Below are 113,349 nucleotides of genomic sequence, written 5' to 3' on the forward strand. Positions count from 1 at the left end.
CCTCCCTCGTCCGCCTTGCGATCCTTCCCCTCGGCCCTGGCGGGCCTGGGGAGACCCCATGGCACCGGCCACCGCTCCCTGATCCGCCCTGACCGGCAAGACGCCCCCTGGAAGGGTGCGCGGACCGAACCCCTAAGGTGTGCCCATGCCCAGCGTCCTGGTCGTGGAAGACGACCCCAGCATCCGCCAGTCACTCATCGAGGTCCTGGCGGAGCACGGGTATGCCGTACGGAGCGTGGGCGACGGATTCGGCGCCCTGCGCGAGGTCACCCAGACTCCCGTCGACGCCGTCGTCCTCGACCTCGGCCTGCCCGATCTGGACGGGGGAGACGCACTGCGCATGATCCGGGGCATATCCTCCGTCCCCGTCCTGGTGGCCACCGCCCGCGACGACGAGACCGAAATCATCAAGCTCCTCAACGCCGGCGCCGACGACTACCTGGTCAAACCCTTCTCCGGTGGACAGCTCATAGCCCGCCTCTCCGCCGTCCTGCGGCGCACCAGCCACGTGCCCCCCGCGGGCGCCGCCCACACCGGGCCGGGGGCACGGCCGGCGCCGGCCGCCGACCCGCTGGGCGCCACCACCGTGGGCGAGCTGGCGGTGGACCCCGGCGCGCGTACCGCCTACCTGGCCGGCCGGGAGCTCCACCTCACCCGGCGGGAGTTCGACCTGCTGGCCTTCCTCGCCCACCACACCGGCCAGGTCGTCTCCAAACGCCGGCTGCTGACCGAGGTCTGGCGCGAGCCGTACGTCGACGACCAGACCGTCGACGTGCACCTGTCGTCACTGCGCCGCAAGCTCGGCGAACGCGCGGCGGCCCCGCGCTACCTGCTGACGGTCCGCGGCGTCGGCATCAAACTGGTGGCCCCGCGGTGAGACGCTCACTGGCGGGAGTCGCGCTCGCCGTGACGTCCATGGTCGCCCTCTCCTTCCTCATACCCCTGGGCGCACTGGTGATGTCACTGGTCAAGGAGCAGAGCGTCACCGCGGCCGAGCAGCGTGCCGCAGCCCTCGCACCCGTCCTCACCCTCACCACGGATCCGTCCGCGCTGCGGGAATCCGCCGCCGGACTCGACGCGGCCGAGCACCTCGTCATCCATCTCCCCGACGCCCAGAGCCTCGGTGACTCCCAGGCCCCCGTGAAGCTGCTCGAACGGGCCCAGCAGGGACGCGAGTCCATCTCCCAGAAGACTCCCGGCGGATGGATCTGCCTGCAGCCCGTGGTGCTCCCCGGTGACCGGGTCGCCGTCATCGAGAACTTCGTCCCCGAAGAGGAACTGACCCGAGGGGTCAAAGCCTCCTGGGCGGTCATGCTCCTGCTCGCGGTCGGCCTGGTCGGCGGCTCGGTGCTGGTCGCCGACCGGCTCGGAGCCAAGGTCGTCCGGTCCTCCAAGAAGCTCGCCCAGGCCTCGCACACCCTCGGTCAGGGCAATCTGGACACCCGGGTGGAGCCCATGGGCCCCAAGGAACTGCGCGACGCGGGCGACGCCTTCAACGCCATGGCCCACCGCATGACAGAACTGCTCGCCATCGAGCGCGAACTGGTCGCCGACTTGTCCCACCGGCTGCGCACCCCGCTGACCGCCCTGCACCTGGCATCGGAGCGGATGGCCGGCACGCCGGAGTCGGCCAGGGTCGAGGCGGCGGTGCACGCGCTGGAGTCGGAACTCCAGGCCATCATCACCGCGGCGCGGACACCCCTCGCCGTGGGCCCGATGGGCCACGGCATGCGCAGCGCGGAAACGAGTACGGGCCGGCAGGCGACCGGGACGGGGCCGGCGTCCGATTGCCCCCGGTGCGAGGCCGCCGATGTCGTGCGGCGCCGGACCGCCTTCTGGGCGGTCCTGGCGGAGCAGCAGAACCGCCCCTGCTCCCTCGACCTCACCCAGGAGCCCACGGCTGTCAGCCTCAGCGACGACGACATCGCCGCGGTGGTGGACGCGCTCATCGGCAACGTCTTCAGCCACACCCCGCCCGGCACCGCGTTCGGTGTCCGCGTCGCCCGTACCGCCCAGGCCGTGGAACTGGTGGTGGAGGACTCCGGACCGGGCATCCCGGAACCGGACCGGGCCCTCTCCCGAGGGAGCAGCACGGGCTCCTCCGGGCTCGGCCTCGACATCGCCCGCAGGGCCGCGGCCGTCACCGGCGGCACGATGCGGATCGCGCACGGCCCGCAGGGAGGCGCGCACATCACCGTGGTCTTCGCCCTGGCACCGCCCCTGCGGCCCGAGCGCGGGCCGCGCGGCTCGCGCAGGCGTGCGCGATGGTGGCCGCACAAGCGGTGACCGCGCACGGTCCGCCGGGTCGATGGTGCGGGGGACGAGCCGCGCGAGCTGTGGCAGGATGCCGCGATGATCTCCAGCTCGCCGATACCGCATGTCGTTCCCGCAGGGCGGATGGCCCGGTCCGAACAGCCCGTACTCGCGCTGCCCGGCGGGTGGGAGCTGCGCCCCTGGCACCCGGACGACGCCGAAGTCTTGTACGCCGCCGGCCAGGACCAGGCCATTCGCCTCTGGAACCGCCTGCCGGTGAACTCCCCGGAGGAGGCGCGTCAAAGGATCGAGCGCATGCGCCGGCGGTGGCAGGCCGGGCTCGCCGCGATCTGGGCCGTCGCCCGGCCGGGCGACGAGGCCACGGGCCTGATCGGCTGGAACGACGTCGACCTGCAGGGCGGCAGCGCCGAGATCGTCTACTGGCTGCTGCCCGCGGCACGTGGTGGGGGCGTCGCGGTCGAGGCGACACGGCGGGTCAGCCGGTGGGCACTGGACGATCTCGGCCTGCACCGGCTGCGGTTGTGTCATTCGGTGGCGAACCCGGCGTCGTGCCGCGTGGCGGACCAGGCCGGATACTCCCTCGAAGGCACCATGCGCAGCGCACTGCTCCACGCGGACGGATGGCATGACCAGCACCTGCACGCCCTGGTCCGGGGCGATGTCTGATCCTGCGACGGCAGCCACCGCAGGGGGTGCCGTCGGCGGCCCGGCACGTCGGCCCGCAGATCACGCCTCCGGCGCTACTGCACCCCACCGACAGCGCCCTGCCCGGGCCGCGGCTCCTGTACGGGGCGAAGGACGGGATCGATCTCCGCCAGGGCCTCGTGCAGCTGACGGGCTCCCAGGGCGGTGCGATCGTCGCCGTCCTGCGCCAGCTCTGCGCAGAGCCGTAGCGCCTCGTCCAGGTCCGCGGAGAAGATGCTGAACACGTCGATGACCGCGGTGTGGATCCAGTCGCCGTGATTCGGGTCGGCCACCGCCAGCGCGGACGCGACGATCGACAGCCCCGCCCTGTCCTTGCGCCGGAGCAGGCACTGTGCGGTGCGCCGGGTGACGAAGGTGCCGCCCGTGTCGAGCACCAGCTCCAGCAGGGGTCCGCGTGCCTCCGGCATCTCGGCGAACCCTGCCAGGCCGGCGCCGGCATCCGCCCGGTCGCTCCAGTCGTCGCTCCGTCCGAGTTCGACGAGTGCCGTCACCGCCGCACGCCGCAGGTCACTGCCCACTCGCCCCCACCCACCTCTCCCATGACCCCGGGCCGGAACAGCACCGAGGTCGCTTGCCCGATGATCGCCAGGACAGAACCTAGTCGGCGGCGGCCAGCGGCAGCAGTGCGGGGCGCTTCGCGGTGCGGCCGTCGCCGGAGGAGTGGCCGCGCAGGCGGCGGCCCAGCCAGGGGCCGAGGAACGCGGCCGCCCAGCGCAGTTCGGCCGCCACGGACGAGCCGCCCGGGGCGGCCGGCCGCGGTGGCAGCGGGTGCGTCCAGGTGTCGTCGCTGCCGGGCAGGCCGACGGCGTGGGCGAGGGCCGCGGCGATCCGCTCGTGGCCGACGGGGCTGGCGTGGAGACGGTCCGTGGTCCACATCCGCGGGTCGGTCACGGCGGTCGGCCGGGCGGTCTCGGCGACGGCGACCCCGTGGCGGGCGGCCGCCGCGCGGATGCGGTCGTTGAGGTCGGCTATGCGCGGTGCGACGGGTCGGGCGAGGGGCACGAGCACGCTGAGGTCGGGGAAGGTCACCGTCGCCACGCGGGCCCCGGCGGCCGTGAGCGCGGCGAACATCTCCTCCAGGTGCCCGGCGACCTCCGCGGCGTCGAACCGGGGCCGGAGGATGTCGTTGACCCCCGCGACGACGGTGGCCAGGTCGGGGCGCAGGGCCAGGGCGGGGCCCAGCTGTTCGGCGCGGACCTGCCCGGCGAGACGTCCCCGGACGGCCAGGTTGGCGTACTGGAGGCCGGGGTTGACGGCGGTGAGGTGTTCGGCGAACCGGTCGGCGAAGCCGCGCAGGCCCACGGTGTCGTCCCCGTCGCCGAGGCCTTCGGTCTGACTGTCGCCCAGGGCGACGTAGCGCAGGTACTCACCGTTCGGCACGGGCCGGCCTCTCCTTCAGGATCGCCGCGCTCCGGCGGCACCAGTCGCGGTGTCCCTGCTCGAAGGCGAGGCCGCGCAGACCGGTCAGGTACCCGCCGATCCGCTCGCCGTGGAGCAGGAACTCCTCCTCGTCCAGGTCGCCGCGCATCTTGCGCAGCACCCTGCCGAGCAGCTCGATCTTGGCGTCGGCGGCCACCGCGCGCGCTTCGAGCTGCGCGATCACCGGTTCGATGCCGATCCGGTCGGCGGTCTGGACCTTGACGAGCAGGTCGTCACGGATGACGGAGGACTTCAGCGGGGCCGCGGCGAACTCCTCCAGTTCGGTGCGGCCGGCCTCGGTGACCTGGAAGAGGCGCTTGTTGGGCCGGGTCTCCTGGACCACCTCGCGGCCCTCGACCAGCCCTTCCTTCTCCAGCTTGGCCAGCTCGGCGTACAGCTGCTGGGGCAGGGCGTGCCAGAAGTTCGCCACGCCGATGTCGAAGGACTTCGCCAGCTCGTAGCCGCTGAACTCGCCGTCCAGCAGCGCCGCCAGTACGGCATGTCGCAAAGCCATCGCGGTCGCCCCTTCCCCTTCTTCGCCGACCCCTGCATCATACTCATGAAAGTGACTAGTCAGATTCATGAGTATGAGGAGGGGTCATGGAGACTGCCGAACGCTTCCGCGCCGCCGTGGAGAAGCGGGATCTCGCCGGGCTGGAGGGCCTGTTCACCGAGGACGTCCGGTTCTACAGCCCGGTGAAGTTCACGCCCTTCGAGGGCCGGCCCGTGGTCCTGGGACTCTTCGGGGTCCTGATGCGCGTCTTCGAGGACTTCCGCTACGTCGGCGACTTCGAGGGTGCGGCCGGGACCAGCGCCGACGGCGCGGAGGCCCCGGCCGAGGTCCTGCTCTTCCGGGCCGCGGTGGACGGCCGGGAGATCCACGGGATCGACCTGCTCCACTTCGACGAGGCGGGCCGGATCAAGGAGTTCACCGTGATGGTCCGCCCGCAGTCCGCCGTGCAGGCCCTGGGGCAGGCGGTCCTCGCCGGCCTGGTCGCCGACGGCCTCGCGTAGGCGGTCGGGACGGTCGCCCAGGCGGTCGGACAGCGCCGCTCTCGGCGTCGGTCCTGTGGACGCCGGTGCCGGAGTGCGGACGGCCGCCGTCGCCCGCACTCCCTCGTCGTCACATCAGGACAGTGTTGCTACGGCAGGTGCCGGCCGGGGACCGGACGCAGGACCAGGGTGACGAAGCCGAAGCTGTCCCGGTAGCCCCGCAGCCATTCCGCACGCCGTGCGTGGGCGGTCTGCAGCACCTCGGCGGCGTCCGGATCGTCAGGGTGGTCGAGCGCCCACGAGGCCAGCGAGCCCAGGCAGGACCACTCGTAGTCGTCCAGCTCCGCGCGCGTGCTGACATGGGCGTGCACGGGAGCCCAGCCGTCGGCGACGACGAGGTCCACGGTGGTCGCCAGGTCGTGGAGCTCGCCGAAGATCTCGACGGCCTCCGGGGAGGGCGCGCGGTCCCAGAAGCTCTCACCGAGCAGCACGCGGCCGCCGGGAGCCAGGTGCTCCCGGGCCGCCGCGAGGGTCGGCAGCAGGCCGCCGAAGGCGTGGGTGGACCCGACGCTGAGCACCAGGTCGAAGGGCTGGCCGGAGACGAAATCCTCGGCCTTCTGCTGGTGCACGACGAGACGTTCCCGGACGCCGAGCAGGTCCGCCGACCGGCGGGCCTGCGTCACGGACTCCTCGGAGGTGTCCACGCCCTCGGCGTGCAGACGGGGGTGCGTGGCCAGAGCGCGCAGCAGCCATTCCGCGGTACCGCACCCCAGGTCGAGCGCCCGCGCGCCGTCGCGCGGTGCGCCGTGTTCGAGCAGCCGGCGTACCGATGCGTCGTCGAGCGGGGCCTTTATGGGGTGGTCGGCGTGGGCGATCCTGGAGATCTGTTCATGATTCACCGGGGCAGCTTGTCAACGCCGGAGCCCGCGCGCACCCCATTTGCGTCCGAGTGCCGAACGTCTTTCAGCGACCGGCGGACCTCCGCTCCCAGGCCCGCGCGAACATCTCGTGCAGGGGCGCCGTCGGCAGCACCCGGCCGAAGGGGGAATGGACCGAGTTGCTCCACAGCGGGCGCACCCGGTGGGTCGCCAGCTTCACCGTCTCCAGCGGCAGGTTCGGGGCCTTCAGCTCGGTCCATTCCCCGGGCAGGAACACGGTCCGGCCCGCCCGTGCCCGCTTGGCCTCCATGACCGCGCCGGTGGCGAGGAGTTCCGCCTGGACCTCCTTGTGCCGCTTGGCGGACCAGCCGTTCCACCGCCGTACGTTCCGGTCGGTGGGGGTGGCCAGCGCCGCCACCTGGAGGTACAGCGCCGCCGCGTCCGCGCCGACGCCGAGCTCACCCGCCACCAGCGTGACCAGCTCCGGGCAGGACTGCCGCGGATCCGCCTCGTACGCACCGGCCGGCACCGGTCCGGAGCGGGCCCGCAGCATCATCCGCTCCAGCCCGCCACCGGCCACCAGTGGCGCCACCCGGTCCAACTCCTCCGTGAGGTCGGTGACCTCGCGGACCCGCCGCCACACCTCGGGGTCGGCGACCGCCGCGGGCCGCAGGAACGAGGCGCCGCCGGGCGCACACACCACCAGGGGGCCGGAGTCTACGCGGTCACCGGGACCGGGCCCTCCTCCTTGCGGTCGTCCATCGCCACCGGCAGCAGCCCGGGCCCGAACCGCTCCGCGATCCGCGCCGAGGTGTCCTGGACCCGGCCGCCGGGCAGCGCCAGCAGCAGCTCCGGACGCGCCAGTTCGGCTCGCAGCCGCTCGTACACGTCCATCGCGCCGGCCACCGCCGGATCCCCGACGGGCCGGTCCGTCCAGGCCCACACGAGCGCGCTCGCCATCCCGCGGAGGTCGAGGCCCACCGGGGTGCGGTACGGCAGTTCGGGCCCGGCCGGGGGCACGGCACGGACCTCCACCCCGATGCCGTACCGGGTCGCCGCCAGCTCCCAGCCGGCCGCCTCCACGGGCGCGTTCACGGTCGTGTCCGCGGCGGCCTCCCAGCCGCCCGCCAGCCGCCGGGCCCACACCTCCCCGAGTCCCAGGTCCGTCTCCAGGGCGTCCGCCGCCTCGTCGTGCACGGCGGGCAGCGCCCCGAGCAGCTCCCGCCACACGCCGGCCATCCGCTCCACGGCCGCGTCGACCCCGCCCGGCCGCCACAGCTCGGCCGGGTCATCGGGCAGAGCCGCGGCCAGGACGGCCCGCCGTCCGGCGCCGCCGAGCCGCGCGCGCAGTTCCTCGTACGCACCGGCCGTCATCACGGTCGCCCGGTACGGGGCCTTGCACGCCAGGGCGCGGTCCTCGTCCCGGTGGGCCCGGCCGACCAGACCGGCCACCACGAGCCGGGCCACGGCCCGCCGGACACCGGTCAGTTCCGCGAAGCGTGCGGCCGCCGACTCGGGCACCGGGACCGGCCCGTGCGCCTCGACCGCCGCCACCAGGGACCGGAGCCGGGCGGCGTCGTCCCGCCGCACCCGGACCGGTCGGGCCTGTGCGAGGGCCGCCCGTACCGGGTCGCCGTCCGGGTCCCCGGCGGCGGGCGCCACGAACCAGCACGCCGACCCGCCGGTCCGCAGCGCGGCTGACGCCACGGCGGTCCCGCCCGCCCGCAGCCCGTCCAGGGCCGCGGAGTCGGAGGTCCGGCCCACCCACCACCGGCTGCCCGCACGGGCGAACGGCTGGTCGGCCCAGGTGTCGAGCAGTGCGAGCAGGGCGGTCCGGTCCGTGTCCGGGGTCGGTGCCACCGCCGCCCGCCATGCCACTGCGTCGATCGAGCCCAGCAGGTGCGACCAGTCGTGCGGCGGCGCGGGCGGCGAGAGCCGCCGCACTTCCTCCCCGATCGTCCCGGCCAGGCAGGCGCCGTCGGCGGCCAGCGCGGTCAGCGTCGCCGGCAGGGCCACGTCCTGGGTCCGCCGATGCGCGTCGTCCTCCCCGTTCGAGACCAGCCCGAACAGCGCGGGCAGCAGCTCGGTGTCCCGTGCGGACCGGCGCAGCACGACCGGCGGGGCCTCGGCGAGCAGGGACACGCGCCGGTGCAGGGCCCGCCGCCGCTCCTCCACCCGGGCCGCCCGCCCGGCCACCATCACGACCGCCTCGACCAGTACCGGGTCGGTGACCTCAGGCAACTCCCGGGCCACGGCGGCGCGCAGCGCCTCCTCGCCGGTGAGGGCGGCCGCCAGCAGCGTCTGCGCCGTCTCCCCGCCCACACTCCGCAGCGCCCGGGACCCGGCCGCGTCCCGCGTGCGCAGCAGGTACCAGAAGGCGGGCGGCAGGGCCACGCCCGCCGACACGGTGACCTGCCGGGCCGGCCGCACCCGCGGGTGCTTGGGCGAGCGGTGCCCGTCCAGCTCCCACAGCAGGACCCCGTCGGCGGTGTACGCGCGCACGCCTGTACGGGTCTGTGCCTCGGCCAGGACCACGTCCTCCACCGCGCCCTCCGGCGCGGCCCACAGCCCCCACGGCTCCTGCCCCGGCCGGTCGATGTCGAAGCGCGCCGTCCGTCCGTCCACGCTCTCCACCAGGTAGTGGTCGGGTGCGTGGTCGCGGTGCCGGGTACGGAACAGCACCCGGGTCCCGACCAGCCCGTCCCGGCTGCCCAGCGGGGAGCCGGCCAGCCCGGCGGGCAGCGGTGCCAGCTGCAGCGCCTCCGAGTCCAGGCTCATCCCCACCTCGGACGGCTCCGCGGCGGCATCGGCGCCCGGTGCGCGGCCGGGGAAGTCCGGCAGCGGCACGGGCCCCCGCCGCTCTCCGGTGGCCGGGTCCACCACCTCCCACGGCTGCTTCCCGTAGATCCTGTTGGTCCAGATCCGCGAGCCGTCGCCGAGCAGCAGTTCCTCGCTGTCGATGCCCTCGGTGCCACCCGGACGCAGCACGCGCAGGCCGCTGTGGCGCCCGCCCCCGTCGGCGGACTCGAACTGGAAGCCGTACGCCCCGTCCAGGCTGCCGCCGAACGGCACGAGCCCGCCGACCTCCGCGGGCTCGAACGGCTCCTCGGGCCGGTCGGCCCAGACGGCGGTGTCGCAGTAATAGGGGTTCGGCTTGAGGGTCCAGCTCACCAGGAAGGAGCCGCCCACGTAGTGCACGGCGAACAGGGTCGCGTCCCCGGGAACCGTGAACCGGCAGGACCCCCGCTCCCCGTCCGGGGCGACGGCGACCGCCCGGTCGCGCCCGAAGACCGTCAGCACGGGCCAGGTGCAGGTCACCCCGGCCACGCCCGGCAGGGCTCCGTCGGCCGCTCCCTCCTGCGCGTCGGCCCCGGCGGACTCCGCGAACCCCGCATACACCGACTCGAGGGCCGGCCAGGCCAGTTCCTCCGGCAGACCGGCCGCCAGCGAGCGCCGCAGCGTGCCTGCCGCGCCCGCCCCGGCGAGGGCGTCGGCGATCCCGCCGAGGGCCGTCACCGTCGGCCGGTCCAGCAGGGTCTCCAGCTCGGCCACAGCCTCCTCGGCCCCCGCCATGCCGCCGCCCCCGACCGTGCCGACGAGCTTGCCGACCCGGCCGGCCACCTCGTGGGCGATGCCCTCGTTGCCCGGCAGCAGTGTCACCGCGGACCCGGCGCGGCGCCCGCGCGCGGTCCAGTGGTCGGGGAGCAGATCGGCATGGACCGTCCCCTCCAGCCGGGGGCCGAACACCGGGTCCGCGGCCAGTGCGACGAGGTCCCGCCGGGACCGCTCCCCCCAGAACCGCATCCGGACCTCCGCGCCCGGGTCGGCCACCGCGGCCCCGGCCGCCAGACAGGCGTCCAGCACGTCCGCGTCGAAGCCCTGGTAGTGGTACCGGGTGGTGTGGACCGCGACCGGGGTGCCCGCCGCCCGCAGCCGCGGCCCCAACCGGCCGACCAGGTCGAGGAATTCCGCCGGCAGCGGCTGCCGGGAGACCCCGCCGCCGGACTGCAGCGCGTACTGGTACATGCGGACGAACTGTCCGACCCAGTGCGGCAGCCCGCCCTCCGGCACCACCCGCCCGGCCGCCATCGCCTCCGTCGCGCCACAGCCGATCAGCATCCGCAGCCAGGCCCCGCCGTCGGTGACCCCGGCCGGAAAGACCTCGACCAGTCCGGCCATGACGGCGTCCGTCGGCGGATGGGCCGTCAGGACCGGCTCCGCGGCGGTCAGCAGCGCTTCGGGCACCGATTTCCCGCGGGTGACCGACAGGATCGCGCCCACCATCCGCGCGGCTTCGCCGTCCCCGTGCCCGGCCGCTTTCGCCGACGCCCGTACCCGGCGCACCAGATCCGCCGGCAGGTCCGCCCGCGAGCCCGCCCAGGCGGTCAGGAACGCCTCCAGGGCCGTGTGCGCCGCCGCCGGATCGAGCGTCTCGGCGAGGAAGCGCTGATGGGCCCCGAACTCCTTGGCCGGCATGGCTCCGCCCGCCGCGAACAGCAGGGCGTTGGCCCGGCGGTAGCCGGGATCGACCGGCAGCCCGTGCTCGGCCTCGGCCGCGCGCGCCGCCGCGTAGGCCCGCCCGCCCGCGCGGCTCCCGTACCCGATCAGGCGATGGCCCACCGTGTCCCAGAACCAGGGCAGGTGGGCCGGCGGCAGCCGCCGTGCCCGCGCCGTCATCGTGTCGACGAACCGGCCGGGCTTCTCCCGGGACCGGCCGAGCTCGGTGTACATGTCCTCGGTCAGGTCCCGCGCGATCGTGGCCGCCCCCGGGTCGTGGGCGGCGACCCAGTCGGCGTACGTGGTCGAGGCGTGCGGACGGGAGGCGGGCACCAGGGCATCGAGCGAGACGATCATGCTTCGCATCGTCGCACGGGCCACTGACACCACCGGGCCACGGCCTCCCGGCCTTCCTCTAGAGTGCTTCCGTCCCGTACACGTGACTGTGACCCCGGCCGGGCGGCGCGTGCCGACCCGCGCACGGGCCCGAGCGAGGAGCAACCGTGACCGACCTGGCGTCCATATCCCTGCAGCAGGAGATCGCCCGCGATCTCCAGGTGACCGCGTCCTTCGACGCACGGCAGGAGATCGAGCGCCGAGTGGCCTTCCTCGCCGAGCGGCTGACCTCCACGGGCCTGCGCGCACTGGTCCTGGGCATCAGCGGCGGCGTGGACTCCACGACCGCGGGCCGACTGTGCCAGCTCGCCGTCGACCGGGTGCGCGCCGCCGGGCACGAGGCGACGTTCTTCGCGATGCGGCTGCCCTACGGAACCCAGGCCGACGAGAAGGACGCGCAGCTGGCGCTGGACTTCATCCGGGCCGACCGGGTCCTGACCGTGGACGTGAAGCCCGCGAGCGACGCCGCCCTGGAAGCAGCGCTGGCCGGCGGCACGGTCTTCCGCGACGCGCGCCACCAGGACTTCGTGCACGGCAACGTCAAGGCCCGGCAGCGCATGATCGCCCAGTACACGGTGGCGGGCGCGCACGACGGCCTCGTGGTCGGCACCGACCACGCCGCCGAGGCGGTCTCCGGCTTCTTCACCAAGTTCGGCGACGGCGCGGCCGACGTCGTCCCGCTCACCGGCCTCACCAAGCGCCGGGTACGCGCCCTCGCGGAGGAGCTGGGCGCGCCCGCCGAGCTGGTCCACAAGACCCCGACCGCGGACCTGGAGACGCTCGACCCGGGCAAGCCCGACGAGGACGCGCTCGGCGTCACCTACGACGACATCGACGACCTCCTGGAGGGCAAGCCCGTCGAGGGGCCCGCCTTCGCGGCCATCGTCGCCCGCTACCGCCTCACCGAGCACAAGCGACAGCTGCCGATCGCCCCCTGAGCAGCCCCGCGCCGGCCCCGGCACTGAGCCGAACGGCTCAATGCCGGGGCGACGACGGGCCCGCCCCGCACGGTCGCACCTATCGTGGAAGTGACCTCACGAGCAGGCGGTGGCGCGCGAAGAGGTGGATGTGGACGCATCAGGGATCGACTACCACGCGGTCTTCCACGCCCTTCCGGGCGCGGTCGCCCTGCTGACCCCTGACCTGGTGTACCTGGACGTCAACGAGTCGTTCCTGGAGACGTCCGGCCGCACCCGCGAGCAGATCATCGACCGCTACCTCTTCGACGTCTTCCCCGACAACCCCAACGATCCGGCGGCGAACGGCGTGCGCAACCTGCGCGCCTCCCTGGAACGGGTCGCGGCCACCGGGGAGCCCGACAGCATGGCCGTCCAGCGCTACGACGTCGAATACCCCGACGGGTCCGGGGTCTGGCACGAGCGCTACTGGAGCCCCGTCAACGTGGCAGTCCCCGCCCCCGACGGCACCGTGGCGCTGCTCCTGCACCGCGTGGAAGAGGTCACCGAGCTCATCCGGGCCGGCGCGCGCAGCGGCGGCGACCACGCCCAGGTGCTGGAGGCCGAGATCTACACCCGTGGCCGGGAGCTCCAGGAGGTCAACGAGCGTCTGCGCCGGGCCCACGCCCACGAGCGCGAGGTGGCCCTCCACCTCCAGGAGACCCTGCTGCCCGCGCCGCGCCCGCTCGGCCACCACCAGGCCGCCGTCCGCTACCGGCCCGCCACCGTGGCCCTGAACGTGTGCGGCGACTGGTACGACCTCGTCGACCGGCCCGGCCGCACCGCCGTGGCCGTCGGCGACGTCGTCGGCCACGGACTCCGCGCGGCCGGCGTCATGGGCCAGCTGCGCAGCGCCCTGTCGGCAGCCTCCCACGTCGCCGAGGGCCCGGCCCAGGCCCTGGAGGTCCTCGGCCTGTACGCCCGCTCCATCGACGGCGCCGAGTCCACCACCGCCGTGTCCGTCTTCATCGACTGGAACAGCCGAACCCTCACCTACAGCAGCGCCGGTCACCCCCCGCCCCTGCTCTGCCACCCCGACGGCACGGTCACCTTCCTCGACCGGGCCACCGACCCCCCGCTCGGCGCCCGGCCCGAACACGCCCGCCGTCCCGAGGCCCGGCTCGCCTTCACCGAAGGCTCCACCCTCGTCCTCTACACCGACGGACTCATCGAACGCCGCCGCGAGGACATCGACGCAGGCCTGGGCAGGCTCGCCGACGCCCTCGCGCGACACCGCGCCGCCGACCCCGAGGCCCTCGCCGACGCACTGCTGGCCGAGCTCATCCCCGCGGTCGGCATCACCGACGACACCGCGCTCGTCGTACTCCGCCTGTGACCGCCGTCAGCCAGGGGAAATCGGAGGCGTCCACAGCCCCGGCTGCATAGGCTCGGCCCATGCCGAGCCCAGCACTCCAGCGCGTCAACGCCTTCCTGTCGGACTTCGCCCGCCGCCAGGCCGCGCGCACCGCCGCCGTTCCCGGAGGGTTCGCCGTGTACGACGACGCGTTCGCGCAGTCCTACTCGAACAACCAGGTCGTCATCGACGCGGCCGTCGACCCCGAGGCGCTGCCCGCCCTCGCGGAGGAAGCCCTGGGGCATCTGCCGCACCGGCTGATCTCCGTACTCGACGACGACACCGGCACGGCGTGCGCGGAGCCGCTGATCCGGGCCGGATACACCCATTCCACCTACCTGGTCATGCTGCACACGGGCCCGGTGCCGGACGCCGGACCCGCGCAGGAGGTGGACCTCGACGCGATGCGCGTTCCGCTGACCCGGCGCTGGCGGGGATTCCTCCCGGACGCCGACGACGAGGTCCTGCGCCAGCTCGTCGACCGGCGCGAGGCCCGCCGGCGCGGGGCGGACATCGTCCGGTTCATCGGTGCCCGCACCCAGGCGGGCGAGGTCGCCTCATGGGCCGATCTCTACGTCGACCGGGCGACCGGCACGGCCCAGATCGAGGACCTGATCACCTCGGAGGCCCACGTCGGGCGCGGCTACGCCGACGCCGTCCTGGCGGGCGCCCTGCACGCGGCGGCCGCCCACGGCAGCGACTTCCGCTTCCTGACCGCCGATGCCATGGACTGGCCGCGCCACTGGTACGAGCGCCGCGGCTTCGCCGTCATCGGCCGGTCGCACGCCTTCGAACGCGGCTGACGCCGTACGTGCTGCGCGCCGTCCGTGCCCGGCCGTCACGGGCGGGGGTGGAGGGGGACCGGGACGCGGGGCAGGTCGATGCCGAAGTGGGTGCGGTACGCCGCCAGGACCTCGGCGTCGTCGGCCAGGGTCCGCTCGGTGCGCGCCCCGTCCGCCGTGACCGTCAGCACGCGGTCGCTGAGAGTGATCCGGCCGGACTCCGTCAGAAGCGAGCACACCGGCTTGCGGGTGAAACCGGACGCGGGCGAGGTGCTGTGCCACCAGGCGCCGGTCACGAAGTCGGACAGGACCCGGGGGCGCGTCTCCATCCGGTACCGGGGCACGCCGTCCCGAAGGACGTCGAGGTCCCCCTCCGGGCCACCGGCCGGCACGATCCGGAACACCCCGCCGGGGTCGGTCTGCTCGCCGAGCCCGTCGAAGGCCAGCGGGAAGTGGCTGTGGTCGCCGAAGCCCACGTCCACCAGCCACGGGCGGCCGTTTTCGCCCTCCACGCGCAGCGCCAGGTGGTCGTAGGGAACGCCCTGCCCGCCGTCGGCCGAGTGCACCCGGGCCTGCAGGAGCTCCACCCGGTAGCCCAGGGACCGCAGCAGCAGCGCGAACGCACCGTTCAGCTCGTAACAGAACCCGCCGCGGCCGTCGAGCAGCAGCTTGTCGAGCAGTGCCTCCCCCTCAAGCACGATCTCCTGTCCCAGATGGATGGACAGGCTCTCGAAGGGCACGGTCCGCAGATGCCGCAGGTGCAGGTCCCGCAGGGCCGCCGCACTCGCCGACCCGGGCCGCGCCGCCCTGATCCGCCGCAGGTAGGCGTCAGCACGTGTCACGGGAAGCTCTTCCATCCCGGCAGTCTCGCAACCCGCCCCCGCCCCCGCCATACGCGCTCGGACCCAGGTCCACCGGTCCGCCTACGGCCTGCCGGCTTCAGCGGCGCGCCGGGGCGCGTCATGGGTGGCTGTGGGAAGCAGGAGCGGGGTGGCCAGGATGAGCAGTCCCGCGACCGCGAGAGCGGTGCGTGGGCCGGTGACGCCGGCGAGCACCCCGGCGAGCGCGGTGAGGACGGCGATGGACGCCTGCTGGCCGATCGACCAGGCCGTCAGGGTGCGGGCGACGAGATGCTCGGGGGTGTGTTCGAGCCGGTAGGTGGCGAGCACCGGCGTGTACAGGCTCATGTTGATGATGATCGCCAGCTCGACAGCCATCACGGTGACGAGGCCGACGACGCCGGGACGGACGAAGACCAGGCCGATCAGCCAGACGGCGCGCAGGGTGCCGACGGTCCGGAGGACCCGGTGCCGGCCGTGGCGGGCCACGACACGGCGGGCCAGCCGCGAGCCGATGAGTCCGCCGAGGCAGGGAGCGGCGAAGACGAGAGCGTACTGCCAGGGCGGGAACCCGAGTTGGCGCAGCAGGAGTACGGCCAGCAGCGGCTCGGTGGCCATGATCAGGCCGGACACGAGCATGGTGTTGAGGTAGAGCGCCCGCAGATCGGGACGGCCCATGATGTGGCGCCAGCCGTCGAGCAGTGCGCCGGCCCGGACCGTGCTCCCGCCGGCGGGATGCGGCGCTTCTTCCCGGCCGCGCATCGCGGTGAGGCACAGCGCGGAGATCAGGTAGCCGAGTGCGTCGGCCACCACGGTGGTGACCGGCCCGAACAGGCCGATCGCCGCCCCGCCCAGCGGCGGCCCGACCGCGATGGAGCTCCAGTTCGTGGACTCGAACCGCGCGTTGGCCACGAGCAGGTCGTCCGGCCGGACGAGGGCCTTGAGGTAGGCGCCACCGGCCGCGCTGAAGGCGATCCTGGCCGCCGCGACCACGGCCGAGACCACCAGCAGCTGGACGAAGCCGAGCCACCCGGAGAAGTAGGCGACCGGGATCGTCGCCAGGACCGCGAACCGCGTCAGGTCCATCGCGATCATGACCGGACGCTTGCGCCGGAACTCCACCCACGGCGCGAGCGGCACCGCGATCAGCGCGCCCATCGCGGGCCCCACCGCGGACAGCGCGGACACCTCGGCGGGACCGGCGTGCAACGCCAGCACGGCGATCAGCGGCAATGCACCGAACCCCAGCCCGGACCCGTAGGCGCTCACCGCGTACGCCGTCCACAGCAGGCCGAACTGCCGCCCCGAAGGTCCCCTGCCCACCATGCTCAGCGCTCCCACCCGAACAAACCGAAGTTGACCCATGTGAGCTAACCGAGCAGCACACCCACAGGTCAAACAACTGCACGGCCGGCTGTCCACAACCATCCGTTGTTCACTAAGGTGGATCGACGTGGATCTCGAAGCAGTACGCACCTTCGTCGTCATCACGGAAGCGGGCCAGTTCCAGAAAGCCGCTGCCGACCTGTCGATCACCCAGCAGGCTGTCTCCAAGCGCATCGCCGCGCTGGAGCGCGGCCTCGGCGTGCGGCTGTTCACCCGCGCGCCCCGTGGCGCCGAGCTCACCATCGACGGGCAGGCGTTCCTGCCCCATGCGCGGGAGCTGTTGCGCGTCGCCGAGCGCGCGGTCACGTCCGTGCGCCCCGGTCACCGTCCGCTACGCGTCGACGTGATCGCTTCGCGCGGCGCGCAGTCCGGCCTGATGCGCGGCTTCCACCGCGCGTACCCGGAGGTCGACCTCGACGTGGTGATGCTGTTCGAGATCGAGACGGCCGTCGCCGCGATCCGGTCCGGTGCGATCGACGCGTCTTTCCGCGCCGTCGCCGCGCCCGGCCGGCCCCTTCCCGAGGACATCGAGTCCGTCCGGGTGCTCGACGAGCCGCTCCAGCTCCTCACCGGCCCGGCCCACGCGCTGGCGGGTGCCCGGTCGGTGAGCGTCGCTCAGCTCGCCGGGCACCGGATCTGGATGCCCGGCATCGTCCCCGGTACCGAGTGGGGCGCCTACTACGACGACCTCGTCGCGGAGTTCGGGCTCACGATCGAGGCGACCGGCCCCAACTTCGGCTCCGACGCGCTCCTCGACACCATCGCCGACAGCCCGGCCCTGGCCACCTTCATGGGCGAGCACACCCGCCTGATCTGGCCCGCCGGCCACGGCCTGCGCCGCATCCCGGTGACCGATCCGACGCCCGTCTACCCGCACTCGCTCCTGTGGCACCGCGACAACCCCCACCCGGCCCTGGTCACCCTCCGCGCCCACCTCGCCGCCACAGCGGCCGGCCACGCCACCGCGGGGACCTGGGCGCCGGGCTGGGTGATTCCGCGCTGAACGACCCCGCCCGCGTGGTGATGCTCAGGGGAGTGCGCTGGTCACGCCTTCGACGATCATCATCCACATGGGCTGGGCGCCCGTGCCGAACGCCGAGGCCAGGGCGTACCCGATCGCCGCGTCCGCCGGCCGGATCTCGCGGTCCTCCCGCCATTCGGCGATGACCGTCTCGTCGCCGTCCGAGGAGAAGTCGCCCAGGTGCACGCCGTCCCGGGTCAGCCGGCTGCTGGGGACGGAGTCCGGGACCAGGCGGTAGTCCGCTCCGTCGTACGTCACGTCCACCCGGTACGAGTGCCTGCTCAGGCGGCCCTTCGCCGGCAGCAGCCCGACCACCGCGCCGTCGACCCGCATCGTGAGGTGCTCCGGGGCGCGGGTGCCGATGGCGATCTGCGGGTCCGCCTCGCTCGCCGGGTCGCGCTCCAGGCTCACACGGGGGATCGCCTCGCCGTCGACCTGGAGGCGGTCCTGGCCCTCCTGGCGGACGGTGATCGCCCCGAAGTGGGTGTCCTCGATGGGTGCCGGGTCTGTCTCGTTCACGGGTGTGCGTCGCTTCGTTGAGTGGGGTGGGCTGGGGTGGGGCGGGCGTGCGTGGGGTGCGGTGAACCACCGTGAGGCATAAGGGATTTTCCGTATCACCCTACCGGTAGTGATCATGGTGCGGGCGGAAGCGGATCAATCGCGCTCCCACACCTTGGCGACGGCCTCCAGGTAGTCGTCCTGGCCGTCCTCGATGTGGGTGACCTCCAGCACGAGCAGCAGGTCGGAGGAGACGCGGACGCAGATCATGTCGTCGGTGTCCCACTCGGCGTCCTTCGCCTCCGTGAGGTCGGCGGCGTCGATGCCGTGGCCGGTGGGCAGTTGGACCTCCGTCTCGTCCGACAGGGACCAGCCGTCGAGCGGGTCGGTGCTCTCCGGCGCCGGATCCGTGGGAGTGCCGCCGTCGTCGTCCTGGGAGACGTAGTGCCCGGCCGCGTCCTTCCCGTTCTGCGCGGCCGTGTACGCGAGGGCGCCGATCGCCGCGGCCACCACCACGGCGGCGGCCGCGACGAAGGGTGCCGTACGGAACCGGGCGCGGGCCCCGGCCGGGCGCGGCCCGTATCCGGGCGGGGTGGCGGGCGGCCCGGCCGCCGCTACGGCGGGGTCCACCCGCGTCGGCGCGTACGGCGGGGGCGCGGTGGCCGTCAGTGCGGGGTCGGAGTCCGCCTCCAGCGCCGAGGAGGCGCGCGCGAGCAGGCTGTGCGCCACGGGGGTCGGCAGCCAGCCGGAACCGACCGGGCGGGCGTCGTCCGTCCCGTCCGAGAGTTCGTTGAACAGGGCGGCCAGGGTGGGCCGCGCGGCGGGGTCCTTGGCGAGGCAGCGCCGTACGAGGTCCAGCGCGAGCCCCGAGAGGGCGTCCAGCCGCGGCTCGGAGTGCACGACCCGGTAGAGCAGCGCAGGGGTGGCGCCCGACCCGAAGGGGCTCTCGCCGCTCAGGGTGAAGGCCAGCACCGCCCCGAAGGAGAACACGTCGGAGGCCGTCCCCACGGGGCCCCCGGAGGCCTGCTCCGGCGACATGAAGCCGGGGGATCCGACGGTCAATCCGGTGCGGGTCAGCGCGCTCGCCTCGGTGGCCCGCGAGATCCCGAAGTCGATCACCCGGGGTCCGTCGGGGCCCAGCAGCACGTTGGACGGTTTCAGGTCACGGTGCACCAGCCCGGCGGCGTGCACGGCCGCGAGTGCCGCCGCCAGCCCGCGCGCCAGGGCGAGCGCCGAGGCCTCGGGGAACGGCCCGTGTTCGGCCACCGCCTCGGCGAGCGACATCCCGGGCACGAAGACCGTGCTCAGCCAGGGGGTCGGGTCGTCCACGCCGGCGGCGAGCACCTGCGCGGTGTACCTCCCGTCCACGGCCCGCGCGGCGGCGACCTCACGGGCGAAGCGGCGCCGGAACTCCGGATCCCGGGCCAGTTCCGGATGCACCACCTTGACGGCGACGCTGCGTCCGCCGGGCGTACGGGCCAGGTAGACCCGGCCCATGCCGCCGCTGCCGAGCCGTGCGACGACGTGGTAGGGCCCGACCCGCACGGGGTCACCCGGTATCAATGCGTCCACTCGGCCCCCCGGATCGCGCCTGGTGCGGCCGGATTCTAGTGGCTTGAACCATGGTCATGCGGGCGTTCGGAGGCGTTCGCGGACGTTGTCCAGGTCGCCGCCCGGGCGCCGGGGGCTTGCCCTGCGCCCGGGTCGACGCCGTGGCTCAGCGGCTGGTCAGGTACCCGCCCATGGTGGTGAAGTAGTCGGTGGCGGGCATCTCTTCGCCTTCCTCGGTCCGTACCCGGGTGATGGCGAGGCCGTGGTTGCGCCCGGTGCGGGCGTCGGATCCGGCCACGATCACGACGCCTTCGCCCTCGCGGTAGAACACGCGGCCGGGCGTGCCCCCGTAGCGGCCCTCGGAGACGACTGCGGCCAGTACCTCCAGACGCTTGCCGCGGTGGTGGGTGAAGGCGGCCGGATAGGGGGCCGACTGGGCGCGGACGAGTCGATGGAGGTCCTCGGCCGGCCAGTTCCAGTCGATGCGGATGTCCTCGGCCGACCGCTTGTGGAAGAAGCTGGCCTGCGAGCGGTCCTGGCGGGTGAAGTCGGTCTCGCCGGCCGCGATCCGGCCCAGGGCGCCCACGGTGACCGGTGCGATCAGGTCGACCGTCTTGTGGAACAGGTCGGTGGCGGTGTCCGTCGGGCCGACCGGTACGGCGCGCTGGACCACGATGTCGCCCGCGTCGAGCTCGTCGTTCATCAGGTGGGCGGTGACGCCCACTTCGGGCTCGTCGTTGATCAGCGCCCAGATCAGCGGCGAGAACCCGGCGTACTTCGGCAGCAGGGAGTCGTGCACGTTGAGCGTGCCGTGGCGGGGCAGGTTGAAGATGCGCGGGGGGATCCACGTGCGCCAGTTGTTGGCCACGATGATGTCCGGTTCCGCCTCCTTGAGCCGGGTGAACAGCTCCTCGTCGTCGGGGCGGTTGCGGATGAGCACCGGGACGCCGTGGTCGTCGGCGAGGTCGGCGACCGAGTCGCTCCAGATCTTCTCGTACGCGTGCTCGCTCTTCGGGTGCGTCACGACCAGAAGGACATCGTGTTCGGACTCCAGCAGGGCCTGCAGGGTGCGGTGCCCCCACGTCTGATAGCCGAACATGACGACCCGCATGGGGTTCCTCCTTGGAGCGGCGACAGATTCAAAATGAGTAAAGCAAGGCTTACCTAACTGTGCAACATCCCTTTCTTTGAGGAGAGTTCAGCGGCGCATCGATGAAGGCTCGATCTGATTTGCCCATCGACAGGTCCATGATGTCAGGTTAGCTTTCCCTAAGTTCACCTCGGGTTCCGCTCCTTCGGCGTGCCCTGCCCCCGGTTCCCCCACGCATGGCGATCGGCTGCCCCCGCACGATTGGGAGTGACATGTCACAGGATCTGTCCGATGTGCGCCACTGATCCACGACCTCATCGGCATCGGCTTCGGCCCCTCGAACGTGGCCATGGCGATCGCGCTCAGCGAGCACAACGCCGGCGTCGGACCTCAGGAGGCGGTCACCGCCCACTTCTTCGAGCAGCAGCCCCGCTTCGGCTGGCACCGCGGCATGCTCATCGACGACGCCACGATGCAGGTGTCCTTCCTCAAGGACCTGGTGACACTGCGCAATCCGGCGAGCGAGTACAGCTTCCTCTGCTACCTCCAGAGCCGGGGCCGCCTGATCGACTTCGTCAACCACAAGAACCTGTTCCCGCTGCGCGTGGAGTTCCACGACTACTTCGAGTGGGCCGCGGCCAAGGTCGACGACATGGTCTCCTACGGGTCCGAGGTCGTCGCCGTACGTCCCGTCCTGCGCGACGGGGCGATCGAGTACGTGGACGTGACCGCCCGCTCCGGCTCCGAGCTCGTGGTCCACCGGGCGCGCAACCTGGTGATCGGCACCGGCCTGCGGCCGCAGATGCCGGAGGGCGTGGAACGCACCGAGCGCATCTGGCACACCTCGGAACTCCTCACGCGGGTAACCGCGTTGGCAGACGCGGACCCCGCCCGGTTCATCGTCGTCGGCGCCGGCCAGAGCGCCGCCGAGAACGTGGCCTTCCTGCACCGCACCTTCCCCCGGGCCGAGGTGTGCGCCGTCTTCTCCCGCTACGGCTACAGCCCCGCCGACGACAGCGGCTTCGCCAACCGGATCTTCGACCCCTCGGCGGTCGACGAGTACTTCACCGCCCCCGAGGAGATCAAGCGCAAGCTGATCGAATACCACGCCAACACCAACTACTCCGTGGTGGACATCGACCTCATCGACGACCTCTACCGGCAGGAGTACCAGGAGAAGGTCCTCGGCACCGAGCGGCTGCGCTTCCTGAAGGTGTCACGGCTCGCGGACGTCACCGAGACCCCCGACCACGTGCGCGTCACCGTCGAATCGCTGGTCACGGGGGAGAAGGAGCCCCTGGCGGCCGACGCGCTGGTCTACGCGACCGGATACCGCTCGGCGGACGGGCTTGGACTGCTCGGGGACGTCGAGAGGTACTGCCGGCGCGACGGCCTCGGCCGCGTCCGCGTGGCACGCGACTACCGTGTCGAGAGCGAGCCCGAACTGTGCTGCGGCATCTACCTCCAGGGAGGAACGGAGCACACGCACGGCATCACGTCCTCCCTGCTGTCGAACACCGCCGTCAGGGTCGGCGAGATCCTCCGGTCCATCGTCGCCCACGGCCGCGTACCCGTACCGGCCTCCCGTACGGCGCCCACCCCCTGAGGACCAGCACCCATGCTCTGCACCAGGCTGACGAACGCCACCTTCCTCACCATGGACCCCGGCCACCCCGTCGCCCACGACCTGGGTATCTGGCACGGCCGGATCGCCGGCCTGGACGAGGCCGTCACCGCACTGCCCGCCCGTGAGGTCGTCGACCTCCAGGGCGCCACCGTGCTGCCCGGATTCATCGACTCCCACGTGCACCTGGCCTGGACCGGACTCAAGGCGACCACCCCCGGCGTGGCGCCCTGCGAACGCGTCGACGACGTGCTCGCCGTCGTCGCGGAGGCGGTCGCCCGGAAACCGCGCGGCGCGTGGGTGGACATCGTGGGCTACGACCAGCGGGCCCTCGGCCGGCACCTCACCGCGGCCGAACTGGACAAGGCCAGCGACGGCCGCAAGGTGTTCATACTGCACGACTCGGGACACGGCTGCGTCGTCAACACCACCGTCCTCGACCTGCTCCCCGGCGAACTCGCCCACGGCGAGGGCTTCCTCGCCGAGAGCGCCATGACCACCGCCCGCAGGCTGCGCCTGCCCTACTCGCAGGAGGAGATCGCCGACGCCGTCGAGCACGCCGGCCGCACCTGCCTCGCCGAAGGCGTCACCGCCTGCGCCGAGGCGGGCATCGGCGGCGGCCTGCTCGGCAACAGCCCGGTCGAGCTCGGCGCCTACCAACTCCTGCGCGACCAGGGCCGGCTGCCCCTGCGGGTCCAGCTCATGGCGGCCGCCGACACCCTGCGGCCCGTCGCCGCGCACGCCTCGGACGGGATCCCCCGCGCCCTCGACCTCGGCCTGCGCACCGGCTTCGGCGACGACTGGCTCTCCCTCGGCGCGCTCAAGGTCTACACCGACGGCGGCATGATGGCCCGTACGGCCGCCCTCACCCGCCCCTACGAAGGGACCCACCACGCGGGGGAGTTCCAGGACAGCCCCGAGCGGATCACCGACACCATCGTCGACGGTCACCTGGCCGGCTGGCAGCTCGCCGTGCACGCCATCGGGGACCGCGCCGCCGACCTGGCCCTGGACGCCCTGGAACGCGCCCAGCGGCTACGGCCCCGGCCCACCGCCCGGCACCGGATCGAACACGCCGGCCTGATCCGGCCCGACCAGCTGGCGCGCTTCGCCCGCCTCGGCGTGAGCGCGGTGGTCCAGCCGCACTTCCTGCGCTCCTTCGGCGACGACTACGCGGCCGTGATGGGCCCGGAGCGGGCCCCCTGGATGTACCGGGGCCGGGGTTTCCTGGACCACGGGGTCACCCTGGTGGGCAGCTCCGACCGCCCCGTCACCGACGGATCACCGCTGAAGGCCGTCCAGTTCATGGTGGAACGGGCCTCCGCCTCCGGCGCCCTCATCGGTCCCGGCGAGGGCATCACCGTGGACGAGGCCCTGCACGCCTACACCGTGGCGGGCGCCTACGCCTCCCACTGGGACGACACCGCGGGCACCCTGGCCCCGGGCCGGCGCGCGGACCTGGCCGTACTGGGCGACGACCCGAGGCGGGTCGACCCCGGGCGGATCGGAGCCATCGAGGTCGTCGCCACGTACGTCGACGGCAGGCCCGCCCGACCCGTCAGGCGGGCTGCGGCGTGAGCCGCTTGAGGCCCTTGCGGTCGTAGTAGGCGGTCATGGCGAAGCCGAACAGCAGGGCCAGCACCGTACCGACCGCGATCATGATCCAGGAGCGGGTGAGCCCCGCGTCGCCGCGGGCGTCGAAGTAGAGGATCGCGCGCACGCCGTCGCTGAGCTGACGCATCGGTTCGAAGTGGGAGAGGAAGCGGTAGAAGCCGGGGACCGCCTGCAGCGGGACCGTCGCACCCGACGACGGCAGACCCAGCACGATGAACACGAACATCGACACGAGCTGGCCGATCCCGCCGAACGCCGCGTTGATGGCCTGCACGCCCAGGCCGACGGCGAGGGCCGCGCAGTAGGAGTAGATCCACAGGAGCGGCAGGTGGGACGCGTCCATCCCCAGGATGCCGATGCAGGCCAGCATCACCAGGGAAACGCTGACCAGCGTGATGCCCGCGGTCATCAGCATCTTGAGGAGCAGCGTCTGGGTACGGTTGACCGGCACCGTCGGGCGGCGGGTGTGCCAGGGGCCGATCTCGTTGTCGGCGTAGCCGAGGGCGGTGTCGACGCCGTTGCTGATGACGTTGCCGCCCATGAATCCGGCCAGCACCAGCAGCAGGGTGTAGTAGAAGGCCGTCAGACCGAGGCCGCTGTGCGCGCCGATCGGGTGACCGACCCGCGTGACGACGTCGACCGGGTCGGCCAGCAGCAGTTTCGCGGTGGCGCTCGCCTGGCCGCCGGCGGCGGCCGTGAGCTGTTCGCCGACGGAGCGGGACGCGCCGTGGGCGGCCCGCGTCGTGATCTGACTCGCCAGCGAGGACCCGAGGCTGCCCTTGCCGGGGTTGGTGAGCACCGTGATGGCCGGCCGCTTCGTGGCGCCGGACGTGGGGAGCGCCGTGACGGATTCCGTGAATCCGGCCGGGACCACCAGCGCCCCGTAGACCTTGCCGGAGTCGAGCTGGTCCTGGGCCTGGGCGAGGCTCAGTTCGCGCCAGTCCGCCTTGCTGCCCGCGGGGTCGGCGGCGATGGCGGCGGTGACCTGCGTACCCAGGTTCTGCCGCTGCCCCGGCGGCGGCTCGCCCGTGTCCTCGTTGACCAGGGCGATGGGCAGGTCGCGCAGTTCCGCGTTGGGATCGACGATGCCGCCCATGTAGAGCAGCGACAGCAGCAGGGCGAGCAGCCCCGTCAGGATCGTGGGGACCAGCCACAGCCGGGGGCGGCGCACCAGGGCCGCGGCAGTGGCTTCGGGGGCGACGGTCGGGGACATCGGTCTCCGTAGCTTCCCGGCGGGCCGGGATCGGGGGGTGGTGGCAGCGGCGGCGGCCGCACGGCACCCTCAGGATGGTCTCCGCACCCGGGAAGGCCGCCGTACCCCTCGCGCTCCGGCCGCGAACCCGCGTACGGGACCACCGGAACGGCCCACCGAGGGGCCGGGCTACCAGGTCCAGCGGAAGCCGGCGGCCGCGTGTTCCAGTGCCGGGACGAACCGGTGGACCGAGCCGTCCGGGGCGAGGACGACCGGGGTCTCGCTCAGGAGCGTGCCGTCGCGGTGGTGGTCCCAGGTCGCCCACCAGACGCGGGCCGGGCGCGGTGACGGCGGGAACTCGACGACCAGGTCGACGTTGTCGGCCCGGGCGTGCGCGACCCTCCGGTACTCGGTCACCTGCTCCCGGAGCGGGGCGTAGAGGACCTCGTACTCCAGCGAGGCGATCTGGCCCGCCTCCAGCGGGGCCGGGAAGGCGAGTTCCACGACCGGCGTGCTGCCCGGGAACTCCCGGCGGGCGCCGACACGGGCGCCGCGCAGCACAGCGACGTCGACGGCGCCGGGCGGCAGCCGGCAGGGGAAGGAGCGGACGCCGTCCTCGCACGCCATCACCGCACGGGTGGTGCGGTGGCGTTCCGGAGCACCGTAACGGCCGATGACATGCCGTTCGAACACCGAGACGGTGCGGTTCTGGGACGTCTCCGCCCAGGCCAACTCGGCGGACGCGCAGCCCCTCACGCGCTACGAGACGGCCGCGTTCGCCCCGCGCACGTCGGTCCTGGCCGTGACCCAGCTCGTCGAAGGCACCAGGAAGGGCGAGCTGGAGACCGTACTCCTCGACACCGCGGCCGCCCCGCCCTACCGGCGGCTCGGCGCCCTGGAGACCCCCGCCGACCTGCTGGGGATCGACCCGGACGCCACCCGCATGGCCGCGCTCCAGGACGGCGAGCTGTCGCTGTGGGACGTGCGCGACCGGGCCCACCCGCGCCGGCTGGAGGCTGCGTTCCCGCTGCCCGCGGACATCGCGGCGGGCAGCGGCGGCCCGAGCGGGGACGGAACGGGACGCGCCACCGGCGGGATCACCGAACTGCTGGTCGGCCCGGAGGGGAGGACCGTGGTGGCGGTGCGTGCCGGCTCCGGCGAGGCGCTGGTCTGGCGGGTGGAAGCCGACGGCGGCCAGGCCGGGACGTTCCAGCGGCTCATGTCCGGCACGTCGACGCCCACGGTGGACGAGCCGGGGGTGCCGGGGACGGGCACCCCGGAGCCGGGTGCGATCCCGGGCGACGGAGCCGGCCCGGAGGAGTACGGCCTCGACTCCGGCTCCGACTCCGGCCTGGAGTCCGAGTCGGGCACGGAGGCCGGCTCCGACACCGAATCCGGGCGTGGCGCGGTGCTGTCCCCCGACGGGCGGACGCTGGTCGTGGACGGCGGCCGGACGGGACTGGCCGTGTGGGACCTGTCCGGCGCGGGGCAGGCCCGCCGGACGCAGACCATTCCCACTGCGTCCGGCGACGGCCGGCTCCTGTTCAGCGAGGACGGCGGCATCCTGCGGACCGGGGCCCACGGCTGGCGGTTGGCCGGCTCCGGCAAGGCCAAGGCGGAGGCCGTCCCGGACCTCCCCCTGCCCAAGGGGGCGCACAGCATGGACGTGTTGGCGGCGGGGACCTGGGGCGCACTCGCGACCACCTCCGGATTCCGTGACTTCACCACCTGGTTCGTGCGACCGGGGATGGAGCCGGTGCCCCTCGGGAAGGACGGCTTCGCCGAGCACCCGCGGGCGTTCCCCCTCCCGCCGGGCCGCCTCCTGCTCGGCTACTACGAACTCGTCGTACGGGACGCCACCGAGGCGGTGGCTGCCGCCACCGACCCCCGGGCCGCCGCCTGTGCGGCAGTCGGCGGCGGCCTCACCCGCAAGGAACTCGACACCTCCGCCAAGGGCGCCACCTGGGAGCCGGCCTGCCCGGCCACCTGACCGCCTGGCCGCCGAGGGAGCCTGCGTCGGGGGTGGTGTGTAGCGTCATGATCATGAAACCGTTGACCGGTACCACCACCACCGACCAGGCGCCGGCCGACCCGGCCGCCACCGACGACATGCTGGCGACCCAGCCCATCGGCTACTGGAGCGGCCTGGCCTACGCGGCGGTCACCCGGCAGTTGCGGGACGCCATGGCCAGGATCGACGTGACACAGCCGCAGTACTGGGTCCTCAACCGGGTGAACAGCGGGCTTCCCGCGCCCGCCCGGGAGGAAGTGGTCGCCCAGCTGACCCCGCTCGCGGAAGGACCGCACGAGATCGCCCGGGTCGTGGACCAGATGCTCCACCGCGGCTGGCTCTCGACCGACGGCACACAGCGGCTGCACCTCACCGAGGCCGGGGAAGCCGCCAGGGCACGGCTGCGGCAGCTGGTGACCGAGCAGCGTGCCGTGGTCCACCAGGGCATCGGCGACGAGGAGTACGTGGCGGCCCTCAAGGTGCTGCGCAGGATGGTCGCCAACGTCGAGGCGGCGGAGCGCCAGGCACCTTGACGGCCCTCTTGACGGCCCCGCCCGCCCCCGCCCGCCGTCGGCCGGACCCGTGCGGGGCTCAGCGGGTGCAGGTGATCGAGAAGGGGACCGGGTTGGAGGTGGCGCGGGTGGGGCTCTGGAGTTCCACGGCCATCCCGGTCGTCAGGGTGCCCGTCTTCGCGTCGGCCGACACGCGCACGGTGTCGCGTCCCGTCGGGTTGGCCTTGTCCCCGATCGACAGGGTGCGCCAGTGCGGATCCACCACCGAGCCGTCGCCGGACACCCATCGGTAGGAGATCAGCGTCGGCTCGGACGCGGTGAAGGTCGCGGTGAACGCCGGGGCCCGGCCCTCGGGGATCGGGCAGCTGCCGGTGTAGGCCGTGTTCGTGCCCGTCACCGACATCCGTACGCCCGAACCGGGCGCGGTGACCCCGTCGTTGCCGGTGAGTGCGTAGGCGATCCCGCCACCGATCAGTACGCAGGCGGCCGTGCCGGCGGCGACGAAGGTCATCGTACGGCGCTTGCGGGGCGGGGCCGCGACCGCGGCGGCCTCGGCGGCCGTCCCGGTCGCGGGTTCCGCCGCGGGGCCCTGGGCCATGGCCGTGGCGGCTTCCGTCGCGGTCGGCAGGATGCGGGCCGTCGCCGTGGTGGCACCCGGTTCGTGCGCGATGTCCCGCAGGGCTTCAGCGACTTCGGCGGCGGGCGTCCGCTGCGCGGGCTCCTTGCGGAGCAGCCCCGCGATCACCGGGGCGAGCGGGCCGGCGCACGTCGGTACCGGCGGTTCCTCGTCCACGACGGCCCGCAGGGTGCTGAGCGCGGTGTCCTGCCGGAACGGGGAGATCCCCTCCACGGCCGCGTACAGCATCACGCCGAGGGACCACAGGTCCGACTCGGGGCCGGAGGGGCGGCCCAGCGCGCGCTCCGGCGGCAGGTACTCGGGGGAGCCGACCACCTCGCCGGTCATGGTCAGTGCGGTGCTGCCCTCGACCATCGCGATGCCGAAGTCGCTGAGCACCACCCGCCCGTCGTCCGCGAGCAGCACGTTCGCCGGCTTGACGTCCCGGTGCTCCACCCCGACGGCATGGGCGGCCCGCAGCGCGTTCAGCACCTCCGCGCCGATGTACGCGGCGTACCGGGGGGTGAGCGGTCCCTCGGTACGCAGCAGCTCGGCCAGCGACTGCCCCCGGATCAGCTCCATCACGATCCAGGGCCGGTCGTCCGCCATGACCACGTCGTGGACCGTGACCACATTGCGGTCGGGTATCCGGGCCGCCGCCCAGGCCTCCCGCTCCAGCCGGCTGTACATCCGGGCGATGTCGTCGCCCCCCAGGCCGGCCGGGACCCGTACCTCCTTGACGGCGACCTCCCGGTGCAGGGTTTCGTCGCGGGCCCGCCACACGGTGCCCATTCCGCCTTCGCCGAGCCGGGACAGCAGCCGGTAGCGCCCCGCGATCAACGGTTCCCCACCCGCCGGACCCGGTGCGGGGGTGGCAGCGAACGCGGTCTCCGTCACGGTCTCGGATTCGTCGTTGTACATGGGGTGGTTCTCCTCTATCGGCGGCCGACGCGAGCATCACGTACGGACCGGGTCCCGGGTTCAGGGAGACTCAAAAGATTCCAAGAAATGGTTGAACCGAACACGTTCTCGATGACGTGTTTCTGTCGTACGAGTCATCAGCGGCATCGTTTTCCAAGGGGTGTGGAGTGCCATCCGTCATCGTCGGGCGCACGGGTCCGTTCACCGGACAGAGCGTGGTTCTGGGCAGCGAGCCCCTCAGCTTCGGGCGCAAGAGCGACAACGGCGTCGTGATCGTCAGTCCCAGCGCCTCCCGGCTGCATGCCGAGATCCTCACGGAGGACCCCGGCTTCGTCCTCTACGACCGGGACAGCCGGAACGGCACGTTCGTCAACGACCAGCGCGTCACCCGGCATGTGCTGCGCCCGAACGACTGCATCCGGATCGGTGACGAAACGTTCCTCTACGAGGCGCAGGACGCCATGGAAACGGTCATGGACCTCTCCCTCCTGGACGTTCCCCGGGTCAGTACCGCGGACCCCGGCATGCTGCGGGTCACCATCACCGGCGGCGGCCCGGTCGGCCTCGCCTTCGCCCTGGCGCTCGACGAGATGCTGCCCGGCCGGACCGTCATCACCCTCTACGACGGGCGCTGGACCAGGAAGGGCTCCGCGGTCGTCTGGAAGGACGAGACCCAGGGCAACTTCCGCCGCCAGCAGGTGGTGACCGTCCAGAGCCGGCAGTACCTCGCCCTGTCCGAGGAGGTCCTCGGCGCGCTGTTCGACGACGGCGCCGCCTACTCCGAGATGTGGCCCGTCGGCCCGGACTCGGTCGACGGCCACCCGCCCCGCAACATCCGGATCGCCCACATCGAGGACCGGCTGCTGGACCTGGCCAACCGGCGGCCGGCCATCCGCCTCGTCCCCAGGCGCTTCGACGTGACGGAGCAGCAGAACCGGCTCACCCAGGAACACGTCCTCGTGGTCTGCGAGGGCGGCCGCTCCCGCACCCGCGAGCACTACGCCGACCGCTTCGGTGCGGCGGACGCCTCGATCTACTCCCTGGACGGCGAGCACCTTCAGGACGTCGTGCTGGGGCTGCGGGTCAAGTCGAAGCTGCCGGACCCGATGAGCGTGCTGCTCACGGTGTCGCAGAACCGCTTCCTGCTCAACTCGCTGCGCGGCGAGGGCTTCCTGAACATGCGGCTCACCCGGGAGGAGGCCAAGAGCGTCATCGGTATCGACCCGGTCCGCCACGTCTTCGAGGAGTGCATCGCCGCCCGTCCCTGCCTGATGAGCCGGCAGGAGGAGGACAACGAGTTCCGCTGCCCCACCCACGGCACCCTCTTCCTGCCCGCCCTGCTGCGCAGTTCCCCGCTGTGGAAGGAGATCCGGCAGGGCCTCAGCCTCTTCGGCGTGGCCGAGGAGGACCTGTCGGCGATCACCTCGTTCCGGCTGGACATGGTGCAGCGCCCGCGGTTCACGGCGCAGCTGCACCGGCCGACGGCGACCAGCCCCGGCACCTTCGGCTTCCTGCTGGGCGACGCGGCCAACGCCATCCACTTCTGGCCGGGCCGCGGCCTCAACAGCGGCCTGGCCTCGGCCACTTCACTGGCCCGTTCGCTCAGCCGCGCGTGGCAGGGCAAGCCGCTGCGGGATGCCGACTTCATCCGGCACGAGGCCGCCATGTCCATGCTCCAGTACCGGCACAAGAGCCGGGCCTGGAACGCCATGGTGACCACCGACGACCAGGGCGTCACCCGCGCCATCAGGGACATCATCGCGGGCAGCGCGGAGGCCGGCGGCGCTGCCGGTGCCCGTGCCGGGGCGGGGGCGGCGGACGGGAGCGACCTGGACGCGCTGCTCGACCGGATGGCCGGTATCCGTGACCGCCTGGCATCCCGGCTGCCCGGCCTGCCCACGGACGGGGAACTCCGCTCCCACCTCGCCTCGATCGCCCCCGCCACCCTGCGCATCCTGCGGGAGAGCGGTGCCTGGGACACCCTGATCGTCGGAGGCGAGGAGGCCGACATCGACCTCTTCTACCAGTCGGACTCCCCGGTCTTCGTACCCCGCCCGGCCGACCCACGGAGGGCACCGGCCCCGGTTGCCGGGTGACCTGAGCCGGGCGTCAGGCTCGGCGGATGACTCCTGAGCAGCCTCCGACCTGGTGTGGGCCTCGGCCTTCGAGCCGCACTCCGATGTGCGCCACGGCCACGGCCCGGCTGTTCGGTGTCCCTGGAGGGCCGCACCGTGTGGGTCCACCGGCCGGACGCCGGCGAGGTCCTCGCCGGCCGGGAGCCGGAGACCGCCGGGCACGGCGGTCTCCACTGCGTGTACCCGGTGGACGGCAGCGTGCACCTCGACATCGGTGAGGGCCAGGACGGGTCCGTCGTCCTCAGGGGTGTGACCGGCGCCGACGGCGCACCGCAGTCCACCCCGTCCGCCGGTCGCGCGGGAGGACGCCGCGGGGTCAGTCCTCGTCCGAGCGGGACAAGGCTTCGGTGACCATGCGGGTGGCGAAGTCGCGGTCTCCGGTGAGCCGGTTGATGTGCTCCGCGAGCAGCAAGGCCGTGGCTTCCAGGGAGTTCATCTCGTCCCCGGTCCAGTCCCCGTACTGCTTGCGCCACAGGTTGGGGCTCAGGCCGGTGGCGGCCGCGACGACCAGGCCGACCATGGTGGGGATGACCTCGGGGCGGACGCTCTTGGGCATCATGCGCAGCGAGGCCACGAAGCTGGGCACCACGTACTCGATGACGTCGCTGCCCTGGTCCTCGTGGGCCATCCGCAGCCACTGCACGAACATGTAGATGAGCGTGCACGCGCCGTCCACCAGGTCTTCGGCCTCCTCGGGGCCCAGTGACGCGGTGAACTGCTCGATCAGCTGCTGCTGTTCGGGGTCGGTCCCGGCCTTGCCGGAGTAGACGGCCTTGAGCCGTGAGTCGATCATCATGAGTGCCGCACCCACATCACCGACGGCAGCATGCTGGGAGTCACAGGGCGATGGCACAGGATTCCTCCTCGGGTGACCGTGCGCAACTCGGTGTGCTCGTACAGTAGCCCCCCGACGGGAGGGCGGTCAGCGGAATCCCGTGCGTCCGCGCAAGCCGGTGACATGGTCCGGTCCGGGATGGAGAATCGGACGCAGTGACGTGGGGCCGAGGGGCGGGGGCGCTGAATGGGTCGGGCACTGCGCGTGGGGATCGTGGTTCTGCCGGTGGGGTTCGTGCTCTGGTACGCCTCGTACTACACGACGATCGCGGTCTGGGAGTTGCGCAAGCTCTTCGCCTGGTTCGCCCTGCCCCTGCTCGCCGCGGCGGCCACCGCGGTGGGCGTGCTGCTGGTGGGACGGCTGCGGCGGCGCGCGGGGCGCGGTGCGGGCACCGGGAACGCGGCCGTCGCCCTCGGCTGCCTGGGCGCCGTCGTCGGGCTGGGCCTCACCGTCGGCTGGCTGGTGTACGGCTCGTACCTGCAGGACCGTGCGTACATGGCCACCTCCCAGGTCGTGACCGAGCCCGTACCCGCTCTGGTGGCCCGGGTGCCGTACGTGGCCGGCAAGGCGCAGGCCGCCCCGCACCTGGGCGATGTCACCGGCGAGATCTCCGACATCACCTACCTGCCGGACTCGGACCGGTTCGCCACCCTGGTCGAGCGGCGCGGCTGGCTGGCCGGGTACGAGGTCGGCCTCGTGCAGGACGTCCCCCTCGGCGGCGAGAGCCGTAGCCAGGAGCGCTGCCCGTTCGACGTGTCCCGGGCGGACGCGAGGATCAGCGGCTGGTTCACCCACAACCTCGGCAGGAAGATCTCGGCCGAGAAGCGCTGGGTCCGGTTCGAGGCCGACGACGCGTACGTGACCTGCCTGGGCGGCACCCCGGTCGTGGTCGTCCCGCTCAAGCGGCAGACCGGGGTCTTCGTCGTGACCGAGCGCCCCGCCGGTGTCGCGCTCTACGACGGGCGGACCGGAAAGCTCACCGTCACCACCGACACCTCCGCCGTTCCCGGGCCGTCCTATCCGATCAGCCTGGCGGCCCGCCAGCGGGAGGGAACGGCCGCGGTGGGCGGCTTCAGCGACTGGTGGTTCGAGCGCAGCGGATGGGATGCCTCCGAGGACGGCGCCAACGAGGGCAACGAGTCCGAGTTCACCATGCGGTACGCCGAAGAGGCCGGGCGCAGTGCGTACGTCACCCCGCTCACCCCGCAGGGGGAGGCCAGTTCGGTCGTGGCCGTCTCGACGGTGCCCACCCGACACCAGGGCGGCGGGCTCGCGCCGATGACCGTCCATCGCCTCGATCCGGCGTGGTCGTCCCCGAAGGCGCTCGTCGCCCTGATCAAGGCGGAGTACCGGGACGTCTGCTGCTACAACGACGACCAGGTGTTCGAGGTCGTGCCCACCGGGGGCGGAACGTGGACGGCCACCGTCGGCAGCGAACAGAACGTCCGCTACCGGGTGGAGGGGAAGGGCCAGGTGGGCGGCCGTGAGGCGACCTGTCTGAAGGCTGCCGACGGAGCGCTCATCCGGTGCGCGTACGTGGTGCCCGGATCGCCCGAGGAGCAGGAGCTCAAACGCCGGGAGCAGCAGAAACAGCAGCAGGAGGGCGCGAAGAACCCGGGGGACCCAGGCGATCTGACGGCGTATACGAATGAGCAGCTGGCCGAACTCCAGCGACGGATGACCGAGGAGATCGGCCGCCGCCTGAAGGCCGGGTGACCGGGTGACCGGATGTCCGGACCGATCACGCGAAGGCCGCCTCGCCGTCCGGCGAGGCGGCTTTCGCGTGTGAGCGACATGGTCCGAGGAGCGTCGGAGCGGGTGTGCGGGCTCTTCACCGCATCGATCCGGTCACCCTGGAGGGACATTCGGTGAACCGTGCGTGACCGCCACCTGGGCGGCAGGTGCGGGAGATCGCGTCACGCCGGTCGCCGCGCCGCGCTTCTTGCGTGGTGCGGACCTGCGGGCACCCGGCGGGAGCTGCGCGAACACCCCCCGGGTCACCGGCATTCGAACGGACTGTCCGTAAATCGATCGCACGTGTGCGATGGGCCTGCACACCTGGCAGGCTCAGCCCCACTTGAGCGCTGCATGAAAGTTCCGGCGCGCCAAACAACCTTCGAATCGAAAGTGGGCTTTGTCATGCGTCACCGCTTAGCCACCGTCTCCGCCGCCACTCTCCTCTGCCTCGCCGGCACCGCGGGCCTGGCGGAGGCGAGCCCCGCGAGCATGCACGGACCCTCCGCGATGGTCCTCACCGTCGCCCAAGGGGGCGACGCCGCCACGGGTACGGTCCTGCGGGCGGCCGTCCTCAGCTGTGGCTACACCGCCGAGGGCACGCACCCCGCGCCCCGGGCCGCGTGCGACGCCCTCAACGCCACCGGCGGCGAGCTCGACCGCCTGCTGGACGCCCGGGATACGGGCCGGGCGTGCCCGAGGCGCCACGACCCCGTGACCGTCACCGCGGACGGTGTGTGGAACGGTGGCCGCGTCGCGTGGAAGCACACCTTCCGCAACTCGTGCGTGATGTCCGCGACCCTGAACGGCAACGCGCTCTACGCGTTCTGACGCACCTGCTTCCCTCGGCGAGCGCCCGCCGAACGCGCGGGCGGCCCGGACGGTGCCGATCGGCGTCGGCAGACCTGACACGGGGCCGGCGGCCACCTCGGGTGGCCGCCGGCCGCGGCGGGCCGGGGGTCGGGCATGGGGGGTGGGGGGGGCTGCCGTACCAGGGACACCCCCGTCACGGGCGTACCGTTCTCTCCCTGGGATCGGCGGGCGGCCCGCCGGGGGCGCGCGGGTCAGTTCTGCCAGGGGGTCCAGCTGCCGCTGTTCAGGCGGTGCCGGGACCAGCGCTCACCGTCCATGCCGACGATCGAGATGGTCGGGTTCCAGGTGTTGTTGCCTTCGATGCGGACCCCACTGCGCACGGTGCCGCCCATGGAGGTCCACTCGCTCCACGAGCCCCCGGCGTACTGCCAGCGGGTCCACACCGCGAAGTCGGTGCCGACGATGAAGACCTGACGGTTTCCGGCCGGGTACGTCATCCAGGCCTCGCCGTACTCACAGATGTAGTCACCGCCGAGACCGGACACGTGACAGAACCCGGCAGCGGCGGCGGGCGCCGCCGCCTGCGCCGGGGCGGCGGTCACACCGGCGAGAGCGGCCCCGGAGAGCGCGAGGGTGGTGACCGCGAGGGCGGAGCGGCGGAGGATGGCCGAGGTCATGTGGGTACTCCCCAATCGGGATGACGGAACGACTTGACGCTCCGAACATTCCACCGGCCGCCAACGATGCTCTAACGGCCTGCTAACGCTCCGCCGGCGCCGCACCGACCATCCGCGCGTTCGGGAGTGGAATACGCGTTCCATGATTGGCCGAGGCCGTACTCATGCCGCCGGAACAATCCGACTTATCCTCGGTCAGGGGCCGTCATTACCTGAACAGAACGGCACGAAGCAGTACGGATCGACAAGGGTGGGGTCTGTGCAGTTCCGCGTGTTGGGGCCGGTCTCCGTAACGACGTCGAACGGAGGTCCGCTCCCGCTCGGCCCTGCCAAACGCCGGAGCCTGCTGGCCATGCTGCTGGCCCACCCGAACACACCCGTCGGTGTCGAGCGGCTCACCGAGGCGTTGTGGGACGAGGAGCCGCCGAGGCACGCGCGCACCGTCCTGCAGGGACACGTCTCCCGGCTCCGGGCGGTCTTCGCACAGCACGACGCGGCCGCACACGGCGTGGAACTCCTCACCCAGGGAGCGGCTTACCGGTTGCGCCTGCCCGAGGTGCTCGTGGACGCCCACCGTTTCGAGGAGTCGCTCCGGCTCGTCCGGCGGAGCGCGGACCCGGTCCAGGCCGTGGCGGTCCTCCGTGAGGCGCTGGGGCTGTGGCAGGGGCCGGCGTTCGCCGGGACCGTGCACAGTGCACCGCTGGAGGCCCCCGCGCAGGCGCTGGAGGAGCTGCGCCTGACGGCGGTGGAGGCGCTGGCACGCGCGTACGGACAACTGGGCGACCACGGAGCGGCCGCATCCGTGCTGCGCGCCGAGGCCGCCGCACAGCCCTTGCGCGAGCCGCTCGTGGCGCACCTGATGCTGGCCCTGGCCCGGGCGGGCCGGCAGGCGGACGCGCTGGACTGGTTCCACCGCACGCGCAAGCTGCTCGCCGACGAGATCGGCGTCGACCCCGCACCGGTGCTCACCGACGCGTACCACACCCTCCTGCGCACGGACGCCCACACCCGTGCCGACGCCCACGCCGATACCCACGGCCACAGCCACGCCCCCGCCCCCGCCCACGGCCACGGCCACGGCCACGCCCACGCGGACGCCGACCACGCGACGGTCCGGCCGCCCGCCGCCGTGCAGCGCGAGGCCGCCGCGGAGTCCGTCGTCACACCCCAACTGCTGCCCCGCCGGCCACGGGGCTTCATCGCGCGGCAGGACGAACTCGCCACCCTCGACCGCATCACGACCGCGACGCCGGGCCCCATCGTCACCCTCACGGGCAGCGCCGGCGTCGGCAAGACCGCGCTCGCCGTGCACTGGTCGCACCGGCGCCGCGCCGATTTCCCCGACGGCACGCTCTTCGCCGACCTGTGTGGCTTCAGCCCCACCCCGGCCCGCGACACCCGCGCCGTGCTCCGCGAGTTCCTGCTCGCGCTCGGGGTCCCGGTCGAGCGGATGCCGGGCTCGCCCTCCGCCCTCGGGGCCCGCTACCGCGAACTGACCGCCGGGCGCCGACTGCTGGTCGTACTGGACAACGCCGTCGACTCCGAGCAGATCCGGCCGTTGCTGCCCGGCGGGGACGAGTGCGTCACCCTCGTCACCAGCCGCGACCGGCTCGACGGCCTGGTGGCCACCGACGCCGCCCGCCCGGTGACGGTCGGCGCGTTACCCGCCGCCGACTCGACGGCGCTGCTGGCCGCCGTACTGGGCCCGGAACCGGTGGCGGCCGAACCGGAAGCCGCCGCGCGACTGGCGGGTCTGTGCGACGGACTGCCCCTCGCGCTGCGCGTCGCCGCCGCCCGGCTCGCCACCCGTCCGCACCGGGGTCTGGCCTCCTTCGCCGGTGAACTCGCCGACGAGCAGCACCGGCTGGACCTGCTCGCGGCGGAGGACACCGGCGTCGCCGCGGCGCTCGGCCTCAGCCTTCGGCATCTGCCCGAACCGGCGCGACGGTTGTTCCACCACCTCGGCCCGCACACCGGTGCCACGCTCGACACCTGCACCGCGGCCGCGCTCGCCGACTGCCCGCCGCCCCAGGCCGCCCTGGCGCTGGACCAGTTGGCCGCAGCCCAGCTGGTCGTCGAGACGGGCCCGCAGTCCTACGTGCTGCACGATCTGGTGCGCCTCTTCGCCCGCAGCCTGGCACCCGATCACGAACCCGCCGGGCTGCTCCGCCTGCTCGACCACTGGGTGCAGACCCTGCTCGCGGCGTGCGCGGCCGCGGAGCCCGGCGGCGAGCCGTGCTGCGCCCTCCCGCGCGGGGCCCGGCGCTCGGCCGAGATCCGCCGGTTCGCCGACCGGACGGGCGCGCTCGCCTGGTACTCCGCCGAACGCGGCACCCTGCGGGCAACGGTCGAGGCCGCCGTCGCGGCGGGCCACCACGACCGGGCCTGGCGGCTCGTCCTGCTCCAGTGGCCGCTCATCGTGTGGCAGGTCCGCGACGGCTGGGTGCCGCTGCTCGAACGGGGCCTGGCGTCCGCGGAACTCGACGGTGACCCGGCGGCCCAGTCCCGGGCGTCGGCGCTGCTCGGCTGGGTGCTGTCCGAGGAGGGCAGGCCCGAGGAGGCCCTGACGCGGTTGGAGCGGGCCCCCGATCTCGCCGTCCGGGCGGGGGACTTCGCCGGGGAGGCGGTCGCCCGGATCAACCTGGCCGTCGCACTCATGCGGTACGGAGACCGCGAGCGGCCCGGCGGTCTGTTGGCCGAGGCCCTCGCCCTCGCCGAGCGGGAGGGTCTCACCGCGACCGTCACCCTGGCGCACCAACACCTCGCCCAGCACCTGCTGTCGGTCGGCGCCGCGGCCGAAGCCGTGGAACACGCGGCCCGCGGGCTGGCTCTCGCCGCGCCTCCACTGGCGGCCCCGCGCCGGGTGGTCCTGCGCACCCTGCACGGTGAGGCGCTGGCCGCCGTGGGACGGACCGGCGAGGCTGTACGACAGCTCCACGAGGCCATCCGGGAGGCCCGGGCCAACGCCTACGAGGAGGGCGAGGTCGCCGCGCGGGTGGCACTGGACGGGCTGTCGGAGCGCGGGCCGGACCGGGGGCCGGACCGGGGGCCGGACCGGGGGCCGGACCGGGGGCCGGCGTGGAGCGTGGTCACGCGGGGGCGTTCCACCCTCAGCGGGCACCGCCCCGGACCACGATCAGGCGGATCACCGCGATCGTGAGGTCCGGCCCGTACATCCGCGCGTAGGGCCTTCGGCCGGGCGCCCGCCGGCGACGGTCCGACGGCCTGGCACGCGCCGGAGCGTGCGGGAGAGTGCGCCCGCCTTCGCACGCCCGGAGCGCACCACCGACCTGTTGCGGAAACGGGTCCCTGCCCCGCCGCGACCCGGCAGGAATACCCAGGGTGATTATCACTCTATTCCCGCCTAGGGATGATTCACGTAGGTGTGTCGATTTTCGCATGCTTATGCTTCACCCGCTATGACGGAAAGTCAGACCTCTCGCACGTCAGAGGAATCAGCCGATGTGGTCGTCCTCGGTGCCGGCCCCGCCGGCCTCGTTCTCGGAATCCTGCTGCACACCGCCGGCATCGACTGCGTCATCCTGGAGCGTGCCTCCCGCACCCATGTTCAGACCCGGGCCCGTGCGGGGTTCCTCGCCCCGAACACCGTGCGGATCCTGGACCGCCACGGCCTCGCCGACGGCCTGCACCGGCACGGCCACCGCCACGGCACGTGCGAGTTCCGCACGGAGGACGGCCGGTTCCGCCTCGACTACGGAGCCCTCGGCCAGGGCGGGCAGCATCACGTCTACCCGCAGCAGAACCTGGTCACGGACCTCCTGAACCACTACCTCGGCCGCGGCGGACGCATCCGGTTCCGCACCGAGGCGCACGGCGTGCGGGACACCGACGGCACCCGGCCGTCCGTCACGACGCGCGAGCCCGACGGCCGTCCCACCCGGTGGACCGCCCGGTACGTCGCCGGCTGCGACGGCCGGTACGGAGCGGCCCGCCGCTCACTGCCGCCGGGCGCCGTCCGCCACCACCGGTACGACCACGGGGTGACCTGGCTCGGCCTGCTCGCCGAGACCCCCGCGAGTCTCGACGCCGTCGGCTACGCCATCCACGACCACGGCTTCGCCGGACACATGGCCCGCACCTCGGACGTCACCCGCTACTACCTCCAGTGGCAGCGCGGCACGCCCGCCGACGCCTGGTCCGAGCAGCGGATCTGGGACGAGCTCGACGTCCGGATGCGCGCCGCGGACCACGGTCCGCTGCGCCGGGGCGGACTCCTGGAACGCGGGGTCTTCGACCTCACCTGCGACGTCGTCGAACCACTGCGCCACGGCCCGCTCTTCCTGGCGGGCGACGCGGCGAGTCTGCTCGCCCCGGCCGCCGCGAAGGGCGCCAACCTCGCGGTCCTGGAGGCCGAGATCCTGGCCGAAGCACTCGCCGACGCCCTCACCCGGGGCGACACCGCAGGACTCGACAGCTACTCGGACCGGTGCCTGGCGCACATCTGGCGGGCGCAGGAGTTCACCGGGTGGATGACCCGGCTCCTGCACGCGACTCCCGACGGGGACCAGGACGCCGGATCCAACTTCCACGCCGCTCTGCAGCGTTCCCGGCTCGCTTCGCTGCGCACCTCGCGCATCCACCAGGACTGGTTCGCCGAGAACTACGTCGGCGTGTGACCGCCGCGGCGGCCCGCCCCCGTACCGCTCACCCCTTCCCACCCCTTCCCACCCCTCCCACCGCTTCGCCCTGCCCTGCCCAGCCCCGTACCGGCCCGAGGACACCCCCACGATGACGACGACCCTCCCCGACGAAACGTTGCTCCTGGACGACACCGCCTGCCTGCGCGCGGCGGCCCGGTTCGTCCGTGAGCACGACAGTGCCGCCCTGCTTCCCCTCCTGCTGCCCGGCCTCGGCGGCCCGGACCTGCAGGCGCTGGCCGGGCACTGCCGGTTCGCCCACGCCGGGCTGCTGCTCTTCCCACCGGACGCGGACGGCCTGCGGACCCAACTCGCCGACAGCGGACTGGCGGTGGACACTCCCTCCCACCCCAGCGTGGTGGTCCGCGAACGCCTCGCCCGGCGACACCGGCGCGACCCGGCCGAGCTCGACGTCCAGATCCTGCGCCCGCACGTGCTCGGCTCCGCCGGTGAACGGCGCGCGGTCGAGGTGTTCGCCCTGACCGTGCCCCCGCGCTCCGACCTGGAACCGATCGCCGCCTACGAACGCACCCGCCGGCACGAGGCGCACCTCGCCTTCGAGGTCGAGCACCCCGAGCCGCTGGCCCTGCGCGGTCTGTGCGCCATCCTCGCCCGTCACGGCGCGCGGCCCGACGGCGGCGGCTACAACCCGCACGAGGACGGCACGGTCCTCTACTTCACCCTCCCCGACGCGGCCTGCGACTACGAGCGCCTGGAACTCTACGCACGGGGCGACCACCGGGACACCCTCGCCGCCCACCTGGACCGGCCCCGCCATGTCGTGCGGCAGCCCGCCGAAACGCTCCTCCACCTCCTCACCGGCGCGTGGACGACACAAGCACTCGCCACGTTCGCCCGGCTGGGCCTGCCCGACGTCATGGACCCCCGCACCGCCCGCCGCACCGAGGACCTCGCCCGGCTGACCGGCAGCCACCCGCGGAGTCTGGCCGTACTCCTGCGCTACCTCGCCATGGTCGGCGCCGTCACCCAGGACCCCGGCCCGGAGAACAAGGAGGAGGAGGGATTCCGCCTGACCGAACTCGGCGCCCTGCTGCGCGCGGACACGCCCGGGTCGATGCGACCGCTGGCCCTGATGTACGGAGGCCCGTTCTACCGCTCCTTCGGCGGCCTCGACCACGCCGTGCGGACCGGGCAGCCGGCGTTCGACCACCTCTTCGGCGAGAACCACTTCGACCACTTCGCCCGCGATGCCGAACTCGCCGCCCTCTTCGACCGGTCCATGGCCGCGAGTTCACGTATGTTCCGGCCGCTGCCCGCCCACCCGGTCATCACCGCCGCGGCCCAGGCACCCGCGGCCGCGACCGTCGTGGACGTCGCCGGAGGGAACGGGGAGCTCCTCGGCCGCATCCTCACCGCACACCCGCGCCTGCACGGTGTCCTCCTCGAACGCCCGCACGCCGTCGAAGCCGCCCGCCGGCTGCTCGACGACGCGGGCTGCGGTGCGCGCTGCGACTACCGCACGGGCGACTTCGCCGACGTGCCGCCCGGCGGCGACGTCTATGTCCTGTCCCGCGTCCTGCACGACTGGGACGACGACCGCTGCCGCGAGATCCTGCGCCACTGCGTCCGCGCGATGCCCGCCCACGCGGACCTGCTCGTCGTGGAACGTCTTCTGCCCGCAGACGGTTCCCCCTCCCTGGCCACCGCCTGGGACCTGCACATGCTGTGCAACGTCGGAGGCCGCGAACGCCGCGCAGACCATTACGCGAGCCTGTTCGCCGAGGCGGGCCTCCGGCTCGTCGGCCACAGGCCCCTGCCGCTGGACGCGCATGTGCTGCACGCCCGCCGGGCGGGCGCACCGGACCCCGCCGCCCGGCGGAGCTGAACCGGCGACGCCTCCCCGGGGCGGGAGCAGGCGGCCCGCCCGGGACGAGGTGCGCAGGACCGGCAGGAGTTCCGGCCGGACGACCGTCATCGGTAGGGGGTGCGCCGTTCCGGCGGGAGCGCCCGGTGGATCACGCGCAGGACGAAGGAGTCCGGGGGCCGCCACACGTACCGGTCGGCGAACGGCCATGCGTAGACCGGGGATCCGTCGCGTACGCAGTCGAGCAGGCCGGGCGTTTCGAGCTCGTGGGCCGACCACTCGTAGAGCTGCTGCAGTCTCGGCGCGATCACCCCGAAGTCGAGGAGGCGGCCGAATCCGATCTCCCTGTCGAGGTGGGACCGCACCGTGTCGTGGAGCGGGTACTCGTCGGGGAGCACCCGGGACAGCTGCAAGAAGATCCCGGTCATCTCCACCCTCGGATCGCCGAGGAACGGGGCGAGCGGACGCAGCCGGCCGAGGGCGATGCGCGGCGCCGCGACCAGGGTGTGCGCGTAGAGGACGCGGCAGAGGACGACGTTCATGAAGAACCGCTCGGTCTCGTTCTCCGCCTCCGCGAGGCCGCGGTGCTCAAGGTAGGCGGCGACCACGCTCCCGTTGTGCGCCCGGTACCAGGCCCGGGCCGTGGGGTGGTCGGCGAAGGACAGCCAGTGGTCGGCCGTGCGCGAGGAGGCGGGCCCGGGAAGCCCGCCACTCAGGCCCACCGCCTCGCAGCCGTCACGAAGGATGCGTTCGTTCACCGCCCGCCACCACGGACTGCCGGGCCGGTCGGCGAACGCCGGCTGCAGCACGCCCCGCCGCACCTGCCAGCGCATGAACGACATCGCCGCCCGGCGGAACGGCAGGTGCCGGGGCGCCTTGCCGAACGGACCGTAGTAGCAGCGCTCCATCAAGGCCATCCGCCCGGCGGGGTCGTCGCGGACCGCGGCGACCTGCTGCCCGGCCCAGGCCGCGGCCGTGATCTCGGACATCATGACCACAGCGTCGCACAAACCGGTCACATCGATGCCGTGCCCGGCCGGGCGGCACGCCGCGTCCGGGTCAGCGGAATTGCGGCTCAATTTAGGGAAGGCTAACTGAGGTCTTCACCGCGACCACGGGTGGCACGGCCTTCTTCCGCCGGCACGGCTTCGTACCGGCCGGCCCGGGACGGGCGCCCGCGGCCTGGGCGGGGGCGCTGGACCCCGCACGCGGCTCGGAGGTGCTCTCCCGGAGGCCGTGAGCCGTACGCTCCGCTCACGACCGGGGCCGGATCGGAGGGCGTGCTCCGATCCGGCCCCGCGCGCGGGACCGCGGGGGCCGGGCGGCCCCCGGGATCAGCTCCGGGCGACCAGGCTGGCGGGCCGCATGTCGGTCCAGTGCGTCTCCGTGTACGCGGCGCAGCCCTCCCGGCTGTCCTCGCCGTGCACGACGGTCCAGCCCGCGGGCACCTCCGCGAAGGCGGGCCAGAGCGAGTGCTGGTTCTCGGCGTTCACGAGCACGAAGTACCGGGCGTCGTCGTCCTCGAAGGGGTTGGTGGCCATGGTGTCTCTCCTTGGGTGCTGACCGGGACGGTCGGTTCGGGTAGGGGACCGGGGGTGGACGGGGAGGCCTGCAGGGTGGCGACCGGTACGTCGGGGGCGCGGCAGAGCGCCGCCAGGTCCTCGGTGAACAGGCCTGCGAACCGGGCCGGTTCGGCCTCCTCGTAGAGCGCAGGGTTCACGTCGAAGTCCAGGCGCAGCGGCCCGTCGGGGGCCGCCGCGGCGGACACCGACGGGTCGTCGACCGGACCCGAGGCAAGGCTGACGACCCGGCCGCGGATTCCGCCGAAGTCCAGCTCCGTCTCGAACGGCCGTAGGTCGACCAGCGGCCCGGGGACACGGCCGCCAGGATGTGAGCCTGCGCCGCAGTGAGTCCGGCCGCCCCGGCCGCCGCCGGGGGATGCGCGCGCGGCACGGCCGCTCAGCCCCGGTGGGCGGGGACGCCCTCGGCGGCGGCCGCCGCCCTGGTCGCCCGCGCGGCCCGCATCTCGCGCTCGGCGACGCGCAGCAGCAGGGAGTCGCAGATCTCGCCCGAGCGCACGGCCAGCGTGGACAGCAGGGAGGCGGTGATGCCGTGGGTGTGCTCGGCGGCGGCGCCCTGGACGTAGATGCCGGCCCGGACGCGGTCCGTGGTCTCCACCCGGTGGTCGCGGCCCACGCGCAGCCTGCCCTGCCCGTCCGTGAGGCACTCCCCGGCCAGGTCGCCGAGCAGCTCGGCCGGCTCGGTGGGCCGGTATCCGGTGGCCAGCACCACCGCGTCGCAGTCGAGGGTGAGGGTCTCTCCCGTGGTGAGGGAGCGCACCACGGCCCGTGCCCCGTCGGGGAGTTCCTCCACGGTGGTCAGGGCGGTCGCGTTCAGGATGCGCAGCCGTTCGGTGCCGGCGACCTTCTCCCGGTAGACGGTCCGGTACAGCTGCTCGATCAGATCACCGTCCACCACCGCGTAGTTGGTGTTGGCGTGGTAGCCGATGAGCTGCTGCTTGACCTCCTCCGGGGCGCCGAAGAACTCGTCGACGGCGGCCGGGTCGAAGATCCGGTTGGCGAACGGGCTGTCGTCGGCCGGGCTGTACCCGTACCGGGTGAACACGGCGCAGACCTCGGCGTCCGGGAAGGTGCGGTGCAGGTGGTCGGCGGTCTCGGCGGCGGACTGTCCGGCCCCGACGACGACGAACCGGCGATGCGGACGGGCCGTCAGTCCCGGTGCGCGGTGCAGCAGGTCGCGGTTGTGCCAGATGTGCGGGCCGGTCCTGATCCCGTCCGGGACGCGGGGGCGCAGCCCGGTCCCGAGTACGAGGTTGCGGGTGCGGGTGGCGTGCTGCGGCCCCGTCCCGGAGGCGGGCCGGGTGATGACGTCCAGCTGGTCCGCGGCGCCTGCCGGACCTGCCGGGCGTACCTCGACGGCCTCGGTGGCGTAGTCGACCAGCCCGCCGAAGGAAGCGGCGCACCAGCGGAAGTAGTCGTGGAATTCGAGGCGGGTGGGGAAGAAGGACTTCTGGTTGATGAAGTCGGCCAGCCGGTCCCGGTCCTGCAGGTAGTGCAGGAAGCTGAAGGAGCTCCCGGGATTGCGCATCGTCACCAGGTCCTTCAGGAAGGAGACCTGCATGGTGGCCCCTTCGAGGAGCATGCCCTGGTGCCATCCGAAGTCGTCCTGGCGCTCGATGAACGAGGCCCGGATCGCCTCGCCGGGGGCGCGTCGGCCGTTGTGCTCCCGGATCGCTATCGCCAGGGCCAGGTTGGCCGGCCCGAAGCCGATGCCCACCAGGTCCCTGATGTCCGGGAGAGCGTCCCCGGGTGTGGAGCTCGCGTGCGGTGCGGACATGCCCATCCTTCCTCGGTCCTACCCTGTGCGTTTAGGTAAGGCTGGCCTAACATCTCTGACGGGTCGGAAGCTGTCAAGTTGGACCCGCGACTGTCTCGAACCGCACCAACCCGGCTCGTGGTGACCGGAGTTGGGCACACGGAAGGCCCCGGGGCCGTAGCGGCTCCGGGGTGTGGCGGGGGAGGGCCGGGGCAGGTCGGCCCTCCCCCGGTTCAGTGGAGGAGGTGCTCCTCGTCCGGCGGGCCGTCGGGCACCACCGTGGTGCCGGCGAGCACGTCGGCAAAGACCTCCAGGACCAGGGCGTGCGGAACCCTGCCGTCCAGTACGTGCGCCATCCGTACCCCGGAGCGCACCGCACGCAGGCAGCCCTCCATCTTGGGCGCCATGCCGCCTGCCATCGAGGGCAGCAGCTCCGCCAGTTCGCCGGCCGTGAGCCTGCCGATGATCTCCGTGCTGTGCGGCCAGTCCGCGTAGAGGCCCGCGACGTCGGTGAGCATCACCAGCTTCTCGGCGTCCAGCGCCTCGGCGAGGGCGGCGGCCGCGAGGTCCGCGTTGATGTTGTAGACGTTGTCGTCGTGCGCTCCCCGGGCGATGGGGGAGATCACCGGGATGCGGCCGCGCTCCAGCAGCCCCCGTACGGTGTCGGGGTCGACGTGCACGATGTCGCCCACCAGGCCGATGTCCACCTCGGCGCCGTCCACCACGGCCGGCCGCCGGACGGCGGACAGGGTACGGGCGTCCTCGCCGGTCATCCCCACGGCGAAGGCTCCGTGACGGTTGATCAGGCCGACGATGTCCCGTTGGACCTGTCCGGCCAGCACCATGCGGACGACGTCCATCACCGCGGGGGTCGTCACCCGCAGTCCCGCCGCGAACCGGACCTCCAGCGCGAGCTGTTCGAGCATCGCGCTGATCTGGGGGCCGCCGCCGTGCACGACGACCGGCCGGAGCCCCGCGCAGCGCAAGGACACCACGTCCCGGGCGAAGGCCGCCTTGAGCTCCTCGTTCACCATGGCGTTGCCGCCGAACTTGACCACGACCGTGCGTCCTTGGAACCGCTCCAGCCGTGGCAGGGCCTCGATGAACGTGCGCGCCCGCGGCGCCGCCTGTCCGCTCATGGGGTGGGGTGTGCGGTCGTCATTCGGGCTTCCAGTTCGTCGATGAGGGCCGTGGTGGTGTGGACGACGGCGCCCCGCGCGGCCGTCCAGCGCAGGGCGAGCGCGTGCTCCTCCGCGGAGGTGTCCGCCACCGCGTCGGCGACGACGAATGGCTGGATATCGTTCATGAACGCGTCCGCCGCGGTGAGCAGCACGCCGGAGTGGGCGAACACACCGCACAGGATCAACTGGTCCCGGCCCGTGGTGCGCAGGATGCGCTCCAGGTGGCTGCGCAGGAAGGCGTTGTGCCGCGTGTTGGCGATCACGTGCTCTCCCCGGCGCGGGGTCAGCTCCGCGGTGATCGACCCGTCGCGGTCCGCCGCCACCGGTTCGGTCTCCATCTCGGCCGCGAGGCCCCGCTGTTCGGGGCGCTCGCCCGCCGGTACGGTGCTGAAGACGACCGGGAGGCCGAGCCGCCGTGCGGACCTGCGCAGGTCGGTGATGTTGCCGATCAGGTCCACGAGGGGTGAACGATCGCGGGGGAAGGGCCGGAGCAGATGGTTCTGCATGTTGTGGACCAGCAGAGCGGCCCGGTCGGGGTCGACGGACCAAGGCGCCACGGAGTGCGGCGCAAGGTCCTGGGTGGGCATGGGATACGGATCGATGGTCACAGGGCCCACGGCTGGATCTCCTTGTCACCGGCGCTGCGCGGAGCGCCGGTGGTGAACGGGCGCGCGGAGCTCGATGAGGGGCGGAGTGTGCCCCGACCCTCATCTCCAACTTAACTGAGCCTAACCTAACTATCTCGTAGGGGGAGTGAGCGGCGCCCTCCGAATTCGGTCCTCGTGTGAGCGGGTGCTCAGTCCCGGCGCGTGGCGCGGTCGCTCAACCCGCCCGCAGAAGCGTCGGGTTGGCTGTCCGGCGACAGGAGCGGGTCGTCGAGCTGCACGATCCGGTACCCGACCCGGCGGCTCGCCGCCTTGGGGGGTCTGCGTCGCCGGCCCGCGCCGGCCTGTAACGAGCGCGCCCGCTGGGCCGCCGCGATCAGGGCCCCCACCGGCGGCGCCTCGGCGCGCAGGCGGTTGAACCCGCGTACGGAGATGCCCACGAGGGTCGCCGCGGCCGGCCAGGCCGCCCCTTTGCGGATCGCGTTCAGCATCAGCTGTAACGCGGCCGGGGTGGGCGTCGCCCCCGGTCTCAGCCCGTGCGCCTCGGCCAGTGCGTGCGCGGCGCGGAGCGCCGCGGCGAAGCTGGCGTCGATCTCCAGCCACTCGCACAGGATGCGCTCGGGAACGCCGGCCGCCGCCGCGCACCCCGGGATGGTCAGTCCCTGGGCCGCACCGCGGAGGGCGTCCGCCATCCGGGCGATCGTTTCCTCCCGCTGACTGGGCGTGCGGCGCAGTGCGTCGCGCAGTGCCCGGTCCATTTCCTCCTGGGAGCTCATCCAGGCCAGCACTTCGTCGGCCCACTCGTCCTGCTGCGCTCGGTCTCGCGCGTTGTCCTGCATCCCCGAACCCCCATTCTTAGGTAAACCTAACCTAATTGTGAAGTGCAAGGGGAGATATGCGACCGCAGTCGTGGGATTCCCGGGGCATGGTCGGCCGACATCGATCGGGATACCCGCGACGACGCCCGCCGACGCCGTCCGGGTACCTGCCGGCGGGCAACGCCCCGAGCACCGCAACGAGGTGGGCTGCCGTCGGCTGAGGAAAGACGTCACCGAATCGAGTGGCCTCGCGGCAGGCGCCGGTGACCTCGCGGACGGAGCAGCGCGTCCAAGGAGCGGCGGACCGACGCACGCACCGGACGGCCGCAGTGGCTACTCCTTCGAGGGCGGGCTCGTCCTCCTCGACCTCGTGTCGGGGGAGCGCCGGAACCTCTTCGCGGTCGACTGCCGGCGCGAGGTCCGTTGCCGTGGTGTTTTCGTGTGTTTTTTCATCGTGGCAGCGAGGGCCACGGTGATGATGATGGTGATTCCGCAGAGGAGGAGCGCGCCGATCACGCAGGCGAACATGAGGGCTGCTGCCCAGGCCAGTTCTTCGTAGGTCAGCGTCACGGGGCTCCTCTGGAGCGAGGGTGTATTGCGCGGGGACAGTCTGCCGGTGCACTCGTCCTCGGGCATCGTGAATCCGTTGAGTACGCGTTCTCAAGGCGCCGCGCCTCAGCACCGTTCCGGCGGGTGGTGCCGCCGGCGCCGACGCGGCCACAGGGTGGCGGTCGGCCGTGCACTGCGGGTGGATCGGTGAGTGGGCGGCCGCGAAGCGCCGTTGGGGCCCGGCGGTGAACCAGGTCGTCGAGCCCCGGGTTCCAGGGTGGCAGGGGTGACTCCGGAAAGCCCCCCGCTTCCTGAGCACTGTGCCCCGGCGGTCATCCGCCGGGGCACAGGCGCGTCAGGGCCGGGAGCCGGTGTCAGGGGGTGCAGTTCAGGGTGCCGGCGCGCAGCGCGTGGCCACCGTCGTTGCCGTCGTCGGACCACAGGACCGGCTTCTGGCCGGCGGTGCAGGTGGACTGGGGGGCGATGGCGAAGCCCTCGTTGTTGTAGTTGGGCATGCCGGTGGGCCGGTCGTGGACGGCGGTGGCGGTGAACTTGCCCTGGGCGTCGATGTCGAGGGTCGAGGTCTGGCCCTGGCAGGTGTCGTCGCAGGCCGCCCACAGGTGGCCGGTGGCGGGCTCGAACTCCAGGTCCATCACGCCGGTGAAGCCGCTCGCGATGGCGGCGACGCGGGTGTAGCCGCCGCCGGACAGGTTCAGGGCGTAGGCGTAGACGGTGCCGTTGTCCTCGACGCCGGTGAAGAACAGGCCGCTGCCGTGCCCCGGGTAGGAGGCCGGGTCGTACACGGCGCCGGTGTGCTCGTCACGGAAGCCGTGCGCGGTCAGGAACGAGTCGGGCACCCACGAGATGCCCTCGGGTCCGGCATTGGCCGGCAGGGAGGGCAGGTCGGAGGTGAGGTTCCACTCGGCGGTCGCGTTCAGGGAGGAGGAGCTGGAGGCGGTGTCGAAGCGGAGGATCTTCGGCAGGCTGGTGGAGCCGTTGCCGTTGTCGCGTTCGGTGGCGACGAACAGGCCGTCGGGGGTGGCGACGACGCCCTCGGCGTCGGGGTCGCCGCTGCCGTTCGCGTAGTGCAGGGCCTTGCCCGTTGCCCAGCCGCCGGCCGGGTCGGGACGCCATGTCGTGCCGTTGGGTACGAGCCGGTAGAGCTTGCCGGGCCCGTTGTTCACCGCCCAGAGCACGCCGGCGCTCTCGAAGGACAGGCCGCTGAGGTTTTCCCCGAACACGTTGGAGGCGTCCGCAAGGGCGACCGCGGAGTTGCCGGGCCAGGGTCCGTGGGTGGGCTGGCCGCCGCCGGAGGTGCCGCAGGCGTTGGCCGTGCCCTTGGTCGCGGCGGTCGTCGTGGTGAAGGCGCCGGTGCCGTCCGGGCAGCGGCCGTAGGTGGTGGTCGCGTGGTCGGTCCAAGTGGAGGAGTCGACGAGGGTGGTGCCGTCCGCAGTGAACAGCCGCGCGGAGTCGGAGCTGCCCAGGCCGAACGACGTCTCGACGTCCAGCGCGAGGAAGGCACCCGGGGCCAGCGACGTGTTCCTGGCGACCTTGTAGGAGTGGGAGTTGTCGTTGTCCTTGACGACCCACTTCGAGATGTCGACCGCGGTGGTCCCGGTGTTGACGAGCTCGATCCAGTCACCGGGGCTGCCGCCGCTCGACTCGACCTCGTTGATCCGCACCGTCGGCTGCGCCTGCGCCGAGGCCGGCGCACCGGACAGGCCGACGGCCAGCACCGTCAGGGCGACGGCGATGATGTGGGCTTCTCTACGCCAGTTCGTACGCAACGGCCGGTCCTCGTCTCATCCGGTGGGCGGGCGAGTGCGCCCGCGCTCCCGGCGAAGCGTGGGGCACAGCGGCGGCCGCAGGCTGAACACGCCGCGAACAGCGTGGGTAGCTCGTAGAACGGGGTCCCCCCGGACGGTCCCGGAGAGCGGTTCGGGGCCGGTGCGGCGGGCCTTGATCAGGGTGCAGAGGAGGTCCTTGGGTGAATCGGTCCCAGGCTGCGTGGGACGGACGTGGGAGGGCGGCGAGTTTCCGGTGCGCCCGGCACGATCTGCGAGCGGGGCCGGCGCGGACGCACGGACCAGCGGACCGCTCGGGCGCAGGCCGTCGCGCAGGCCATCCTGTGGCCCGCCCTGCAGGCCGCCCCGCAGGCCGAGGACCCGTTCGGGCGGCTTCCGTTGCGGCCGGGGCAGCGCCCCCGAAACCCTCTTTTCGTCCTCTTGACGATATGGACGCGGCTCGTTATCGTCGCATTGACGAAATGAAGGGGGTTCGCCATGGCCGACATCACCCGGCGCTTCGGCTGGCGTCATCTGCGCTCCGCGCCCACCGCTCACATCCGCCACCACAAGCGCGGCCGGCTCGTCCACGACGGGCGGGGGCTCAGTTTCTGGTACCGGTCGCTGTCGGCGGCGCTTTCCGAAGTGCCGGTCGACGACCGGGAGCTGGCCATGGCGTTCCACGCCCGTACGTCCGACTTCCAGGACGTCGCCGTGCAGGCCACCGTCACCTACCGGATCAGCGACCCGGCCGAGGCCGCGGACCGACTCGACTTCTCCGTCGATCCGGACACCGGGAGCTGGCGAGGCGCCCCGTTGGAGCAGATCGCCACCCTCCTCACCGAGACCGCGCAGCAGCACACGCTGGACGTACTGGCCCGGACTCCGCTGGCCGTCGCCCTGGTGGACGGTGTCGCCTCCGTGCGGGGGCGGGTCGCCGCCGGTCTCGCCGCAGAGCCCAGGCTCCCGGCCACCGGCATCGATGTCGTGGCCGTGCGGGTCGTGGCGATCCGCCCCGAGGCCGAGGTGGAACGCGCCCTGCGCACCCCGGCCCGCGAGCAGATCCAGCAGGAGGCGGACCGTGCCACCTATGAACGGCGGGCCGTCGCCGTCGAGCGTGAGCGTGCCATCGCCGAGAACGAGCTGGCCAGTCAGATCGAACTGGCCAGGCGCGAGGCGCAGCTGATCGACCAGCGCGGCATCAACGCCCGCCGCGAAGCGGAGGAGAAGGCGGCGGCGGACGGCGTACGCACCGAGACCGAGGCGGCCCGCAAGGTCCGCCTGGCCCGCGCGGACGCCGAGGCGGCGCGCGAGACCGGCGCGGCGCGCGCCGAGGCTCAGGCTGCCTGGCTGCGCGTGCACGAGGAAGCCGCCCCGGGCACGCTGCACGCCCTGGCGGTGACCCGGCTGGCGGAGAACCTGCCGCGGATCGAGAGCATCACACTCTCTCCCGACGTCCTCACCGGGCTCCTCACCAGGCTCGGACGTCCGGAAAGCGGCGCGGGCGAGTGAGCCTGGCCCCGCGGGCGGTGCTCGTGCACCGCAGGACCGAGTACGAGGAACTGCTCGCCCGGCACGGGACGCACGGGCAGGCCGCGTTCTTCCTCTCCAGCCGCGGCCGGTCGATCGACGAGGTGGTCCGCCGCCACGAGCGCACGCGGCAGGCGCTGCGGGAGGTGGCGGCGGCGGTGCCGCTCACCTGGCGCAGCTCCCGGGTGGAGCGGGCCGACCTGGACCGCTTCCTGTTCGCCCCGGAGGACGTGGTGGTCGTGGTCGGCCAGGACGGCCTGGTCGCCAACACCGCGAAATATCTGCGCGGACAGCCGGTGGTGGGCATCGACACCGACCCGGGGCGCAATCCGGGGGTCCTGGTCCGGCACCGCTGCGCCGACACGGCCGCCCTGCTGCGTGCCGCGACCGCCGCCGGCAGCCGGGCAGAGGAGCTGACCATGGTCGAGGCCGTCGCCGACGACACCCAGCGCCTTCTCGCGCTGAACGAGATCTACCTGGGCTCGCCCGGTCACCAGACGGCCCGCTACCGCCTGGGCTCCGACGGCGACAAGGGCCCGGGCGAGGCCCAGGCGTCCTCCGGGGTGCTGGTGGGCACCGGCACGGGCGCCACCGGCTGGCTGCGTTCCGTGTGGCTGGAGCGCGGCAGCCACGCGGGGCTGCCCACCCCCAGCGACCGGCGGCTCCTGTGGTTCGTGCGCGAGGCCTGGCCGTCCCCAACGACCGGAACGACGAAGGTCGCCGGTGAGCTGGGGCGGGGGCAGGAGCTGCGGCTGACCGTGGAGTCGGACCGGATCGTGGTCTTCGGCGACGGAATGGAGAGCGACGCCCTGGAGCTGACCTGGGGTCAGAGCGTACGGCTGGGCATCGCGGGAACGTCGCTGCGCCTGGTGACGTGAGCGGCCCTGCCCGACCGGCTGTCGCCACCGCAGACCCACAGGGGGACGACGCGCCACGAGGTTCCTGCGGCTGCGGCAACTGTGCCCGGTCCTGCTCCGTGGCGGGCGATCGGGGCCACGGTGCCGGGAACCCCCGTAGGTGCATGAGCGCCGGGCGTATTTCTACTCCAGCAGCTTTCGTCTGGTGCGCTAACTTGCCAACGCCCCCTGGGAACGACCAGCTGCCGCAGTGCAGGACGACCGAGTGCGGGACTACCGAATGCAGGACAGCCGGAGGATCGCCCATGCCCCGAGATGCGCCGTACCTCGCAGTGGCCGACGTGCTGCGCGCACGGATTCTCGTGGGAGAGTGGGAGATCGGGGAGCGCCTGCCGTCCCGGGCACGGCTCGCCGTGGAGTACGGGGTCGGACGCAACGTCATGCAGAGGGCCATGGACCGTTTGATCACCGACGGTCTCCTCGAAGGACGTGCCGGCTCAGGCACCTACGTCCGCATGCCGCGAGAGCGCCTGCGGCTGGTCCGCTCGCGACACCGCGAACGCAGGGAAGGCTCCCGCCCCTGGCCGGACAGGAAGGAGCGGGGCAGGGCCGACGCCTGGGATTCACACAGCCAGGTGCGCGTCCCCGCCCCCGAGGCGATCGCCGAGCGGCTCGCCATCAGCCCCGGGAACCTCTGCGTCACCACGCATTACGAGTTCCTCGCCGACGGGCAACCCGTCCAGCTTTCCGAATCCTGGGAGCCGATGGCCATCACGGATGGAACGCCGATCGTGCTGCCCGAGAGGGGTCCCCTGGCGGGAAAGGGGGTGGCTGAGCGCATGCGCTCCATCGGTGTGGTCATCTCGACCGTGGTCGAGGTGCCACGCCCGGCTCGTGCCACCCAGGTCCAGGCGAACCTTCTGGGGATCAGCGTGGGGGACCTCGTGCTCCAGATCGAGCGGACCATCTTCGACACGGACGGACGTCCGGTGGAAACGGCCGACATGGTCATTCCGGATGTGCGCCGAGAAGTGGTCTACGAGTTCGGAGTCGACCTCCCGTAATCGTTGAAGGCATCAGAGACATCGAGACATCGAGACATCGAGACATCGGAAATGCGACAGTAGGGTATTGGAATGTCGAAATCCTCCCGGTCCGGCCTCTTGCGTGATCGGGACTTCGGGCGATTGTTCGCCGCCACTGCCCTCGGTCAACTCGGCGACCGCATCATCTTTCTGGCCCTGCCTCTGGCCGCCATCGCGGCATTGCGTGCGGACGAGTTCCAGATCGGATTGCTGACTGCGGTGACCACGGCAGGATCGCTCCTGGTCGGGCTGCCGGCAGGCGCCTGGGTGGACCGGATGCGGAAGCGATCGGTGATGGTCGGCACTGATCTCGCCCGCGCGCTGGTTCTTTTGGCGATACCAGTGGCGTGGTGGGCAGGCCTTCTCACCATCTGGTGGCTCTATGCAGTCGCCTTGGTTCATGGAGTGTTGACTGTCTTCTTCGATGTCGCGTACGTCAGCTATCTCCCGCACTTGGTGGGGCGCGGCAATCTCGTGGAAGGGAACTCAAAACTGTCGGCAATACGCTCGGCGGCCAGTATCAGTGGGCCGGCGGTGGCCGGGCCGCTGGTCGGCCTGGTCGGATCCCCTGCGACGTTTTTGATGAGTTCGGCCGGGATGGCTGCGTCGGCGCTGCTCGCGAGCACCATCCGGAAACGCGAACGGAAGCCGGAGCCGAGTGAGCACCCTCAATTGGGTCGGGAGATCAAGGAGGGATTGAAGTTCCTTGTCAAATGCCCCACCTTACGTGCAATCGTGTTGGCGGATGCGATATTCAACCTCTTCCTGGTCATGTATCAAACCATGTTGCTGGTCTTTCTGGAGCGGGAGACGGGTCTCCAGCCCTTCGGCATCGGCCTCATTCTGTCGGGAATGGGTTGCGGTGCCTTGCTGGGTGCACTGTCGGCAACCAGGCTCTCGAAGTGGGTCGGCCAAGGTCCGGTCATCTGGCTCGCGCCACTGGTCACCTGTCCGTTGACCCTCCTCATGCCGTTGGCGCGAACGGGTTGGAGTGTGTACGCGGCTGCGATCGGACTCGCGGCTCTTTCGCTGGGCGGAGTCGTTCGCGTGGTGGCTCAGTCAAGCTTCCAACAGGCCCTGACGCCCGATCGGCTTCTGGGTCGTACGAGCGCAACAGCTCGATTCGTTTCCTGTGGTGGCATCCCTCTCGGTGGGCTTTTGGGTGGAGCCTCGGGCTCTGTGTTCGGAGCAACAGGCACGTTGTGCATCGGTGCAGCCGGTATGACGCTGAGCGCCCTTCCGAACTTCCTGTCACCGCTTCGCACGCTGCGGACACTACCCACGGAGAAGACCCCCGAGTTCGCGCGCTGAGGCACAGGCGCGGTCGCGCCGGGCGCTCGTGCGGCGTACGCCCGACGGCGGGAGACTGGAGTTCTCGGCAGCCTGGAGCAGCGGCTCCGGCCGCCCCCGGCCAGACGGCGGGAGGACCCATGACCGCGCTCGGCGACCTGATCGAGATCGACGACAGGACCGTGCTCGTCCTCGGCCAGGAGCTGGATCTCGCGCACGATCAGCCCGACGTCGCCAACGCCCTGGTGCACCGGGCCGGCGACACCCTGGTGCTCGTCGACACCGGCGTCACCCCGGCCTTCCGCGCGGCGTTGCGGGCGGCAGCGGACCGCGTCGGGCCCTGGTCCCGGGCGCTGCTGCTGACCACGCACGGTCATCCCGACCACGTCGGCAACAACGACCTGGCCGACGAGCTGGGCGTGCCCGTCGAGCACTATGTACCCGCCCCCGACCTGGACCAGATGCGGGACCCGGAGTCCTACTGGGTGCGGTCCTTCGAGCGCATCGCCTGGGCGGCGCCGCTACCGGCGCCCGAACTGGCAGCCGAGGTGGTGTCGCTCTTCGCGCCGATGCGGCCCTTCGCCGCGGCGACCCGGACCTACGAGGAACGGCCGCGGGAGCGGATCCGGATCGGCTCGCTGCGGTTCACCGGCTGGACCTTCGCCGACGACGCGGTCCGGGTGCTGCGCAGCCAGGGCCACTGCGCCGGGCACGTGATCGTGCACCTGAGGGACTGCGGCGTCCTCCACCTCTCCGACGAGGGCAACGGCCCCTGTGGTGCGATGGTCGACGCCGACCAGCTCAAGATCCAGACCGCGCTCGGCGCCGTCGCCGGCCTCTTCGAGCAGGAGGAAGCCGCGGTCCTCACCGACGGGCACACCTTCGCCGTGCGCCGTGGCCCCGAGGCGGTGCGCTATCTGGACGGGCTGCTGGCGCAGGCCACCGCCCTGCAGGAGGCGGTACTCGGGCTGACCGGCGGGAGCGGGCGGATCCGGCCGAGCGTGTTCACCACCCGCTTGGCGCAGGCCATCGCCGAACTCGGGGCGGGCGGCGCGAACCCGAACGAGATGTTCACCGCCATGATGGCGCTCAACCAGCTCCGTGAGCTCGGCCTCCGCCCGGAGCCGGCCGACGACGCCGACGCGCCCTGGTCCCGGCCCACACTCCGGAACCCCACGCCGCCCCGGTAACGGCAGTGCGCGGGGTACGGGTCTCCCGTCGGAGGTGTCCCCACCGGGCGGACCGACTGCCGGGCCGCCTCCTCGACGCCACTTCCACCTCCCGGACCACCCGCCCTCCGCGCCCGCCGCCTCCCGGCCCCGCATCAACCCGGTTCGTCATGCGGCCCGCGCCCGCGTGCGGCCGGTGGGCGCCGTGATGCGGGACGCGGGCGTCAAGGAGTTCTTGACAAGTTGGCCGCGTCAAGGTTTCCTTGACGCATGTTGATCTTGAATTCGAAGGTCCGGCGCCGGGACCCCTTCCCTGCCACCGCGTCGACCGCATCCACCGCACCCATGGCCGCCGTGCTGCCGCTCGCCGTGAGTCTGCCGGCCGTGACGGTGATGTTCGGCGACCGGCTCGGCACCTTCGCCACCGTCGCCCTGATCGTCGTGGGCCTCGCACTCATCGCCTGCACGGCCGGCCTGGCCGCCCGGGCGGCGGCCCACTCCGCCGAGCGGGCGCGCCGCGACGAGGCGGTCCTCGACGCCCTCGAACCCCTTGCCGGACTGCGCCGATGAGCGACGAACCACTGCTCCACCCGGTGGAGATGGACCGGATCCGGGAAGGGATCGCCGCAGCCGTACTCGGAGCCCCCGAAGGGCTGGCCGAGTCGCTCGAACACGACGCCCACGGCTACCTGCGCCTGGTGGACGCCTCGCGCGTCGGTGCCGAGGAGGCGAGCAGGCTGCTGCGCGAGGCCGTCCAGGGCGCCAGGGCCGCTGGCCACAGCTGGGACACGGTGGGCCGGGTCCTGGGGGTGAGCCGCCAGGCCGCCCAGCAGCGCTTCTCGGGCAAGGCCGCGGGCGCGGCCCCGTCGGCACCGTCCACCGGGGCGCCGAACGCCCCGAAGCGCCGCACGCTCAGCGGGTTGACCGCGTTCAACGAGATGGCCGCCCTGGAGGAAGCCGGCCGCGACGGCTGGCACATGGTCGGCTACGGCCCCTTCTTCCACGAGGTGGAGGCGTCCGGCCACCCCTGGGAGCACTGCCGGGTCACGCTCCCCTCCCTCGCGCGGCACCGGCGGATGGAATCAGAAGGATGGATTCCGGTCGGCGCGGGATGGTTCCCGTGGCGGTACTACAAGCGGCCCGTCGACCCCGGCACCAAAGCCGCTACCTAGTGCTGTAAAAGTGGATCTTGCCCCATGAATGATCTTCATTCATGGGGCGGGGTGATCTCACTGATGAACAGTGGGCGGTGTTGGAGCCGTTGTTGCCGATGGGGACGAAGGCGGGGCGGCCGCCTGTCTGGCCCCGGCGGCAGTTGATCGACGGCATACGGTTCCGGGTCCGAACGGGCGTTCCGTGGCGGGACGTGCCCGTCGAGTACGGCCCGTGGGGCAGGATCTACGACTTGTTCCGCCGATGGCAGCGAAACGGCACCTGGCACCGGGTCTTCAGCCGGCTCCAGTCCCTGGCCGATGCGAAGGGCGCGATCGTGTGGGATCTGAGCGCCGATTCCACGGTGTGCCGCGCCCATCAGCACGCGGCTGGAGCCCGGAAGCAGGGTGACCTTCAGAAGGAACCGCCGGGTGGTGTCTTCACCGAGCCCCGTGATCATGGACTGGGACGCTCTCGTGGCGGGTTCACCACCAAGGTGCACCTGACCGTCGAGCAGGGCCAGAAGCCCATGTCGATCGTGGTAACGGCCGGGCAGCGCGGCGACTCGCCGCAGTTCGAACCCGTGCTGAGGAAGGTCCGCGTGCCCCGCATCGGGCCGGGCCGGCCGCGCGTCCGCCCCGATCGGGTGCGTGCTGATAAGGCGTACGCCTCCCGCAAGAACCGCGCTTACCTGCGTCGCCGAGGGATCCGCTGCACCATCCCGGACAAGGTCGACCAGGCGCGCCACCGCAAACAGCGCGGCTCCCGCGGCGGCCGGCCGCCGAAGTTCGACCCGGTCGACTACCGTGAGCGCCACGCGGTCGAGTGTGGGATCAACCGCCTCAAGAGGTACCGCGCCGTCGCCATGCGATACGACAAGCTAGCGGTCCGCTATGAGGCGACCGTCCTCATAGCGGCCATCGGCGAATGGCTGTGACCAGCACACATCAAGCGCGTCCAAAACCAGCCCGCAGGCATGGAGGTGCTCTCACTCCACGGCAGCATTGAGGAGAATCTGCGCCAGCTCGCGCGGCTGGGAGAACATCGGCCAATGGCCGGTGTCCATCTTGACCAGCCGCCAGCGCTTGCTGTTCACCAGCTCAGCCACATCTTCGTCGGGCTCGGCGTCGTCAGGCTCGGCCCCTGGCATCACGCAGAGGATGTATGTCGCCGGAAGTTCACCGAGCGGCCCCGACAGCGCAGCGGGCTCGGTCAGCGTGGCACCTGGGTGGGGCGTCGAGCCACGCACGAGGCGTGCGATCTGCTCATCGGTGAGACCCTCGCCGTCGTAATGAGCAGCTGGCGCGAGCGGCCAAAACCCTCCGCTCTCGGCGATCGATGCCTCCACTGCCGCCCCGCCGTCCGGCCAGGCGGAGACAAACGACTCGCCGTCAGTTGGAACGCTTGAGTCGACGAATACTACGCGGGCCAGTCGGTCACCGATCCGCTCCGCGGCCTGACCTACCGGGATGCCCGAGTAGCTGTGACCCACCAGGACTACGTCACGCAGACTCTGGCGTTCTACCTCGGCAACGATGTCCTGGACGTGAGTCGCTTGCCCCGCCGGTACACCCTGCTTGTCAGCAAGACCGGAGAGCGTCAACGGATAGACGCCGTGGCCAGCCGCGCGCAGATACGGCACCACCTCGCCCCACGCCCACGCCCCGAGCCGTGCACCTGCAACCAGCACGAAGTTCACCATGCCCGCACCGTAGCCGGGCAGCCTGACGATCTCCTAGGAAATACTTTCGATACGCGCCCTAGGCCCGGCCGAGGTCTCCGCTCAAGCGGATCCGGAGGAGATCGGCGCGGTCCGTGCCGCTCGGGCGGAATTGCGGCACGGGTACAGACGGCAGGAGACGGCCTCTCGCGACCGCCCCCTTGCGACGGCCGGCCGGCGCTGTCGTAAGCTCCGCGCGGTGATCAACCACGTATGCGGACGGTTGAACCACGACCGGGAAGGGCACGGCGCCCCAATGCGCCCGGAGACGAACGAGAACCGGGATTGAGGGTGTCAGGGTCATGAGGAACGCACGCGGCAGATGGGGAGTCGCAGGCGCGGTCGCTCTCGTCCTGTCGGGGGCCACGAGCTGTGGGGCGGCCGTGACGGCCGGACATAACGGCCCGCCGCCCGCCGGCATACGCACCGTGGTGCACGACGATGCCGGCGCCGAGAGCGAACGCATCGCGGCCGAGGACCATTGGGCCCGTGGCGGCATGGCAGCCGTGGCCCGCTCGGACGCCAAGGACGATCTGGTCCAGCCCGCGTGGACCGGCGGTGGCTCGATCGCCCGTACGGTCGGCCGGTTGTACGCCTTGGGTGCGGACGGCAACTCCGGTGCCTGCACCGCAACCGTCGTCGGCACTCGCACCGTGATCACTGCGGCGCACTGTGTCAGGACCTCGGTCGAAGGAGCTCCGGCGCGTGCGGCCACCTGGGACAAGGGGCTCTACTTCGTTCCGGGGTATCAGGAGGGGGCGGGGCCTCACGGTGGATTCACGGTGCGCCGGGTGAGGATGGCCGAGGACTGGCAGAAGGACGGCCAGGACGTCGCGATGCTGGAAATGAACCCCGGCGCCGACGGGCGGAACATCTCCGAGGTGACCGGCGCCCAACCCATCTCGTTCACCGCGCAACCGAGCGCGTCGGCGCACTTCTTCGGCTACCCGTACACGGACCGCATCCTGCACTGTTCGGGCGTCACCGGATGGGCGGCCGGCAAGACCCTGTTGCGCGTCCCCTGCGTGATGGGGAGGGGTTCGAGCGGCGGCCCCTACGTCTCGGGCGATGACGCGGGGGAGGGCGTCGTCGCAGCGGTGAACATCAGCAGTGACGAGGACGCGAGCTACGGAACGGCACTCGGCGCCTTCGCGCAGAGCCTCTACGAACAGTCCGAGCACAGCTGACGAAGCCGTGGGCAATAGCCGGGGACGGGGCCCCGGGCGTCGCCGGCAGCCAGTGACAACCCCAAGGGGAGCCTGGGCAAGCCCGGCCGGACATACCCGGCCGCGGCCGGTGGAGGAGGAAGCGGTGCGCAGTTTCGAGCGGGCCGGACGGTCGTACGGCGCGACGTACACCGCTCCGGACGGGTGTGGAGCGAACAGGCGCTGCGGGTCGTCGCCGACACCGACGAGGCGCTGGTGACCGCCTGCACGCCCGGAGCGGAGGGCCGCCGGCCCGCCCTGTACGCGAAGGCCCGCGACGACGGGGACCGTTCGGTGCGCCCGGAGCGGTGGGCGGCCTGGAGGTGGGAACCGGCCTGGCCCCCGCCTCGCCTTCCCCGCCCGACGGCGGCCGCGGAGAGGCTTGCACCGGAGGGAGGCTGAACCGCTCCCGGCCGGAGCAGGCCGACCCCGAGTGGTTCTCACCCTGCCCTTCGAGCCGGTGCTCGCCCAGGCCACCGAGTACCTCCCCGGCTCCGGCGTCCTGGCGAGCGGCTTCGCGGCGGGGCAGAAGTCCGCCGGTTCTCCGGACACTCAGATGTTGTGCGGGGCCCCGTCCTTGGCGACGTAGGCCGGGCGGGTCACGTCGGGCCGGCGGCTCCTGGCTGATCGGGCAGTTCAGGACCTCGATGATCTCGTTCGGCCGCAAGGTTCGGTTTCCCCTGCTCAGCGCAGTTGCTCGGCCAGTCCGACGATGATGCCCTCCGGGCCGCGGACGTAGCAGAGCAGATGGCTGTCGTCGAACCGGGCGATCTCGCCGACGAGTTCGGCGCCGTGAGGGCGCAGGCGGGCAACGGTGTCCTCGATGTCGTCGACGGCGAACATGACGCGGTGCGTGCCCAGAACGTTGTGCGGCCGGTTGCGCGGCCCGGCGCTGATCGCCGTGGGGCTGCGGTACTTCGCCAGCTCGAGCCGGCTGTGACCGTCCGGGGTCCGGACCATCGCGATGTCACAGCGGACGCCGTCGAGTCCGGTGCACTGGTCGGCGAAAGCGCCCTCGACCTCCGCCCTGCCCTCCAGCTCCATGCCGAGTTCCACGAAGAACGCGATGGCGGCATCCATGTCCTCGACGACGATGCCGACGTTGTCCATCCGCTGAATCGCCATGCCGGTATCTCCTTCTTCCTCGTGCGGCCGGTGATGGCCGCAGGTGTCCCTGAGACGAAGCCGGTGGCACGTTCTCGACATCCTCGGACCGCCGAACTCCGAAAGATCTGGATCACCCCTCGGCGCCGCAGCGGCAGGCTCGCGAACCAGGCGCCACCACCGAGGGCGAGTGCGGCGCAGACGGCCGCTCCCATGAAGACGATCAGCCGCAGCGTGCCGTCCCCGCTTCTCCATGCTTCCTCGACGATCCGCAGCATGCGCGCTCAAGCATTGCGCCTCCCCCATATTCACGGTGCCGGACCACCCTTTCGGCGGGTGGAGTTCCACGTGCCGCTCGCGGCCACGCCGCGCGGAGCCCGCGCGAGCCGGGGGCCGCGCTGCCCCGGCGGGGGCGGGGGTCGGCAGGCCGCCTTCCCGGCCGACCGGGGCGCGGATGTGGTCGCTGCGACGGAGACGGACCTGGTGTCCCGCCGGCGCCCGGCGGGTGGACCTGCGACCGGAGCCGGTCATGGGGGCCACGCGGGACCGCGCGGCGGCGACGATCAACGTCCCGCCCGTCCGTCGACGGAGGGGACTCGCTTCTCAGGCGGCGCCGGTCTTCGCCGCCGCCGCCGCGGCCTCGGCGCCGTCGGCCGCCTCGGCAGGGGCCGGTCGTGGCCCCCGGACGAGCGGGACCGTCGCGCACGCGGCGAGCAGGGACGCCACGGCGACCGCGTACCAGCCGTGCCGGAACGCGGCGACAGCGTGTCCGGAGGCCGGAGTGCCGAGGATGCCGACCAGGATCGCGACGCCGAGGACCGCGCCGATCTGGCGGCCCATCGAGGTGATGGCCGAGCCGGTGGCGAAGCGGGCCGGCGGCAGTGCGGCCGCCGACGCCCCGGTCAGGACCGGGAGCGTCATACCGACGCCGAGGCCGGTCAGCATCATGCCGCGCACGACCTCGATCTGACGTCGACGTGCCGGACCTGCGGTGAGGAGGTCGGGCCGGGAAGTCTCACGATCGACGTGCGGGCGCCCGGGTGGGACCGGGCCGGGCCGGTCGAAGGCTCCTGAACTCAGCAGCGATCAGCAGCCATCAGCAGCGAAGACGCGAAAGCCGTCGCCGAAAGTTTCGCAACCGTTCCCTGCGCCCTGCGCCGGTGCCTCCCGTACGGTTCTCTTGATCGTTTTCGGCGTCGGGGGACACGGGACATGGGCAGCTGAGACAGGGAGCGGCTGGCGGTGACGCGCTGCGGCCGGAGGCCGACGGAGCGGCGCCACCCGCCGCCGGACACGCCGGATGAGGCGGCCAAGCGTCGCCGGCCTTGCGCGGTCGGGCATCCAGAGCCCTGGCGTCCATCTGCGGGCAGACGGTTCTGGCTTCGGCCGGATGACCTGGACCTGATGACTGGGAGGACCTCCCGGTCGGAGGCCCGGCCGGGAAACGGCCTTGAGTCTCCAGTGACTGGAGACAGCAGAGTGGGGGACATGGACGCTACGACCCTCTACTCGATCGGGGAGCTCTCCCGACGAACCGGCCTGCCCGTGAGGACCATCCGGTTCTACTCCGATTCGGGGGTGGTGGCGCCGACCACACGAAGTCCCGCCGGTTATCGGCTCTACGACGTCGACGCACTGCTTCGTCTGGAACTCCTGCGCACACTGCGTGAGCTGGGCATGGACCTGGCCACGGTTCGGCGGGTGCTGGACCGGGAGCTCTCCGTGGCGGAAGTCGCCGCGGCGCACGCCGACGCTCTGGACGTCCAGATCCGGGTGCTGCACCTGCGCCGGAGCGTCCTGCGAGCCGTGGCCAGAGGCGGGTCCAGCCCCGAGGAGACGAAGCTCATGCACAGGCTCACGCAGTTGTCCGGCGAGGAACGCCGACGGTTGATCGACGATTTCGTGGAGGGCGCCTTCGGCACGGCAGATGCCGTCCCGGCCGCGGTGGCCATGGTTCGTGCTGCCACTCCCGACCTCCCCGATGCTCCCTCCAGTGAGCAGGTCGCGGCGTGGGCGGAACTCGCCGAGCTGGTCGGCGCCGAGGACTTCCGTGCCCGGATGCGCCGCACCGCCGTGTACCAGGCCACCGGGCGGCCACTCGACATCGAGAGCGAGGCCGGCGAGGAACTGATGGATCTCACCCGTCAGAAAGTCGCCGAGGCCTTGGAGTCGGGCATCGACCCGGTCGGCGACAGGGGCACACGCATCATCGACGACCTCGTACACCGTTTCGCCGCGGTGTTCGCCCGCACCCCGGGCCCGGCATTCCGGGACTGGATGGCCGAGCAGTTCGAAGAGGCACACGATCCCCGGGTGGACCGGTACTGGCGGCTGGTGTGGATCGTCAACGGCTGGCAGGTGGTACCGAACCTGGCACCGATCTACCCCTGGCTCGTCCAAGCCCTGCGAAATGGCCGCGAAGCGTAGCCACCGCCCTGGAAACCGCCCCGGCCCGCTGCCTGAGCGCCGCGTCCGCGATGCGGGCCACTCGTCCAGCTGGCGGCAAGGACGTACGAAGGGCTCGGTCGGCCGTTCGGCGAAGTGGGCATTTTCGGCCCCTTCGCCACCGCCCACGCCGACTGCCGGCAGAAATCCGTGACGTGCGGGCTGCATCACCCCGGCCTGCCTGCGCCAGGGCAGGAGCGACTCGGCCAGGTTTTGCAGCCTTGTAGGCTCCTCGAATGCCGCAGTCCAGAGAACCGCACTTGCCAGTGTCGGGGAAACACGTACGCCGGGCCGTCGCCCACTGCCTCGACGCCCTCGAAGGCATTCCCGCTGCCCAATGGCACGACCGGGCCGGAGGCCTGGAGTGGACGCGCCGGGAGACCCTTGAGCACCTCGCGGACGACCTGCTCACCTACGCGCTGCGGTTCGGGCTCGCCGAGCCCATGGGAGTGCCGCGCGTCCCGCTGCGCGTTTCCTGCGATCGACCCGATGGCCCGGCCAACGTCATCTTCGGAGACCGTGACGCAGGGCCGGAGGGACTCCTGACCGTCGTGGAGGCCTGCGGCGGACTGCTCGCAAGCGTCGTGGACACCGCGGCCGCAACCACCTTGGCCCCACACGTCTTCGGAGCCTCCGACCCGGAGGGCTTCGCGGCCATGGGCATCGTCGAGACAGTGGTCCACACCCACGACATCACCCAGGGCCTGGGCCGTGGCTGGGAGCCCCCGCAGGACCTGTGCGAACGGGCCCTCGCGCGTTTGTTCCCCGACGTGCCCGTCACCGGCGACCCGTGGTCGACCTTGCTGTGGGCCACCGGACGCTTCGAAACGCCCGATCGCCCACGCAGGACCGACTGGCGCTGGCACGGCGCGCCGCACAGCCGCAGCTGACTCGAACGACGCGTCAATACAAGGGTGTTGCATCGGGTGCATCCCGGCCGTGCCAGGGCTGCCGGGCTACGGGGCGGGGGTGCAGGTGACGGCGTTCCCGCCGCAGCCACAGCCCCGCGCACCGGGGACGTCGCGGTGGCCGGCTCGCAGGAGTACGAGGACCGGTCCGAGCAGTTGCTCGCGAGCGGCCCTCCGCGAAGCGGCTGGAGCAGGAGGTCAAGGCCCGGATGCCGGAGCGCACCCTGACGGGGATCGGGGCCCGCACCGCGTACTGGGTGGAATGGTGGCGACGCTTCGGCCCACCCTCGGGCAACGACCCGAAACTTGACGAGCCGTTCGGCCGCTAGGTGCTCACCGCCTTCGTCAAGGGCACCAACATGGGCCCGTACGAGGCGGCCAGGCACATCCCCGGGGCGTCCGGGCATGAGCTGTCGAACGTGGCGAACCGGCACTTCGCCACCGCGCTGTTCACACACTTCATCCCGCCGGGTGCGGCCACGGTCGTTGAGGCGGCGAGCAGCCCCGTGCGCGCGGGGCCGGTGTCCTGTACCGCGCCGGGTGCGCCCGCGGCGGCGACGCGGGCGCCGAGTCGTCAGGCGGGCTGGACGGTGATGGTGCAGAGGCGCTTGGTGGCCCGGGTCAGGGCTACGTACAAGTCCCTTTCCCCACCGGGGCGGGCCGTGATGATCTCCTCGGGGTTCATGACGACGACCCCGTCGAATTCCAGGCCGCGTGCTTCGGACGCCGGCACGATGCGTGCGTGGTGAGCGATGCCCTGGGCCGTCAGCTCGCTCACCCTGCTGTCCGCGCAGACCACTCCCAGAAGCTGGCCCGGGTGCGTGGTGCTCTGGGCACGGAGTTCCTGAACGACCGCGGTGACCAACCCGTCCTGAGGTGTGGTCACGGTGCGAGGGCTCTCACCGCTTCGCAGCGACCGTGTGGGCTTCTGGTCCGGAGCGATCCGCGTGAGCAGGTCCCGGACGCTCTCCAGGATCTCCTGCGTGGTGCGGTAGCTGACGGTCAGGTTGTGCAGTTTGAACCGCAGTCCGACGTGGGGGCTCAGTGCTTCCTTCCAGTCGCGTGCTGTCGCGACCGGACCCGCCTGGGCGAAGTCACCCACCAGCGTCATCGCCCTTGCCGGGCAGCGGCGGACGATCATCCGCCACTGCATGGCGGTCAGTTCCTGCGCCTCGTCGACGACGACGTGCCCGTACGTCCGCTCGGGGGGCCCGTCGACCAGGCTCGCCGCCTCGTCCAGCAACGGCACATCGGCATCGGTCCACGGGTCGTCCGGACCGCGCAGCAGAAGGGACCGCTCCTGCGCGGTCAGGCGGGGCAGGCGCTCGGCGAGAGCGCCGGCGTTCGTCAGGAGCGCCCTCACGAGGTCACCGGGTGCCAGCCGCGGCCACAACACCTCGACCGCTCGGTCGACGCCGGCGTCGTCGAGGAGATCGGCTCGGATGGCGTCCAGGTCCAGCTCGTGGACCGGACCCGAGTCGGGTGCGCCTTCGACACGGCGCTGGGCGGCTCCCGTGAACCGGTCGAGGTCGAGGCCCGTCATCCGTTCGGCATCGGCGTCGATCTGTTCCAGGAGGTCGCCCATGTCTCGTTGCATCGCGTCGGTGACGGCGTCGACCAAGAGCTCCTTGAACACCTGGCGCGCGGGGTTGTGCCCCGGTACGGCTGCCACGGCGGCGTCGCGTGCCGTGGCGACCTCCTCGTCGGAGAGGCGAACCAGTTCCTGTCCGACCCGCACGGTGAAGTCACCGGCGGGGGCTTGGCGGACGCGCAGCAGGCCGGCCAGGGCGTCGGCGAGTTCGGAGCCGCCCTTGAGACGCGCCGTGTCGAACGGGTCCACCGTGTCCGTGGACACTCCGGCCAGTTCCCGGCAGGTCGCCAGAACGACGTCGTTCTCTCCGAGCGAGGGAAGGACCTGGGAGATGTAGTCGAGGAACCGGGCGTTCGGGCCCACCACCAGGACACCCTCCTCCGCGGCGCGCGGGAACGCGTACAGGACGTAGGCCGCCCGGTGCAGGGCGACCACCGTCTTGCCGGTGCCGGGCCCGCCCTGTACCACGGTCACCCCGCGGTGGGCGGAGCGGACGATCTCGTCCTGCTCGGCCTGCAGCGTCGCGACGGCCGCGTGCATCCTGCCCGTACGCCGTGCCGACAGGGCTTCGGTCAACGGGCCGTCCCCCACGACGTCCTCGTCGGTCGGGGCGGTCCCGTCCAGCAGTTCGTCGCTCACCGAGATGACCGTGCGCTCCTCGAGGCGCAGGTGCCGGCGCCGCCGCAGGCCCATCGGGTGGACCGGTGTCGCCTCGTAGAAGGGCCGCGCCGCGTTCGCGCGCCAGTCCACGAGCAGAGGCAGGTCGTCCTCCTCCGTGTGCAGTCCGATCCGCCCGATGCGCAGGGCCGTGCCGTCCGTCCAGTCGATGCGCCCGAAGACCAGCCCCTTTTCGGCGCCCTCCAGCCGGCCGATTTCCTTGGCCAGACGCTCGGCGGATATTTCTCTCTCGTATGCCTCACCGGCGCTTTCGGCCGGGGCCTTCAGCACACTCGCTCGGTGTACTCGCGCCTCGGAAAGCCGCTCGGTGAGCAACTCATATAAGGAGGACACGTAATCCCGCTCCGACGCAACCGCACGCACAGCGGGGTCATTCATTTTCGACAACAGGGGGCTCCTTCGATTCGAGTCACACCATATGGTCAAATTCCTCTAAAGGTAAGTCTTGACTTACTTGGTGAGCCGTGGCCCTACGGCTGAATCCATGACGGCTGACCGTATGGCGTGTCATGCGTTCCGCCGTTCCGAATATCGCCCATTGCGCTCCCGGTGCCCGCCTGCCCTATTGCGAGCCCGGCGAGCCCTCCCTTGGCGCCAGGGGCATCTGGTCGCTCCGTCTGGCGACCCGACCGAGGAGAGGAGCACAGAATTTCCGGGGGCCTGATGGCGGCGCCGATCCCATCAGATCCGATGACGGCTGATGACAGGGTTTACCGACAGCTGGGGTCGAATGCCACCACCACAACGGGGAGCGGCATGGCCAACCAGGTCTACAAGCGGGTGTCGACCGACCAGTAGTCGACCGACCGCCGGAACCTGGTGCTGGACGAGGCCGGGATCGAGGCCCGGTTGTCTTCGAGGAGCAGGCCGGGACCTCCAGCCGCCTTCACCCTCTGGAGCGGCCGAAGTTCGGCGAGCTGCTCGCGTACGCGCGCGGCCGGGCGACGCTGTGCACATCTCCGAGACGGTCCGCTTGGTGCGCGGCACCGGGCGCATCCTCGACGTGCTCGACGTCCTGCACCGCGACCGCTTCGCCCTGCGCATCCACGATGGCGCGTTCTCCGCGAGGGACGAAGGCCGACGACGTGCGCACCGGGTGCCTGGAAGGCCGTTCCATCGCCGCCCTCGCCCGCGACCATGACGTCAGCCGCGGCGCCATCCGTACCGCCGTCGCGGACCTCCTGCCCGAGTACACGGCCGTCGATCCGGGCGCCCCGGCCCCGGAACTGGCGGTCGCCCTCGACATGCCGGGCAAGGTCGCCGACTTCCTCCGCGCCGCCGAACTGGAGCCCGGCGAGCGCGCCACACTCGGCCAGAGCTACACCCTGCGCGTCCGGTTGTCTGGCGACAAGGAGTTGTATCAGTGAGCTTCTTCGAGTTGGCCACCGATCGGGTGAATGCGACTGAGCGCTTCAGTGTCGAGTGGGCGGCTGCAGCGTCCGGTGCCAGCAGCTTGGTGAGCCGGGACAAGGGTCCACTCGAGCTTGCCGGCCTGAACGCCGACCCGGCGGCAAGGCCGGTGAGCGACGATCAAGCTGTTGTCAGCCGCTGGCTCTAAGGTCGGCCCTATGACATCAGACCTGGTCCAGGACTCATGGACTCGCATCGACGCGTGGCTGCGCGAGCATGCGCCCCGCACTTTTGCCACGCTTCGGCCGCCCGCAGGAGACGAGGAGATCGCAGCAGCGCAACAGGAACTGGGGGTCTCCTTTCCTCCGGACCTGGTCGCTTCACTCCAACGGCACAACGGGGCGCTGGAGGTACCTGAGGCTTTCCGGTTCAGTACGGGCGACCGGCTGCTCGGAGTGAGCGGAATCCTTGGGGACACCGGCTTCATGCGCGGCATCGACCAGGGCCTCGACGGGGAGACCGAGGGCTACTGGCTTCACGACTACGTGAAGTTCGGTTCTTACGACGTGACGTCGGACGGTCTTCTGATGGATTGCCGTACTGAGCGGGACTCCTTCGGTGCGATCGGACGGTTCTTCGACGAGACCGGCACCAGATTTGGGCAGGCCGACTCGCTGGGTGGGTATCTGGCCGAACTGGCCGACGCGCTTGAGCGCGGCCAGGAGGCTGGTGTCGTCACCTTCAACGGCCGACTGTTCTGGGAGGCGCCTCTGCCTGCCAGGCCGGAGTGCAGTGCCGACGAGCCCCTTCCCGCACCGGATGAGCAGCTGCCAGAGCTGGACCTGTCCCACAGTCCCACCGACCTCCTCCACGTGAGCCACCTGGACGGACATGAGGAACTCGGTGCACTGATCGCAGTCCTGCCGTATGAGCGGGTGGTTGAGGCCGCGCGGAAGCAGCTGCGCAGACTGGCGGTCGAAACGGGGCTGAACAACTACCCGGAGGTCAAGGCAGCCCTGGACGCGTGGGAGCGTGGTGTGGCCCTACCGCGGCCGGACCAAACCGGCCCGCTCGCCTTGCGACTCCGCGCGGTGCTCGCACAGGCCGACACCGGCCGAGACGTCACTCGCAGGTGGGCCGCCGAGAAGATAGCTCTCGGGCTCTGGGGGTCCCCCTACAGATCCGTGTGCGAGAGCGCGGAGACCCGGAGTCACTTCACTCTCGACTGGCGTGCGGATCTGCATGCGGACTTGGGCAATCCGCCACTGCCACCGATACCTGACGACCGATTTTGGGGGGCGCTGCGCAACCCCGCCATCGACTCCAGTTGGTACGCGGCTCAGTACACCCAAGATCAGGACTGACCGCAGGGGCTTCGGTTCCGCGTGAGCGCTTCATGCGGCGGTTATCGCCAGACGAAGCGCTCACTGAGCTTCTTCAGCGCTGCCGCTCCAACGTGAGGATGGCCTTGACGATTGACGTCATGCGGTTGGGGCTGCACCGGGACCTGCGGAAGATCCGCCAGGACTTCAGGATCGCGACACCGCGTTCAACGGGCGCTCGTGCTGCGGCCAGCGCCCGGTTGAGGGTCTTTTCAGTGGGAGTGAGTTCCTGGAGTGGCTTGCGTTTGATGCCGGTCGCCAGCCACGGCCCGCCACCTTGGTAGGCGAGGTCGGCCAGAATGGGAACGCCCTGGCGCTCGCAGATCCGGATGATCCGGTGGGTGCGGGCGGCGGTCAGGTCGTGTGTGCGGCCCGGCAGGGCGGGCGAGAGCCACAGCAGCCGGCCGCAGGGGTCGGTGACGACCTGCACGTTCACGCCGTGGCGCCGGTGTTTGTGGGAGTAGTCGGCCCGGCCGTCGCCGACCCGGTCGCACTCGGCGAGGGTTCCGTCGAGCAGGACGAAGTCGGGATCATGCTCGCGCAGCGTCTTGAGCAGACCCGGCGCACGCGCGGCGAGCAGGTCGACGACCGCGCTGATGTAGGCATGGGCGGTGGACTCGCTGATCCCGAACCCGGCGGCGATCTTCGCCAAAGTGGTGTGCTCTCGTAGGTACACCAGTGCCACCATCGCCCGCTGAGACGGACGGAGCTTGCAGCGCCGGTCGCCCTCACGGGTGACAACCAGCATGGTGACCCACTCCACGAGCGCATGCGGCAGGTCGAGTGCTGCAGGATGGATGACCAACGAGGCTCCCGAGCAACGTGATTAAGACGTCAGACATCTCGATCAACAGCTCGGGGGCCTCGTTCGTTGCGCTTCACGGCCCATCACCCGATCGGTGGCCAACTCGAAGAAGCTCAGTGGTAGCGACACAGAATGTCTCAGCGGGCTGGCGGGCCCCGAGGCGAGGACGCGAAGTGTCAGTCGGCGGTGATACCGAGTTCTGTTTTGGCGGCTTCCATGAATGGTCCGCGCTTCTCGTGAATGAAGTCCCAGACCTTCTGGCCGTCAGGTACGCGGCCGTAGGTAGCGGCCATCAGGCGGTCGGTGAACTTGAAGGCCGTATCGCTCAGGTGGCGGCTGACGACAAGGTCGAGGCACTTCTGGTGGAACCACATCTCGTGGGTGAGTTCGGGAGAGCCGTCAACGAACGTGTTGTTGTTCTGATAGCGGTGCTCGGCCGCGCGCTCCACCCGTTGGCAGATCTCAAGGAAGGTCAGGATCGCTTCCTTGCGTTCGGCACGGACCGATGCCGCCGCCGCTCCAGACGCCTGCCTCTTGGTCTCTCTCGTCGTGAGGTACTGAGCAGCGAAGGAACCTGCGGCCCCCAACGCAACACCTACCAGAGGAAGTGCGGTCGTCAGCAGTACGGATGGCACGATCAGGCTCCCCTGGTTTCGTGGGTGGCCGCCAGGTCCCGCGAGCGGCCGTGCCACTGGTGACGACCGAGAGCGACGACTTGGTTGCGGACCTGTCCGGGCGAGTTGATGCCGGCCGTGCGAGCGGCTGTATCAGTTGTTGGTTGAGCTTGCCGTTCAACCGCGGCGTGAGATGAGTCGGGCGAGTGCCTCTGTGGGCCGACAGAGCCATGCGCTCAGTGTGCTGATCCTCGATGTCGCTTGTCAGCCTGTTTTGCGGTTCGGTGCCGACGTTGTGGTGTGCGGGTCGAGCGTAAGCCTCGCTGGTGGCGCGGACCCGTCCGAAGGACGAGCCACGTCATGCCGTACGTCTTCAGCGTCGTCGACGATGCTTGTGCAGCTTCTGGAGGGCCGGGTTTTGACGGACCGTCGGCCCGGCCGTCCAGTTGAGGCGCGGCGGTCCTGATTGGGGGCTCGCATGCCCGGTAGCGACAGGCCGATGTCGGACGGTTCGCAGGACGACGGCGCGCCGCGTGTCCGGGGTGAGGGTCACAGGAGCGCGCCGAAGATGCCCGGGGCGTGGACTCGGCCGCGGTGCGGGGCGAGAAGGACGGCCTCGTACGGATCGAGGTCGCCCTGAAGGACCCGGCGGACCGTGCGGCGGCGAAGGAGGCGGTGGTCAGGCTCCGCGAGGCGGTGCATCCGCTGCCGGGCGCGGACGCCCTTGTCGGCGGATACACCGCACAGGCCTACGACACGCAGAAGACGGCCGATCGGGACCGCGAGGTCATCGTCCCGGTGGTGCTGGCCGTCATCCTCGTCATCCTGGTGGCCCTGCTGCGCTCGTCGGTGATGCCGCTGTTTCTGGTGGTGACGGTGGCCCTCAACCTCTCCGCCATGCTGGGCGTGTCCGCCCTCGTGTTCCGCCACGTGTTCGGGTTCAGCGGCACCGATGCGTCCGTCCCCCCTGTACGGCTTCGTCTTCCCCGTCGCCCTGGGCGTGGACTACAACAACTTCCTCATGTCGCGGGTGCGCGAGGAGTCGCTGCGCCACGGCGTCCACGAGGGGGTGATCCAGGGTCTGACGGCCACCGGCGGAGTGATCACCTCCGCGGGGGTGATCCTCGCAGCCACGTTTGCCGCGCTGGGTTGTCATCCCGCTCGCGTTCCTCGTGCAGATCGCCTTCATCGTGGCCTTCGGCGTCCTCATGGACACTCTGATCGTGCGCTCGCTCCTGGTCCCCGCCCTGGTCCTGGACAGCGGCCCCGCGGCCTGGTGGCCGGGCCGGGTGAGCCGCCGCCCCAGCTGAATCCACCGGACGGCCGCGCCCCGCGGGCTCGGCGCGGGAGAGGGCGTGCCGGGAGTGCGGGCGTGGATACGTTCGTCCTCTCGGGCGATGGGTATCACCCGCTGAGGTCGAACACGCCCCAGGCGGTGAACGGCTCGGCCTGGACATAGATCCTGCTTCCTCGGCCGATGGCCCGCCGGCGGCCGGGGGGAGCGCCGTCGGGCAGGGTGAGCAGGCCGATCTCCGTCGGCTCGACGGAGGTCTCGGTGAGCTTTCCGTGGGCGAGTCGGTCCCGCTCTTCGCCGTAGCCGCCGTAGAAGGCGACCCGCTCGCCGTGGACGGCCACCGCATTGGCGCCCCGCACGGTGTTCGTCCGCACCTTCAAGGGCCGGTCGGGGCGGTCGGGGCGGATCTCGACGAGCGGGAAGTCGGTGTACGGGCAGGCCCAGGCGACGGTGCCGGACACGTTCAGGGCGTAGCAGTCCATGAGTCCGGGGATGTGGACGTCGTCGGACGTCCAGGCGAGCCGGCCCGTGGCGCTCCAGCGCCGGATTCCCGCCGGGTTCTCGTCGAAGTGCCCGACCCAGACGTGGCCTGCCTCGTCCACGAGCAGGTGCTCGATGGCGTCCCCGACGGTGAAGGACGAGGTCTCGCGGCCGAGCGCGTCGAAGACCTGGACCTGGTCCGCGTCCTGGTGCCGGCGGGCGCGGGACGCGGCGACGACGAACCCGCCGTCGGGCAGGCGGTCCAGGCGCGGCCACCGGGCCCGCACGGCGCTCAGCTCGGTGAGTTCGACGTTGTCGTAGGGATGGACGGAGACGACCAGCGTGTCGAAGGGCTGGACATCGCCGCCGGGCTCCGGAGCCCGTTCGGCGAGCAGCCAGTGGGCGGCGCCGAAGACGTCGACGGTACTCGTCAGGACGTGACGGTCGTGGTGCGCGCGAGGCAGGCGGACGTAGGGGGCGAGGGCGGTGTTCTGCACGGGCGGGCTCTCCTGGGCAGGCGGGCGGTCGCGGACAACGGGCGTTGCGGTGAGCGGCGACCGGTGGCGCGCGAGCGGTGGAGAGCGGAGTCGGCCGCCTAGACGGGATGGCCCTTTCTGGCCGTCATACGGTGATCCTTGCCGACGTAGGACCCTGGTGACAGACCCTTTCGGCGCGCGCATCGACCGAACGCTGCGCGAGCTCGGGCGCCTGACCGCTTCGTTCACCCTCACCTCTACCCTCACCGTCACGCTGCCGACGGCGGCCTGCTCGCGCCACCTTCTTTCCTGTCTGGAAAGAAGGTGGTACTTTCCTCATGAGAAAGTACTCGGAAGATTGATGACCAGGGACGCCACCTATGACCACTTACGACGCCCAGACCGCCCTCGACGCCATACATCACCGTCAGGAGCAGACGCTTGACGCGTACATGCGCCACGCCCACTCCCGTCCCTACCTGATCATTTCGGCGCTGGGCCTGTTCGCCGTGTGCTCGTCCTTCGATCTGCCGAGCCCCTGGAACACCGCCGCGGTCCTGGCAGGGAACGGCCTGGCCCTGGGAGGGCTCTTCGTGTACCAGCGCAGGGCCCCCGTCCGCCGGAAGACCGCCGGCTCGGAGGTGCTGTTCTACGCGGCCATGGGGGTCCTCCTTCTCGGAGTTTTCTGGACGGTGGCCATCGGCGCCTACTTCCTCGGGCTGCCGGCACGGCACACGCTCGCCGCGGCCGTCACCGCCCTTGCGGCCGTGGCCGCCTCGTACGCGCTGCGCCCGGTCGTCGGGAGCATCATCCGCAGGAACGGCCGCGCCTGATGGATCCGGACTTCGACGAGTTCCTGCATGTTCCGGCGCGACTCTCGGTGGTCGCGCTCCTGGCTCCGGCCGACTGGGTGGAGTTCGGATTCGTCCGGGATGCGGTGGGCACCAGCGACTCGGCCCTGTCCAAGCAGGTCGCCGCGTTGGCAGACGCCGGGTATGTCGAGGTCCGAAAGACAAGGAACCGCACGGGACGGCACACCCACCTCCGCCTCACCCCGTACGGACGCCAGGCATTCCAGCGGCACGCCTCGGCGCTGGAGAGGATCGTGGCGGCAGCGCGTAAACCGCTGCAATAGTCGGAAGATCTGCGCCTGGCGACACGGGCCGGACGGAGGCATGGCCAGGCAGGCGGCCTTCCCGTGGCCCGAGGACCAGGAGGAGTTGTGGTGCGGGCCGGGCGGCCCTCCACGATCTCTCGTGCCGCGCATCCTGTTCCATCCCGCGATCAGACAGACCGCGGCCCGGCCGATCAGGGCCTCCAGGGACTGTCGTCGAAGGACCGCGACGTCGGCGAACGCCTCCCTGGGGGAGATGAGGCCGGTGGTCACCGCCACCATGTCGGTGCCCGTATTGCCGTCCAGGGTGGCCGCAGGCGGGCAGACAGGCCATGGTCGATGGACCGGAACAGTGCCGAGGAGTCGGCGATGGTCCGGGGCGCCGGCTTCACGGCCTTGCGCTGCGACAGGTGGTGGTCCATACGGCTGTCGAAGCCGAGCTGGTGGAGCAGGCCCTTGCCCACCGCGCCGGCGTGCGGGGCGTTGCGGAAGTCCACCCACTCCTGGACCCGCGGAGCGGAGGTCCTGTCCGCGCAGTGCGTGATGGACACCTCGCCCGGGGAGCAGGTGTGCTCGGTCTCAGCCGCTGAGGCTGGTGCCCCGGCAAGGTCGTTGTCGGGTGTGGGGGCCATGCTCGGCGCCATGAGTTCTCCTGTGCCGTCGGTCCGTTCGTCGCGGGACCGCATGGATGCCTGGCTGGGCATGTACGCCCCCGCCTCGTACGAGATCCTCGCGGCGCCCGCGCACCCCGACCGGATCGAGGCGGCGCAGGCGCAGATGGGCCTGCGCTTTCCGGCCGACCTGGTCGACTCTCTGCTGTGCCACGACGGCCTGTTGAAGTGGGGCCGGCGGGCTTGAAGACCCCGGAGGCGCCCTTGCGGGTCTTCTCGGATCGATCCGGCTCCGGGACGGCCGCTGGATGCCGAGCTGGGCCCGGCGCTTGCGGCCGTGATGCCGAAGACGGGGGTGGCCGGATTCGACTGCACCTGTCCTCCGGGCCGAAGTCGACCGGAGCGGCGTGGGCCCGTCGAGGACACCCAGGGGATGGGCTGGAGGTGAGCGCCGCGCGGGTCTGCCAGGCAGACTGTCCCCGGGGTGAACTGAGGCCGAGGGGGAGCCGTGTCGCGGAAGGTCTGGTTGTGGGCAGGGGCGGGATGGTTGGCTCTCGTGGTGTTATGCGGTGCATTCACCCTCTACCTGGATGAATCCGAGAATCCTGGTTCGGGGTCGACCCACTGGGAGCGGGCTCCCGTTCCGAGTGGCACTCCTTCGCGCTGTCCCGACCCGACCGCAGAGGCTGCGGGCATCCCATACTCCTGTACCTACTGGGAACGCGGTTGAAGGGTGTGCGCCGCGGTGGTCGCGCCGGATCGCCGCGTACAGCTCGACCTTCGACATCTGTGGCAAGACCAGGCCCTGTGGCGCTGTGAGGGCAGGCGGCAGCGCACGCGTGGCTCGCTGTCCGGGCCCGCGCGCACCAGCCACCATCCGCCCGGTGTTCGGCAGCGGCAGCGGGGAGAGGGGGCGGCGTCCCCGTACGCCTGTGGGGCGTTACCGCTGGCGTTCAGCGTCGGCGCGTTCGGCGGGGCTACATCAAGCGTTCCTCGACCGGCTCCAGGCTCCAGGGAACGGGTTCAGACCAGCGGGGATCCCTGTTCAGGGGCGGGGCCGTGCCGGCGGAAGTCGGCCCACGCCCGGGTCAGCCTCTGGACCGCTTCGGCCAGGACGTCCGGCGGGTAGGTGAAGGGGAGCCGGATGAAGGAGTCGTGGAGGGCCCGGTACCTCGTCGCCCTGGTCTACCTCGGGCTCGCGGCCGCCGCCGTGTTCAGCTGACGGCAGCCGCCGGGTGCCAACACAGCGCCCGGACCCGGCCTCCCCGTCCACTGCACGCTCGCCACCCCCGAGCGCACCACCGTCGCCCCTGACCCGCGAGCCGGCCCGGAGTCCGCAGGCCTGTCCGCCACCCTCGCAACCAAGGAGTACCGCGAGCAGGGGGAGGGCGCCTGGGCCGCACATGCGGAAGGGGACCTGCCCACGGCGCTCGCTCTCGCCTGCAAAGGGTTCACCGGACATCTCGGAGTGTCTCGGCGGCGCGTGAGCCGGAGACGGCGGCACCGTTGCCGGACCGTGCCGACGGGGGCCGTCTGGTCGTGCTGCGAGGTCACGGTGAAGGCGGGTCCGCCCCCTCGGTTCCGGGGGCGTGTTCAACGGGCCAGGTGCAGCCGGGTATGGAAGTACCCCGCCGACTCCTTCCCTGCCGGGTCTTCTCCGGACGCGGTGACGGTGGCCACCGCGCGCTCCTGCTCCCGGGGGTCGGTGAAGCGCCGCTGCGGCTGAGTGGTGGCGGCCCGCTCGACGGTGAGGCCGTACGACTCCAGGCAACCGGAGATCTCCCCGTAGTCGTGGGTGCGCAGGACGAAGGCAGCCACCGGCACGGGGTGGCCGATAGCGGCGAACAGCCGGGCGAAGGTGCGCTCGGTGAGGAAGCTGGTGCCGCCAGTGACGGTGATCAGGCCCGTCCCGTCCAGCGAGCCGCGCAGCCGCTCCCCCGGCTCGGTGCGCTCCAGGTCCACACAGTGCCCCTCGTCGAGCAGCCCGACGGCCACGGCGTAGTCCAGGGCGGGGCGCGAGACGTCGATGCCGATGGCCCGCAGGGCGTCGGGGCGGCGGCGGACCGCGTAGAAGTCACGGTCGCGGTCGGCGAGTTGGGCGGTGGTGAGTTCGGCCGCACGGGCCGAGGTGTAGTGCGCGAAGAGTTCTTCGAGGCTGACGTCGTGGTTGAGGAGGGCAGCGTTGATCCCGTAGGAGCAGCACAGGTCGAGGACCGTACGCCGCCCCGGCCCGAGTTCGGCGGCAAGCGCGCGGAAGACCGGCTGGGCGTGGCCTGGGGTCTGGTACTCGTACGGCCCCAGGGCGGTGAAGTACCCGCGGGGGTCGGGGAGAGCGTAGACGTCGTCGAAGCTGGTCATGCCGACTGGGGTCATCGGGGTGCGCCTCCATGGCGATCGGCGGGAGTGGGGCGGGGCACGGGTGCCCAGTCGTATCCGGCCACACGCCGGCAACGAAAGGCCGCCGATCCGGCCACTGGCGCCGTCCGGCCCGGATGCCGTCCGGCCCGGATGCCGTCCGGCCGACGCATATGCCGAGCCGCCGCGGCGCCCACAGCGCAAGCTGCGCCCGTTCGCAAGCGCGTGGCGCATCCACCCTCAATGCGGAATGCATGGCACCGGCCGACAGAGCCCCTGCATCGGATGCATCCGGTCCGCTGCCGGGGATTTCGGCAGCGGACCGGGGGCGCCGGGCTACGGGGCGGGGGCGTAGGCGACGGTGTTCCCGCCGCAGCCGGCCGCGATGTCCAGCAGCATGTCCCGCTCCGGCTCGCCCACCGCGAGACCCCACCGGAGCTTGGTGGCGGTCCATTCGGAGGCGTACCGGCACAGGGCCGTCTCCGAGGACGGCGGGAGCCATTCGGCCGGGTCCTGGTCGGCCTTCTGCATGTTGGACCGCGCGGTGACGGCGACCAGGCTGGATTCCTGGCCCTGGTCCTGGTCGTTGGCGTACGCCTCGCGGCGCGCGGGCGTCCAGACGCTGGCATCTGCTGGTGGGGAGCGTCATTCATACCGTGCTGTATTCCATTTGAGGGGCTCGCGGAACGAGCTGAGAGTGCCCCGCTGCGCCTGATGGCTCCGATCGCCGCGTTACGGCGGAGCCCGTGTCGCAATGAGGGCACGCGATCTTGGTGCAACTGCGGCGGGGTTGTGACCGCTGCTAGCCTGCCGTCCATGATCAAGGGTGGCCTGGCAGGCCGAATAGGCCGCATGGCAGGGGACAGCAAGCCGGAGCGCGTGCTGATCGCCGCCAGTTTCACCAACCGGGTCGGCAACGGTCTGTTCAACGCGGCGTCGGCGCTCTATTTCACCTTGGTCGTAGGCCTGCCCGCGGTGCAGGTCGGCGCCGCGCTCACCATCGCCGGACTGATCGGCTTGTGCGCGGGGATACCAGGCGGGCATCTCGCCGACCGGCGAGGGGCGCGCACGATCATGATGTTGGCCCTTGCGGTCCAGGCGGTGTCGATGGCGGCCCTCGTCCTCGTCGAGAGCTGGGCCGCACTCACGATCATCGCGACGGTCGACCAGATCGCCGCGGCGGCGGGTGGGGCGGCCTGGGGCGCTCTGGTGGTCCGGGTCGGGGGTGATCGCCCGGCCCTGTTCCGTGCCAAGCTGCGCACGTTCGTCAACCTGGGCGTCGTCCTGGGAACGGTGGGTGCGGGACTGGCGCTGGCCGCAGACACCCGCAGCGCCTATGTCACGCTGATCCTCGGAAACGCGGCGAGCTTCGCCTTGTGCGCGGTGCTTCTGTTTCTGCTGCCCCGCTATCCGGTGCTGCCAGCGCCGCCGCAGCAGCGGCGCTGGCTCGCCTTCACGGATCGTCCCTTCCTGGCGTTCACCGCCCTCTACGGGGCCATGGGACTGCAGTACCCGGTGGTCTCGCTGCTCCTGCCGATCTGGATCTCCCAGCACACCGAAGCGCCGCGCTGGACGGTGGCCGCGCTGTTCGCCGTCAACTCCCTCTTCTGTGTGCTGATGCAGACCAGGATCGGCTCGCGTATCGAGACCCCGTACGACGGCGGCAGGGCGTTTCGCACTGCGGGGCTGCTCTTCCTCGTCAGCTGTCCGATGATGGCGCTGGCGGCGTACGCCCCTGTCTGGGCGGCAGCAGGACTGGTCCTGGCGGCGATCTTCGTCCATAGCCTGGGAGAGGTCTGGGAGTCCTCGGCGTGCTTCGCCCTGGGTTTCGGTCTTGCCCCCGACCATGCCCAGGGCCAGTACCAAGGTGTCCTCGGCCTCGGCTTCAACGCGGGCCAGGCTCTTGCCCCCGCGATTCTCACCACCGTGGTGCTCGGTCTCGGCACGGCGGGCTGGCTGCTGCTGGCGTTGTTCTTCGCGGCACTGGGCGCTGCTGGCCCATCTCTTACCCGCTGGGGCATGCGGACCCGGCCGCAGCAGGGCGTTGCCGCGGAAGTGACAGGGTGACCAGGTAGTACGGTGCCCTCCGGCGGGTTCATCGCGCGGCGCGCGAAATCGACCACCGTGTCCGGAATCTCGTCCAGCTTCGGGAAACACCCTTTAACCTGGTAGGAGCGGGGTTCGCCGCAGCGCGGGCACGCGTGTGGGTCCGTGTGCCCGTTGCACGGCCCGCAGACTCTGCGGCTGTCGGCACGAGCGATCAGCACGCGGCGCTGGCCACAGGCCGGGCCGGCGCCGGGCCTCGCGGTAGCAGGGCGTGCAGACCGGCCCGAGCGGCCAACGGGCACACACCGGTGCGCTGACCCCGCACAGCGCGCACGGCACTGTCGGCCGTGGCCGGCAGTTCGCGCACGGATCCATGAACGAGCGATTCCCACAGGCCGAGCAGGCCCTGCCGGCCGACAGCTGATCCCGGCGGCATGGTCCGCAGGTCTTGTGACTCGGGCGGGGACGGCTCTCTCCGCAGGCAGCGCAAGGGCCGACGTCGGACTGTGCGGCCAGGACGCCCTGGCAGCCGAGGCAGACCCTGCCGCCGGGCACCGCTCGACGCAACGGCCGGACGCGGTCACATCGCAGACAGGCCGGCGCCCGTACCCCAGCGACACCGAGTTCGGCGAGGGTGGTGATGAGGGCCTGGACTGATCGCGGAGCGAGGGACTCCCCGGTGACCAGGGCGTCCGGGGTAGCTGTCAGGTGGGCGCGAATCCGTCCCCGGGCCGACGGGGTCAGCCCGGCCACAACCCGATCCGCCTCGTCGGGCGCGAGGTCGGGCAGGAACCGGGTGATCCGCTCCGCGAGTTCCTCCCAGGCGGCCGGTACGGGCACCGGGCCGCTCACCGATCACCCGGGCGCAGGACGCGAACGCGCCGGGCGGGCGGAGCCTTCGCCGTACCGGCGGTCTCGCCGGTCGCGGCCGGCTTCGCGACCTGCACATGGGTTTCGGCAACCTCGATCAGGTCCGCCGGGGTGACGCCGAGGATGCCGCAGAGGGCGGCGAGGGTGTCCATCGACAGCCGCTGCGGAGGCTGGGTGACCAGCCGGAACACCTGCTCGCGTGAAAGATGCACCCCGTACTCGGCCAGCAGGGGCACCAGGTCGGTGGTCTGGTACATGTCCCGCTCCGCCATCAGCCGGCGCAGGTTCCACGTGAAGCCCATCCGTTTCATCACCGCGGCAACACCCCTCCACCAGTGGGTTCCAGACGTTTGCGGAGCGAGGCCTCGATCAGCCGGTTGCGGTACTCGTCCGACACCCACGTGTACAGGGCGGTCGTTGCCGCGTAGGAGTGGCCGACCTGCTCCTGGACGAATCGCTCCGGGTATCCGAACTCGATCAGGTGCGTGATGTAGGTGTGCCGTAGACAGTGAAGGTCCAGCTCCGCCGGGAGATCGGCGTGCTCGCGGAGGTTGGAGAAGATCTCGTCGAGGCGCCGCCCTCCCAGTCGGCTGCGGCGCTCCGACACCCACAGCGCGGGGTGACGGCCCGGGGAGAAGCCGCTCCGGACCTCCTCGACCCACTCCTGGACGACCGGGACGATCCAGTCGAGCTCCGGCACCGTCAGGACGGTGCGGCGCTTTGGTGGACATCCTCGTGAGGCCTTCCCGTACCGGACTTCCAGGGCCCCGAGCCGCCCGTACTGGGGTGCGCGCGGGTTGTGTCGCAGATCCGGGAGGTCGAGCATCGACGTCTCCCGGCGGCGGGTCCCGTACGCGTACACCTGCTTGACCAGCACCGAGTCCCGCCAAGCGGCTAACACTCCCTTGCGGCCCCGCTTGCGGATCTGCTCGACCCGGTCGTCCGCCGCATCGAAGAGGGTCTGTAGTTCGTCGTAGGTGAACGCGCGCCGACCGGGGCGTCCCTCATAGGCAGCGACGTGTTGAGCGGTGTTCCAGTCGTGGCAGACCTGGACCGGGAACCGGCCGAACTCCTCCAGGCAGCCCGCGGCCCAGCCGTAACGCGGATCGGTGACGAATGCGCAGAACAGTTCCAGGGAGCCCTGCTGCCCCCGCACCGTGGACCAGGCCAGTTCACCTCGAGTGAGCCGGGACGAGAAGTACGCCTCGACGTCCTCCGGGGTCCAGTCCCACGGGTACGTACCCGTGGACTCGGCGAACCGACGCATCAGGCTCAGCCGGTCCGCGATTGTCTTCTTCGCCAGGAGCCGGCTTCGCTGCTGTTGCTCCCACCCGCACAGCATCGCGTCGAACATGGCGGGCTCCGGGTCCAGGGCGCGGACGTTGTCCGCGCGGACCAGCCGGAGCGCGCCCGGCACATCGGCCATACCCACCCCACACTTCCGACGGTTGCACTGAATGCAACATCGTGGCGTCGGCTACACCGCCCCAGGTCCAGAAACTCATGCCATCGCCCAGACGAGCGACACCCCTGCCCCCAGGCCGTATCGCACGGCCAGCGGCGGACGCGGAATGATGCGTCCAACCCAACTCCGCCTACTTGGAATCCCATGCTTGGGCGAGGGGCACCATGTGGTCGATGTCGAGCGAGCCGGCCGGGTGACGTTCTGCTCGTCGTAGTACGAGAACCAGCTGCCCCCGGTCAGCGTGCAGCCGCGTCCGACGGCTGGGGGCTCCACGGCTTCGGCGATCAGGACTTCGGCTCGGGTGTTGCAGCCGTCGGTCGGGTTGTCGCCGGTGTTCCAGTGCCGGAAAGAGGTGCGCTGGCAGCCGGCCCTCGACTTGCCGGCCACCGGCAGCGCGGTGACCGCGACACCGATCGGCAGAATGTCGGACGCGGCAGCGTGAGCGGTGGTGGGCAGGGACAGGGGGAGTACGGCCAGGGCCAGTCCGGCGGCCACACGTTCCTGCTGCCCGCCCTGATACTGAACCATGTGGAGCCGGCACCCAGGCAGGCCCTGTTCCTCGGTGCGGGCATCGCGCACGCCTACCTCTGCGGCCCTCGGCGTGGAGATCACGGCGAGCTCGGGCAACGTCCTGCGCTGCGGCCCGACGTCGAAACACGTGGATGCGGCCGAGCTGCTGGAGACCGTCCGCTTCACCGCGCCACCGGTCCGGGCGCTCGCCCGCACGGCGGGACGCGGCAACCGGGGAGCACGTGTACCCGGCACCTGTGGACGATTCCAGGCTTTCGCGGTCCGACCTCGTACGCTCGTACGCTCGGACGCGCCCCGCACGCTTGCGGCCGGCGCATCCCCGATCGTGCTGTGCGTCAGCGGCGAAACCACTGTCGCCTCGCGAGAACGCTCGGTGGAGCTCGGTCCCGGCCTCGCCGTCTACGCTCCCGCAGGCAGGCGGTACCCTCCGGCGCAGCGGAAAGGGCACGGTGTTTCCGCGCCACCTCGGCCGTACGAATTCGGCCACGTCAGGGAGGTCCCACCGCATGAACCCGTATCTGCGCACCCCCACGGCTCTGACCGCGCTGGCGCTCACCGCCACCCTCGCCGCCTGCGGCACCACCGAGGAGGGCAAGGCGAGCGGTAGCAACAGTGTCAGGATCGGCCTGCTGCTCCCCGAGAACGAGACCGCGCGGTACGAGAAGTTCGACAAGCCGCTGATGGAGAAGAAGGTCGCCCTGCTGACCCTCGGCAAGGGCAAGGTGGTCTACGCCAACGCGATGGGGGACGCGGCCAAGCAGAACGCCCAGGCCGACGCGATGATCGAGAGCAAGGTCGATGTCCTGGTCGTCGACGCGGTGGACTCCAAGGCGATCGCCGGCGCGGTGACGAAGGCCAAGGCGGCGGGCATCCCAGTCGTCGCCTACGACCGCCTGGCCGAGGGCCCGGTCGATGCGTACGTCTCCTTCGACAACGAGGACATCGGCCGCCTCCAGGGCAAGACCCTGCTGGATTCCCTGGGCGACAGAGCCAGAAACGGGAAGATAGTCATGATGCACGGCGCCCTCACCGACCCCAACGCCGCCCGCTACAAGGCCGGCGCCCGCACCGTCCTCGACGGCAAGGTGAACATCGGCAAGGAGTACGACACCGCCGAGTGGAAGCGGGAGAACGCGAGCGCCAACATGACGGCGGCGATCTCCGCACTCGGCAAGGACAAGATCGTTGGCGTCTACTCCGCCAACGACGGCATGGCCGGCGGCATCATCTCCGCCCTCAAGGCCGCCGGAGTCTCCCCCCTGCCGCCGGTCACCGGTCAGGACACCGACCTCCCCGCCGTGCAGCGAATAGTGGCGGGCGAGCAGTTCATGAGCGTCTACAAGCCCTACTCCCGCGAGGCCGAGGCCGCGGCCGAACTCGCCGTCCTCCTCGCCCAGGGCGAGAAGATCGACGGAATCATCAACCAGGTGGTCAGCAGCCCCACCACCAAGCGAGTCCCCGCCGTCCTCATCCTCGGCGTGTCCGTGACCCGCGACAACATCAGGAGCACCCTGGTCCTCGACAACGTCTACACCGTCGAGGAGATCTGCACCGAGGCCCTCAAGCCCACGTGCGACGGGATCGGCCTGGAATAGGGAGGCAGGCGGGCGGGGCTCGTCCGTCCCGGCTGACGGACGAGCCCCGCGCCGTGACCTTCTGCAGTTCCACCACTGCCGGCAGGCTCAGCTCCGGCTCCGGCTCCGCCCGGCGCAGTGCCTTCACCGCGGTGATCCGAGCCGCAAGGCCGCGGCACTCGACTCGCGGGGAGCCCACCTCGGCGCGGCCGCAGGCGGCGCAGCGCCTCGCGGACCGCGCCGACGACCCGCTCGCCGGCCCGCCCCGTCCCCGGGCCGGAGGCGCGGGTCGTGCGGTGGCCGAGGAGCCCCCACAGGCCCTGCTTGCGGTAAGCCAGGCGCATGCGCTGCACCGCGGTGCGCGAGACGCGGCCGAAGCCGAGCAAGCAGCTCCTCGGCCTTGGCCTGCTCTCGCTCGGCCAGCGTGTGCTGCGCGGGGTCGTAATGCTTCTGCACAGTGCCTTCGCTGCCGGGCCCGCCGGCATGGCCGCCTTCGACTTCTCTCACGTGCCGCTGCCAGGCCAACGCCTTCTCGCACGCCGCGGCGGGTGGCGGGCGTCTCCTGACCGCCCCCCATGCCTACTGCGCTGCTCCCGGCGTTCGAACGGACTGGGCTGCGTTGGAGGAGTCGCGCCGGCTGTTCTTCCTCGCCGGACTGTACGAGGTCGGCCAGGTCTGGCAGCCCCGCCTCGCCTCTGCTCCGGCGGTCGACGCGTTCATCGCCTCCAGCCGCGTCCATCGGCGCCGGCGACGCGGCTGTCCTCGGTGTGGGGGCGGTCCGCTCGCGTGGTTTCGGTCAGGACGCGTGTCCGGCAGGCCTGGCGGGTGTCCGCCTGCGAGGATCGTTCGGCGGGAGTCGGGGGATCCGCTGTGAAGTGAGAGCCCTGGCGGCTCCGCCCCGTATGCCCCCGGCCGGCACCCCCCCGCTGGCCGGGGCAGGCCCCGGCCAGCCCACCCCCCCCGGCTGGTCGGGGCTCCCTCATACGGAGGGATGTCCAGGATTGGGCTGCGCCCGCGAGCACGGACGCGAAGCGCTCTTGGGGACCTTTGACCGAGGGCCTGGACGTCCCCCGCGACCTCGACCTCGGTGACCGGGCCCGCGCCTCGGAGCAGCTGGGGGTGTATCCGGCCGCGCACTCCCGGATGGTGTCGATGGTCAGGGACGTCCTGCCGGAGCAGGAGGCAGGTCTCCCGGTCGGCTCACGCCAGTGGCCCCTGCCGCCCGCCCGCAGGCAGTAGATCGGCGAGGGCGACGGCACGCATGTCGTCGCCCGGAACCTGAACCGCCCGACGGCCGGCACCTCCTGGAAGCAGGCCTCGGGTAGTGCCCTGGTGGGCCGCCTCGTCGACGAGGCCCTCCACTACCTGACCGTGCCGCCGTCCGCGCCGCCCGCGCCCGCGTCCCGGCTGTGGGTCTCCCCGGCAGCGACCCGCTCCCGCGCCGCTGCCACTTGACCGCGGGAACTACGAACTGTCTAGGCTGCGGTTTGCGGCGCACGTGGCTTTGTCCCGCGAGAACCGACAGCGCCCTGGTGTGACCCTGGTTTGTGAGAGGGGACCAGGTCCGAGCTCCCGCCTCTGGCCCCTCCAGCCGGCGCCCGGAGTGGTGACGGCGCGGTCCGCCGGGTCAGGAAGGCCGACGGATGAGGTTGCCGGTCGATGTGCGGGCGAGCCAGGTCCGTGTCTCGTCCGCGGTCAGGACGCGAGTCAGCTCGGCCGTGCCCGGGAGGTGCGGGAAGAACCGGTCGGCGTTCCAGCTGCGCTGGTATGCCGGCTCGTCGAGCACGAGCAGGCGGCGTCCCTCCACCACGGGGATGTCGTCGGGCAGCCCCTCGTTCCAGATCCGTTCGCCGTCCGGGGCGAGGAGTTCGAAGGCCCCGGTCGCGATGGCCTGGGTACGTCCCCGGGCGGGCTCGGGGTCCGTGGCCAGGCGGATGCTCTCTGCTGAAGGCCTGGTGCCGGGGACGTGGCCGCCGCCGACGAGGACGTGGGCGAGGAGTGTGTGCAGCTGGAAGTTGTCCCCGATGCCGCCGATGCGTATCTCGAACCCGGTCCCGGTGGGCCTGTGCAGCACCAGGAGGGGCTCGTCGTCCAGCACCGCCAGCGCGTAGGCCAGGCATTTGAGGTCGTGCCGTTCCAGGGCCGCCAGGTCGCGGCAGGCCGGAAGGATCGCGGATGCGTGCCGGCGGCGCACCTCGGCGCTGCGGCACAGCACGGCCAGCGCGGGCGGCTGCCACTCTTCGACCGCGCACCAGGCCAGCGCCAGCTGCGTGGCCTCGTGCACGTCGCCGCCCAAGCGGGCCAGCAGGGCGTCGTCAATGATCTTCTCGTCCGGCTCCGGCAGTTCGCCCTCGGCTGCGCCGGTGGCGGTCCAGCGGCGGGCGAACTCAAGGGCGTCGAGCAGGTCCCGGTGGACGCCGTCGAGGATCGGCTCGGCGCAGGCCACCGGATCGGCCCCGCGCTCGACGCAGAAGCCGGCCGCCATCGCCAGCATCGGCCGCGGACCGGTGGGCGGGAAGTCGGGGAGCAGCGCCGCCAGCCGGGGCCCTGCCAGGACACGTTCAGGGTCCGACGCCGACTGCACACCGTTCATCATGGCGGTGAAGGCACGCTGGGTGCGGTCACCGTCGCGAGCGGCAACCGCCTCCTGCAGTTCGGACACAGCGGCGGTGAGGTCTGAAGCCTTCCGCTTCCTCTTGAAGATCACCGGCATACCTTAGGCCTGAGGTCTGTCAGGCGTCATCAAGCCCGGACTGTTCGAATATCTCGGACTGTCATCTGCAGTCGAAACCGGGTCCTTAAAGCCAGAGCCACGCACGAGATCCACTCGCCTCCACCTTCCACACGGCCCAGTTCTCCGCACGGTCCGCGGCGAGCCGTGTGCGCTCATCCTCCGGTAGCACGCGGACCGCAGCGCCGTCCGCGTCCGCCGGAGTGCGCGACCGGCTTCGGGTGCTGCTGGCAGGCGTCGGAGGGTGACGGGTACAGGCAGGCCCAGGGCGACGGCCGCACAGCGGCACCTTGCGCGGACAGCGGCGAGTCCGGCGTACGTCCGTCCCCGGCCGCTGGTCGGCGGCCACACGCCCTGCTGGCCGCCCCGTTCTGCTCTGTCCGCACGGTCGCGGCGATGGTCCCCATCGTCGTACGTGCGCACCGCCGCGCAGGAAGTCGACCCCGCGCCCGCGGGGATGGTCCGATGGTCTGGATTCGGGTCTGGACGCCTTCGAGATCGACCCCGCGCCGGCGGGGAGGGTCCGAGCACCGTGCCGATCGAGGCCGGCTTCGCCATGTCGACCTTGCGTCCGCAGGGATGGTCTCAAGCCCGAGGCGGGCCTGACAGCGCGGGAGAGCTCGCCTACTGCGCCCAGTGGATGCCGAGGTGGGCGAGGGCGGTGAGCTGTGCCGGGTGGAGTCGGCCGCGGCGCTGCTTCTGATTGGCCAGCCACACCCCAACGCGCCGGATGTCCCCATCGGGCATCTCCTGCGCACCCGCCTACCCCGGCAGGGCGCCCTCCCATACGATGTACTGCGCGAGGGCCTCAAGCTCAAGCGGGCTGAGCTGCGGGTAATCCGGAGGCAAGCCCCGCTGTACAACTCGGGTGGTGCACCGTCCCGTCTGCGCGAGCTCGTGCCGGGCGAGCAGCTCTGCCCTCGGACGAACACCGCCCGGTTTTACGAGGCCACGCGCGGCGGCTTTACCCCGCCTCGGCGGCGCTGGCGCAACATGGATGAAGCCGTGGCGGAGACGATCAGCGAGGAGGCCGAGGCCGGCCGCCTGGCGCGAGGAGATGCGCTGCCGTCCGGTACGGCTCTGGTTAACCAGTTCGGTGTCTCGCTGGGCACGATCCGGCAGGCGGTGAAGCGGATACTGGATCTTGGCGTGGTGGAAGCGCGCGGTACAGGCTCGGCTGTTCGGTACTTCATCGCGGCCGCTGAATAGTCGTGCGAGCCAGGGCCCCGGTCTCGGCGGATCGAGGGCTTCCTGCTGCCTGGCATGCGGGTCCGACACGATTCCGCATCCAGCCGCGGCTCACCTACCCGTCCTACTCTTCAAGCATGGCTCTGTGGATGGCCTGGACAGTGACGTCATTCGCCACGGCGGGTGGAAAAATGGACGACATTGAGGGAGCCGTGGCCGCTCTCGACAGGTCAGTGCAGCGGATTCTGGACCGAGACCCGGCCATGACCGGCAGGCCGGCAACGGCGCTACGCGAGTCGGCGCACGACATCCGCACGCGGATACTCGGTGAGGGGCGGGCGGCCGTTGAGCAGGGAGAGCGCTGGTCAGCCGAGGTGGGAGAGGTGAGGGTGCTACTCATTCCTCGGGACGACGATTCCCTCGCCTGAACCTGCCCGGATGCGCCGGTCCTGCCCGGCGGCAGGGTCCTCAGCAAGAAAGCCCCCTCCTCGAGGGGGCTTCGCGTATCCCCGTGTAGGCCGGGGGAGCTGAGCACAAGATCCACGTCGTGGAACCATCCCCGCGTGCGACAGCACACATGCCGTCCCCAGCACCCGAACCGCCTGACGGCCGGCACCTCCTGGAAGCAGGCCACGGGCACGGCCCCGGCGGGCCGCCTCGTCGACGCGACCCTCCACGCCCTGACCACGCCGCTGACCGCGCGGCCCGCGTCCGCGTCCCGGCTGTGGGTCTCCCCGATGGCGGCCCGCTCCCGCTCGACCACCCCCCGCCGAGGCCCCTGGCCTGCCGGCCCCGGCCGAAGCCGCCATCCCCGCCCACCGGCAACAGGCCGTGCCCACCAGGGGCGCGGCCCGCGGCCGGTAAACGCTGGACGGGGGAGCGGTGGTGATGACCGGCAGGCAGCGACGTACCGGCGCCGGTGTACTGGCGGGGACGGTGCCGGCCACATGCGGCTGATGGGCCGACTGGTCCGGGCACGAGACCGCGGGCCTGTCCCTGAGCCGGTCACGGCGTGACCCCTGACGTTCCTACCCGTGGCCGCCCTGTCGGTCTCCGCAGCTGCTCATGCAGACGAGGAGAGCGATGCGTACGACCACCACCTGACCCTGTCGGACAAGTACAACCTGGAGTTCTACTGGTCGAAGTAGCAGCGCCCCGGCCGGGACACCGCCGCCCTGCGGGAATCCTTCGCCCCTCGGCCCGGCGGACCCGCCACCCGGCCACGGCCACCCGCCGGGTTCGTGATTGCCCGGCAATCACGAACCGGCCCACTGCACGCCGAGTTCGACCGCCGCAGCGCCGAACTCCTCTTCCAGGTCCTGACCGAACGCGAGGAGAAGAACAGCGTCGCCATCGCCTCCAACGAGTCCTTCGGCGGCTGGACCAAGACGTTCACCGGCCCCCGCCTCTGCGCGGCCATCGTGGACCGCCTCACCTTCAACGGCACCATCATCGAGACCGGCACCGACTTCTACCGCCTCGCCAGCACCCGAGCCCGCGCCGAAGCCGCGGCCAGTTGATCTTGCCCTGACTGTCTGCTGGCCCCGTCGCCGCCCAGGGAGGTCCCGGACGAGAATCGGAGCCCAGGACTGTTGACGAAGGAGATGGCCGTGAGGCACACACTGAACTTGTGGCGGCAAGAGCTCGGAGAGGTGTCCGAGTCGGTCTGGCGACAGACCGATCTCCATGTGCTGATCCTCGCGGACAACGGACTTACGGCCCTCCCGCCGGACATCGGGCAGCTCCACCGGCTGAAGACCCTGGACCTGGGCCACAACGCGCTGGCGTCGGTGCCCGAAGAACTCGGCAAGCTGACCGAGCTCAGCGACTGCCTCTACCTGCACGACAACCAGCTGTCTCGGATTCCCGACTCCCTGGGAAACCTGACCCGGTTGCGTTACTTCAACGTTGGTGAGAACTCCCTCACCACCCTGCCAGAGACCATAGGCGGGATGAGCAGCCTCATCGAGCTCAGGGCGCAGCACAACCGGCTCACCGCCCTGCCCGATGCCATCGGCCGGCTCCGCTGCCTGCGTGAGCTGTGGCTCCGAGGGAACGCGATCGAGCACCTGCCGTCGTCGGCAGCCGAGCTGCACGAACTGCGCCACCTGGACCTACGCGAGAACTCCCTGACCGGGGTGCCGGAGTCACTGGCCGGCCTCCCGCGACTGCGTCAGATCGACCTGCGGAGCAACCGCCTCCGCCAGCTGCCCGACTGGCTCGCCCTGATGCCATCGCTGGAGAAGCTGGATCTGCGATGGAACGAGGTCGATCCCTCCCTGCCGCTCCTCAGCGAGCTGGAACGGCGGGGCTGCCTCGTCCTGACCTGACAGCGACGCCCCCCCTCGCGCCACAGTGCCGCAATTTCTCGGGTTCTGGCTCAGCTTCTGTTTGCGCCGTGAGGCGCTGTTGGTTCGAGTGGAGGTGGAAGACCTGCACCAACCCGCTGTCGCAGCAGTCGGGTTGAAGCTGAGGGCAGCCTGATCCGGGTGATGCCGGGGAGGGTGAGAGCGGCCCTGACAAAGCCGGGACGTGTCCAGTACTGCCAGATGGGGCGGGTCCGGCAAGCGTGATGGAGAGGAGTACGCGAGGAACCGGCGTTTACGTCTCTTAAAGTGCCTCCGGCTCGAACCTGGCGGATCAGGGCCGGTAGCGGTGCGTATGCAGGTCATCCTTTCGGGTGGTCTGACAACTCCTGGGCCGGTCTACGAAAGCTGGCCGGGAGGCCCCGAGGAAAGCCTGCGGCGTACTCGTGGCGATGCCGCAGGGACACAGTCGGGCTCCTCCTTCATCGAGCGAACCACAGTGAACACGGGAACCGTCCCGAACCTCGCCCCGTCGTCTGCTGCCAGCAGACTGCCGGGGCTGGGCGCATCGACCGCCGATCGGTTGGGGACGGGGCGGAGCCGCCGTAGTACTCCGAGGCCGGGAGAGCCGGCCGCATGGGGAAGGGCGGCAGCGGTATCGAGAAGGGAAGGATGCTGCAATGCCGGAAGACGCCCCGCCGAATGGCGGAGCTCCTGGCCCTCGGGCCCGGGTACTGGAGATGCAGACCAAGCTTCACCGTTGGACGGTGGCCGATCCCGGCCGCCGGTTCGATGACCTGTTCAACCTCGTGCACGACCCGGCGACGCTGTTGGTGGCGTTCGACCGGGTCGCGGGCAACCGGGGAGCCCGGACTCCCGGCGTCGATGGCCTGACAGCCACCGATGTCGAGGAGTCGATTGGTGTTCCCGGGTTCCTGAACGACCTGCGGGCCGACCTCAAGGACGGCTCGTTCCGTCCCTTGCCGGTGCGGGAACGCAGTATTCCCAAGCCGGGAGGCTCGGGGAAGGTCCGCAAGCTCGGGATTCCGACGATCGCGGACCGGGTCGTTCAGGCGGCGCTGAAGCTGGTGCTGGAACCGATCTTCGAGGCCGACTTCAAGCCGGTCTCCTACGGGTTCCGGCCCCGACGGCGGGCCCAGGATGTGATCGCTGAGATCCACTATTTCGGCACCCGGGGTTATCGCTGGGTGCTGGATGCGGACATCGAGGCGTGCTTCGAATCGATCGACCACACGGCTCTCATGGACCGGGTGCGTCGCCGGGTGAAGGACAAGCGTGTCCTGTCGCTGGTCAAGGCCTTTCTCAAAGCCGGAGTCCTCACGGAACTCGGCGAGAACATGGAAACGCTGACCGGCACCCCGCAAGGCGGCATTCTGTCCCCGTTGCTGGCGAACATCGCCCTGTCGGCGCTCGATGAGCACCTGCACGGGCCCTGGGAGCCAGGTGGGGCAATGGCCACCGAAGGAAAACGCGCCTACCGGCGCCGCAAAGGTCAACCCACGTGGCGGGTCGCCCGCTACGCGGATGACTTTGTCGTCCTGGTGCACGGCACCGAGGCAGACACTGTGGCACTGCGCGAAGAAGTCGCTGGCGTGCTCGAACCTCTGGGATTGCGTCTGTCGCAGGCCAAGACCCAGATCGTGCACATGAGTGACGGGTTCGACTTCCTCGGCTTCCGCATCCAGTGGAAACGCAAAGGAGGCACGAGCAAGTGGCACGTCTACACCTTCATCGCCGACCGGCCCATCCGGTCGCTGAAGGCGAAGGTCCGTGCTCTGACAGGCAGGACATCGCAGCAGGATCTTGCCGCCGTGTTGATCAGACTCGCTCAGATCATGCGCGGCTGGGCCAGCTATTTCAAGCACGCGGTCGCCAAGCATGTCTTCGACAGGCTCGACGCCTTCGTGTGGTGGCGTCTCATCCGCATGCTGCGGGAACGTCACCGATGGAGTTGGGGCGACGTCCGCCGCCGGTTCACCACCCCCACCGGGCGGTGGCGACCCATTGCGGCAGACGGGATCGAGCTGTTCCGGATCGCATCGGTCACGGTCAGCCGATACCGATACCGGGCCAGCACGATCCCCAACCCATGGCAGCCTGCGAACCCCGTCTGACGGCAGAAACCGTGGAGAGCCCGTTGCGTTGAGAGACGCACGGCGGGTTCGGCGAGAGGTCCGGAGAAACGGACCGGGAGCAATCCCGGCACCGCGCTCCGGGCCTACTCAGCGGTGCGGCCACGCGGAGTGAGGGGGAAGGTAGCGGGTGGACCAATACCGGTGGCGAGAATGAACCGGCGGTCAGTCTCCCGCTTCTGCTGCCGACCGCTTGCCGAGGAACTGCTTCGCTGCCTCAACCGCATCCCTGTTGAGTTCCTCGAAAGGGACTCCCCAGCTTTCCTCCCAGCCGTCCAGATTGTGCGCGCAGTGGACAAGGGGTTCCAGCTCTTCGGGGTAGCCGAGGTCATAGGCGATGTCTGCCCAAATGAGGTGGGTGCCGGAGGCGGGATCCAGGGATCCGTCGGCGATCTGACCGGCGACCCAGTAGGCCATCGCCCACTTCGCGGCCCGAGGGTCAGCGGGCGGATGGAAGAGCAGTCCCAACTCCTCCAGCACTTGGTCGAAGAGTGCCGAAGCCTCGGGCTCTTCGCTCCGGAGGAGACCGGCCAGCATAGCGAGGGACTGGCTCTCAACTCCGGCAATCAGCGCGTTCAGCCCTGCCTGAATGAGCTGGTCAGACCCGACGTGCCTACCGAATGCCCTCTCGCGCGCGATGTGGCTGAGCTGTTTGAGAGCGTCGTCGCGGGTCATCACAGTCTTCTCGATCGGCATCTGGGAGAAGGAGGCTCGCACATTCGCAGACGGTGCTGCCATCGAGTTCCTCCGCCTGAGCTGGCCTGCCCGAAACCGTCCTCGCCGCCGCAGCACTCGACGCCTCCCGCGGCAAATCGGTCCCGGCCCGCACCGAGCGGGCGCTGCGGCAGGGCCGTCCACACGGCAACGCTCGAAGGCGGTCTGCCTGTGCCGTCGGGCCGGCGTTCGAGTGCGTACCGGCCCGGTGGGAGCGTCCGCTGCTCGGGGCGCTGCCGGGTCTGGCGCGCTTGGAGCCACGCGGTGAGGGATTGCAGCACGGCGGAGGTGAGGGTGACCATGGCGGCGACGATGCCCAGGTCTCCGTGCGTGCGGCCGTCGTCCGCGCGGTGCAGCCCCTCGCGGATGCTGTCGGGCGGGAGCGCCTCGCAGAGTTCGAGGAACTCGCGAACCACAGCCCTTCGACCTCGATGGCCGGACCTGCGGCCGGGGACGGGCTGTCGGACGGTGAGTCGGTAGGAGACGCCGCCGACCGGACGCGCCCGCCGAAGCGCAAGGACCCGCGATCCCTGCCCGAGCTGTGCGACGGCTGGCGGAAGTCGGGGTCCGGGCCTACGGCGCCGACGTCATCGACCGGCCGGCTGAGCGGGCGCGGACCGCGGCCGCAGGTTCAGGGGGTGTTGGCGGTGAAGGAGTGGCGCACCGCGCAGTACCAGTTGGCGGGGCCGGTGGGGCATCCGGGTTCGTTGACGTCGGCGGAGAGCGCGTATTCCCAGCCTGCTGCGCCGGCGAAAGCGGGGTACTTGGTGGCGAGGGTGCGCAGGGTGGTCTGGAGGATGGGCATGGGGACGTAGCCGGCGCAGTCGAGGTCGGAGTTGGTGATGGCGGCGGCGACGACCTTGGATGCGGGGAAGTTGTTCTGGATGATCGCGTCGTAGTCGCTGGTGTCGGTGAGGCTGCCGTTGTCGCAGTAGAACTGGGCGTTGTACCAGTTGATCTTGGTGCCGACGTTGTTCTCGAGGGTGCGGTAGTCGAGCTGCGGCAGGTTACCGCCGTTGTCGTCCGCCAGGCTGTTGGGGGAGGGGGCGAGGGTGATGAGGAAGCTCGGTCCGAAGTCGGTGCGCAGCTGGTTGATCAGCCGTTCCGCTGTGGCCTCGGTGAAGGGTTCCTCGACGTCGAGGTCGATGCCGTCCAGCTTGTAGGTCCTCAGCGCGTCGCGGATGGGCGGGTAGTACATGCCGAAGTTCTGGTCGAGTCGGGTGTAGGTGCCGGGCGCGGCGCCTCCGAGGAGTGCGGTGGCCTTGAGGCCCTTGGCCTGGAGCGCGGCGACGTCGCGCCACATGGGGGAGTACTTGGCGGCGGAGGGGGCGTCGCTGTTGAGGGTGAGGATGGGGTACTGCGCGGGATCGTTGAGGTGGAACGCGGCGACCTCGATCACGTCGGCCTGCCCTGCGAGAGGGGCGGGGGAGACATAGGGCTGGCCGGGGTCGCCTGTCGTGGTGCCGGTCTGGTAGAACGCGACCACGTGGCGGGTTGCCGACGGGGCCGGGGTCAGCGGCAGGCTGCCCTGCGTGATGGTGTGGCCGGCGCCGACGGTGTTGTTGTTCCCGACGATGAGGTCCCGGCCGGCGATGTTGTTGTTGTCGCCCTTGTTCACGATCAGGACGGAACCGTTGGGGCCCGGGTCGTCTGCTGCCCGGGCGCTGGCGGAGCCGACACCCAGGAGTACAAGCGCTGCCAGTCCAGCCGCAGCACGTCGCCCGATCCGCTTCATCGCTACCAAACCCTTCGGCGAAGATGTTCTCGATTCGGGAGATTCTGTTCGCTGGGGGTGCGCAGGAGCTGCACGACGCGCGTTCGCTCACTTCCGTTCCGGAAAACCGCCGGTATGAGGCGTAATAAGCCGTTCATCACCACACCGTCACGCAGGCTTCGCTCCTGCCTCCCGAGGCCCATTCGCGGCCCCTGCGGCACTAGTTCAGCCACATGCTCGTCCAGCTCCGCCACTCCCTCCGGAACCGGGAGACCTTCGACTCCTCACACCGCCCCCGGACCGGCCGACTTGACGGCTTAACTGCGTGGTGTCTTTCCATGCGACAGCCGAGGGGAGAGGTTTGCTGCGGCTGCGGCTGCGGCTGCGGCTGCGGGGGCCGGCGTTGGCGGTGCACTGCCGATACATCGGTGAGTGGGTGGCGACGAAGCACCGGTGGGGTCTGGCGGTGGACCGGGCCGAGCGGGAGACTGCTGGGGTACGCGGCCGGTTGCCCGGACGCGAACCTCACTTTCGAGCGGGCCGGCCGATAAGCCCCCTGGGCAGGAAACGGCGGCGCCCGTACCTGGGCACCCTCCCCGGCCCCCTCTTCTCTGTGCGGAGCTGACGCGGTTTCTCGGCGCGGAAGGCGTGCGTCAGGAGCTGGCGCCGCTGACGCCAGGTGCGACGAAGCGCCGGTGCAGGGGGTAGAAATTCGGCTCGGGGTCGCTTTGCACGCCCAGTTCGCCCTTGAGCACAGGGGCGATCCTGGCCTCGATGAACCGGTTGAAGTGGTCTTCCGACTCCCAGATGTCCATCACGTTGAGGCCGCCCCGGACGAACCAGGCGGCGTGCAGCACGCACCCGTCCGGTGTGTCCTCTTCCCAGCGGACCTTCTGGCGCACCGCGTCGTACACCTCGGGTGTGATCTCGGGCCAGGAAAAGGTCATCACGACTGCCATGGGAGTGTCCTCTCGACCGCCTGGGCGCGCCGCGGCCGGACGGCACACGGGATCGCACTGCGAAGCTAAGCCGCCGGTATCGCCGGGGCACTTCGGGGCGTCCATCCGAGAAGGGCCAGGTGTGCTCTCGGCACCGTGGGCGTGATCAAGCTCCAGCTTCCTCATCCTCGGCCGCTGCGCGGTGCCTGCCTGGGCACGGGGCTGATCGTCCCGCACCGCAGAAGGGTCGGACGCCCCTCATTCGAGGTCAGGAGGAGGGCCACGCCGAACACCGGCGGGTCCGTGCCAGAGCCGAGCACACCTTCGCCCGCATGAAGAACTGGAAGATCCTGCGCGACTGCCGCCAGAAAGGTGACGCCCTCCACCACACCGTCCAGGCCGTCGCCACCATGCACAAGCTCGCCATGACACGGTGAAACGGCAGGTCTGACACCACTCAGGCCTGCCCGACACGGACCTTCTGCAACACCCTTCAGGAGGCGAACAGGGTGGCTGGGACTCGAGCCCGCCCCGCTGCCAGAGCGGGGATGCAGCCCAGCAGGGTCAGGTAGGCCCACCACTGCCAGGCCGCGCCGTCGACGGAGTAGGCGATGGCGGCCGGGATGATCGGCAGGATGGGGACGGGTGCCAGGTGCCACAGAATCCGGCCGCCGGGCAGCCGCTGGGCCAGGGCATCGCCGATCAAGGCCGTCGGAGTGGCGAACAGCACGGCCTGGACCACTCCCAGGACGGCGCTGAGGAAGGCGAGCCACACCAGCGAGTACAGCCAGTCGCTGCGCTCGATGGGTGGCCCCTCGGTGACCAGGGACAGTGCGATCAGTACGATGCCGATGGCCGCGTACTGGGCTGTTGTGGCGTACCCCGCGACGTACAGGGTCCGCCTGCCCGTCATCTTCCGCACCATGTGCATTCCCCCTGCCCGCTCCGGAGGTGCCGGGCGATCTTGAAATTGAACACGTTCAATTGCTCGCCACACTACACCCCGCCCAGACACGGCGGCCGGGCTGGGTGGAGACGCGCTCGACGAGGTGGCCCACACCGACGGAAGCACCGGCCCCGGCATGCCCTGCCCTCCGCCACCGAGCTCCTGGCCGTCATCGAGCAACTGGCACGCGAAGCACCCGACCCCGTCCGGCATGAACTCCTCGGCCTCGGGGCCCGGGCGGCCGAGTCACCGCCTGGCTCCACCGCGACGCCGGCGACCCACCGCACGTGTCCGCCTTCTTCCACGACCGCGCGGTGGAGTGGGCGACCGTCACCGGCGACGGCCCGGCCCGCATGCTCGACCTCGCCCGGACCGCCGCCCACGGACCCCGGCGGCTGCCGCCCCGCGCCCGCGCCGAAGCCCTCCAGCAGGAAGCCCGCGCCCGCGCCCTCACTGGAGCGCCCCCGGACACCGTCGCCCGCACGCTCGACGAAGCCCATGACGCACGACTGCGGATCGGCCTTCGAGGGGCCGTGGCCCCCAGCGGAGAGCTCCACCGACTGAACCAGCCGCAGAGCAGCAGCCGCCGTCCCGGTCAAACTTCGCTGAGAATGGTCAACCTTCCCTACGTTGTTCTGCGGGACAGGGCGAGCCCTTCGTATGGTTGGCCCACCCAGGGGCGTCGGGTGTGGCTTTCAACCTTCGATGAGACGGGTCACCTGTCTCGGCGAGCCTTGACCGCGCGCGGCCCTGCAGAGTCGCCTCCGGCTGGTCTGGCGGACCCTGGATGAGGGACGCGCAAGCCGTGAGGGAGGCCCCCTGTGACGCTCAGGCCGCCGGTGGAGCCGATGCTGGCGCAGGCTGCGGAAGCCGTGCCGGGCCCGGCCGCTGTGCGGGTGGGGGTGGCGTACGAGCAGAAGCTGGACGGGCACCGGGCGCTCGTCTTCACCGCGTCCGGGCCGGGCGGCACGGTGGTGGTGCAGACCCGTCGCAGGGCGCTGGTGCAGGACCGGTGGCCTGACCTGGTGGCGGCCGCCACCGCTCGGTGTCGCTCCCGTTCGCAGCGCACCGCCAGCCGCCTGCTGGAGGTGGACGCGGCTCAGGGGGCGGCCGGCCACGTGCTGTGAGACCTCATGGCGGCATCGACGCGGCCCTGTGGGCGTCGGACTTGACGGATCCCGCCAACTGAACCGCTCGGTCACACGTAGTCGTCACGGAAGAGCGGTCGGAACCGTCCAGGGCTTGTCCCGTCGATCATGTGACTACTTCGTGTCCCGGTCGTTGATGCAGACGTGGGGCGGGGTGACCTGAGTGACGCCGAGTGGGAACGGTTACGGCCGTTCCTTCCGGTCAGCAACAGGCGTTGCGGCGGGTGGCGGGATCAGCGGCAGGTGATCGACGGGATTTTGCACCGCGTCCGGACCGGCGTTCAGCGCCAGGGGAGCGACTGAAGCGACCGGACTTCAGGCGGCGGTAGCCGCCGTCCGCACGGGCGACCTCCAGCGCCAGGTGCTGTTCCCCGCGTACGCGGGGATGAACCCTGCCAGGTGAGAGACGCCGCCAAGCCGGCGCCCGGGCTGAGCTCCCATGAGTTCGGTCAAGGGTTGTGCCCCGATTCGGGGCCAAGCAGGCCATGAGCGCTACCGGTCCTCCCGCTCGGCACACGGCCCCCCGGACAGCGCAGGATCTGCCCGGCGGCGGTGCCGACGAGGATCGTTCCGTCGGGAGCCGCGGCCAGCGAAAGCGGCCGGTACGGGGGCAGCGGGCGCCGGTGGAGGACTGCCCCGTCGGCTGCGTCGACAGACACAAGGCCGTCGTCTGCGCACAGGACGTGCAGGACCCCGGCGTGCGTGTCGAGGTCGATGACCTCGGATTCCAGCAGCCGGCTCCAGAGGATCTCGCCGGACGGGAAGGCCCGGCGGACGAGCTCTGTCCGCCCGTGCAGCAGAGCGGTGCCAGCGGCATCGGACGCGTACACCACCCGGCCGAGCGGCGCGTCGACGGAGAAGAGCACGGTCTCGGCCGCGCCGTCGGGCGCGAGCGCGATCACGTCCCGCCCCCTTCGCCCATACAGCAGCTCGGGGCACCGGCGGACGTCGAGCGGGACGAGGTCGTACCGGTCCGGCACATGGACCGAGCCGATCCGGCTCCCGCCGGCGAAGATCCGCGTGTTGGGCGGGGCGGGCGGCTCGGCCCCGAAGCTGCGGTTGTACGTGTCCCGGATCGCCCAGACCCCGTCCGTACGGGTGGACATCGCGGCTGAGAACGGCACGGAGTGCCGGTCGAGAACAGTGCCGTCGGCCGTGTCGACGAGCAGGAAGTCGGTCCGGGCGCGGGCGTCGGGACCGGCGACAACCACGCGTACGGTCCGCTCGTCGGCGGCCACCTCGATCCGGGTGCCACCGCTCGCCGACGGGGCGGGGACGCTCCACAACGCCGATCCGTCCGCCGCCCAGCACTCCACCGCCACGTCGCGGCGGGTGGCGAGCACCCGGCCGTCGCCGAGCCCGGCCACGGCCCGGACCCCACCCCGCGGGTCGTATCTCCGGCCGGCGCGCTCGGCGAGCGTGCGCAGCAGCGGCTGCGCGGGCGGTGTGTCGTCGTAGGCTGTCGGGTCCCCGGGGTCGTGCGGTGTCCGGTCGAGGGTGGTCAGGTCGAGGGCGCCGGGGGCGAGGCCGAGCCAGTTCTCGCGTACGACGGTGGCCCGGGCCCTCATGCGCTCGCCGAAGGACGAGCCGTGCTGCTCCGCACCGAAGAAGGGGAGTTCGAGGGTGCGGTCGTCCAGCCAGCGGACCGGCTCGATGCCCCATGCGGGGTCGGTGAAGTCGACGCGGTGGCCCGTGCCGGGCTCAAGAAGGGTGAGGCCGCCTTCGCTGCTGTACTCGTCGCAGTTGTCGAGGCCGACGGCGAGGAGGGGCAGCGTGGGGTGGAACGCGATCGACTCGGCGTCCATCGTGAAGGTCAGCAGGTGGACGCAGGACAGGTCGGCGGCGCGGTAGACGGCGACCCGGCTGTGCCGGTGCATCACCGAACTGGCCGCGATCCACTGCCCATCGGCGCTGATCACTGCCTGGCTCGAGTGTCCGAGCAGTTCGGGAAACGCGTGGTCGTGGAGAGTGGAGTGCGATTCCGACTGGTCAGCCATGGTGCTCCGTCAGGTGGGCGAACGACACCCGGGCGAGGGTACCGAGGGTTTCCGGCGTCGCGTCCGGCACGAGAGCCCGGAACGATGCGGCGAAGGCGTCGGACTGCGTGCGGAGCGTCAGTACCTCCAGCGCCTGGGTCAGGCGGGGGATCACCTCGTAGGAGCAGAAGGGATGCTCGGCTTCGATGAAGGCCAACAGGCTCTCCTCGTACGAGCAGTGCTCCCCGTCGTACGCCCAGGAGTCCAGCGCGAGCAGCAGGGGGTACCGGGCGCGCACCTCCCACTGGGCCAGCGGGACGTCCTCGTATCCGGCAGGCCACTGGCAGTCCGCGAGCCGCAGCAGCATCGCGAGGTCGGTCATGAACTCGGGCACGCTCTTGGTCCCGGCGGCCGCTGTCCATGCCCGGCGGGCGTCTTGCGGGCAGGTCGCGAAGAACTCCTCGCTGAATGCCGTGGCCAGATAGTCCAGCTGGGAGGCGAGCAGCTGGGCGGTGTGCTGCCAGGCCACGTCCCAGTGCTCTGTCCGGGTGACCCGCGTGAGCCGCAGCACCTCCCACTCGAGCGGATCGGTCCCGCCCGCGGCGAGCCCGACGAGGTGCGCGATCGGTCCGCTGGTGAACATGCCCTCAGGATGCAGCGCCATTACTCCCCCTCCGTTGTCCAAGGCCCATCCAATCGCCCCGCGGGCCTGCCTTTCGCGCCGGGTGGTCATCGGCATCGTCGGTGACCCGGCCGGCCCCGCGAGAAGCCAGACAGCGTGACCGCCGACAAGGCCGACAGCCAGGTTGCCCGAGGGCTTCGAGCTGCCGTTGCTGCGCCCAGAGCGCGTCGAGACGCCCCGCTACGAGGCGATCGCCGCCGGGCCGCCCAAGTCGCGGGCGACCGCCAGCGGCAGGGCGCCGATGGAGGCCGGCTGGTCGACCACGACCAGCACGGTTCCGTGCTTGGCCTGGAGCTTCGTGAACAGCTCGCGGAGCTTGGGTTCGGTGTTGGGCAGGCGTTTGTCGAAAGCCTTCTCCCCGGCCGGGGTGACGGCGGTGGCGTGGTGTTCGCCCTTGCCGACGTCCAGGCCGAGGAAGACGCCGATGTCGCCGGTGTCGATCACGTGCAGGCCCCTCCATCACGCTTTCGTCCGGCCTTGCCACGGCACCGAGCTGCCCCACCCACGTTACGGAGAGCTCTTCCAGCCTGGGTGAAACCGGTGCTCAAGCCCCTCATCATCGGTCCGTTGATGCCTCCGGACCCGGTGACACCCCCCCGGATCATGAACAACAAGGGGGGAAGTCATCCGGACCCGAAGGCCGGAGGCCCCATTGCGGAGCCACGAAAAAGGTAACGGGGGGTCAGGACACCATGGGGGCATCGTCGACCTCGGTCAGCCTGACCGTGTAGAGACCGCTGCGCTCGCTCTTGACGTCCGTCACCTTGAGCTGCGTGCCCGGGGTGAGGATGTACTCCTCCTCCCCCGTGAACGCGGAGAACCTCTTGATCCCGACCGCCTTGGCGGGGGTCACCTCGAAGAGCGTGCGCTTGCCGCGGCTGCCCAGGAAGGACCGGGCCACGTGCAGCTGGGAGGTGCACGAGGAGACGCCCCACCAGGTGACCGTGCGGCCCACCGGGTACTGCGCCCGCAGGTCCAGCGACACACCGCGCCACAGCGGCTGCGTGTGCGCGGGCAGCCCCGAGACCGCCGAGAACAGCAGCCGCAGGTACGGGAGGTAGGGCGTGACCCTGGTGCGGTCCGGGGAGCGCAGGACGGCGTTGATCTCGCGATAGAAGGCGGACTCGCAGGTGTAGAGGTGGAGCGCGGCGATCGCGTCGGCGGACAGGCCGGCGGACGTCTCGTCCACCCGCCGCTTGCCGAAGTCGCGTGAGCGGTCGATGTGTCCGGTGAGCCCGGCCAGCGTCCGGGCGACGGGTGCGACGGCTTCCTGGAAATCCATCAGCGGGGTGTCGAACACGCCGGTGATCGCGGGGAGGACCAGGCCCTCGTCCTTGACGCTGGTGAGCCGCTCCAGGTACAGCTGGTGCAGGTTCATCGTCGACTCGATGAAGGCGCCCATGCGTGCCGCGACTCCCCCGTCCGCGCCGGCTGTCCCCTGATCCCACCCCTTGCTCGGCAGCCAGTCGACCGGGTCGGCGCCCAGCGACGCGAGGGCTTCGTTGACCATGGCGAAGTGGTCGCCCTCGCAGAAGATGTCGCCCTGCGCCGCCGGGTTCGCGTGGTCGATGTGCCGGACCTCGACGTCCGGGTACTTCTCCTGGAGTCGCAGGACGACCCTCTTCAGGTTGCGGGCGTGCGCCCCCCACCAGGCGAAGACGATCCCGCGGTCCTCCTCGTCGGCGTCCTGCTTGGCCTTGAGGATCTCCTCGACGATCCGTTCGGCGACGGGCCGCCAGAACGCTGTGTGCTGGTCGGCACCCATCGCTCCGTCGCCGCTGGCGGTGAGGGAGGCGTTCAGCAGCAGCACGCCCTGCGTGAGCATCGCCTGGAACCACTCCGGCGGCTGGACGGTGTCCCGCTCCTTCAACAACGCGCGCACCTCGGCGATGGGCGTCTTCTTGGCTATGCCGTACTTCCACATCGCCGCCGCCTTGATGAGGCAGCGGATGCTGACGACCCTGCCGAACTGGCTGTCCTTCCAGTCACTGAAGGTGTTGTCGAACATGGCTATGCCGGTCGCGCTCTCCGGCCGTGGGTAGGGGTTCTGGCCGAAGGCGACGACCTTCCACTTGTGCGGCGGGTTGGGCTTGAGCGCCTGGAAGGTCAGCTCACGCACCGGGACGACCTCGGGGCTGCGGCCCTTCCCGATGAACCGGGGGGCGTCCGGCAGTGCCTCGATGACCGGCCTCAGGAGCGGGAGCCAGGGCTCGCCGCCGCCGTCGAAGAGTTCGGTGAGAGCCAGGGGGTCGTTCGCGTCGGTCATGGGAGAGGAGCTCTCGTTCGTCGTGGTCGAGGAAGGGAGGTGGCCGGCGGGGACGGGCTCGACGGGCTTCGGCGGCACGATGCGTACCCGCTCCTCGACGGGGGCGTTCTCGACGCCGTTCAGCTGCGTGATGATCGTGGCGCGCAACTCGTCGTCGTCCTGGAACCAGTGGTCGTGGAAGAGGGTGTAACCGGTCCACATGAGGTTGGCGCACACCCGGGCCGGGACCCGGCCCGTCTGCGCGCCCATCCCGACCAGGGCCACGGAGCGGATGCTGCCGGGCGCCTGCCGGTTCTGCCGGTGGACGGCCTGGAACGCGGCGGCGCAGGCAAGTGCCACGTTCAGGGTGGCGCTCACGTTCTGCGAGGACTGCACCATGGTCGGCGTCGATATCAGGTACCGGGGGACGGCCGCGCCCGACGGGACGCAGACCGCGCTGCCCACCGGGAGGACTCCGGCGAACCGGTCTCGGATCGCGCGCTGTACCCGTACCTGGATGCCGGATCCCAGGTGGCGCTTGATGGCGGCGTCGACGCCGCCGTCCATCCGGCCCCGGGAGTTCGTGGGGGTGACCCAGGCGTCGACGTCCTCGTCGAGGATCGAGCCGCTGCGGATCTCGATGCCGGGGGTGTCCGCGAACGCCGCCCGCCACGCCTGCACCACGTGCTCGTTCACGTCGGTCAGCACCACCCTCAGCGTGGGCTGAACACTGCTCTCGGTCATCGTCCACTCCTGTCGGGAAACGGCCCCTTGCAACACTGCGAACATAGCCGTCACCACTGACAACGGCGCTCGGCCGCAGGGATGGTGAGCGGCCGTCACAGCTGCGCGCACGGCACAGCGGCCGGGCTGCGGCAGTCCGCTCGGGCGGTGCCAGGTGTGTCGCAGCGGGTGTGTCCGGAGTCCGCGGGCAAGCTGGGACGTGTCCGCCGCCGGGCAGGTCGCGGAGGCGGCGCGGGCATCGTGCTGCGGGGTGGCGCGGCCATGCGGGCAGCCGTCCGCGGCCGCGGCCGCATGTCCGCCCGGTTCGCGGGAACCCGGCAGGGCAAGGGGGCGTTCGAGAAGGAGGAACAGGGAACCATGGCATCCGACTCGTCGCCGGTGCCCGTGCCGGCCACCACGGGCACCGTCACCACGGCCGTGCCGGCCCGCCTCGACCGCCTGCCGTGGTCCCGGTGGCACTGGATGATCGTGATCGGCCTCGGCACCGTCTGGATCCTCGACGGCCTCGAGGTCACCATCGTCGGCAACGTCGCCGGCCGCCTCGCCGAGGAAGGCAGCGGCCTCGACATCACCGCCGCCCAGGTCACCGGCATCGCCGCCGCCCTCTACGTGGCAGGTGCCTGCTCCGGGGCGCTCTTCTTCGGCTGGCCGACGGACCGCTACGGCCGCAAGAGGGTCTTCATGGTGACCCTGGTCGTCTACCTGGGCGCGACCGCGATGACCGCGCTGTCCTTCGAGTCCTGGTGGTTCTTCCGCGTCGTCCGGCACCGCACCTCGCCGCATTGACGGGGCACCGAGTACGTCCAGTACGTGGGCGCGCCGCCAACGCGCCGATGCACGGCACCGGACGGCGCGGCCTTGACCGGCAAGATCCGAAAGAGACGACCTACCGGCCGGCGGTCGGGTCGGGCAGCGGCCTGCCCTCGCACGAGGCATCCTCGGCCGGCATCCGGCCGTCGACGAGGAAGCCCTCGACGTACGCGTCCACGCAGGGGTTGTGCGACTGGTAGACGCCGTGGTCGCCGCCGCCGACGGTGATCAGCCGGGATCCGGCCGTCCCCCGGTGGGCCCGCAGCGCGCCCTCGTAGTAAGTGGCCGGGTCGTGGAGCGAGTTGAGCATCATGATCGGCGGCAGCCCCCGCCCGGTGACCTGCACCCGGGGCGCCTGGGAGCGCGGCCAGGCGGCGCAGACCGAGGCGAAGGTCAGCTCACGGGCCCCGGCCATCGGGTACGCGGCGCCGTCGGCCGCGCTCCGGCGGACCCAGTAGGCGCTGTCGTGGTTCCACGGGGTGTCCTGGCAGATGACGGAGAAGAAGTCCGCCGCGAACTGCGCCCCCAGAGGGTGCTTCAGCTTCTCGGCCAGGGCCTTGCGGGCGGCCGACGGAGCCGCCTCCGGGTGCTCCAGGACACCGAGCAGCATCGCCAGGTCGGGGAAGCGGTCGCCGCTGTAGATGATGGAGGTGGCGGCGGCGTCGAGGTGGTTGGGGGTGACCGTCGTCCCCTCCAAGTCCAGCGGGTGCTCGCCCAGCGCGCGCCGCAGCCGCTCGTACGAGGCCTTGGCCTCCTCGGCGGTCCGGCCCCGGTGGTACGTCGCGTCGTTCGCGGCGAGCCAGGGCAGGAAGTCCTCTTCGAACCGGCGCTGGAAGCTCATCGGCTGGCCCGTCAGGAACTCCTGCCAACTGCCCGTGAAGCCGATGTTGCTGTCGAGCACCACCCGGTCGACCCGGCGCGGGAACTCGGTTGCGTAGTAGGCGCCGAGGAAGGTGGCGTACGAGGGGCCGTAGTAGGACACCTTCGACTCGCCGAGCAGCGCCCGGAACAGGTCCATGTCGTGCACGGCCTGGTCGGTGGTGATGTACGGGAGCAGGTCGCCCGACCGCCGCTCACAGTCCCGTACGAAGTCCCGCGCCCGGTCCACGGTGGCGTCCACGGCCCGGGGAGAGCGGTCGCGCAGGTCGCCGCTGGTGAACAGGGCGTCCACCGCGTCCTGGTCGGAGCAGACCACCTGCGTGCTGGCCCCGACCCCGCGCTGGTCGAAGCCGACGACGTCGTACGCGGCCGCCAGCTTGGGCGAGTACGCCGCCAGCCCCGCCGGCCGGCCCAGCCCCGAGGCGCCCGGCCCGCCGGCCGCCATCATCAGCACGCCCCGCCGCGCGGCGGGGTCCGCGGCCCGGTGCCGGGACACCGCGACGGTCAGGTCCGCCCCCGTGCCCGGGCGGTACCAGTCGCGCGGCACCGTCATGGAGGCGCACTCCAGCGCACCGGACTGGCACGGCTGCCAGTCGAGGCGCTGCTGCGCGAACCGCGCGGGCACGGCCGGCGCGCCGCCCTTCGCCCCGGCGGCGCTCGCCGGCGACGCGGGCAGGGCGGCGAGGGCGAGCAGCCCGCACGCGGCGGCCGTGGCCCACCGCGCGGGCTTCTTGAAGAGGTGCATGTGGGTGGTTCCCCCTGGTCGGAGCGATTCGGTACACCCCAATCCTCAGAGAACCCGGCCCACCAGGCGATCCCCCCAATGCCCGTATCCGGGGTGGTGCCAGCACCACCCCGGCCTGGCTAGTGCTGTGACCGGCAAGGTTCACCGGGTTGCGACGCCCGGCACGGCACCTCATCCCCCAGACTCCGTCCGGGGGGACCCCCAGGTTGTCGGACCGCGCAAGTACGTCCAGTACGAGCCGCGGCCCTCCGCCTTGCGATGCTTCCCCTAGGCCCTGCGGGCCTGGGGAGACCCCATGCACCTGACGCCGCAACCCGGCAAACCTTTCCGGCCACAGCACTAGGCCGCCTCGACCCCGTCGAGGCCGGACGCGGCCTCGGAAGTCGGAACTCCCGGGCTGCCCTGCCTGGCCGTGTGCCAGGCCCCTCTAACCAGTCCCCATGCGCTGAGATACGCGCGGTGAGCAGGACGGGTGCACGCGAAAGCTGTCCCGGCCCGTCCGCCGAGGTCAGTAGCCCGTACTGCCAGTCCCACGGGCAACCCGGCCGTGCGATGCGGCTGGCTTGATGGCGATCTGGTTCGGTTCGAACCCCTGATGATCCATCAATTTCTGCCAGTGCTCGCTGCTACACCAATCTGAGGTGACGGCCGCAATCGCGGCTCGCCGACAGGAGGAGACGCCATGCCGAAGGTGCCGGACGGGTTTCACCGAGTACGCGCACACATTCGCCGCAATCCGACGCAGCGGAGCGCGCAGCGGATGAGCGGCTGGATGATCGCCGGTCTTGCGGCCGGCGTCTGGTTATGGGGGCAGGTGTTCGGGTTCGGCGAGGCGGCCACCACAGTGCCGCCCCCGCGCAACCGCAGCCGACCGCCTCCACCCCGGTCGCCCGCTGATGGGACGCAAGCGGTCATGCCTTCGACGCCCACGCGGCGCGCCCGAGGTCCTTTCGGCCGCGGTCGTGGCGCTGGCCGTCCTGGTCCTGGCCGTACGGATGGCTGCCGCAGCCGTCAAAGCGCTCCAGGACGCGTGGCCGTTGTGCTGGCTCTCGTCTTGCTGGCGGGTGCCAGCGGGGTATGGCGGGGCGCGCGAACCGTGCGCGGTCGGCGGCGTGAGGCCGAGCGGCTGGCCACGCTGCGGATCACCCTGGCCGAGGTCGACGCCATGGACGACCGGGAGTTCGAGTACGCCTTACGGGACTTGCCGGTCCGCGATGGCTGGCCACGCCGCGTGGGCGGTGGTGGCGATCAGGCGGCCGACGTCAATCGCCGTCCGGACCGCCGGCCGCCTCGCGGCCCGCGGCCGGGTCCTCGTGCTCGTCCCGACACTGGACCTGCTGTCCCAGACGGCCAGATCCTGGCACGCCGCGGGACGCCGAGGCCGGACGGTCGCGGTCTGCTCGGCACGCCAGGCCATCGACCACCCGTCGGCCGGCGACCTCCCCAGGACCACCTCCCCGGCCGAACTCACCGCCCTCACCCCCGCCGCCGACGGACCGGTCCCTGGACGCCCTGGGCATGCGCTGGCAGTCCTGATCGTCGGCCGGACCCGGTATACCTGGCAAGGTTCCATGGCCAGGCCACAGGAGTACGACCGGGAGTTCTGTCACGGGCAGAGGAGAGGCCTCGGGCATACGCCTGCTGACTGTGGCTTCGCTCACCTGCTGTGGATGGGCTATCTGTTGCTGTGCTGAGATTCGCCCCGAAGGGCTCGGAGCCGGCACCACCGGGCGACGGGACACGCCCGGCGCCGGACCGGACAGCCGAGCTTGTCCGCCGCGGCGGCGCCGCACTACGGTGCCGCTGTGGACCTCTTCACCCGTTCCTGGACGGCGTTGCGCACGGCGGTCGCCGAGATCCCGGACCCGGACTTCGCACGGCCGTCGGGCTGCGCCGGCTGGCTCGTACGGGACCTCGTGTGCCACCTGGTCATCGATGCCCAGGACGTACTGATCACCCTCGCCACCCCCGCCGCGACGGAGCCGACCGTCGACGCGGTGACCTACTGGCACGTCGAGGACCGGCCGCCGACCGGCGAGGACCCGCTCGACGCCCTCACCGTCCGGCTGGCCGCCGCGTACGGGGACCCGCACCTGCTCCGGTTCCACCTCGACGACGTCGGCTCCGCCGCCGGCCGCGCCGCCGAACTCGCCGACCCGAGGGCCCGGGTGGGCACCCGCGACGAGGTCCTCACCGTGGGCGACTACCTCGGCGCGTACGTCCTGGAGTGGACGCTGCACCACCTCGACCTGATCGCCCACCTCCCCGACGCGCGGACCCGGCCGCCCGAGGAGAGCCTGGCCCGCTCCCGCGCCATGCTGGAGCGGATCGCCGGGGCGGCGTTCCCCACGTCGTTCACCGACCGGGACGCGCTCCTGGTCGGCACCGGCCGCAGCGCGCCCACCCACGCGCAGCGGGCCGAGCTGCGCGACGCGGCGGTGAGGTTCCCGCTCGTCCTGGGCTGACCTGACCCACCCCCGCCGCAAAGAGGAGCCGCTCCGGGCCCGGTCAGGGGATACTGAGCGCCCTGCAGGCGGTCGAGGCGCTCGTTCCGCCGAACGGATGCAGTCGTCGAGCAGCAGGGCATCCTCAGGGATCACAGCGGCCCCATCCCGCGTTGAACCTTCAAACGGTGCGCTCCGCGGCAGCGCAGCGCACCGCCGACCCATGGGATGAGGAGATCCGATGCATGCCGCCGAGGAGAACCGGCACGAGCTGGACTCGGTCAGCGTCCTGAACGCGAAGAGGACGCTGCTCCAGCTGCTCGGCCGGGCGGGGGTCTCCGCCGACGATGCGGAGGGCCTGATCGCCCTGGTCGAGGCGGGCGCCTTGGCCGGCGCGTGCGAGGAGGTCGGCGCGCTCGGGGGGTCCGTACCGGGGGACAAGGGCGAGCCGTACGAGTCGGGCTGGCTGGACGGTGCCCGTGCCGTCACCGACGAGCTCGGCGGGATCGCCGAACGGGCACTGCGGCAGACCGTCGACCCCGACGGACCGAGCGCCGCCCCGGCCGCCCGGCCGCCGGTCGGGCGCATGGAGGTGGAGCAGGCGAAGGCGGCCGTCACCCCCCTCTACCTCACCTTCACCGCCGTCTCCGACCTCGACCCCGAGGTCACCGAGGAGGTACTGCGTGCCGTCCTCGCCACGATGACCCCCCGGCAGAGGGCCGGGTACGCCGGCCGGCTGGCGGAATTCGTCGCAGCGCACCGGGCCCGTCTGGAGCGGTTGTACGTGGAGTACGGGCCCGGCAGTCCCACCGCCATCCACGGCCGCTACTCCCTTCTGCACTCCGCCACCAGCGTCGCCGTGCTGGAGCGGCTCGCCACGCCGGCGGCCGCCGCACTGCGGGAGGAGTGGGACGCCGCCGAGCTGCCACCCGCCTGGCTGGACGGTCCGACGAGGGCCTGGGACGCGGTGGGCTGACCCCGCGGCGCCATCCTCGGCGCCTTGTGACGGTCAGGTGGGGGAGACGGCCCCACCGGACCGGAGCAGCCTCCGGTCCGGTGCACGGCCGGGCCGCCGCGGCAGGTAGTGGGATCACCCGCCGCAGCCGGGCGAGGGATCGGGAGAAACCGGATGAGGGCGGCGTACGGTCCGCCGGGCCGGTGAGGTCTACCCGGCCGCGCGGAGTCGGGCGGCGGCCGTCTCCGCCTCCCGTACGACGCGGTTCGTGTCGATGCCGACGAGCCGGCCGTCGAACTTCAGCGGCCGTCCGTCCACGAACACGGCCTCGACGTTCTCGGGCCGCCCGTTGAAGACGGTCTGGCCGACCCAGTCGAAGCGCGGCGCGAAGTTCAGGGCGGCCGGGTCGACGACCACGACGTCGGCCCGCTTTCCGGGGGTCAGGGAGCCCGTCCGGTCGCTGATCCCGAGGGCCTCGGCGCCGCCCAGCGTGGCCATCCGCAGGACGTCGTGCACCTGCGGGAAGATTCCGGCCTCCGTCGCGCGGGCGCGCTGCAGGCCGATGGCCGTCTTCATCAGCGCGTGAAAGTCCGAGCTGTCGTTGGTCCCGCCGTCCAGGCCGAGGCCGACCTTGACGCCCCGCCGCCCGAACTCGGACAGCCGCATGATGCCGGAGGCCAGCCGCATGTTGCTGAGCGGGCAGTGAGCCGCACGCACGTCGTGCGCGGCGACGGCGGCGATCTCGTCGTCGGTCAGGTGGATCGCGTGGTTGATCAGGAGCCGCGGACCGAGGGCGCCGATGTCGGCGAGGACCCCGATGGGGTCGTCGGCACGCTGCTCGGGGCGTTCCAGGACATGGGAGTTGAGCATGACTCCGAGGTCCTGGGCGGCTTCCCAGTGCGCGTGGTTGAGGTGTTGGACGGCTCGCGCCGCGTGCGTGGCGACCTGGAAGCCGCCGAGCGGAACGGGGTCGACGAGTTCCTTCTTCACCTTCGTGACCAGCGTCGGGTCGGCTTCGGAGGGGAACATCGCGTAGGTGAACCGCACTCCGGTTCCGGCCAGGGCCCGTACGTAACTCTCGATGAGGTCGTACGAGAAGATGTCCACCCAGTCCACGAGGGTGGTCACCCCCGACTGGACGGCGTCGAGGGCGGCGAGGCGTACGAAGCTGTGCAGGGCCTCGGGGGTGAGCCGGCCCCGCTGGGGGTCGGTACATCGTGTGAACCAGCCGAACAGGTCCCCGTCGGTACAGCCCCCGCGGATCACCGCCTGCCAGAGGTGGGTGTGGGTGTCGACGAACCCCGGCATGACCAGCTTGCCCGAAGCGTCCACGATCCAGGTGCCGGGCGGGGGCCGCAGGCCCGTGCCGACGGAGGCGATGGTGCCGTTCCGCATCAGGACGTCGGCGTTCTCAAGGGCGCCGAGGGCGCTGCTGCCGAGGGCCGGGTCCATGGTGAGTATGAGGGAGGCGCCGCGCAGCAGGACCGTCGGGCCGACCGGGACGGGTGGGCGTTCGGGGCGGGTGGTGATGCCGAGGACGAGCGGGGTGGCAGCGGCCAGGCCGAGGCCGGTGAGGATGTCGCGGCGGCTGGGAGCCGGCGACGGCGTGGGGGACGAGCGCATGGCGTGGTACCTCCCGAGGGCTCAGAACGGAAGGCCCGCCCGGGCGACGCCGTGTGGGGGCGTCGGGCAGGGCGGGAGATTACACGCAGCATTCCCAGCGAACGGCCATTCGATAGACGTTTTCGGAAAACATTTTCCGTTCCGGCCATCTGTCGGCGCTCGATCCAGCGGCAGCTGGGCATGACCTGCCGCAAGGTCCACCGTTTCGCCGACGCCGCACGGCCGGAAGACCTCTTCACCGGCCAGTGGCGGAACCGGCCCTCCGCCCTGTACCGCATGCCTGCCCGCCGGCTCCCGCGGCATCCCCGGGGGCGGCACCTGTGGCGGGGAGATGCCGACGAGTCCGGAACCCGCCCCGGAACCGGACACGCAATCCGACGCTCAGCGCCCAGCCCTGTGTCGGCGCACACGTCTGCACGGGCAACCCGGTGCAGCGATACGTCCCCACACGGAGAGTGGCCGTGCGCGAGCCGGATGGCCGGATGGCCGGAGCCGCTGTGTCGCCCGGAGGGCGGGAGGCGGGAGGCGGCGCCGGGTTGACTTGGAGTGTGCTCCAACACCTAACGTCCTGATCATGATTCCGAGTTCAGGAGGCAGCAGCATGACCGACGTTCCCACCCGGCACCTGGGCAGTCTGGCGGTTTCCGCGCAAGGCCTGGGATGCATGGGCATGAGCCACGGCTACGGCGCCACGGACGACGCGCAGTCCATCGCCACCGTGCACCATGCTCTCGATCTGGGGGTGACCCTTCTGGACACCGCCGACTTCTACGGCGCCGGGCACAACGAGGAACTGATCGGACGGGCCGTGGCCGGGCGCCGCGACGAGGTGGTGCTGGCCACGAAGTTCGGCTTCGCCAACCGCCTGGGTGAGCCCACCCGTGTCCGCGGCGACGCCGCGTACGTGCGGCAGGCGTGCGAGGCGTCGCTGCGTAGGCTCGGGGTCGATCACATCGACCTCTACTACCAGCACCGGGTCGATCCGCAGGTGCCGATCGAGGAGACCGTCGGCGCGATGGCCGAACTCGTGCAGGCCGGAAAGGTCCGCCACCTCGGGTTGTCCGAGGCCGGCGAGCACACCCTCCGACGGGCGCACGCGGTGCACCCGATCGCCGCGCTGCAGAGTGAGTGGTCGCTGTGGACCCGCGACCTCGAAGCGGAGATCAGCCCGGTCTGCCGCGAACTCGGCATCGGGCTCGTCCCGTTCTCCCCACTCGGGCGCGGCTTCCTGACCGGCCGGTACAGCTCGGTCGAAGGTCTGGCCGAGAACGACGTGCGGCGCAGCCAGCCGCGTTTCGCCGACGGCAACCTCGAGCGGAACCTGTTGATCGTCGAGAAGCTGAACGAGCTCGCTGAGGCGAAGGGAGTCACCGCCGGCCAGCTCGCCCTGGCCTGGGTGCAGCACCGGGGCGACGACGTGGTGCCGATCCCCGGCACCCGGCGACAGCGCTACCTGGAGGAGAACCTCGCGGCCCTGGCCGTCGAGCTGTCCGCCGAAGACCTCGCCGCCATCGAGGCCGCCGCCCCACCCGAGCAGGTCGCGGGCACCCGCTACGACGCGACCAGCCTCACCTTCGTCGACAACTGAGTCCGACCGGCGGGACCGACGCCGGATCCGCCGACTGGCTCACCGCCGCCGCGGCCGGACAGATCCGACCCGAAGCCGGGCACGCCACGGGCCCCGGGGACCAGCCACGGTCCCCGGGACCGGCTGCTGTGCGGACCCTGCCTCACTGGTTCCGCTGTTTGCCGTCGCCCCCGAACGCCGTCCCCTCCGGAGGTTCTGAGGGGACATCAAGGGCTGCTGTGCTCTCGCGGCACCGGAACGGAGCCACGGGGTGGCCTCCGGATGCCGTACGGGTCGGCCCGCCGCACTGTGGACGTATGGCGGACCAGACGGAGATCGTGATCCACCCCGTGTCGCCGCAGGGCGGGCGCAAGGTCACTGCGCACGCGCTCGGCGTGGACGCGGACCTCGGCCGGGCGTTCACGCCCGCGGACGTGTCGGAGTTCCTGCGGCGGGCCGGGCTGGAGGATGTGGATCTGTCCGAGGACGGGCCGATCCGGTGGGAGGGGGGCGGCCCCGAGGTGTGGACCAGCGACATCTGACGCCACCGTGCCCAGGCAGCAGGTGCTACCGGAGAGCGCTCCAGTGCTGACGGGAGCCCGCCGGGCCGACGCCCTCGTGGTCCTGCGGTCTCGACCCTCGGATCACTCGTACGGGCCTGCGATAGGCTGGCCGTCATGACCAGACTCGGAGCTGACACCTGGCCACCTGCCCCGATCAGGACCGAACGCCTCGTACTGCGCCAGTCCGAGGCCCGGGACCGTGCGGCGTTCGTCGAGCTGTTCGCATCGCCGGAGGTGGGCACCTACGTCGGCGGCCCTCGACCGCGTGCCGAGCTGGAACGCGCGGTACCCGAGGTGCCCGGGCGGCGCCCTGGCTTCTTCGTGATCGATGCCGGCGGAGCGATGATCGGCATGATCACGCTCGATCGGCGCGACGCAGAGCGCCCGGGTCACGTCCGCCCAGAGGCCGGAGAGGCCGAACTCGGCTACATGTTCCTCCCGGAGGCGTGGGGACACGGGTACGCCGCCGAGGCGTGCGCGGCGGCACTCGACTGGTTC

Annotated in this window: 97 protein-coding genes and 7 pseudogenes (1 of these 104 only partly in view); 56 read left to right on the forward strand and 48 right to left on the reverse strand. The window is 71.5% G+C overall.

All coding sequences use genetic code 11. The annotated features are described in order from the left end of the window. Positions 1–145: 145 nt before the first annotated feature. From ACZ4YL_RS33735 to ACZ4YL_RS33745, 3 genes are all read left to right on the forward strand, one after another. Positions 146–877: a response regulator transcription factor gene (locus ACZ4YL_RS33735; protein ID WP_328792272.1), complete on the forward strand. Its 732-nt coding sequence runs from the start codon at positions 146–148 to the stop codon at positions 875–877. After that, positions 874–2,286, forward strand: a complete 1,413-nt coding sequence (locus tag ACZ4YL_RS33740) for a sensor histidine kinase (RefSeq protein WP_468121611.1) — start codon at positions 874–876, stop codon at positions 2,284–2,286. Before ACZ4YL_RS33735 ends, ACZ4YL_RS33740 begins: the two co-directional genes overlap by 4 nt. A gap of 66 nt (positions 2,287–2,352) precedes the next feature. Then, complete coding sequence (locus tag ACZ4YL_RS33745; RefSeq protein ID WP_468121612.1) at positions 2,353–2,940, forward strand: GNAT family N-acetyltransferase; 588 nt, start codon at positions 2,353–2,355, stop codon at positions 2,938–2,940. Positions 2,941–3,014: 74 nt separating this feature from the next. Here the strand turns inward: ACZ4YL_RS33745 and ACZ4YL_RS33750 are convergent, their stop codons facing one another. The 3 genes from ACZ4YL_RS33750 to ACZ4YL_RS33760 all read right to left on the reverse strand — a co-directional run bounded on the left by ACZ4YL_RS33750 (position 3,015) and on the right by ACZ4YL_RS33760 (position 4,912). Continuing rightward, positions 3,015–3,497 carry a hypothetical protein gene (locus ACZ4YL_RS33750; RefSeq protein WP_468121613.1) on the reverse strand — a complete coding sequence of 161 codons (483 nt, stop codon included), beginning with the start codon at positions 3,495–3,497 and terminating at the stop codon, positions 3,015–3,017. 79 nt (positions 3,498–3,576) lie between these two features. Continuing rightward, positions 3,577–4,359 (reverse strand): SGNH/GDSL hydrolase family protein, encoded by a 783-nt coding sequence (locus ACZ4YL_RS33755; protein ID WP_468121614.1) that lies wholly within the window; start codon positions 4,357–4,359, stop codon positions 3,577–3,579. Beyond that, positions 4,346–4,912, reverse strand: a complete 567-nt coding sequence (locus tag ACZ4YL_RS33760; protein ID WP_468121615.1) for a PadR family transcriptional regulator — start codon at positions 4,910–4,912, stop codon at positions 4,346–4,348. The genes ACZ4YL_RS33755 and ACZ4YL_RS33760 overlap by 14 nt, the downstream gene beginning before the upstream one ends. Before the next feature lie 86 nt (positions 4,913–4,998). On the opposite strand from ACZ4YL_RS33760, the gene ACZ4YL_RS33765 reads away from it, so the two are divergent. Further along, positions 4,999–5,412 carry a nuclear transport factor 2 family protein gene (locus ACZ4YL_RS33765; RefSeq protein ID WP_468121616.1) on the forward strand — a complete coding sequence of 138 codons (414 nt, stop codon included), beginning with the start codon at positions 4,999–5,001 and terminating at the stop codon, positions 5,410–5,412. A gap of 128 nt (positions 5,413–5,540) precedes the next feature. On the opposite strand, the gene ACZ4YL_RS33770 is transcribed toward ACZ4YL_RS33765, so the two are convergent. The 3 genes from ACZ4YL_RS33770 to ACZ4YL_RS33780 form a co-directional block, all read right to left on the reverse strand. Further along, entirely contained in the window at positions 5,541–6,290 is a 750-nt protein-coding gene (locus tag ACZ4YL_RS33770; RefSeq protein ID WP_468121617.1) for an SAM-dependent methyltransferase, read from the reverse strand. A gap of 64 nt (positions 6,291–6,354) precedes the next feature. Further along, entirely contained in the window at positions 6,355–6,972 is a 618-nt protein-coding gene (locus ACZ4YL_RS33775) for a hypothetical protein (protein WP_468121618.1), read from the reverse strand. Positions 6,973–6,986: 14 nt separating this feature from the next. Continuing rightward, positions 6,987–11,123: a hypothetical protein gene (locus tag ACZ4YL_RS33780; RefSeq protein WP_468121619.1), complete on the reverse strand. Its 4,137-nt coding sequence runs from the start codon at positions 11,121–11,123 to the stop codon at positions 6,987–6,989. A gap of 146 nt (positions 11,124–11,269) precedes the next feature. Between ACZ4YL_RS33780 and nadE the strand changes: the two genes are divergently transcribed. The 3 genes from nadE to ACZ4YL_RS33795 all read left to right on the forward strand — a co-directional run bounded on the left by nadE (position 11,270) and on the right by ACZ4YL_RS33795 (position 14,275). Further along, entirely contained in the window at positions 11,270–12,100 is an 831-nt protein-coding gene (gene nadE, locus ACZ4YL_RS33785; RefSeq protein WP_468121620.1) for an ammonia-dependent NAD(+) synthetase, read from the forward strand. A 130-nt stretch (positions 12,101–12,230) separates the two neighbouring features. Then, positions 12,231–13,454 carry a PP2C family protein-serine/threonine phosphatase gene (locus ACZ4YL_RS33790; RefSeq protein ID WP_468121621.1) on the forward strand — a complete coding sequence of 408 codons (1,224 nt, stop codon included), beginning with the start codon at positions 12,231–12,233 and terminating at the stop codon, positions 13,452–13,454. 59 nt (positions 13,455–13,513) lie between these two features. Next, positions 13,514–14,275 (forward strand): GNAT family N-acetyltransferase, encoded by a 762-nt coding sequence (locus tag ACZ4YL_RS33795; RefSeq protein WP_468121622.1) that lies wholly within the window; start codon positions 13,514–13,516, stop codon positions 14,273–14,275. A gap of 35 nt (positions 14,276–14,310) precedes the next feature. Here the strand turns inward: ACZ4YL_RS33795 and ACZ4YL_RS33800 are convergent, their stop codons facing one another. Next, positions 14,311–15,111 carry an arylamine N-acetyltransferase family protein gene (locus ACZ4YL_RS33800; RefSeq protein ID WP_468121623.1) on the reverse strand — a complete coding sequence of 267 codons (801 nt, stop codon included), beginning with the start codon at positions 15,109–15,111 and terminating at the stop codon, positions 14,311–14,313. 66 nt (positions 15,112–15,177) lie between these two features. Beyond that, complete coding sequence (locus ACZ4YL_RS33805) at positions 15,178–16,419, reverse strand: MFS transporter (protein ID WP_468121624.1); 1,242 nt, start codon at positions 16,417–16,419, stop codon at positions 15,178–15,180. A gap of 127 nt (positions 16,420–16,546) precedes the next feature. Between ACZ4YL_RS33805 and ACZ4YL_RS33810 the strand changes: the two genes are divergently transcribed. After that, positions 16,547–17,482 carry a LysR family transcriptional regulator gene (locus ACZ4YL_RS33810; protein WP_468121625.1) on the forward strand — a complete coding sequence of 312 codons (936 nt, stop codon included), beginning with the start codon at positions 16,547–16,549 and terminating at the stop codon, positions 17,480–17,482. A gap of 24 nt (positions 17,483–17,506) precedes the next feature. Here the strand turns inward: ACZ4YL_RS33810 and ACZ4YL_RS33815 are convergent, their stop codons facing one another. The 3 genes from ACZ4YL_RS33815 to ACZ4YL_RS33825 form a co-directional block, all read right to left on the reverse strand. After that, the gene (locus ACZ4YL_RS33815; RefSeq protein ID WP_468121626.1) at positions 17,507–18,019 is read right to left on the reverse strand and encodes a hypothetical protein; all 513 of its coding nucleotides are present in this window, start codon (positions 18,017–18,019) and stop codon (positions 17,507–17,509) included. A 135-nt stretch (positions 18,020–18,154) separates the two neighbouring features. Next, entirely contained in the window at positions 18,155–19,570 is a 1,416-nt protein-coding gene (locus tag ACZ4YL_RS33820) for a serine/threonine-protein kinase (protein WP_468121627.1), read from the reverse strand. A gap of 145 nt (positions 19,571–19,715) precedes the next feature. After that, positions 19,716–20,660, reverse strand: coding sequence for a methionyl-tRNA formyltransferase (locus tag ACZ4YL_RS33825; RefSeq protein WP_468121628.1), 945 nt, complete (start codon positions 20,658–20,660; stop codon positions 19,716–19,718). A gap of 280 nt (positions 20,661–20,940) precedes the next feature. On the opposite strand from ACZ4YL_RS33825, the gene ACZ4YL_RS33830 reads away from it, so the two are divergent. Both ACZ4YL_RS33830 and ACZ4YL_RS33835 read left to right on the forward strand, forming a co-directional pair. Next, a complete protein-coding gene (locus ACZ4YL_RS33830; protein ID WP_468121740.1) occupies positions 20,941–22,245 on the forward strand; it encodes a lysine N(6)-hydroxylase/L-ornithine N(5)-oxygenase family protein in 1,305 nt (434 codons plus the stop codon). Between the two features lie 12 nt (positions 22,246–22,257). Beyond that, positions 22,258–23,841 carry an amidohydrolase gene (locus tag ACZ4YL_RS33835; RefSeq protein WP_468121629.1) on the forward strand — a complete coding sequence of 528 codons (1,584 nt, stop codon included), beginning with the start codon at positions 22,258–22,260 and terminating at the stop codon, positions 23,839–23,841. Here the strand turns inward: ACZ4YL_RS33835 and ACZ4YL_RS33840 are convergent. Then, positions 23,822–25,090 (reverse strand): YhgE/Pip domain-containing protein, encoded by a 1,269-nt coding sequence (locus ACZ4YL_RS33840; RefSeq protein WP_468121630.1) that lies wholly within the window; start codon positions 25,088–25,090, stop codon positions 23,822–23,824. The two genes, ACZ4YL_RS33835 and ACZ4YL_RS33840, sit on opposite strands and share 20 nt — an antisense overlap. A 168-nt stretch (positions 25,091–25,258) precedes the next feature. Next, a complete protein-coding gene (locus ACZ4YL_RS33845; RefSeq protein WP_468121631.1) occupies positions 25,259–25,762 on the reverse strand; it encodes a hypothetical protein in 504 nt (167 codons plus the stop codon). Between ACZ4YL_RS33845 and ACZ4YL_RS33850 the strand changes: the two genes are divergently transcribed. Both ACZ4YL_RS33850 and ACZ4YL_RS33855 read left to right on the forward strand, forming a co-directional pair. Then, on the forward strand, positions 25,743–27,059 hold the full coding sequence (locus ACZ4YL_RS33850) for a hypothetical protein (protein ID WP_468121632.1): 1,317 nt from the start codon (positions 25,743–25,745) through the stop codon (positions 27,057–27,059). The genes ACZ4YL_RS33845 and ACZ4YL_RS33850 overlap by 20 nt on opposite strands. A 53-nt stretch (positions 27,060–27,112) precedes the next feature. After that, positions 27,113–27,613, forward strand: a complete 501-nt coding sequence (locus ACZ4YL_RS33855) for a MarR family winged helix-turn-helix transcriptional regulator (RefSeq protein ID WP_468121633.1) — start codon at positions 27,113–27,115, stop codon at positions 27,611–27,613. Between the two features lie 58 nt (positions 27,614–27,671). Here the strand turns inward: ACZ4YL_RS33855 and ACZ4YL_RS33860 are convergent, their stop codons facing one another. Then, positions 27,672–29,129, reverse strand: coding sequence for a serine/threonine-protein kinase (locus tag ACZ4YL_RS33860; protein ID WP_468121634.1), 1,458 nt, complete (start codon positions 29,127–29,129; stop codon positions 27,672–27,674). A 167-nt stretch (positions 29,130–29,296) separates the two neighbouring features. Between ACZ4YL_RS33860 and ACZ4YL_RS33865 the strand changes: the two genes are divergently transcribed. Next, entirely contained in the window at positions 29,297–31,225 is a 1,929-nt protein-coding gene (locus ACZ4YL_RS33865; protein ID WP_468121635.1) for an FHA domain-containing protein, read from the forward strand. Positions 31,226–31,580: 355 nt separating this feature from the next. Here the strand turns inward: ACZ4YL_RS33865 and ACZ4YL_RS33870 are convergent, their stop codons facing one another. Then, positions 31,581–32,117 carry a hypothetical protein gene (locus ACZ4YL_RS33870; RefSeq protein ID WP_468121636.1) on the reverse strand — a complete coding sequence of 179 codons (537 nt, stop codon included), beginning with the start codon at positions 32,115–32,117 and terminating at the stop codon, positions 31,581–31,583. A 168-nt stretch (positions 32,118–32,285) separates the two neighbouring features. Here ACZ4YL_RS33870 and ACZ4YL_RS33875 point away from each other — a divergent pair, with 168 nt between their 5' ends. Further along, positions 32,286–33,815, forward strand: a complete 1,530-nt coding sequence (locus tag ACZ4YL_RS33875) for a hypothetical protein (RefSeq protein ID WP_468121637.1) — start codon at positions 32,286–32,288, stop codon at positions 33,813–33,815. 423 nt (positions 33,816–34,238) lie between these two features. Next, a complete protein-coding gene (locus tag ACZ4YL_RS33880) occupies positions 34,239–34,664 on the forward strand; it encodes a subtilase-type protease inhibitor (RefSeq protein ID WP_468121638.1) in 426 nt (141 codons plus the stop codon). Positions 34,665–34,897: 233 nt separating this feature from the next. Here the strand turns inward: ACZ4YL_RS33880 and ACZ4YL_RS33885 are convergent, their stop codons facing one another. Continuing rightward, positions 34,898–35,323, reverse strand: coding sequence for a DUF8189 domain-containing protein (locus tag ACZ4YL_RS33885; RefSeq protein WP_468121639.1), 426 nt, complete (start codon positions 35,321–35,323; stop codon positions 34,898–34,900). A gap of 271 nt (positions 35,324–35,594) precedes the next feature. Here ACZ4YL_RS33885 and ACZ4YL_RS33890 point away from each other — a divergent pair, with 271 nt between their 5' ends. The 3 genes from ACZ4YL_RS33890 to ACZ4YL_RS33900 all read left to right on the forward strand — a co-directional run bounded on the left by ACZ4YL_RS33890 (position 35,595) and on the right by ACZ4YL_RS33900 (position 41,827). After that, positions 35,595–38,483 (forward strand): AfsR/SARP family transcriptional regulator, encoded by a 2,889-nt coding sequence (locus ACZ4YL_RS33890; protein WP_468121742.1) that lies wholly within the window; start codon positions 35,595–35,597, stop codon positions 38,481–38,483. Positions 38,484–38,787: 304 nt separating this feature from the next. Beyond that, positions 38,788–39,960 carry a 4-hydroxybenzoate 3-monooxygenase gene (locus ACZ4YL_RS33895; RefSeq protein WP_468121640.1) on the forward strand — a complete coding sequence of 391 codons (1,173 nt, stop codon included), beginning with the start codon at positions 38,788–38,790 and terminating at the stop codon, positions 39,958–39,960. A 112-nt stretch (positions 39,961–40,072) separates the two neighbouring features. Next, on the forward strand, positions 40,073–41,827 hold the full coding sequence (locus ACZ4YL_RS33900; protein WP_468121641.1) for a methyltransferase: 1,755 nt from the start codon (positions 40,073–40,075) through the stop codon (positions 41,825–41,827). Between the two features lie 86 nt (positions 41,828–41,913). Here the strand turns inward: ACZ4YL_RS33900 and ACZ4YL_RS33905 are convergent, their stop codons facing one another. From ACZ4YL_RS33905 to ACZ4YL_RS33940, 8 genes are all read right to left on the reverse strand, one after another. Then, entirely contained in the window at positions 41,914–42,885 is a 972-nt protein-coding gene (locus tag ACZ4YL_RS33905; RefSeq protein WP_468121642.1) for a hypothetical protein, read from the reverse strand. Between the two features lie 255 nt (positions 42,886–43,140). After that, positions 43,141–43,347 (reverse strand): MbtH family protein, encoded by a 207-nt coding sequence (locus ACZ4YL_RS33910; RefSeq protein ID WP_030386649.1) that lies wholly within the window; start codon positions 43,345–43,347, stop codon positions 43,141–43,143. 418 nt (positions 43,348–43,765) lie between these two features. Next, positions 43,766–45,163, reverse strand: coding sequence for a lysine N(6)-hydroxylase/L-ornithine N(5)-oxygenase family protein (locus tag ACZ4YL_RS33915; RefSeq protein ID WP_468121643.1), 1,398 nt, complete (start codon positions 45,161–45,163; stop codon positions 43,766–43,768). Positions 45,164–45,375: 212 nt separating this feature from the next. Continuing rightward, positions 45,376–46,281 (reverse strand): acetylglutamate kinase, encoded by a 906-nt coding sequence (gene argB, locus ACZ4YL_RS33920; protein WP_468121644.1) that lies wholly within the window; start codon positions 46,279–46,281, stop codon positions 45,376–45,378. Then, positions 46,278–46,940 carry an isochorismatase family protein gene (locus tag ACZ4YL_RS33925; protein ID WP_468121645.1) on the reverse strand — a complete coding sequence of 221 codons (663 nt, stop codon included), beginning with the start codon at positions 46,938–46,940 and terminating at the stop codon, positions 46,278–46,280. Before ACZ4YL_RS33925 ends, argB begins: the two co-directional genes overlap by 4 nt. A 179-nt stretch (positions 46,941–47,119) precedes the next feature. Then, a complete protein-coding gene (locus ACZ4YL_RS33930; RefSeq protein WP_468121646.1) occupies positions 47,120–47,767 on the reverse strand; it encodes a serine/threonine-protein kinase in 648 nt (215 codons plus the stop codon). Positions 47,768–48,079: 312 nt separating this feature from the next. Further along, entirely contained in the window at positions 48,080–48,316 is a 237-nt protein-coding gene (locus ACZ4YL_RS33935; RefSeq protein ID WP_468121647.1) for a hypothetical protein, read from the reverse strand. A gap of 353 nt (positions 48,317–48,669) precedes the next feature. Continuing rightward, the gene (locus ACZ4YL_RS33940; RefSeq protein ID WP_468121648.1) at positions 48,670–50,082 is read right to left on the reverse strand and encodes a lamin tail domain-containing protein; all 1,413 of its coding nucleotides are present in this window, start codon (positions 50,080–50,082) and stop codon (positions 48,670–48,672) included. Positions 50,083–50,577: 495 nt separating this feature from the next. Here ACZ4YL_RS33940 and ACZ4YL_RS33945 point away from each other — a divergent pair, with 495 nt between their 5' ends. From ACZ4YL_RS33945 to ACZ4YL_RS33980, 8 genes are all read left to right on the forward strand, one after another. Then, positions 50,578–51,591, forward strand: a complete 1,014-nt coding sequence (locus ACZ4YL_RS33945; protein WP_468121649.1) for an SPFH domain-containing protein — start codon at positions 50,578–50,580, stop codon at positions 51,589–51,591. Further along, positions 51,588–52,487, forward strand: a complete 900-nt coding sequence (locus ACZ4YL_RS33950) for a hypothetical protein (RefSeq protein ID WP_468121650.1) — start codon at positions 51,588–51,590, stop codon at positions 52,485–52,487. Before ACZ4YL_RS33945 ends, ACZ4YL_RS33950 begins: the two co-directional genes overlap by 4 nt. A gap of 284 nt (positions 52,488–52,771) precedes the next feature. Continuing rightward, positions 52,772–53,530 (forward strand): GntR family transcriptional regulator, encoded by a 759-nt coding sequence (locus ACZ4YL_RS33955; protein WP_468121651.1) that lies wholly within the window; start codon positions 52,772–52,774, stop codon positions 53,528–53,530. A gap of 72 nt (positions 53,531–53,602) precedes the next feature. Next, positions 53,603–54,862, forward strand: coding sequence for an MFS transporter (locus ACZ4YL_RS33960; protein WP_468121652.1), 1,260 nt, complete (start codon positions 53,603–53,605; stop codon positions 54,860–54,862). Between the two features lie 119 nt (positions 54,863–54,981). Further along, the gene (locus ACZ4YL_RS33965) at positions 54,982–56,031 is read left to right on the forward strand and encodes an MBL fold metallo-hydrolase (protein WP_468121653.1); all 1,050 of its coding nucleotides are present in this window, start codon (positions 54,982–54,984) and stop codon (positions 56,029–56,031) included. Between the two features lie 249 nt (positions 56,032–56,280). Beyond that, entirely contained in the window at positions 56,281–56,580 is a 300-nt protein-coding gene (locus ACZ4YL_RS33970) for a hypothetical protein (protein ID WP_468121654.1), read from the forward strand. Beyond that, on the forward strand, positions 56,577–57,182 hold the full coding sequence (locus tag ACZ4YL_RS33975; RefSeq protein WP_468121655.1) for a hypothetical protein: 606 nt from the start codon (positions 56,577–56,579) through the stop codon (positions 57,180–57,182). The genes ACZ4YL_RS33970 and ACZ4YL_RS33975 overlap by 4 nt, the downstream gene beginning before the upstream one ends. 41 nt (positions 57,183–57,223) lie before the next feature. Beyond that, positions 57,224–58,099: an IS5 family transposase gene (locus ACZ4YL_RS33980; protein ID WP_468121656.1), complete on the forward strand. Its 876-nt coding sequence runs from the start codon at positions 57,224–57,226 to the stop codon at positions 58,097–58,099. A gap of 51 nt (positions 58,100–58,150) precedes the next feature. On the opposite strand, the gene ACZ4YL_RS33985 is transcribed toward ACZ4YL_RS33980, so the two are convergent. Then, positions 58,151–58,864 (reverse strand): alpha/beta fold hydrolase, encoded by a 714-nt coding sequence (locus ACZ4YL_RS33985; RefSeq protein ID WP_468121657.1) that lies wholly within the window; start codon positions 58,862–58,864, stop codon positions 58,151–58,153. Positions 58,865–59,184: 320 nt separating this feature from the next. On the opposite strand from ACZ4YL_RS33985, the gene ACZ4YL_RS33990 reads away from it, so the two are divergent. From ACZ4YL_RS33990 to ACZ4YL_RS34000, 3 genes are all read left to right on the forward strand, one after another. Next, positions 59,185–60,069, forward strand: coding sequence for a trypsin-like serine peptidase (locus ACZ4YL_RS33990; RefSeq protein ID WP_468121658.1), 885 nt, complete (start codon positions 59,185–59,187; stop codon positions 60,067–60,069). 183 nt (positions 60,070–60,252) lie between these two features. Beyond that, positions 60,253–60,489, forward strand: coding sequence for a hypothetical protein (locus ACZ4YL_RS33995; protein WP_468121659.1), 237 nt, complete (start codon positions 60,253–60,255; stop codon positions 60,487–60,489). Between the two features lie 31 nt (positions 60,490–60,520). Further along, positions 60,521–60,676 carry a hypothetical protein gene (locus tag ACZ4YL_RS34000; protein ID WP_468121660.1) on the forward strand — a complete coding sequence of 52 codons (156 nt, stop codon included), beginning with the start codon at positions 60,521–60,523 and terminating at the stop codon, positions 60,674–60,676. A gap of 95 nt (positions 60,677–60,771) precedes the next feature. Here the strand turns inward: ACZ4YL_RS34000 and ACZ4YL_RS34005 are convergent, their stop codons facing one another. Together ACZ4YL_RS34005 and ACZ4YL_RS34010 are read right to left on the reverse strand one after the other, a co-directional pair. Beyond that, positions 60,772–61,212 carry a VOC family protein gene (locus ACZ4YL_RS34005; protein ID WP_468121661.1) on the reverse strand — a complete coding sequence of 147 codons (441 nt, stop codon included), beginning with the start codon at positions 61,210–61,212 and terminating at the stop codon, positions 60,772–60,774. A gap of 582 nt (positions 61,213–61,794) precedes the next feature. Then, complete coding sequence (locus ACZ4YL_RS34010) at positions 61,795–62,148, reverse strand: hypothetical protein (RefSeq protein WP_468121662.1); 354 nt, start codon at positions 62,146–62,148, stop codon at positions 61,795–61,797. Between the two features lie 531 nt (positions 62,149–62,679). On the opposite strand from ACZ4YL_RS34010, the gene ACZ4YL_RS34015 reads away from it, so the two are divergent. Both ACZ4YL_RS34015 and ACZ4YL_RS34020 read left to right on the forward strand, forming a co-directional pair. Beyond that, on the forward strand, positions 62,680–63,618 hold the full coding sequence (locus ACZ4YL_RS34015) for a MerR family transcriptional regulator (RefSeq protein ID WP_468121663.1): 939 nt from the start codon (positions 62,680–62,682) through the stop codon (positions 63,616–63,618). Positions 63,619–63,872: 254 nt separating this feature from the next. Then, positions 63,873–64,526: a DinB family protein gene (locus ACZ4YL_RS34020; RefSeq protein WP_468121664.1), complete on the forward strand. Its 654-nt coding sequence runs from the start codon at positions 63,873–63,875 to the stop codon at positions 64,524–64,526. A 592-nt stretch (positions 64,527–65,118) separates the two neighbouring features. On the opposite strand, the gene ACZ4YL_RS34025 is transcribed toward ACZ4YL_RS34020, so the two are convergent. Further along, positions 65,119–67,083 (reverse strand): HelD family protein, encoded by a 1,965-nt coding sequence (locus ACZ4YL_RS34025; RefSeq protein ID WP_468121665.1) that lies wholly within the window; start codon positions 67,081–67,083, stop codon positions 65,119–65,121. Between the two features lie 779 nt (positions 67,084–67,862). Between ACZ4YL_RS34025 and ACZ4YL_RS34030 the strand changes: the two genes are divergently transcribed. From ACZ4YL_RS34030 to ACZ4YL_RS34040, 3 genes are read left to right on the forward strand one after another with little or no spacing between them, the layout of a single operon-like run. Then, positions 67,863–68,180, forward strand: a complete 318-nt coding sequence (locus ACZ4YL_RS34030; protein WP_468121666.1) for a hypothetical protein — start codon at positions 67,863–67,865, stop codon at positions 68,178–68,180. Beyond that, positions 68,177–68,371 (forward strand): hypothetical protein, encoded by a 195-nt coding sequence (locus tag ACZ4YL_RS34035; RefSeq protein ID WP_328965603.1) that lies wholly within the window; start codon positions 68,177–68,179, stop codon positions 68,369–68,371. The genes ACZ4YL_RS34030 and ACZ4YL_RS34035 overlap by 4 nt, the downstream gene beginning before the upstream one ends. Before the next feature lie 10 nt (positions 68,372–68,381). Then, on the forward strand, positions 68,382–69,527 hold the full coding sequence (locus tag ACZ4YL_RS34040; protein ID WP_468121667.1) for an SMI1/KNR4 family protein: 1,146 nt from the start codon (positions 68,382–68,384) through the stop codon (positions 69,525–69,527). Positions 69,528–69,600: 73 nt separating this feature from the next. Here the strand turns inward: ACZ4YL_RS34040 and ACZ4YL_RS34045 are convergent, their stop codons facing one another. Together ACZ4YL_RS34045 and ACZ4YL_RS34050 are read right to left on the reverse strand one after the other, a co-directional pair. Then, entirely contained in the window at positions 69,601–70,350 is a 750-nt protein-coding gene (locus tag ACZ4YL_RS34045; RefSeq protein ID WP_468121668.1) for a transposase, read from the reverse strand. A 176-nt stretch (positions 70,351–70,526) separates the two neighbouring features. Beyond that, positions 70,527–70,985: a hypothetical protein gene (locus tag ACZ4YL_RS34050; protein ID WP_468121669.1), complete on the reverse strand. Its 459-nt coding sequence runs from the start codon at positions 70,983–70,985 to the stop codon at positions 70,527–70,529. Positions 70,986–71,573: 588 nt separating this feature from the next. Here ACZ4YL_RS34050 and ACZ4YL_RS34055 point away from each other — a divergent pair. After that, positions 71,574–72,274 (forward strand): annotated as a pseudogene (locus tag ACZ4YL_RS34055) (MMPL family transporter); the annotation flags it as partial. 94 nt (positions 72,275–72,368) lie between these two features. On the opposite strand, the gene ACZ4YL_RS34060 reads toward ACZ4YL_RS34055, so the two are convergent. Beyond that, the gene (locus tag ACZ4YL_RS34060; protein ID WP_468121670.1) at positions 72,369–73,235 is read right to left on the reverse strand and encodes a hypothetical protein; all 867 of its coding nucleotides are present in this window, start codon (positions 73,233–73,235) and stop codon (positions 72,369–72,371) included. Between the two features lie 359 nt (positions 73,236–73,594). On the opposite strand from ACZ4YL_RS34060, the gene ACZ4YL_RS34065 reads away from it, so the two are divergent. Both ACZ4YL_RS34065 and ACZ4YL_RS34070 read left to right on the forward strand, forming a co-directional pair. Next, the gene (locus tag ACZ4YL_RS34065) at positions 73,595–74,047 is read left to right on the forward strand and encodes a hypothetical protein (protein ID WP_468121671.1); all 453 of its coding nucleotides are present in this window, start codon (positions 73,595–73,597) and stop codon (positions 74,045–74,047) included. After that, positions 74,047–74,349, forward strand: coding sequence for a winged helix-turn-helix domain-containing protein (locus ACZ4YL_RS34070; RefSeq protein ID WP_468121672.1), 303 nt, complete (start codon positions 74,047–74,049; stop codon positions 74,347–74,349). The genes ACZ4YL_RS34065 and ACZ4YL_RS34070 overlap by 1 nt, the downstream gene beginning before the upstream one ends. Before the next feature lie 248 nt (positions 74,350–74,597). On the opposite strand, the gene ACZ4YL_RS34075 is transcribed toward ACZ4YL_RS34070, so the two are convergent. Next, the gene (locus tag ACZ4YL_RS34075; protein WP_468121673.1) at positions 74,598–74,972 is read right to left on the reverse strand and encodes a hypothetical protein; all 375 of its coding nucleotides are present in this window, start codon (positions 74,970–74,972) and stop codon (positions 74,598–74,600) included. Between ACZ4YL_RS34075 and ACZ4YL_RS34080 the strand changes: the two genes are divergently transcribed. Continuing rightward, positions 74,971–75,186 carry a hypothetical protein gene (locus ACZ4YL_RS34080; RefSeq protein WP_468121674.1) on the forward strand — a complete coding sequence of 72 codons (216 nt, stop codon included), beginning with the start codon at positions 74,971–74,973 and terminating at the stop codon, positions 75,184–75,186. The genes ACZ4YL_RS34075 and ACZ4YL_RS34080 overlap by 2 nt on opposite strands. 1,346 nt (positions 75,187–76,532) lie before the next feature. On the opposite strand, the gene ACZ4YL_RS34085 is transcribed toward ACZ4YL_RS34080, so the two are convergent. Together ACZ4YL_RS34085 and ACZ4YL_RS34090 are read right to left on the reverse strand one after the other, a co-directional pair. Further along, positions 76,533–77,312, reverse strand: coding sequence for a hypothetical protein (locus ACZ4YL_RS34085; RefSeq protein WP_468121675.1), 780 nt, complete (start codon positions 77,310–77,312; stop codon positions 76,533–76,535). A gap of 318 nt (positions 77,313–77,630) precedes the next feature. Further along, a pseudogene (locus ACZ4YL_RS34090) lies at positions 77,631–77,921 on the reverse strand (HNH endonuclease); the annotation flags it as partial. A 189-nt stretch (positions 77,922–78,110) separates the two neighbouring features. Here ACZ4YL_RS34090 and ACZ4YL_RS34095 point away from each other — a divergent pair. Further along, positions 78,111–79,361 (forward strand): MFS transporter, encoded by a 1,251-nt coding sequence (locus ACZ4YL_RS34095; RefSeq protein WP_468121676.1) that lies wholly within the window; start codon positions 78,111–78,113, stop codon positions 79,359–79,361. Positions 79,362–80,188: 827 nt separating this feature from the next. Here the strand turns inward: ACZ4YL_RS34095 and ACZ4YL_RS34100 are convergent. The 3 genes and pseudogenes from ACZ4YL_RS34100 to ACZ4YL_RS34110 form a co-directional block, all read right to left on the reverse strand. Continuing rightward, positions 80,189–80,524 carry a helix-turn-helix domain-containing protein gene (locus tag ACZ4YL_RS34100; RefSeq protein ID WP_468121677.1) on the reverse strand — a complete coding sequence of 112 codons (336 nt, stop codon included), beginning with the start codon at positions 80,522–80,524 and terminating at the stop codon, positions 80,189–80,191. Next, positions 80,521–81,636, reverse strand: a complete 1,116-nt coding sequence (locus tag ACZ4YL_RS34105) for a tyrosine-type recombinase/integrase (RefSeq protein WP_468121678.1) — start codon at positions 81,634–81,636, stop codon at positions 80,521–80,523. The genes ACZ4YL_RS34100 and ACZ4YL_RS34105 overlap by 4 nt, the downstream gene beginning before the upstream one ends. A gap of 175 nt (positions 81,637–81,811) precedes the next feature. After that, positions 81,812–82,203: pseudogene (locus ACZ4YL_RS34110) on the reverse strand (HNH endonuclease); the annotation flags it as partial. Between the two features lie 509 nt (positions 82,204–82,712). On the opposite strand from ACZ4YL_RS34110, the gene ACZ4YL_RS34115 reads away from it, so the two are divergent. Further along, the gene (locus ACZ4YL_RS34115) at positions 82,713–83,801 is read left to right on the forward strand and encodes a sugar ABC transporter substrate-binding protein (protein WP_468121679.1); all 1,089 of its coding nucleotides are present in this window, start codon (positions 82,713–82,715) and stop codon (positions 83,799–83,801) included. Between the two features lie 1,026 nt (positions 83,802–84,827). After that, positions 84,828–85,019 carry a hypothetical protein gene (locus ACZ4YL_RS34120; RefSeq protein WP_468121680.1) on the forward strand — a complete coding sequence of 64 codons (192 nt, stop codon included), beginning with the start codon at positions 84,828–84,830 and terminating at the stop codon, positions 85,017–85,019. A gap of 388 nt (positions 85,020–85,407) precedes the next feature. On the opposite strand, the gene ACZ4YL_RS34125 is transcribed toward ACZ4YL_RS34120, so the two are convergent. Beyond that, positions 85,408–86,493 (reverse strand): hypothetical protein, encoded by a 1,086-nt coding sequence (locus ACZ4YL_RS34125; RefSeq protein WP_468121681.1) that lies wholly within the window; start codon positions 86,491–86,493, stop codon positions 85,408–85,410. 654 nt (positions 86,494–87,147) lie between these two features. Here ACZ4YL_RS34125 and ACZ4YL_RS34130 point away from each other — a divergent pair. The 5 genes and pseudogenes from ACZ4YL_RS34130 to ltrA all read left to right on the forward strand — a co-directional run bounded on the left by ACZ4YL_RS34130 (position 87,148) and on the right by ltrA (position 92,140). Then, positions 87,148–87,720: a GntR family transcriptional regulator gene (locus tag ACZ4YL_RS34130; protein WP_468121682.1), complete on the forward strand. Its 573-nt coding sequence runs from the start codon at positions 87,148–87,150 to the stop codon at positions 87,718–87,720. Positions 87,721–87,890: 170 nt separating this feature from the next. After that, complete coding sequence (locus tag ACZ4YL_RS34135; protein ID WP_468121683.1) at positions 87,891–88,127, forward strand: hypothetical protein; 237 nt, start codon at positions 87,891–87,893, stop codon at positions 88,125–88,127. An 846-nt stretch (positions 88,128–88,973) separates the two neighbouring features. Then, positions 88,974–89,219: pseudogene (locus tag ACZ4YL_RS34140) on the forward strand (ATP-binding protein); the annotation flags it as partial. An 84-nt stretch (positions 89,220–89,303) separates the two neighbouring features. After that, positions 89,304–90,029 carry a leucine-rich repeat domain-containing protein gene (locus ACZ4YL_RS34145; RefSeq protein ID WP_468121684.1) on the forward strand — a complete coding sequence of 242 codons (726 nt, stop codon included), beginning with the start codon at positions 89,304–89,306 and terminating at the stop codon, positions 90,027–90,029. 716 nt (positions 90,030–90,745) lie between these two features. Beyond that, positions 90,746–92,140, forward strand: a complete 1,395-nt coding sequence (gene ltrA, locus ACZ4YL_RS34150; RefSeq protein WP_468121686.1) for a group II intron reverse transcriptase/maturase — start codon at positions 90,746–90,748, stop codon at positions 92,138–92,140. A 183-nt stretch (positions 92,141–92,323) separates the two neighbouring features. On the opposite strand, the gene ACZ4YL_RS34155 is transcribed toward ltrA, so the two are convergent. The 3 genes from ACZ4YL_RS34155 to ACZ4YL_RS34165 all read right to left on the reverse strand — a co-directional run bounded on the left by ACZ4YL_RS34155 (position 92,324) and on the right by ACZ4YL_RS34165 (position 95,545). Continuing rightward, the gene (locus ACZ4YL_RS34155) at positions 92,324–92,854 is read right to left on the reverse strand and encodes a hypothetical protein (RefSeq protein WP_468121688.1); all 531 of its coding nucleotides are present in this window, start codon (positions 92,852–92,854) and stop codon (positions 92,324–92,326) included. A 649-nt stretch (positions 92,855–93,503) separates the two neighbouring features. Continuing rightward, positions 93,504–94,490, reverse strand: coding sequence for a glycoside hydrolase family 18 protein (locus ACZ4YL_RS34160; RefSeq protein ID WP_468121689.1), 987 nt, complete (start codon positions 94,488–94,490; stop codon positions 93,504–93,506). 749 nt (positions 94,491–95,239) lie between these two features. Then, the gene (locus ACZ4YL_RS34165) at positions 95,240–95,545 is read right to left on the reverse strand and encodes a hypothetical protein (protein WP_468121691.1); all 306 of its coding nucleotides are present in this window, start codon (positions 95,543–95,545) and stop codon (positions 95,240–95,242) included. A gap of 180 nt (positions 95,546–95,725) precedes the next feature. Between ACZ4YL_RS34165 and ACZ4YL_RS34170 the strand changes: the two are divergent. After that, positions 95,726–95,961: pseudogene (locus ACZ4YL_RS34170) on the forward strand (transposase); the annotation flags it as partial. Between the two features lie 56 nt (positions 95,962–96,017). Here ACZ4YL_RS34170 and ACZ4YL_RS34175 read toward each other — a convergent pair. Further along, positions 96,018–96,437, reverse strand: a complete 420-nt coding sequence (locus ACZ4YL_RS34175; protein WP_468121692.1) for a hypothetical protein — start codon at positions 96,435–96,437, stop codon at positions 96,018–96,020. An 854-nt stretch (positions 96,438–97,291) separates the two neighbouring features. Here ACZ4YL_RS34175 and ACZ4YL_RS34180 point away from each other — a divergent pair. Both ACZ4YL_RS34180 and ACZ4YL_RS34185 read left to right on the forward strand, forming a co-directional pair. Beyond that, positions 97,292–97,597 carry a hypothetical protein gene (locus ACZ4YL_RS34180; RefSeq protein ID WP_468121693.1) on the forward strand — a complete coding sequence of 102 codons (306 nt, stop codon included), beginning with the start codon at positions 97,292–97,294 and terminating at the stop codon, positions 97,595–97,597. A gap of 165 nt (positions 97,598–97,762) precedes the next feature. Then, complete coding sequence (locus tag ACZ4YL_RS34185; protein ID WP_468121694.1) at positions 97,763–97,921, forward strand: transposase; 159 nt, start codon at positions 97,763–97,765, stop codon at positions 97,919–97,921. Positions 97,922–98,067: 146 nt separating this feature from the next. On the opposite strand, the gene ACZ4YL_RS34190 is transcribed toward ACZ4YL_RS34185, so the two are convergent. The 4 genes and pseudogenes from ACZ4YL_RS34190 to ACZ4YL_RS34205 all read right to left on the reverse strand — a co-directional run bounded on the left by ACZ4YL_RS34190 (position 98,068) and on the right by ACZ4YL_RS34205 (position 103,265). Then, on the reverse strand, positions 98,068–99,615 hold the full coding sequence (locus ACZ4YL_RS34190; RefSeq protein ID WP_468121696.1) for a hypothetical protein: 1,548 nt from the start codon (positions 99,613–99,615) through the stop codon (positions 98,068–98,070). Further along, positions 99,608–100,258 carry a hypothetical protein gene (locus ACZ4YL_RS34195; RefSeq protein ID WP_468121697.1) on the reverse strand — a complete coding sequence of 217 codons (651 nt, stop codon included), beginning with the start codon at positions 100,256–100,258 and terminating at the stop codon, positions 99,608–99,610. The genes ACZ4YL_RS34190 and ACZ4YL_RS34195 overlap by 8 nt, the downstream gene beginning before the upstream one ends. A 222-nt stretch (positions 100,259–100,480) precedes the next feature. After that, positions 100,481–100,717 (reverse strand): annotated as a pseudogene (locus tag ACZ4YL_RS34200) (IS110 family transposase); the annotation flags it as partial. A gap of 241 nt (positions 100,718–100,958) precedes the next feature. Then, positions 100,959–103,265: an ADP-ribosyltransferase domain-containing protein gene (locus tag ACZ4YL_RS34205; protein ID WP_468121699.1), complete on the reverse strand. Its 2,307-nt coding sequence runs from the start codon at positions 103,263–103,265 to the stop codon at positions 100,959–100,961. Between the two features lie 357 nt (positions 103,266–103,622). Here ACZ4YL_RS34205 and ACZ4YL_RS34210 point away from each other — a divergent pair. After that, positions 103,623–104,018: pseudogene (locus ACZ4YL_RS34210) on the forward strand (MFS transporter); the annotation flags it as partial. A gap of 133 nt (positions 104,019–104,151) precedes the next feature. Here ACZ4YL_RS34210 and ACZ4YL_RS34215 read toward each other — a convergent pair. Then, positions 104,152–105,699: an alpha/beta hydrolase gene (locus ACZ4YL_RS34215; RefSeq protein WP_468121701.1), complete on the reverse strand. Its 1,548-nt coding sequence runs from the start codon at positions 105,697–105,699 to the stop codon at positions 104,152–104,154. A gap of 1,214 nt (positions 105,700–106,913) precedes the next feature. On the opposite strand from ACZ4YL_RS34215, the gene ACZ4YL_RS34220 reads away from it, so the two are divergent. From ACZ4YL_RS34220 to ACZ4YL_RS34230, 3 genes are all read left to right on the forward strand, one after another. Continuing rightward, positions 106,914–107,393 (forward strand): hypothetical protein, encoded by a 480-nt coding sequence (locus ACZ4YL_RS34220; protein WP_468121702.1) that lies wholly within the window; start codon positions 106,914–106,916, stop codon positions 107,391–107,393. A 111-nt stretch (positions 107,394–107,504) separates the two neighbouring features. Then, positions 107,505–108,164 (forward strand): maleylpyruvate isomerase N-terminal domain-containing protein, encoded by a 660-nt coding sequence (locus ACZ4YL_RS34225; RefSeq protein ID WP_468121704.1) that lies wholly within the window; start codon positions 107,505–107,507, stop codon positions 108,162–108,164. Positions 108,165–108,384: 220 nt separating this feature from the next. Beyond that, on the forward strand, positions 108,385–109,119 hold the full coding sequence (locus ACZ4YL_RS34230; RefSeq protein WP_468121705.1) for a hypothetical protein: 735 nt from the start codon (positions 108,385–108,387) through the stop codon (positions 109,117–109,119). Between the two features lie 189 nt (positions 109,120–109,308). Here ACZ4YL_RS34230 and ACZ4YL_RS34235 read toward each other — a convergent pair whose 3' ends face one another. Further along, positions 109,309–110,721 (reverse strand): amidohydrolase family protein, encoded by a 1,413-nt coding sequence (locus ACZ4YL_RS34235; protein WP_468121707.1) that lies wholly within the window; start codon positions 110,719–110,721, stop codon positions 109,309–109,311. A 601-nt stretch (positions 110,722–111,322) separates the two neighbouring features. Between ACZ4YL_RS34235 and ACZ4YL_RS34240 the strand changes: the two genes are divergently transcribed. The 3 genes from ACZ4YL_RS34240 to ACZ4YL_RS34250 form a co-directional block, all read left to right on the forward strand. Continuing rightward, positions 111,323–112,309, forward strand: coding sequence for an aldo/keto reductase (locus ACZ4YL_RS34240; RefSeq protein WP_468121709.1), 987 nt, complete (start codon positions 111,323–111,325; stop codon positions 112,307–112,309). A gap of 296 nt (positions 112,310–112,605) precedes the next feature. After that, the gene (locus ACZ4YL_RS34245; protein ID WP_351160224.1) at positions 112,606–112,830 is read left to right on the forward strand and encodes a hypothetical protein; all 225 of its coding nucleotides are present in this window, start codon (positions 112,606–112,608) and stop codon (positions 112,828–112,830) included. Between the two features lie 135 nt (positions 112,831–112,965). Then, positions 112,966–113,349, forward strand: partial view of a GNAT family N-acetyltransferase gene (locus tag ACZ4YL_RS34250; protein WP_468121711.1) — the 5' portion only. It continues 195 nt past the right edge of the window; only the first 384 of its 579 coding nucleotides appear in the window; the start codon lies at positions 112,966–112,968; its stop codon lies off the right edge, out of view.

This window comes from Streptomyces sp. NPDC030021 (genome assembly GCF_055574035.1).

What these genes read in the sequence shown, in the direction of transcription:
- ACZ4YL_RS33910 (WP_030386649.1), bottom strand. Translation starts at nt 43,347, where the DNA reads ATGGCCACCAACCCCTTCGAGGACGACGACGCCCGGTACTTCGTGCTC.
- ACZ4YL_RS33805 (WP_468121624.1), bottom strand. Translation starts at nt 16,419, where the DNA reads ATGGTGGGCAGGGGACCTTCGGGGCGGCAGTTCGGCCTGCTGTGGACG.
- ACZ4YL_RS33765 (WP_468121616.1), top strand. Translation starts at nt 4,999, where the DNA reads ATGGAGACTGCCGAACGCTTCCGCGCCGCCGTGGAGAAGCGGGATCTC.
- ACZ4YL_RS33780 (WP_468121619.1), bottom strand. Translation starts at nt 11,123, where the DNA reads ATGATCGTCTCGCTCGATGCCCTGGTGCCCGCCTCCCGTCCGCACGCC.
- ACZ4YL_RS34205 (WP_468121699.1), bottom strand. Translation starts at nt 103,265, where the DNA reads ATGACCGAGAGCAGTGTTCAGCCCACGCTGAGGGTGGTGCTGACCGAC.
- ACZ4YL_RS33955 (WP_468121651.1), top strand. Translation starts at nt 52,772, where the DNA reads ATGCCCCGAGATGCGCCGTACCTCGCAGTGGCCGACGTGCTGCGCGCA.
- ACZ4YL_RS33990 (WP_468121658.1), top strand. Translation starts at nt 59,185, where the DNA reads ATGAGGAACGCACGCGGCAGATGGGGAGTCGCAGGCGCGGTCGCTCTC.
- ACZ4YL_RS33795 (WP_468121622.1), top strand. Translation starts at nt 13,514, where the DNA reads ATGCCGAGCCCAGCACTCCAGCGCGTCAACGCCTTCCTGTCGGACTTC.
- ACZ4YL_RS34020 (WP_468121664.1), top strand. Translation starts at nt 63,873, where the DNA reads ATGCCGCAGTCCAGAGAACCGCACTTGCCAGTGTCGGGGAAACACGTA.
- ACZ4YL_RS33930 (WP_468121646.1), bottom strand. Translation starts at nt 47,767, where the DNA reads ATGCAGGACAACGCGCGAGACCGAGCGCAGCAGGACGAGTGGGCCGAC.
- ACZ4YL_RS33915 (WP_468121643.1), bottom strand. Translation starts at nt 45,163, where the DNA reads ATGTCCGCACCGCACGCGAGCTCCACACCCGGGGACGCTCTCCCGGAC.
- argB (WP_468121644.1), bottom strand. Translation starts at nt 46,281, where the DNA reads ATGAGCGGACAGGCGGCGCCGCGGGCGCGCACGTTCATCGAGGCCCTG.
- ACZ4YL_RS33860 (WP_468121634.1), bottom strand. Translation starts at nt 29,129, where the DNA reads ATGTACAACGACGAATCCGAGACCGTGACGGAGACCGCGTTCGCTGCC.
- ACZ4YL_RS34215 (WP_468121701.1), bottom strand. Translation starts at nt 105,699, where the DNA reads ATGCACCTCTTCAAGAAGCCCGCGCGGTGGGCCACGGCCGCCGCGTGC.
- ltrA (WP_468121686.1), top strand. Translation starts at nt 90,746, where the DNA reads ATGCAGACCAAGCTTCACCGTTGGACGGTGGCCGATCCCGGCCGCCGG.
- ACZ4YL_RS34075 (WP_468121673.1), bottom strand. Translation starts at nt 74,972, where the DNA reads ATGGCGCCGAGCATGGCCCCCACACCCGACAACGACCTTGCCGGGGCA.
- ACZ4YL_RS34005 (WP_468121661.1), bottom strand. Translation starts at nt 61,212, where the DNA reads ATGGCGATTCAGCGGATGGACAACGTCGGCATCGTCGTCGAGGACATG.
- ACZ4YL_RS33945 (WP_468121649.1), top strand. Translation starts at nt 50,578, where the DNA reads ATGGCCGACATCACCCGGCGCTTCGGCTGGCGTCATCTGCGCTCCGCG.
- ACZ4YL_RS33885 (WP_468121639.1), bottom strand. Translation starts at nt 35,323, where the DNA reads ATGACCTCGGCCATCCTCCGCCGCTCCGCCCTCGCGGTCACCACCCTC.
- ACZ4YL_RS33840 (WP_468121630.1), bottom strand. Translation starts at nt 25,090, where the DNA reads ATGTCCCCGACCGTCGCCCCCGAAGCCACTGCCGCGGCCCTGGTGCGC.
- ACZ4YL_RS33825 (WP_468121628.1), bottom strand. Translation starts at nt 20,660, where the DNA reads ATGCGGGTCGTCATGTTCGGCTATCAGACGTGGGGGCACCGCACCCTG.
- ACZ4YL_RS34030 (WP_468121666.1), top strand. Translation starts at nt 67,863, where the DNA reads ATGGCGCGTTCTCCGCGAGGGACGAAGGCCGACGACGTGCGCACCGGG.
- ACZ4YL_RS34145 (WP_468121684.1), top strand. Translation starts at nt 89,304, where the DNA reads ATGGCCGTGAGGCACACACTGAACTTGTGGCGGCAAGAGCTCGGAGAG.
- ACZ4YL_RS34015 (WP_468121663.1), top strand. Translation starts at nt 62,680, where the DNA reads ATGGACGCTACGACCCTCTACTCGATCGGGGAGCTCTCCCGACGAACC.
- ACZ4YL_RS34040 (WP_468121667.1), top strand. Translation starts at nt 68,382, where the DNA reads ATGACATCAGACCTGGTCCAGGACTCATGGACTCGCATCGACGCGTGG.
- ACZ4YL_RS34230 (WP_468121705.1), top strand. Translation starts at nt 108,385, where the DNA reads ATGCATGCCGCCGAGGAGAACCGGCACGAGCTGGACTCGGTCAGCGTC.
- ACZ4YL_RS33965 (WP_468121653.1), top strand. Translation starts at nt 54,982, where the DNA reads ATGACCGCGCTCGGCGACCTGATCGAGATCGACGACAGGACCGTGCTC.
- ACZ4YL_RS33855 (WP_468121633.1), top strand. Translation starts at nt 27,113, where the DNA reads ATGAAACCGTTGACCGGTACCACCACCACCGACCAGGCGCCGGCCGAC.
- ACZ4YL_RS33835 (WP_468121629.1), top strand. Translation starts at nt 22,258, where the DNA reads ATGCTCTGCACCAGGCTGACGAACGCCACCTTCCTCACCATGGACCCC.
- ACZ4YL_RS33985 (WP_468121657.1), bottom strand. Translation starts at nt 58,864, where the DNA reads ATGGTGAACTTCGTGCTGGTTGCAGGTGCACGGCTCGGGGCGTGGGCG.
- ACZ4YL_RS33980 (WP_468121656.1), top strand. Translation starts at nt 57,224, where the DNA reads ATGGGGCGGGGTGATCTCACTGATGAACAGTGGGCGGTGTTGGAGCCG.
- ACZ4YL_RS34195 (WP_468121697.1), bottom strand. Translation starts at nt 100,258, where the DNA reads ATGGCGCTGCATCCTGAGGGCATGTTCACCAGCGGACCGATCGCGCAC.
- ACZ4YL_RS33975 (WP_468121655.1), top strand. Translation starts at nt 56,577, where the DNA reads ATGAGCGACGAACCACTGCTCCACCCGGTGGAGATGGACCGGATCCGG.
- ACZ4YL_RS33960 (WP_468121652.1), top strand. Translation starts at nt 53,603, where the DNA reads ATGTCGAAATCCTCCCGGTCCGGCCTCTTGCGTGATCGGGACTTCGGG.
- ACZ4YL_RS34105 (WP_468121678.1), bottom strand. Translation starts at nt 81,636, where the DNA reads ATGGCCGATGTGCCGGGCGCGCTCCGGCTGGTCCGCGCGGACAACGTC.
- ACZ4YL_RS34135 (WP_468121683.1), top strand. Translation starts at nt 87,891, where the DNA reads ATGGACGACATTGAGGGAGCCGTGGCCGCTCTCGACAGGTCAGTGCAG.
- ACZ4YL_RS33875 (WP_468121637.1), top strand. Translation starts at nt 32,286, where the DNA reads ATGGGTCGGGCACTGCGCGTGGGGATCGTGGTTCTGCCGGTGGGGTTC.
- ACZ4YL_RS34235 (WP_468121707.1), bottom strand. Translation starts at nt 110,721, where the DNA reads ATGCGCTCGTCCCCCACGCCGTCGCCGGCTCCCAGCCGCCGCGACATC.
- ACZ4YL_RS34245 (WP_351160224.1), top strand. Translation starts at nt 112,606, where the DNA reads ATGGCGGACCAGACGGAGATCGTGATCCACCCCGTGTCGCCGCAGGGC.
- ACZ4YL_RS33745 (WP_468121612.1), top strand. Translation starts at nt 2,353, where the DNA reads ATGATCTCCAGCTCGCCGATACCGCATGTCGTTCCCGCAGGGCGGATG.
- ACZ4YL_RS34080 (WP_468121674.1), top strand. Translation starts at nt 74,971, where the DNA reads ATGAGTTCTCCTGTGCCGTCGGTCCGTTCGTCGCGGGACCGCATGGAT.
- ACZ4YL_RS33850 (WP_468121632.1), top strand. Translation starts at nt 25,743, where the DNA reads ATGACATGCCGTTCGAACACCGAGACGGTGCGGTTCTGGGACGTCTCC.
- ACZ4YL_RS34085 (WP_468121675.1), bottom strand. Translation starts at nt 77,312, where the DNA reads ATGACCCCAGTCGGCATGACCAGCTTCGACGACGTCTACGCTCTCCCC.
- ACZ4YL_RS33880 (WP_468121638.1), top strand. Translation starts at nt 34,239, where the DNA reads ATGCGTCACCGCTTAGCCACCGTCTCCGCCGCCACTCTCCTCTGCCTC.
- ACZ4YL_RS33760 (WP_468121615.1), bottom strand. Translation starts at nt 4,912, where the DNA reads ATGGCTTTGCGACATGCCGTACTGGCGGCGCTGCTGGACGGCGAGTTC.
- ACZ4YL_RS34240 (WP_468121709.1), top strand. Translation starts at nt 111,323, where the DNA reads ATGACCGACGTTCCCACCCGGCACCTGGGCAGTCTGGCGGTTTCCGCG.
- ACZ4YL_RS34175 (WP_468121692.1), bottom strand. Translation starts at nt 96,437, where the DNA reads ATGACGGGCAGGCGGACCCTGTACGTCGCGGGGTACGCCACAACAGCC.
- ACZ4YL_RS33735 (WP_328792272.1), top strand. Translation starts at nt 146, where the DNA reads ATGCCCAGCGTCCTGGTCGTGGAAGACGACCCCAGCATCCGCCAGTCA.
- ACZ4YL_RS33800 (WP_468121623.1), bottom strand. Translation starts at nt 15,111, where the DNA reads ATGGAAGAGCTTCCCGTGACACGTGCTGACGCCTACCTGCGGCGGATC.
- ACZ4YL_RS34155 (WP_468121688.1), bottom strand. Translation starts at nt 92,854, where the DNA reads ATGCCGATCGAGAAGACTGTGATGACCCGCGACGACGCTCTCAAACAG.
- ACZ4YL_RS34095 (WP_468121676.1), top strand. Translation starts at nt 78,111, where the DNA reads ATGATCAAGGGTGGCCTGGCAGGCCGAATAGGCCGCATGGCAGGGGAC.
- ACZ4YL_RS34220 (WP_468121702.1), top strand. Translation starts at nt 106,914, where the DNA reads ATGGCTGGCCACGCCGCGTGGGCGGTGGTGGCGATCAGGCGGCCGACG.
- ACZ4YL_RS34070 (WP_468121672.1), top strand. Translation starts at nt 74,047, where the DNA reads ATGGATCCGGACTTCGACGAGTTCCTGCATGTTCCGGCGCGACTCTCG.
- ACZ4YL_RS34065 (WP_468121671.1), top strand. Translation starts at nt 73,595, where the DNA reads ATGACCACTTACGACGCCCAGACCGCCCTCGACGCCATACATCACCGT.
- ACZ4YL_RS33900 (WP_468121641.1), top strand. Translation starts at nt 40,073, where the DNA reads ATGACGACGACCCTCCCCGACGAAACGTTGCTCCTGGACGACACCGCC.
- ACZ4YL_RS34125 (WP_468121681.1), bottom strand. Translation starts at nt 86,493, where the DNA reads ATGCCGGTGATCTTCAAGAGGAAGCGGAAGGCTTCAGACCTCACCGCC.
- ACZ4YL_RS34165 (WP_468121691.1), bottom strand. Translation starts at nt 95,545, where the DNA reads ATGGCAGTCGTGATGACCTTTTCCTGGCCCGAGATCACACCCGAGGTG.
- ACZ4YL_RS33970 (WP_468121654.1), top strand. Translation starts at nt 56,281, where the DNA reads ATGTTGATCTTGAATTCGAAGGTCCGGCGCCGGGACCCCTTCCCTGCC.
- ACZ4YL_RS34115 (WP_468121679.1), top strand. Translation starts at nt 82,713, where the DNA reads ATGAACCCGTATCTGCGCACCCCCACGGCTCTGACCGCGCTGGCGCTC.
- ACZ4YL_RS34190 (WP_468121696.1), bottom strand. Translation starts at nt 99,615, where the DNA reads ATGGCTGACCAGTCGGAATCGCACTCCACTCTCCACGACCACGCGTTT.